The sequence below is a fragment of the Vibrio sp. YT-19(2023) genome (genome assembly GCF_033337395.1).
In genome coordinates, this window is record NZ_JAWOQN010000003.1 from 1 (window position 1) to 115,343 (window position 115,343).

General features: G+C 44.1%; 106 protein-coding genes (1 of these 106 running past the window's edge). 62 read left to right on the forward strand and 44 right to left on the reverse strand.

What is annotated here, in order from left to right; genetic code table 11:
• Positions 1–111: 111 nt before the first annotated feature.
• Positions 112–726, reverse strand: a complete 615-nt coding sequence (locus tag R7E78_RS03180) for an OmpA family protein (protein ID WP_171345211.1) — start codon at positions 724–726, stop codon at positions 112–114.
• A 2-nt stretch (positions 727–728) separates the two neighbouring features.
• Positions 729–2,042 carry a TolC family outer membrane protein gene (locus R7E78_RS03185; protein ID WP_021707835.1) on the reverse strand — a complete coding sequence of 438 codons (1,314 nt, stop codon included), beginning with the start codon at positions 2,040–2,042 and terminating at the stop codon, positions 729–731.
• A 389-nt stretch (positions 2,043–2,431) separates the two neighbouring features.
• Here R7E78_RS03185 and R7E78_RS03190 point away from each other — a divergent pair, with 389 nt between their 5' ends.
• Entirely contained in the window at positions 2,432–9,964 is a 7,533-nt protein-coding gene (locus R7E78_RS03190) for a Calx-beta domain-containing protein (protein WP_318057631.1), read from the forward strand.
• 53 nt (positions 9,965–10,017) lie between these two features.
• Here the strand turns inward: R7E78_RS03190 and R7E78_RS03195 are convergent, their stop codons facing one another.
• Both R7E78_RS03195 and R7E78_RS03200 read right to left on the reverse strand, forming a co-directional pair.
• Complete coding sequence (locus R7E78_RS03195) at positions 10,018–11,211, reverse strand: class I SAM-dependent methyltransferase (protein ID WP_047102342.1); 1,194 nt, start codon at positions 11,209–11,211, stop codon at positions 10,018–10,020.
• A gap of 160 nt (positions 11,212–11,371) precedes the next feature.
• Positions 11,372–12,775, reverse strand: coding sequence for a methyl-accepting chemotaxis protein (locus tag R7E78_RS03200; protein ID WP_318057632.1), 1,404 nt, complete (start codon positions 12,773–12,775; stop codon positions 11,372–11,374).
• 90 nt (positions 12,776–12,865) lie between these two features.
• Between R7E78_RS03200 and yccX the strand changes: the two genes are divergently transcribed.
• The gene (gene yccX / locus R7E78_RS03205) at positions 12,866–13,138 is read left to right on the forward strand and encodes an acylphosphatase (RefSeq protein WP_017634611.1); all 273 of its coding nucleotides are present in this window, start codon (positions 12,866–12,868) and stop codon (positions 13,136–13,138) included.
• Positions 13,139–13,140: 2 nt separating this feature from the next.
• On the opposite strand, the gene R7E78_RS03210 is transcribed toward yccX, so the two are convergent.
• On the reverse strand, positions 13,141–13,470 hold the full coding sequence (locus R7E78_RS03210; RefSeq protein ID WP_005377396.1) for a TusE/DsrC/DsvC family sulfur relay protein: 330 nt from the start codon (positions 13,468–13,470) through the stop codon (positions 13,141–13,143).
• Between the two features lie 408 nt (positions 13,471–13,878).
• Between R7E78_RS03210 and R7E78_RS03215 the strand changes: the two genes are divergently transcribed.
• Entirely contained in the window at positions 13,879–14,253 is a 375-nt protein-coding gene (locus R7E78_RS03215) for a chromosome partitioning protein ParB (RefSeq protein WP_005377398.1), read from the forward strand.
• A 76-nt stretch (positions 14,254–14,329) separates the two neighbouring features.
• On the opposite strand, the gene R7E78_RS03220 is transcribed toward R7E78_RS03215, so the two are convergent.
• The 6 genes from R7E78_RS03220 to R7E78_RS03245 all read right to left on the reverse strand — a co-directional run bounded on the left by R7E78_RS03220 (position 14,330) and on the right by R7E78_RS03245 (position 19,494).
• The gene (locus R7E78_RS03220) at positions 14,330–14,992 is read right to left on the reverse strand and encodes a Bax inhibitor-1/YccA family protein (RefSeq protein ID WP_025766607.1); all 663 of its coding nucleotides are present in this window, start codon (positions 14,990–14,992) and stop codon (positions 14,330–14,332) included.
• A 177-nt stretch (positions 14,993–15,169) separates the two neighbouring features.
• Positions 15,170–15,919 carry an amino acid ABC transporter ATP-binding protein gene (locus R7E78_RS03225; protein ID WP_005377400.1) on the reverse strand — a complete coding sequence of 250 codons (750 nt, stop codon included), beginning with the start codon at positions 15,917–15,919 and terminating at the stop codon, positions 15,170–15,172.
• Positions 15,920–15,942: 23 nt separating this feature from the next.
• Positions 15,943–17,040 (reverse strand): amino acid ABC transporter permease, encoded by a 1,098-nt coding sequence (locus R7E78_RS03230; protein ID WP_005389988.1) that lies wholly within the window; start codon positions 17,038–17,040, stop codon positions 15,943–15,945.
• 1 nt (position 17,041) lies between these two features.
• A complete protein-coding gene (locus R7E78_RS03235) occupies positions 17,042–18,247 on the reverse strand; it encodes an amino acid ABC transporter permease (protein WP_033905332.1) in 1,206 nt (401 codons plus the stop codon).
• Positions 18,248–18,266: 19 nt separating this feature from the next.
• Complete coding sequence (locus R7E78_RS03240; protein ID WP_258516054.1) at positions 18,267–18,392, reverse strand: hypothetical protein; 126 nt, start codon at positions 18,390–18,392, stop codon at positions 18,267–18,269.
• Between the two features lie 73 nt (positions 18,393–18,465).
• Positions 18,466–19,494, reverse strand: coding sequence for an amino acid ABC transporter substrate-binding protein (locus tag R7E78_RS03245; protein WP_005377403.1), 1,029 nt, complete (start codon positions 19,492–19,494; stop codon positions 18,466–18,468).
• A gap of 460 nt (positions 19,495–19,954) precedes the next feature.
• On the opposite strand from R7E78_RS03245, the gene R7E78_RS03250 reads away from it, so the two are divergent.
• Positions 19,955–20,875 carry a bifunctional precorrin-2 dehydrogenase/sirohydrochlorin ferrochelatase gene (locus R7E78_RS03250; protein ID WP_005377406.1) on the forward strand — a complete coding sequence of 307 codons (921 nt, stop codon included), beginning with the start codon at positions 19,955–19,957 and terminating at the stop codon, positions 20,873–20,875.
• Between the two features lie 102 nt (positions 20,876–20,977).
• Here the strand turns inward: R7E78_RS03250 and R7E78_RS03255 are convergent, their stop codons facing one another.
• Together R7E78_RS03255 and R7E78_RS03260 are read right to left on the reverse strand one after the other, a co-directional pair.
• Positions 20,978–21,460: a YajQ family cyclic di-GMP-binding protein gene (locus R7E78_RS03255; protein WP_005377415.1), complete on the reverse strand. Its 483-nt coding sequence runs from the start codon at positions 21,458–21,460 to the stop codon at positions 20,978–20,980.
• A 21-nt stretch (positions 21,461–21,481) separates the two neighbouring features.
• The gene (locus tag R7E78_RS03260; RefSeq protein ID WP_005377417.1) at positions 21,482–22,540 is read right to left on the reverse strand and encodes a 3-deoxy-7-phosphoheptulonate synthase; all 1,059 of its coding nucleotides are present in this window, start codon (positions 22,538–22,540) and stop codon (positions 21,482–21,484) included.
• A gap of 372 nt (positions 22,541–22,912) precedes the next feature.
• Between R7E78_RS03260 and R7E78_RS03265 the strand changes: the two genes are divergently transcribed.
• Positions 22,913–23,410 carry a DUF4442 domain-containing protein gene (locus tag R7E78_RS03265; protein WP_005377418.1) on the forward strand — a complete coding sequence of 166 codons (498 nt, stop codon included), beginning with the start codon at positions 22,913–22,915 and terminating at the stop codon, positions 23,408–23,410.
• A gap of 33 nt (positions 23,411–23,443) precedes the next feature.
• Here R7E78_RS03265 and R7E78_RS03270 read toward each other — a convergent pair whose 3' ends face one another.
• On the reverse strand, positions 23,444–24,796 hold the full coding sequence (locus R7E78_RS03270; protein ID WP_005377421.1) for a hypothetical protein: 1,353 nt from the start codon (positions 24,794–24,796) through the stop codon (positions 23,444–23,446).
• Positions 24,797–24,988: 192 nt separating this feature from the next.
• Between R7E78_RS03270 and R7E78_RS03275 the strand changes: the two genes are divergently transcribed.
• Complete coding sequence (locus R7E78_RS03275; RefSeq protein WP_318057633.1) at positions 24,989–25,822, forward strand: S1 RNA-binding domain-containing protein; 834 nt, start codon at positions 24,989–24,991, stop codon at positions 25,820–25,822.
• A 282-nt stretch (positions 25,823–26,104) separates the two neighbouring features.
• Here R7E78_RS03275 and rsmF read toward each other — a convergent pair whose 3' ends face one another.
• From rsmF to R7E78_RS03295, 4 genes are all read right to left on the reverse strand, one after another.
• Entirely contained in the window at positions 26,105–27,541 is a 1,437-nt protein-coding gene (rsmF, locus tag R7E78_RS03280) for a 16S rRNA (cytosine(1407)-C(5))-methyltransferase RsmF (protein ID WP_318057634.1), read from the reverse strand.
• Positions 27,542–27,691: 150 nt separating this feature from the next.
• Positions 27,692–30,340 carry an MlaD family protein gene (locus R7E78_RS03285; protein ID WP_017634276.1) on the reverse strand — a complete coding sequence of 883 codons (2,649 nt, stop codon included), beginning with the start codon at positions 30,338–30,340 and terminating at the stop codon, positions 27,692–27,694.
• On the reverse strand, positions 30,333–31,583 hold the full coding sequence (locus R7E78_RS03290; protein ID WP_213885297.1) for a paraquat-inducible protein A: 1,251 nt from the start codon (positions 31,581–31,583) through the stop codon (positions 30,333–30,335). The genes R7E78_RS03285 and R7E78_RS03290 overlap by 8 nt, the downstream gene beginning before the upstream one ends.
• Positions 31,584–31,607: 24 nt before the next feature.
• Positions 31,608–33,404 (reverse strand): ABC transporter ATP-binding protein, encoded by a 1,797-nt coding sequence (locus R7E78_RS03295; RefSeq protein WP_318057635.1) that lies wholly within the window; start codon positions 33,402–33,404, stop codon positions 31,608–31,610.
• 92 nt (positions 33,405–33,496) lie between these two features.
• Between R7E78_RS03295 and R7E78_RS03300 the strand changes: the two genes are divergently transcribed.
• From R7E78_RS03300 to rmf, 14 genes are all read left to right on the forward strand, one after another.
• Positions 33,497–33,970, forward strand: a complete 474-nt coding sequence (locus tag R7E78_RS03300) for a GAF domain-containing protein (protein WP_005377433.1) — start codon at positions 33,497–33,499, stop codon at positions 33,968–33,970.
• A gap of 97 nt (positions 33,971–34,067) precedes the next feature.
• Positions 34,068–34,694, forward strand: a complete 627-nt coding sequence (gene proQ, locus R7E78_RS03305) for an RNA chaperone ProQ (RefSeq protein ID WP_005377435.1) — start codon at positions 34,068–34,070, stop codon at positions 34,692–34,694.
• A gap of 17 nt (positions 34,695–34,711) precedes the next feature.
• A complete protein-coding gene (gene prc / locus R7E78_RS03310) occupies positions 34,712–36,718 on the forward strand; it encodes a carboxy terminal-processing peptidase (RefSeq protein ID WP_318057636.1) in 2,007 nt (668 codons plus the stop codon).
• Positions 36,719–36,912: 194 nt separating this feature from the next.
• Positions 36,913–37,578, forward strand: a complete 666-nt coding sequence (locus R7E78_RS03315; protein ID WP_005377438.1) for a hypothetical protein — start codon at positions 36,913–36,915, stop codon at positions 37,576–37,578.
• Between the two features lie 226 nt (positions 37,579–37,804).
• Positions 37,805–40,411: an aminopeptidase N gene (gene pepN / locus R7E78_RS03320; RefSeq protein WP_318057637.1), complete on the forward strand. Its 2,607-nt coding sequence runs from the start codon at positions 37,805–37,807 to the stop codon at positions 40,409–40,411.
• Positions 40,412–40,476: 65 nt separating this feature from the next.
• Entirely contained in the window at positions 40,477–40,695 is a 219-nt protein-coding gene (locus R7E78_RS03325; protein WP_005377440.1) for a DUF2835 domain-containing protein, read from the forward strand.
• 199 nt (positions 40,696–40,894) lie between these two features.
• Positions 40,895–45,736, forward strand: coding sequence for an NAD-glutamate dehydrogenase (locus tag R7E78_RS03330; protein ID WP_318057638.1), 4,842 nt, complete (start codon positions 40,895–40,897; stop codon positions 45,734–45,736).
• A 311-nt stretch (positions 45,737–46,047) separates the two neighbouring features.
• Entirely contained in the window at positions 46,048–47,058 is a 1,011-nt protein-coding gene (gene pyrD / locus R7E78_RS03335; RefSeq protein WP_017634281.1) for a quinone-dependent dihydroorotate dehydrogenase, read from the forward strand.
• Positions 47,059–47,226: 168 nt separating this feature from the next.
• Positions 47,227–47,769, forward strand: a complete 543-nt coding sequence (locus R7E78_RS03340; RefSeq protein ID WP_005377444.1) for a cell division protein ZapC — start codon at positions 47,227–47,229, stop codon at positions 47,767–47,769.
• 486 nt (positions 47,770–48,255) lie between these two features.
• Positions 48,256–50,376 carry a bifunctional 23S rRNA (guanine(2069)-N(7))-methyltransferase RlmK/23S rRNA (guanine(2445)-N(2))-methyltransferase RlmL gene (gene rlmKL, locus R7E78_RS03345; RefSeq protein WP_053350765.1) on the forward strand — a complete coding sequence of 707 codons (2,121 nt, stop codon included), beginning with the start codon at positions 48,256–48,258 and terminating at the stop codon, positions 50,374–50,376.
• Positions 50,377–50,397: 21 nt separating this feature from the next.
• Positions 50,398–50,640, forward strand: coding sequence for a glutaredoxin family protein (locus R7E78_RS03350; RefSeq protein WP_017821808.1), 243 nt, complete (start codon positions 50,398–50,400; stop codon positions 50,638–50,640).
• Positions 50,618–52,537 (forward strand): ABC transporter ATP-binding protein, encoded by a 1,920-nt coding sequence (locus R7E78_RS03355; RefSeq protein WP_054730902.1) that lies wholly within the window; start codon positions 50,618–50,620, stop codon positions 52,535–52,537. The genes R7E78_RS03350 and R7E78_RS03355 overlap by 23 nt, the downstream gene beginning before the upstream one ends.
• A gap of 7 nt (positions 52,538–52,544) precedes the next feature.
• Entirely contained in the window at positions 52,545–54,278 is a 1,734-nt protein-coding gene (locus tag R7E78_RS03360; protein ID WP_318057639.1) for a DUF3466 family protein, read from the forward strand.
• A gap of 181 nt (positions 54,279–54,459) precedes the next feature.
• The gene (gene rmf, locus R7E78_RS03365; protein ID WP_005377453.1) at positions 54,460–54,633 is read left to right on the forward strand and encodes a ribosome modulation factor; all 174 of its coding nucleotides are present in this window, start codon (positions 54,460–54,462) and stop codon (positions 54,631–54,633) included.
• Between the two features lie 140 nt (positions 54,634–54,773).
• Here rmf and fabA read toward each other — a convergent pair whose 3' ends face one another.
• Both fabA and R7E78_RS03375 read right to left on the reverse strand, forming a co-directional pair.
• Positions 54,774–55,292, reverse strand: a complete 519-nt coding sequence (fabA, locus tag R7E78_RS03370) for a bifunctional 3-hydroxydecanoyl-ACP dehydratase/trans-2-decenoyl-ACP isomerase (protein WP_005390081.1) — start codon at positions 55,290–55,292, stop codon at positions 54,774–54,776.
• A 70-nt stretch (positions 55,293–55,362) separates the two neighbouring features.
• Positions 55,363–57,003: a Lon protease family protein gene (locus R7E78_RS03375; RefSeq protein WP_318057640.1), complete on the reverse strand. Its 1,641-nt coding sequence runs from the start codon at positions 57,001–57,003 to the stop codon at positions 55,363–55,365.
• Between the two features lie 210 nt (positions 57,004–57,213).
• On the opposite strand from R7E78_RS03375, the gene matP reads away from it, so the two are divergent.
• The 3 genes from matP (at position 57,214) to R7E78_RS03390 (ending at position 58,428) form a co-directional block, all read left to right on the forward strand.
• On the forward strand, positions 57,214–57,663 hold the full coding sequence (matP, locus tag R7E78_RS03380) for a macrodomain Ter protein MatP (protein WP_005396497.1): 450 nt from the start codon (positions 57,214–57,216) through the stop codon (positions 57,661–57,663).
• A gap of 15 nt (positions 57,664–57,678) precedes the next feature.
• Entirely contained in the window at positions 57,679–57,990 is a 312-nt protein-coding gene (locus tag R7E78_RS03385; protein WP_005377468.1) for a DUF3634 family protein, read from the forward strand.
• Positions 57,991–58,104: 114 nt separating this feature from the next.
• A complete protein-coding gene (locus tag R7E78_RS03390) occupies positions 58,105–58,428 on the forward strand; it encodes a hypothetical protein (RefSeq protein ID WP_025766620.1) in 324 nt (107 codons plus the stop codon).
• 454 nt (positions 58,429–58,882) lie between these two features.
• Here R7E78_RS03390 and R7E78_RS03395 read toward each other — a convergent pair whose 3' ends face one another.
• Positions 58,883–59,146, reverse strand: a complete 264-nt coding sequence (locus R7E78_RS03395) for a helix-turn-helix domain-containing protein (RefSeq protein WP_025639948.1) — start codon at positions 59,144–59,146, stop codon at positions 58,883–58,885.
• Between the two features lie 147 nt (positions 59,147–59,293).
• On the opposite strand from R7E78_RS03395, the gene R7E78_RS03400 reads away from it, so the two are divergent.
• From R7E78_RS03400 to R7E78_RS03505, 22 genes are all read left to right on the forward strand, one after another.
• Entirely contained in the window at positions 59,294–59,485 is a 192-nt protein-coding gene (locus R7E78_RS03400) for a hypothetical protein (RefSeq protein ID WP_005455288.1), read from the forward strand.
• Positions 59,482–59,778, forward strand: coding sequence for a hypothetical protein (locus R7E78_RS03405; RefSeq protein ID WP_017634764.1), 297 nt, complete (start codon positions 59,482–59,484; stop codon positions 59,776–59,778). Before R7E78_RS03400 ends, R7E78_RS03405 begins: the two co-directional genes overlap by 4 nt.
• A gap of 12 nt (positions 59,779–59,790) precedes the next feature.
• Complete coding sequence (locus R7E78_RS03410; RefSeq protein WP_318057641.1) at positions 59,791–61,608, forward strand: replication endonuclease; 1,818 nt, start codon at positions 59,791–59,793, stop codon at positions 61,606–61,608.
• A gap of 17 nt (positions 61,609–61,625) precedes the next feature.
• Positions 61,626–61,820: a hypothetical protein gene (locus R7E78_RS03415; RefSeq protein WP_206946921.1), complete on the forward strand. Its 195-nt coding sequence runs from the start codon at positions 61,626–61,628 to the stop codon at positions 61,818–61,820.
• Between the two features lie 3 nt (positions 61,821–61,823).
• Complete coding sequence (locus tag R7E78_RS03420; protein WP_005457413.1) at positions 61,824–62,135, forward strand: hypothetical protein; 312 nt, start codon at positions 61,824–61,826, stop codon at positions 62,133–62,135.
• The gene (locus R7E78_RS03425) at positions 62,128–62,673 is read left to right on the forward strand and encodes a hypothetical protein (protein ID WP_318057642.1); all 546 of its coding nucleotides are present in this window, start codon (positions 62,128–62,130) and stop codon (positions 62,671–62,673) included. Before R7E78_RS03420 ends, R7E78_RS03425 begins: the two co-directional genes overlap by 8 nt.
• Positions 62,663–63,118, forward strand: a complete 456-nt coding sequence (locus R7E78_RS03430; RefSeq protein ID WP_017634759.1) for a hypothetical protein — start codon at positions 62,663–62,665, stop codon at positions 63,116–63,118. Before R7E78_RS03425 ends, R7E78_RS03430 begins: the two co-directional genes overlap by 11 nt.
• On the forward strand, positions 63,090–63,848 hold the full coding sequence (locus R7E78_RS03435) for a hypothetical protein (protein WP_104980680.1): 759 nt from the start codon (positions 63,090–63,092) through the stop codon (positions 63,846–63,848). Before R7E78_RS03430 ends, R7E78_RS03435 begins: the two co-directional genes overlap by 29 nt.
• A 123-nt stretch (positions 63,849–63,971) precedes the next feature.
• Complete coding sequence (locus R7E78_RS03440) at positions 63,972–64,100, forward strand: hypothetical protein (RefSeq protein ID WP_005457441.1); 129 nt, start codon at positions 63,972–63,974, stop codon at positions 64,098–64,100.
• Positions 64,100–64,927, forward strand: a complete 828-nt coding sequence (locus R7E78_RS03445; protein WP_172605901.1) for a major capsid protein P2 — start codon at positions 64,100–64,102, stop codon at positions 64,925–64,927. The genes R7E78_RS03440 and R7E78_RS03445 overlap by 1 nt, the downstream gene beginning before the upstream one ends.
• A gap of 9 nt (positions 64,928–64,936) precedes the next feature.
• Positions 64,937–65,245, forward strand: a complete 309-nt coding sequence (locus R7E78_RS03450; RefSeq protein ID WP_005457431.1) for a hypothetical protein — start codon at positions 64,937–64,939, stop codon at positions 65,243–65,245.
• Positions 65,245–65,388, forward strand: coding sequence for a hypothetical protein (locus R7E78_RS03455; protein WP_017636141.1), 144 nt, complete (start codon positions 65,245–65,247; stop codon positions 65,386–65,388). The genes R7E78_RS03450 and R7E78_RS03455 overlap by 1 nt, the downstream gene beginning before the upstream one ends.
• Positions 65,385–65,582, forward strand: coding sequence for a hypothetical protein (locus tag R7E78_RS03460; RefSeq protein ID WP_005457419.1), 198 nt, complete (start codon positions 65,385–65,387; stop codon positions 65,580–65,582). The genes R7E78_RS03455 and R7E78_RS03460 overlap by 4 nt, the downstream gene beginning before the upstream one ends.
• Complete coding sequence (locus R7E78_RS03465; protein ID WP_031380915.1) at positions 65,567–65,953, forward strand: hypothetical protein; 387 nt, start codon at positions 65,567–65,569, stop codon at positions 65,951–65,953. The genes R7E78_RS03460 and R7E78_RS03465 overlap by 16 nt, the downstream gene beginning before the upstream one ends.
• A complete protein-coding gene (locus R7E78_RS03470; RefSeq protein WP_258457471.1) occupies positions 65,954–66,481 on the forward strand; it encodes a chemotaxis protein in 528 nt (175 codons plus the stop codon).
• Positions 66,478–67,242 carry a hypothetical protein gene (locus R7E78_RS03475; protein ID WP_318057643.1) on the forward strand — a complete coding sequence of 255 codons (765 nt, stop codon included), beginning with the start codon at positions 66,478–66,480 and terminating at the stop codon, positions 67,240–67,242. Before R7E78_RS03470 ends, R7E78_RS03475 begins: the two co-directional genes overlap by 4 nt.
• Before the next feature lie 2 nt (positions 67,243–67,244).
• The gene (locus tag R7E78_RS03480; protein WP_046876230.1) at positions 67,245–67,715 is read left to right on the forward strand and encodes a structural protein; all 471 of its coding nucleotides are present in this window, start codon (positions 67,245–67,247) and stop codon (positions 67,713–67,715) included.
• A 13-nt stretch (positions 67,716–67,728) separates the two neighbouring features.
• Positions 67,729–67,956, forward strand: coding sequence for a hypothetical protein (locus tag R7E78_RS03485; RefSeq protein ID WP_017636136.1), 228 nt, complete (start codon positions 67,729–67,731; stop codon positions 67,954–67,956).
• A complete protein-coding gene (locus R7E78_RS03490) occupies positions 67,937–68,116 on the forward strand; it encodes a hypothetical protein (RefSeq protein ID WP_017636135.1) in 180 nt (59 codons plus the stop codon). Before R7E78_RS03485 ends, R7E78_RS03490 begins: the two co-directional genes overlap by 20 nt.
• Before the next feature lie 12 nt (positions 68,117–68,128).
• A complete protein-coding gene (locus R7E78_RS03495) occupies positions 68,129–69,193 on the forward strand; it encodes a hypothetical protein (RefSeq protein WP_017636229.1) in 1,065 nt (354 codons plus the stop codon).
• A gap of 145 nt (positions 69,194–69,338) precedes the next feature.
• Positions 69,339–70,433: a ParA family protein gene (locus R7E78_RS03500; RefSeq protein ID WP_237306571.1), complete on the forward strand. Its 1,095-nt coding sequence runs from the start codon at positions 69,339–69,341 to the stop codon at positions 70,431–70,433.
• Positions 70,434–70,449: 16 nt separating this feature from the next.
• Positions 70,450–71,133: a RelA/SpoT domain-containing protein gene (locus R7E78_RS03505; protein WP_237306570.1), complete on the forward strand. Its 684-nt coding sequence runs from the start codon at positions 70,450–70,452 to the stop codon at positions 71,131–71,133.
• A gap of 1 nt (position 71,134) precedes the next feature.
• Here the strand turns inward: R7E78_RS03505 and R7E78_RS03510 are convergent, their stop codons facing one another.
• From R7E78_RS03510 to R7E78_RS03525, 4 genes are all read right to left on the reverse strand, one after another.
• Complete coding sequence (locus R7E78_RS03510) at positions 71,135–71,563, reverse strand: phage protein (RefSeq protein WP_237306569.1); 429 nt, start codon at positions 71,561–71,563, stop codon at positions 71,135–71,137.
• A gap of 447 nt (positions 71,564–72,010) precedes the next feature.
• On the reverse strand, positions 72,011–73,732 hold the full coding sequence (locus R7E78_RS03515) for an ATP-binding protein (protein WP_005377471.1): 1,722 nt from the start codon (positions 73,730–73,732) through the stop codon (positions 72,011–72,013).
• Positions 73,722–74,903 (reverse strand): FIST signal transduction protein, encoded by a 1,182-nt coding sequence (locus tag R7E78_RS03520; RefSeq protein WP_318057644.1) that lies wholly within the window; start codon positions 74,901–74,903, stop codon positions 73,722–73,724. Before R7E78_RS03520 ends, R7E78_RS03515 begins: the two co-directional genes overlap by 11 nt.
• A gap of 113 nt (positions 74,904–75,016) precedes the next feature.
• Positions 75,017–75,373 (reverse strand): hypothetical protein, encoded by a 357-nt coding sequence (locus R7E78_RS03525; protein ID WP_238951925.1) that lies wholly within the window; start codon positions 75,371–75,373, stop codon positions 75,017–75,019.
• A 257-nt stretch (positions 75,374–75,630) separates the two neighbouring features.
• On the opposite strand from R7E78_RS03525, the gene ccoN reads away from it, so the two are divergent.
• The 10 genes from ccoN (at position 75,631) to uspE (ending at position 84,629) form a co-directional block, all read left to right on the forward strand.
• A complete protein-coding gene (ccoN, locus tag R7E78_RS03530) occupies positions 75,631–77,058 on the forward strand; it encodes a cytochrome-c oxidase, cbb3-type subunit I (protein ID WP_005396488.1) in 1,428 nt (475 codons plus the stop codon).
• Between the two features lie 12 nt (positions 77,059–77,070).
• Positions 77,071–77,691, forward strand: coding sequence for a cytochrome-c oxidase, cbb3-type subunit II (gene ccoO / locus R7E78_RS03535; RefSeq protein ID WP_005377475.1), 621 nt, complete (start codon positions 77,071–77,073; stop codon positions 77,689–77,691).
• A 9-nt stretch (positions 77,692–77,700) separates the two neighbouring features.
• Positions 77,701–77,874: a cbb3-type cytochrome oxidase subunit 3 gene (locus R7E78_RS03540; protein ID WP_005377485.1), complete on the forward strand. Its 174-nt coding sequence runs from the start codon at positions 77,701–77,703 to the stop codon at positions 77,872–77,874.
• Positions 77,874–78,848: a cytochrome-c oxidase, cbb3-type subunit III gene (gene ccoP / locus R7E78_RS03545; protein ID WP_005377487.1), complete on the forward strand. Its 975-nt coding sequence runs from the start codon at positions 77,874–77,876 to the stop codon at positions 78,846–78,848. Before R7E78_RS03540 ends, ccoP begins: the two co-directional genes overlap by 1 nt.
• A 105-nt stretch (positions 78,849–78,953) precedes the next feature.
• Complete coding sequence (locus R7E78_RS03550; protein ID WP_005377489.1) at positions 78,954–79,430, forward strand: FixH family protein; 477 nt, start codon at positions 78,954–78,956, stop codon at positions 79,428–79,430.
• 4 nt (positions 79,431–79,434) lie between these two features.
• Positions 79,435–81,798: a heavy metal translocating P-type ATPase gene (locus R7E78_RS03555; RefSeq protein WP_318057645.1), complete on the forward strand. Its 2,364-nt coding sequence runs from the start codon at positions 79,435–79,437 to the stop codon at positions 81,796–81,798.
• A gap of 15 nt (positions 81,799–81,813) precedes the next feature.
• Complete coding sequence (gene ccoS / locus R7E78_RS03560; protein ID WP_012841826.1) at positions 81,814–81,978, forward strand: cbb3-type cytochrome oxidase assembly protein CcoS; 165 nt, start codon at positions 81,814–81,816, stop codon at positions 81,976–81,978.
• A gap of 8 nt (positions 81,979–81,986) precedes the next feature.
• Entirely contained in the window at positions 81,987–82,664 is a 678-nt protein-coding gene (locus R7E78_RS03565) for a sulfite exporter TauE/SafE family protein (RefSeq protein ID WP_006742590.1), read from the forward strand.
• Between the two features lie 90 nt (positions 82,665–82,754).
• A complete protein-coding gene (locus tag R7E78_RS03570; protein ID WP_005377497.1) occupies positions 82,755–83,501 on the forward strand; it encodes an FNR family transcription factor in 747 nt (248 codons plus the stop codon).
• A 180-nt stretch (positions 83,502–83,681) separates the two neighbouring features.
• The gene (gene uspE / locus R7E78_RS03575) at positions 83,682–84,629 is read left to right on the forward strand and encodes a universal stress protein UspE (RefSeq protein ID WP_318057646.1); all 948 of its coding nucleotides are present in this window, start codon (positions 83,682–83,684) and stop codon (positions 84,627–84,629) included.
• A 138-nt stretch (positions 84,630–84,767) separates the two neighbouring features.
• Here the strand turns inward: uspE and ttcA are convergent, their stop codons facing one another.
• From ttcA to R7E78_RS03595, 4 genes are all read right to left on the reverse strand, one after another.
• Positions 84,768–85,661 (reverse strand): tRNA 2-thiocytidine(32) synthetase TtcA, encoded by an 894-nt coding sequence (ttcA, locus tag R7E78_RS03580; RefSeq protein ID WP_318057647.1) that lies wholly within the window; start codon positions 85,659–85,661, stop codon positions 84,768–84,770.
• Positions 85,662–85,860: 199 nt separating this feature from the next.
• A complete protein-coding gene (locus R7E78_RS03585) occupies positions 85,861–86,523 on the reverse strand; it encodes a DUF2987 domain-containing protein (protein WP_005396478.1) in 663 nt (220 codons plus the stop codon).
• 13 nt (positions 86,524–86,536) lie between these two features.
• Positions 86,537–87,373 (reverse strand): glucosaminidase domain-containing protein, encoded by an 837-nt coding sequence (locus R7E78_RS03590; protein ID WP_048626391.1) that lies wholly within the window; start codon positions 87,371–87,373, stop codon positions 86,537–86,539.
• Positions 87,366–88,163 carry a hypothetical protein gene (locus tag R7E78_RS03595; protein WP_005396476.1) on the reverse strand — a complete coding sequence of 266 codons (798 nt, stop codon included), beginning with the start codon at positions 88,161–88,163 and terminating at the stop codon, positions 87,366–87,368. Before R7E78_RS03595 ends, R7E78_RS03590 begins: the two co-directional genes overlap by 8 nt.
• Before the next feature lie 401 nt (positions 88,164–88,564).
• On the opposite strand from R7E78_RS03595, the gene potA reads away from it, so the two are divergent.
• From potA to R7E78_RS03620, 5 genes are all read left to right on the forward strand, one after another.
• Entirely contained in the window at positions 88,565–89,680 is a 1,116-nt protein-coding gene (potA, locus tag R7E78_RS03600) for a spermidine/putrescine ABC transporter ATP-binding protein PotA (protein WP_017634901.1), read from the forward strand.
• Positions 89,661–90,521, forward strand: coding sequence for a spermidine/putrescine ABC transporter permease PotB (gene potB, locus R7E78_RS03605; protein WP_012841831.1), 861 nt, complete (start codon positions 89,661–89,663; stop codon positions 90,519–90,521). The genes potA and potB overlap by 20 nt, the downstream gene beginning before the upstream one ends.
• Positions 90,521–91,291: a spermidine/putrescine ABC transporter permease PotC gene (potC, locus tag R7E78_RS03610; RefSeq protein ID WP_005396472.1), complete on the forward strand. Its 771-nt coding sequence runs from the start codon at positions 90,521–90,523 to the stop codon at positions 91,289–91,291. The genes potB and potC overlap by 1 nt, the downstream gene beginning before the upstream one ends.
• Positions 91,292–91,397: 106 nt before the next feature.
• Positions 91,398–92,429, forward strand: coding sequence for an extracellular solute-binding protein (locus tag R7E78_RS03615; RefSeq protein ID WP_048626389.1), 1,032 nt, complete (start codon positions 91,398–91,400; stop codon positions 92,427–92,429).
• Positions 92,430–92,676: 247 nt separating this feature from the next.
• Entirely contained in the window at positions 92,677–93,714 is a 1,038-nt protein-coding gene (locus R7E78_RS03620; RefSeq protein ID WP_005396470.1) for an extracellular solute-binding protein, read from the forward strand.
• A gap of 90 nt (positions 93,715–93,804) precedes the next feature.
• Here the strand turns inward: R7E78_RS03620 and cobB are convergent, their stop codons facing one another.
• Positions 93,805–94,536 carry a Sir2 family NAD+-dependent deacetylase gene (cobB, locus tag R7E78_RS03625; protein ID WP_005396469.1) on the reverse strand — a complete coding sequence of 244 codons (732 nt, stop codon included), beginning with the start codon at positions 94,534–94,536 and terminating at the stop codon, positions 93,805–93,807.
• Between the two features lie 118 nt (positions 94,537–94,654).
• Between cobB and R7E78_RS03630 the strand changes: the two genes are divergently transcribed.
• A complete protein-coding gene (locus R7E78_RS03630; protein WP_012841833.1) occupies positions 94,655–94,828 on the forward strand; it encodes a hypothetical protein in 174 nt (57 codons plus the stop codon).
• A gap of 32 nt (positions 94,829–94,860) precedes the next feature.
• Here R7E78_RS03630 and R7E78_RS03635 read toward each other — a convergent pair whose 3' ends face one another.
• The 12 genes from R7E78_RS03635 to R7E78_RS03690 all read right to left on the reverse strand — a co-directional run bounded on the left by R7E78_RS03635 (position 94,861) and on the right by R7E78_RS03690 (position 111,052).
• Positions 94,861–96,081, reverse strand: a complete 1,221-nt coding sequence (locus R7E78_RS03635) for an ammonium transporter (protein WP_012841834.1) — start codon at positions 96,079–96,081, stop codon at positions 94,861–94,863.
• A 343-nt stretch (positions 96,082–96,424) separates the two neighbouring features.
• Positions 96,425–97,324, reverse strand: a complete 900-nt coding sequence (locus R7E78_RS03640) for an immunity 49 family protein (RefSeq protein WP_047102285.1) — start codon at positions 97,322–97,324, stop codon at positions 96,425–96,427.
• A gap of 17 nt (positions 97,325–97,341) precedes the next feature.
• Positions 97,342–101,712 carry an RHS repeat-associated core domain-containing protein gene (locus R7E78_RS03645; protein ID WP_318057648.1) on the reverse strand — a complete coding sequence of 1,457 codons (4,371 nt, stop codon included), beginning with the start codon at positions 101,710–101,712 and terminating at the stop codon, positions 97,342–97,344.
• Positions 101,713–102,135: 423 nt separating this feature from the next.
• Positions 102,136–102,552: a membrane protein gene (locus R7E78_RS03650; RefSeq protein ID WP_005377532.1), complete on the reverse strand. Its 417-nt coding sequence runs from the start codon at positions 102,550–102,552 to the stop codon at positions 102,136–102,138.
• Positions 102,536–103,588 carry a formate dehydrogenase subunit gamma gene (locus R7E78_RS03655; RefSeq protein ID WP_005377534.1) on the reverse strand — a complete coding sequence of 351 codons (1,053 nt, stop codon included), beginning with the start codon at positions 103,586–103,588 and terminating at the stop codon, positions 102,536–102,538. The genes R7E78_RS03650 and R7E78_RS03655 overlap by 17 nt, the downstream gene beginning before the upstream one ends.
• 14 nt (positions 103,589–103,602) lie before the next feature.
• Complete coding sequence (gene fdh3B, locus R7E78_RS03660; RefSeq protein ID WP_005377536.1) at positions 103,603–104,211, reverse strand: formate dehydrogenase FDH3 subunit beta; 609 nt, start codon at positions 104,209–104,211, stop codon at positions 103,603–103,605.
• Between the two features lie 11 nt (positions 104,212–104,222).
• Entirely contained in the window at positions 104,223–107,078 is a 2,856-nt protein-coding gene (locus R7E78_RS03665) for a formate dehydrogenase subunit alpha (protein WP_005377539.1), read from the reverse strand.
• A 10-nt stretch (positions 107,079–107,088) separates the two neighbouring features.
• Positions 107,089–107,289, reverse strand: coding sequence for a twin-arginine translocation signal domain-containing protein (locus tag R7E78_RS03670; RefSeq protein WP_005377542.1), 201 nt, complete (start codon positions 107,287–107,289; stop codon positions 107,089–107,091).
• Positions 107,290–107,362: 73 nt separating this feature from the next.
• Positions 107,363–107,989 carry a molecular chaperone gene (locus tag R7E78_RS03675; RefSeq protein ID WP_017820684.1) on the reverse strand — a complete coding sequence of 209 codons (627 nt, stop codon included), beginning with the start codon at positions 107,987–107,989 and terminating at the stop codon, positions 107,363–107,365.
• Positions 107,990–107,998: 9 nt separating this feature from the next.
• Positions 107,999–109,660 carry a 4Fe-4S dicluster domain-containing protein gene (locus R7E78_RS03680; RefSeq protein WP_318057649.1) on the reverse strand — a complete coding sequence of 554 codons (1,662 nt, stop codon included), beginning with the start codon at positions 109,658–109,660 and terminating at the stop codon, positions 107,999–108,001.
• A gap of 308 nt (positions 109,661–109,968) precedes the next feature.
• Positions 109,969–110,598, reverse strand: coding sequence for a DUF3306 domain-containing protein (locus R7E78_RS03685; protein WP_064368418.1), 630 nt, complete (start codon positions 110,596–110,598; stop codon positions 109,969–109,971).
• Positions 110,588–111,052 (reverse strand): DUF3305 domain-containing protein, encoded by a 465-nt coding sequence (locus tag R7E78_RS03690; protein ID WP_005377550.1) that lies wholly within the window; start codon positions 111,050–111,052, stop codon positions 110,588–110,590. The genes R7E78_RS03685 and R7E78_RS03690 overlap by 11 nt, the downstream gene beginning before the upstream one ends.
• Before the next feature lie 323 nt (positions 111,053–111,375).
• Here R7E78_RS03690 and R7E78_RS03695 point away from each other — a divergent pair, with 323 nt between their 5' ends.
• Positions 111,376–112,200, forward strand: a complete 825-nt coding sequence (locus R7E78_RS03695) for a formate dehydrogenase accessory sulfurtransferase FdhD (protein WP_017820681.1) — start codon at positions 111,376–111,378, stop codon at positions 112,198–112,200.
• A gap of 240 nt (positions 112,201–112,440) precedes the next feature.
• Here R7E78_RS03695 and R7E78_RS03700 read toward each other — a convergent pair whose 3' ends face one another.
• Together R7E78_RS03700 and R7E78_RS03705 are read right to left on the reverse strand one after the other, a co-directional pair.
• Positions 112,441–114,033, reverse strand: a complete 1,593-nt coding sequence (locus R7E78_RS03700) for an ABC-F family ATPase (RefSeq protein WP_025766654.1) — start codon at positions 114,031–114,033, stop codon at positions 112,441–112,443.
• A 216-nt stretch (positions 114,034–114,249) separates the two neighbouring features.
• Positions 114,250–115,343 carry the 3' portion of a cache domain-containing protein gene (locus R7E78_RS03705; RefSeq protein ID WP_318057650.1) on the reverse strand. Its footprint extends 946 nt past the window's final position, so only the last 1,094 of its 2,040 coding nucleotides appear in the window; the start codon falls outside the window, past its right edge; it ends in the stop codon at positions 114,250–114,252.

Consider the following 115,343-nt stretch of genomic DNA (forward strand, 5'->3'; position numbering starts at 1 on the left):
AGCAGCAGCAATTGGCGCTGGACTAAACAAAGGCCCCCTTTTAGGGGGCTCACACAAAGCCACCTTCTTTAGAAGGTCGTAATTTACTTTTACGGTCTGTTTATTGTTGTGCTAGCTTTTTGGAAGTGTTGTGAAAACGGTCCATTCTTTCTTCACTTCACCCCTGTGGCCAATCACTGTTGCGGTTACTCGACGGTTCAATGCGTGACTAACTTGGTCTGTACCTTGTGTCGCAAGTACTGTGTCTCCATAGCCGACAATGGTAACTCTATCTCCACTAATGCCGTTCTTCATGAGCTCTTTTCTAACGTTTTCAGCGCGGCGCTTAGATAAGTCAAGATTATGTTCTGCAGTACCAGTGCGACTAGCATAACCTTGAATCTCTATAGACGTGTTCGGGTACTCTTTCAAAAATTCGGATAGTTCAAGAATTTGTTGCGTAAAGATAGGGTTGATCACATCGGAATCGTTCGCAAATAGTACTCGAATTTGCATTTCTTGTGAGGAGTCAACGTACGAACCACAACCGTCGTTGTCTATTTCGGCACCCAAAGGTGTACCCGGGCACAAATCTCGTTCGTTAATGACTCCGTCAGAGTCATCATCTATATGATCAGCCCACTGATCGGCAATTGGGGTATCTATGTAATCATATTCATCACCACGATCTGATGAACTGCATGCGGAGAGCATTAATGAGAGTGTAATAAAAGCTATGTGTTTCATAATTAATACTCCACTTCTTCTAGCCATTCTTTAGGCATTTCAACCCTTAATGCACTCAACAGTTGCCCAGTTGCGTTCATCACTCGATATTTGGCGTACTGCTCTGCGTATTTAGAATCTAAGTAGTCTTTACGCGCCTCAAAGAGCTCGTTTTCAGTGTTCAATAGATCAAGCAGTGTTCGTTTACCGATGCGATATTGCTTCTCGTAAGCAATTACGGTCTCAGACGCAGAGTCAACATGATCTGATAGAAACTCTTTTTGTTGCAATGTTAAATCAAGCGCACTCCAAGAAAGCCTTAATCCTTCTTCAACATTGCGATAGGCACCTTCACGCAAGTCTTTTGCTTTATTTAGCTGGTAGGCAAAGTTTTCTGAGTTCGCTGCATCACTGCCACCATTGAATAGGTTGTAGCGTAGACGCAGCATGGCAAGTGTCTCATCACTTCGACCTTTTAAACCATCAGCGTCGTCACGCCATGTTTGCGAAGCTTCAATGGAAATGGTTGGGTAATTAACACCTTTAGACTGTTTGTATTGAAACTTAGCCGAGTCTACGTCTGCGAGCGCCACTTGAATAACGGGATGAAGTTCAAATGCCAAGCCTACCGCTTCATCAACCGTGTACGGGATAAAGTTTTGGTCCGCTCTCGGAAAGATTAACCCTTGTGGTGTTTGACCGACTAAACGAGTGAACATCGTGTGAGAGTCATACAGGTTATTTTGAGCAGCAGCTAAGTTTCCGTGTGCTTTTGCCAAACGTGCTTCTACCTGAGTCAAGTCAGCAGTAGAGCCGATACCCGAGTTGACTCGTTTTTTAATGTCATCGTAAATATCTTTATGAACAGCAAGGTTGTTTTCTGAAAGCTTTAGGACTTCATACGCTTTAACAGCGTCCAAGTACACTTTAGTCACTTCAAGTGCCTTATCTGAAGCATCTGCTAAGAGTTGAAATCTAACAGATTCAGCATCAGCTGCGGTTCGATCAATATCATTTAACGTAGCGCTACCATCCCATATTAGTTGGGTCAGTGTCACTGAAGCTTCCTTTCGAGTGTAATCCGTGTCTCCTCGACCAACTTCATCTGACGGGTCTAATCCCTCGTATCCAATTCCAGCATCTAGATCAACAGAGGGGAGGTAAGCACCTGATGAAGCTTCATTTATGTACTTCTGGCTCATAAACTCGTTAAATGCACTTTTAATATCGGGGTTATTTTGTAGCGTCTGTGCAACCGCTTGCTCTAGAGTTTGACCGAAAACTGGTGAAGACACTATTAAGCAACAGCAGGCTATATGTACTCGATTCCATCTCACGTTAGTTCTCCTAAAATCATGTCGCTCTTATTCTGTTTTATATTTGAGACGAGAAGTTACAAACAATGAATTTTCTTAGTGCGTATTATCAACTTGTTGATGTTTAAATGTTTAATTCAATAAAAAACAACAATCTTACTCTCTAAACTCTAGCATACGAGGCAAAGCTTGCTTGGTAAGTGGTCGATTTTTTCGTAGAAAACCTTTTTATCTTAAGAGCATAGCGGAAACTGGTTTAAATGAAGGCAAATTCTTCGGTTATTTTCCTTATTACTCTCAAAAAACTAAATCCTCTTGGAATAAAACGAAAAATTCATATTTTGTCTAAACTATAGACGTGTTTAGTGCAGTAACAAGCCTTTAATTAAACTAATACAAGGATGAAGAGCATGGATCGAGTAGCGTTAAGTTCATTGATGAGCAATGTCGTGGTTATAGGGCTTGATGGGAACCTGAGAAGTCTTGAAAGTGGTCAGCTACCTCAGCCTGGTGAATTAATTATTGAGGAAGTTTCTGATACATCAGAATTAATTGTACAACAGGTAACACCGCAAGGTAGTTCAATTAACGTTACTGATGATGTCACTGCGCTAATCGAGGCTATCGCTAGTGGAGAAGACCCGGCTGCTCTTGGTGAGGATTTTGAGCCAGCTGCAGGTGAGGAAAGTGGTTCTAGCCCCCAAAATACTGGTGCAATAGATCGTACTGGTGCTGAATTGTTGGCTAGTACGAATTTTGAGACCGTCGGTATTGATGGAATCGGACTATCTACAACTCAAGCACTATCTTTGTTGGATCTTTTCAGAGTAATTAATGGCCCTGTACCACCGACTATCTTAGTTCAAGAAATATCTAGTCCGACTATCAACGAAGGTGACCAAGTTGTATTCGATATTACTCTAAGTCAAACAACTGAAGACAACACTGATGTCATTCTTTCTCTCCTTGATGGAACCGCAACAGGCGGCTCAGCTGACGAGAACGGGAGTGACTACGTCAATGAGCGTGTCCTCATAACATTTTCTGATGGTACAACAGAAGAAGTTTCAGTCGGTGAAAGCGGAACCTTTACCATTTCGATCCCACCGGGTGAAAGTGACTTTACGGTCTCTATAGACTCTATTGACGACTCTGTATTTGAAGGCCCAGAAACGTTTACGCTCTCTGGCACGACAGAAGAACAAAGCACACCTGTTACTGGGACTGCCACTATTTTAGATGATGGTAGTGGACCTGGCTCAAATCCTGATGATGATCGCCCAGCGGTAACGATGAGTGATGCAGGTACGGTTAATGAGGGTGAGACAGCGAACTTCAAAGTGACGCTGTCGAATGCCTCCGAGTCCACTGTTCAAGTCGAGCTAGGCCTGAACTTAGGTGACACCGAAGCCGGTGACTTAGGTACCTTGGAATACAACACGGGAAGTGGTTGGGTGACAGTGCCAAACGATGGCGTGGTGACCGTGCCAGCAGGGCAAACTGAGTTTGATGTGCGCATCGCTTCTATTGATGACGCTGTTTATGAAGGCCCTGAAGATTTCAGTGTGACGGTGACTGGCATTGGCGCAGTGCAAGGCAGCGATACGGGTACGGCGACGATAGTGGATGACGGCACGGGTCCGGGCCCCGATCCAGATGATGACCGTCCAAGCGTGACTATTTCAGATGCTGGCACCATTAATGAGGGTGACACAGCGAACTTCAAAGTGACGCTATCGAACGCGTCTGAAGCGGAAACGCAAGTAGAGTTGGGTCTTAATCTCGGCGATACCGAAGCCGGTGACTTAGGCACCTTAGAATACAACACGGGAAGTGGTTGGTTTGCAGTGCCAAACGATGGCGTAGTAACGGTGCCAGCAGGGCAAACTGAGTTTGATGTGCGCATCGCTTCTGTTGATGACGCCGTTTACGAAGGCCCTGAAGATTTCAGTGTGACAGTAACCGGCATTGGCGCAGTACAAGGCAGCGATACGGGGACGGCGACGATCGTGGACGATGGCACTGGGCCAGGCCCCGATCCGGATGATGACCGCCCGAATGTGACTATTTCAGATGCTGGCACCATCAATGAGGGTGAGACAGCCAACTTCAAAGTGACGTTGTCGAATGCCTCCGAGTCCACTGTTCAAGTCGAGCTAGGCCTGAACTTGGGCGATACCGAAGCCGGTGACTTAGGTACCTTGGAATACAACACAGGCTCCGGTTGGGTTGCAGTGCCAAACGATGGCGTAGTAACGGTGCCAGCGGGGCAAACCGAGTTTGATGTGCGTATTGCTTCCATTGATGATGCTGTTTATGAAGGTCCAGAAGATTTCAGCGTGACGGTGACTGGCATTGGGGCGGTGCAAGGCAGCGATACGGGTACGGCAACGATAGTGGATGATGGTACGGGGCCGGGTCCCGATCCGGATGATGACCGTCCAAGCGTGACTATTTCAGACGCTGGCACCATCAATGAGGGGGATACAGCCAACTTCAAAGTGACGTTGTCGAACGCCTCTGAGTCCACTGTTCAAGTCGAGCTAGGCCTGAACTTAGGTGACACCGAAGTTGGAGACTTAGGCACCTTAGAATACAACACAGGCTCCGGTTGGGTTGCAGTGCCAAACGATGGCGTGGTAACGGTGCCAGCAGGGCAAACTGAGTTTGATGTGCGCATCGCTTCCATTGATGACGCCGTTTATGAAGGCCCAGAAGATTTCAGTGTGACGGTGACTGGCATTGGCGCAGTGCAAGGCAGCGATACGGGTACGGCAACGATAGTGGATGACGGCAGTGGCCCGGGTCCCGATCCGGATGATGACCGTCCAAGCGTGACTATTTCAGATGCTGGCACCATCAATGAGGGGGATACAGCCAACTTCAAAGTGACGCTATCGAATGCCTCCGAGTCTACAGTTCAAATCGAGCTAGGCCTCAACTTGGGTGACACCGAAGTTGGAGATTTGGGCACCCTAGAATACAACACGGGAAGTGGTTGGGTGACAGTGCCAAACGATGGCGTAGTAACGGTGCCAGCGGGGCAAACTGAGTTTGATGTGCGTATTGCTTCCATTGATGACGCGGTGTACGAAGGCCCAGAAGATTTCAGCGTGACGGTGACTGGCATTGGGGCGGTGCAAGGTAGCGATACCGGTACGGCAACGATAGTGGATGACGGCACGGGTCCAGGACCTGATCCGGATGATGACCGTCCAAGCGTAACTATTACCGATGCTGGCACCATCAATGAGGGGGATACGGCGAACTTCAAAGTAACGCTATCGAACGCGTCTGAAGCGGAAACGCAAGTAGAGTTGGGTCTTAATCTCGGCGATACCGAAGTCAGTGACTTAGGCACCTTAGAATACAACACAGGCTCCGGTTGGGTTGCAGTGCCAAACGATGGCGTGGTAACGGTGCCAGCGGGGCAAACCGAATTTGATGTGCGTATTGCTTCCATTGATGACGCGGTGTACGAAGGCCCAGAAGATTTCAGCGTGACGGTGACTGGCATTGGGGCGGTGCAAGGTAGCGATACCGGTACGGCAACGATAGTGGATGACGGCACGGGTCCAGGACCTGATCCGGATGATGACCGTCCAAGCGTAACTATTACCGATGCTGGCACCATTAATGAGGGTGATACGGCGAACTTCAAAGTGACGCTATCGAACGCGTCTGAAGCGGAAACGCAAGTAGAGTTGGGTCTTAATCTCGGCGATACCGAAGTCGGTGACTTAGGCACCTTAGAATACAACACAGGCTCCGGTTGGGTTGCAGTGCCAAACGATGGCATTGTGACCGTTTCTGCTGGGCAAACTGAGTTTGATGTGCGTATCGCTTCCATTGATGACGCCGTTTATGAAGGCCCTGAAGATTTCAGTGTGACGGTGACTGGCATTGGTGCAGTGCAAGGCAGCGATACCGGTACGGCAACGATCGTGGACGATGGCACGGGTCCGGGCCCTGATCCGGATGATGACCGTCCAAGCGTGACTATCTCAGACGCTGGCACCATCAATGAGGGGGATACAGCCAACTTCAAAGTGACGCTATCGAACGCCTCCGAGTCTACAGTACAAGTCGAGCTAGGCCTCAACTTAGGTGACACCGAAACCGGTGACTTAGGCACCCTAGAATACAACACCGGGAGCGGTTGGGTGGCAGTGCCAAACGATGGCGTGGTAACGGTGCCAGCGGGGCAAACTGAGTTTGATGTGCGTATTGCTTCCATTGATGACGCCGTTTATGAAGGTCCTGAAGATTTCAGTGTGACAGTGACTGGCATTGGTGCAGTGCAAGGCAGCGATACGGGGACAGCAACGATAGTGGATGACGGCAGTGGTCCGGGCCCTGATCCGGATGATGACCGTCCAAGCGTGACTATCTCAGACGCTGGCACCATCAATGAGGGGGATACAGCCAACTTCAAAGTGACGTTGTCGAACGCCTCTGAGTCCGCTGTTCAAGTCGAGCTAGGCCTGAACTTAGGTGACACCGAAGTTGGAGACTTAGGCACCTTAGAATACAACACAGGCTCCGGTTGGGTTGCAGTGCCAAACGATGGCGTGGTAACGGTGCCAGCAGGGCAAACTGAGTTTGATGTGCGCATCGCTTCCATTGATGACGCCGTTTATGAAGGCCCAGAAGATTTCAGTGTCACGGTGACCGGCATTGGCGCAGTACAAGGCAGCGATACCGGTACGGCAACGATTATTGATAATGATGCTCCTCCTTCTATTTCAAATGTTGTGAATGCAGTTGTTTCGGAAGAAGGTTTAGCTAATGGTATCCCTGATAATACAGGATCACCTTCAGACACCACTAACTCCGCAAGTTTCTCAGGAACATTCACAGTTGCCGATCCAGACACGGCGAATGTTTCAGTGGTATTGGCAGGCCCTAACAACCTAACATCAGGAGGGGAGCCTATATCGTGGACGTGGGACAACAGTACTCAAACGCTGACTGCGAAAACTGCTCACCTGAGCGTTGTTGCTACTGTTGTGCTGAGCGAGCCTTCAGCTTCAGGTCAAGGCTCTTGGGACTATACTATTACTCTGTTTGAGCCACTTGATCATCCTGTTAATGATGTGGAAGACATCATCAACTTTGATTTACAGATTTCTGTAAGTGATGGACAAACAACAACATCTCAAAGCTTAAATGTGGCCGTTGAAGATGATTGCCCATACGTGCCTGTTGTTGTTCAACCCGTCGATGTGTCGCTTACTGGTGCACCTAACGTTCTGACAGGGCGCATAGATTTTGCAGGAAGTGAGGCAGACGCAACCAGTCGAACATTTGGGGATGTTGTTGTGACTGCAAACGGTTATGTGTCTGACGAATCTGTGATGCTGGGAACAGCTGAAATCAATCAATCATCAGAAGGGATTGGCGTTAAAAGTTCTGGTAACAACGGTTTCCAATTAGAAAACGAAGTCGATTATCGATTCGCGGGTAATGAGGGTGTATCAGAGCAGTTAATCATAGACTTAGGCAATAAAGTTGCTTACGGAGCAGAAATAGAATTTGAGAAAATGTTTGGTGGTGAACTTGAGAAAGGAATCGCATCTTTTTATAGAGATGGTGTATTAATTGCTCAGCAATCGTTCAGCTCTGACGCAAGCAGTGGTGATTACGCGGCAAATTTCAATGTTCAACAGGGAGGCTTTGATAAAATCATCCTCGAGGCGACCAGTAATGGCAATGGCCCGGATACTGAAGACAACAGTGACTTTACCGTTAAATCAATAACCTTTACAGGTGCGTACTCTGGCGTGCCAATTGCTAGTGCGGATGGGAACCTCGGTGCTGTATATGGAGCTGATGGCCCTGGTTCTATAGTCTTAAATGGAGGTGAGGCTGGTTTAGAGACTCTAGATGGTAAAGACGTGTTGATATACGTCGATCCACAAAACTCTAATAGACTGATTGCAGAGGCTGATGGAGAGCTTGCATTCGAAGTTCAACTTACACCTAGCACTGGAAAATGGGAGTTCTTCCAATACTTACCTTTGACCTCACCTTATGGCGATGGGGATATCGATTTTAACTACACGATTACTGATAATGATGGAGACAGTAAAACGGGGTACTTTTCTGTCAACCCTTACGCCCCACCAATCGTAGAAGGTGTAACTCTAAACGTTTCTGAGGAAGGCTTAAGCAACGCCATTGCTGATGACTCTGCTCTAAACGGCTTTGATGACACAACTGAATCGAGTACTGATGTAGAACAATTGACGCTGGGTCAAACCGTTGATTCTGTTACGCTCAGTGAACCATCTACAGCTCTTACTAGTAACGGTATCTCTGTAACGTGGACGTTATCAAATAACGACCAAATGCTTATCGGTTCAGCGAACGGTGAAGAGGTTATCAAAATATCAGTCAATGATACTGGAGTGGTATCTACGGAGCTTCTTGGTCCGATTGATCACTCCAACCCATCTGGAGAAGACACCTTAAATATTGAGGTGCCTGTGCTTGTCTCGAATGCTCGTGGTCTTACTAACTCCACAACGGTCAACGTTATTGTGGAAGATGACTCACCAGATTCTGCATCTATTATTCACGATGTAGTTGCAGAAACTAAAGAAAGTGCCAACGTTCAGCTCATAATGGATGTCTCGGGTTCTATGCGAACGGATAATCGCTTGCAGATAATGAAAGATTCGGCAACTCAGTTATTGAATCAATATGAGTCTATCGGTCAAACGCGAGTTCAAATTATTACTTATAGCAGTACAGCATCCACTTACGCTATAGGTGCTGCGACGTGGCTGACGGTCGAGGAGGCCAAAGCGTATATTGAGACGCTAACTGCGGGTGGCGCGACTAACTATAACAACGCGCTAAATGAAGCAAAACAGTCATGGGATGATGTAGGTAAGTTAACCAGTGCGTCGAATGTTAGTTACTTCTTGTCAGATGGTCAGCCAAACCCTGCGTCATCATTTATAAACGACGCTCGCGAGCAGAGTTGGATTGATCACCTAACCGATCCTGATAATCAGATAACAGCCCTAGCGTATGGTATGGGCGTTAATCTTATGCCGGAGCAATTAGATCGCGTAGCATATGATGGCTTTTTGAATCAAGACCTTGATGGTGTTGTGGTTCCTGACGTAACTCAATTACCTCCGGTTATGTTGCAGTCAGTGATTCAACCTGTTGGGGGGAACTTGATGTATACCACTTCTCCAGATACAGGTATTGGGGCAGATGGTGGTTATATTAGCGAAATAGAACATGACGGTGTCACTTATTCGTTTGATGGTACAGACCTAATAGTAACTGACAATAACGATGGTATTTCGCATGCATTTGACGACACAACGATGCAGCTTACTATCTATATCGACAGCAAACATACTCTGGAAATCGACTTAAACGATGGTGCGTATGCATTTTATGGTGCGGTGGGTGATACAGTTGAAACGTTAGACTTCGATTATGTATTGACGGATAACGATGGTGATCAAAGTGAGAACACCCTGCAATTCGTTATTGATGAAAACGGAGGAGTAAATGCTTCAAGTAATGGCTCTGCAAATATTATTGAAGCTGAAGTGGACGTAAGTCATGACATCTTGATCGGTAATGATAACGAGGCAGATGTCTTTAAATGGGTCAACGACTCCTTGGATACAGGAACAGATCTAATTAGAGGTTTTGAGAGAGATTTGGACACCTTAGATCTGAGTGAAGTCGTTGAAGATGCAGGGCACAATACGATAGAAGAACTTCTCAATAGTATTGACTTGAACATTGATGGCGATGACTTATCTCTAGAAATAACCCATAACGATGGAAACTCAATTCAAACTATCGTAATAGAAAACGGGGCGACAGAGTTTAGTGATTTAATCGTGGGAAATGCGGACTTTGAGAGAGATGTGTTATCCGCACTTACTAAGGTTAACTTAGAGCCATAATGAAAAAGGGCCAGTAGGCCCTTTTCTTCTGCTTTGTCTTACTTATTCGTAGCCTAAAGCACTTTACATGCAAAACCTTTTAAGTAGAAACCTTCTGGATATGCTGTATCGGTTGGGTGGTCAGCGGCTTGTTCAAAACGCTCCACAAACTTTACTTGGCGGTTAGCGTCTACGGCTGCATCAGCGATGATTTTCTGGAACAGAACTTGATCCATCAAGCCAGAGCACGAGTAGGTCAGTAGAGTGCCGCCCGGTTTTAGAATTTGCATTGCTAGCATGTTGATGTCTTTGTAACCACGACATGCACCGTTTAGTTGTGCTTTGCTCTCTGCGAACTTCGGTGGGTCCATAATAACCACATCGAACTGAGTTCCTTGATCACGATACTCACGAAGCAGCTTAAACACGTCTGCATTTAGGAACACGGCACGCTTCTTCGAAATATCAAAATCGTTTAGCTCTGCGTTGAATTTTGCGGTATCTAAAGCAGGTTGCGACACGTCAGCGTTAATCACACGCTTTGCATCACCTTTTAGAGCGTAAAGTCCGAAGCCACCTGTGTAAGAGAAGCAGTTAAGAACTTCTTTGCCTTTCATATATTTCATCGCTTGCTGGCGACTATCACGTTGATCTAGGTAGAAACCTGTTTTGTGTCCGCCAACGATATCTACACTAATCTTTACGCCATTTTCTTCGATGACGACCGATTTAGGTGGCTCTTCGCCGTGCAAGACGCCCGTGATCTCTTTTAAACCTTCTTTTTTACGAACGGCCACGTCAGAGCGCTCGTACACATTACAATCAGGGAAGCACTCAACCAGAGCGTCAACAATAGCCTGCTTATTGTGTTCTGCGCCAGCACTGAGAAGTTGGCACACAAAGAAATTTTGGTAACGGTCGATCGTAACGCCTGGTAAGCCGTCAGACTCTGCTGCGATAAGGCGATAACCCGTAAGGCCATCACGTTCGATAATGTCTTCACGAAGAAGTTGTGCGTCTTTAAGTCGTTTAACGAAAAACGCGGTGTCGATTTCTTCTTTATCAAAACTCCAAATACGAGCACGAATTTGCGAAGCTGGCGAATATGCCGCCTTAGCTAGCCATTTACCGTCGTGAGTGAATACATCAACCGTTTCGCCAAGAGCAGGTTCGCCCTCAACTTTGTTGATGCCTCGAGAGAAGATCCAAGGGTGCTTGCGCTTGACCGATTTCTCACGACCTTTAACCAAATAGATAGCAGCTGTCATTTCATTAGCTCTTGTTGAATTTTGAAAGGGGCGTATTGTCCGGGATGTGAATGGTAAAAGCAATATCCCTCGGCAATCCAGTACATTGTAGTGACTTTTAAATACAAAAAGGTCACTAAAGTGACCCTTTTATTTGAATTTGCTGTAACAGATTCCGTTGTTATGCTTTAAGTCCAGTAAGTAGTGCTTCCATTGTGTCGCTTTGCTTACGCAGTTGATCAACGTTTTGTGAAGTCGTGCTTATCATATTGCACACGTTATCTGCTTGAACTCGAATTTCTTCAACGCTTGAGGCGATATTGTCCGCGACTACACCTTGCTCTTCAGCTGCTGTTGCAATTTGAATGCTACTGTCGGAGATAGTTTGATTTTTATCTGCCAAAGAGCCGATTTCGTGATTCACTTCCGTCATGAGGTTTTGTCCCTCATTTGCATTATTAACTGTCACTTCCATCAGCTTAGTAAGCGACTGGCTGTTACGCTGTAACGATTCAATCATCGTTTGGATTTCAACTGTCGCTTGCTGAGTGCGTCCCGCAAGAGCGCGAACCTCATCCGCAACGACCGCAAATCCACGACCTTGTTCTCCAGCACGTGCTGCTTCAATGGCTGCGTTCAATGCAAGTAGGTTAGTTTGCTCGGAAATCCCATTAATGGTTGTCACGACTTCATCAATTTGTGCGGCATTAGCATCTAACTCCGCTACTGCTTGAGACGCAGATTGAATCTCATTAGAGAGGTTCGAAATCGAGTGAAGCGTATTCTCAACTTTCACTTGTCCAGACTGAGCCACGTTACGTGCATCATCGGTTTGCGTGCTTGAATCGTGAGCTAGTGTCGCGACTTCTCGAATCGTTGATGCCATCTGTTCAGTTGCACTCGCAAGAGAGTTGAGGTGTTCCTGCTGACTCGCTGAAATATCTGAACTGTGATGAATCGATTGATTCAGGTCTGAGCTAATTTGTTGCATTAACGCCACAGACTCTTGAATCGACAGCACCATTTGTTGCTCTCGTTCTGCAACTTTGTCTATCGTAATAGCAATTTCACTAAACTCGTCGCGAACAGGGAAGAAGTTCATTCTCGCAGTTAAGTCGCCACCAGCAAGAGTGTTTAATGCTTTGTTCATCGTGAACATCGCGCCGCCAATAAACGTCATGATGTAGTAAACACCAAGAGCGAGAATAAACAAGCTCACACAGATGATGCTCACTTGAGTCGTTGATAGGGCAGTCCATAAAGAAAGTTCATGGTTCGCAACCAAACTGTACGCACCATTTAAAACAGACACGGATTGCGGACCAGAGCCAATAGAAACGGTTTCTGAACCCGCTATGAGGCTTGCTACTTGAGATTGAGAAAGATTGCCTGCCTCTATCAGACCTTTCATAAGCATGAGCTCTTCTTGGTACATACTTGAGATCAGTGTATTAGCCGCGCTATTAAGGACGAGAGTGAGAATGACTAAAGCAAGAAGAGGGAGAACGAAGAGCAAATAGAACTTTTCTTGAATCTTTAAGTGAATGAGATACTTATCAATCCAGCGGAATGGAATTTCTTTCATAATTATAATAACCGTGCAAAAACCCACTATCCTTAGTGGGGTGAATAGACAAAAAGAATATATCACTCAGTAAAAAGAAGCGGTACAAAGATGAACGTAAAGTGTGAGAGATTTATAGTAAAAGGTCATGTTCAAGGCGTGGGCTTTCGTTACCATACTTCCCATCAAGGATTGAAGCTAGGATTAACAGGTTATGCGAAGAACCTAAACAATGGTGATGTTGAAGTGATGGCGTGTGGAACAGACGCGCAAATAGTTGCGTTTTCGGAATGGTTACAAGAAGGACCGCGAACGGCAACAGTAGAGCATGTGATGCAGGAGCCTGCGTCGTATAAGCCGTTACGCGGTTTTAAAATTTTATGAACCTACAAGCATTTAGCTGGCTTTGGTAGGCCGGCTAATTTGGTTGCTTGTTTGGCTGGCCCCTTTTTAAACAGCTTGAATAGATACTTACTATTACCTTTTTCTGGGCCGTGCGCTTTTTCCATCGCTTTCACAAGCATACGCACTGCAGGGGAGGTATTAAACTCTTCATAAAAGTCTCGCACAAAATGCACAACTTCCAAATGAGCATCCGTAAGCTCGATGTCTTCTTCTTTTGCTAAAAGCTCAATCATACCTTCTTCCCATTGAGTATGATCCAATAAGTAGCCTTGAGCATCCGTTTCAATTTCTTTGCCGTTGTAAACGAACATAACGTTTTATCCGTTAAGTAAACATGGATGTTTATAGATTAGCGACAGCCGAGAATGTTCTCAACAAAAGAATCTCGAAGTCGTATCGAGCGAATCAAAAGCGTACAAAATGGTGAGTGTTTTTGACTGAGCTAGGTACTTTGATATAAATGCTCTTTTATTCAAATAAATAGGAAACTATTCAGTTTGTTAGAAATTTTACGGGGTGAGTACCAACGAAATTGCATGGATATCCAGGCTTATTCATTTTTGTTTTGGTTTTTTCTTGGCTACTTGTCTGATTATGGGATTTTATGGGTGAATGAATAGCTGACAACGTTGTGTTTATTTTCATAGACCGATATTCTCTTTTATTGATGAAAAGCCTGTATTCAGGTTAGAAACAACAATGATGACAAGGAGTTAGTCATGTCGAAACAACGTTACATTGAGATTAATGACAATGTAAAATCCACTTGGTCCATCGAGCGTATTTGGCAACTTGCAGAATCCTTACCTGTAGAAGAAATTTCGATTGATGATATCAAAGGCCCAAATGAAGTGACTTGGTTTAGTCATGAAGGGCCACAGCCAACCTGCCGTGAAATTGCAAAACATTGCCAACGAATCAACAATGCTGATTTGTCGTATCCGGTAATCTTAACCAGTGACTATCGTGTTTTTGACGGTATGCACCGAATCGCCAAGCAAATCATGTTAGGAGAGGAAACGATCAAAGTGAGACGCTTTAGAGAAAATCCAGAAGCTGACGAAGTTATCGAGTTGTCAGTAGAGCAGGCGTAATACACTGAATTGCACACAAAGAAAAAGCCCGAAGGAATTACCTTCGGGATTTTTGATTCTACTTAACGAGAAACGATTAATCGTCGTTCATAATACCTAGAATGCTTAGTAGGCTGATGAAGATGTTGTAGATTGATACATACAAAGTTACTGTCGCAGAGATATAGTTTGTTTCACCGCCACGAATAATGCTTTGTGTTGTCATCAGGATCGCCATAGTAGAGAAAATGATAAACAAGCTGCTCAACGCCAAGTGTAAAAGGGTTGATTGAATAAAGAAGCTTGCAATCATGCCCACAACCAGCACAACAAATAGTGATAGCATTAAGCCACCCATCATCGATAGGTCACGTTTCGTTGTTAGTGCGTATGCCGATGCTGCCATGAAAGATAGTGCCGTACCACCGAGTGCGGTTAATACGATATCGCCCATGCCTGCACCGATGTACATGTTTAGAATAGGGCCAACGGTGTAACCTAAGAAGCCAGTAAATAGGAACGTAAACACAAGGCCAAGACTGTTGTTACGGTTTTTTTCTGTTAAGAATAATAGGCCGTAGAAACCAACCAGCATTAGGATGATACCTGGATGTGGAAGGTTAAATGCCATTGCAACGCCAGCAACGACTGCCGACCATAAAAGTGTCATTGAAAGTAGAGCGTAAGTATTACGCAATACTTTGTTCGTTTGTAGAGCACTTTCTTGAGTTGAAGTGCGGGTAAACATTGGACTGTTCATAATCTTCCTCGATAAGAGACTTTCTTTTAAGTACATTTATGGGATTGAAAGTTCAAAAAATCAAGCCCTAACCATACGTAACTTAGATAAAATAATAATAGAAATAAGATGTTATGTATTTGGCAACTTGTAACACAATATTACTGCCTAGCATAGCTATGTCGATTCGGCTAAATCTTAGTGGTGTAAGATTTGCGCTAGGAAGTTTTGGGTCCTATCCGATTGAGGATTCTCAAAGAAGTCGACCGGGTTGTTTTCTTCGATGATCTCTCCTGCGTCCATGAATATCACGCGATCGGCAACCTCTTTAGCAAAGCCCATTTCATGTGTCACACATAGCATAGTCATGCCTTCCTCGGCGAGTTCGACCATTACATCCAGTACTTCGCGAACCATTTCCGGGTCGAGTGCAGATGTTGGCTCATCAAAAAGCATGACTTTAGGGTTCATACACAAAGAGCGAGCAATCGCCACACGTTGTTGCTGGCCACCAGACAGCTGACCGGGATACTTCTCCGCTTGGTCTGGAATTTTTACACGTTCCAGATATTTCATCGCAACCGCTTCTGCCTCATCTTTTGGCATCTTCTTCACCCAGATAGGCGCGAGCGTACAGTTTTCCAGTACGGTTAAATGAGGGAAGAGATTAAAGTGTTGAAAGCACATGCCCACTTCTCGGCGTACTGCTTCAATGTTCTTTAAGTCTTCAGTTAATTCCGTACCAGAGACGTAAATGCTGCCTGCTTGGTGCTCTTCAAGGCGGTTAATACAGCGAATCATCGTTGATTTTCCCGACCCAGATGGGCCACAGATAACGATTTTCTCGCCGCGCTTAACGTCGAGGTTAATATTTTTTAGTACGTGAAACTCACCATACCATTTATTCATGTCCTTCAATTGGATCATGTAATCTTGTTGTTGCGTCATAATATGTCCTTGATCTTGATGAGTTATCGTTTGTGACCGGTATGAAGTTTGTTTTCAAGCCATATCGAATAGCGCGACATGCCAAAACAAAATACCCAAAACACTAACGCGACAAATACATAACTTTCTGTAGCAAAACCTAACCATTCAGGGTCGGTATTTGCTGCTTGTCCTATACCGAGTACGTCAAACATGCCAATGATGAGTACTAAACTGGTGTCTTTGAACAAACCGATGAAGGTGTTCACGATAGAAGGAATAGTAATCTTTAGCGCCTGTGGCAAGATAATAAGCCCAGTCTTTTTCCAGTAACTTAACCCAAGCGCATCAGCGGCTTCATATTGACCTTTCGGAATGGCTTGTAGACCACCGCGTACCACTTCTGCCATGTAAGCGGAGGCAAACATAACCACACCTATAAGGGCGCGAATCAGTTTATCTGTCTCTGAACCTTCAGACATAAACAATGGAAGCATAACCGAAGCCATGAACAAAACCGTAATCAGAGGAACGCCACGCCAAACTTCAATGTAGACGGTACAAATGCTGCGAATGATCGGCATCTCTGAACGTCTACCAAGCGCAAGCACCACACCAATTGGCAGTGAAACTACGATACCAACTAACGCAATAATGAGCGTAACGAGTAATCCACCCCATTTGTGTGTATCGACCACTTCTAGTCCAAAGACACCCCCGTATAACAGCCCAGCGATGATGAATGGGTAGATGTTTACGAAGAAAAGCCAAATCCACATCCTTTTCGGTGTCTTCTCATAAGCGAGTAAAACAGTAAATATGGCCAATGTGATATAGAAAAGGCGAGGGCGCCATAGTTCGGACTCTGGATAAAAACCATACATGAACTGCTCCCAGCGCACGCTGATAAATACCCAGCAAGCACCATCTCGGCTACAGTCGTCACGCGTTGAGCCAATCCAGTCTGCGTTAATAAACGCCCAATCCACGATATACCATATTGCAGTTACGACAATATACGCAAGAATGACAGTAACAATGGAATTGATAGGGCCATTAAATAGATTTTTCCGCATCCAACCAACGAAGCCTACAGTATTGGCGGGTGGTGGGAGATCCGGTTGAAATTGATGAGTACTCATATTATCTCTCCACCAGCGCGACTTTACGGTTATACAAGTTCATTAATGCAGACGTAATCAGACTTAATGTCAAGTACACGCCCATCGTCATAGCAATGATCTCAATCGCTTGTCCCGTTTGGTTCAGGGTAGTACCAGCAAACACAGAGACAAGATCTGGATAACCAATCGCCATCGCTAACGATGAGTTTTTGGTGAGGTTGAGATATTGACTGGTTAAAGGTGGAATAATAATTCGTAACGCTTGAGGAATGACAACAAGCTTTAAAGTTTTCGAGCGTGGTAAGCCTAGCGACATCGCTGCTTCGGTTTGACCATGACTAACCGCATTAATACCAGAGCGAACAATCTCAGCAATGAAAGAAGCTGTATAAACACTCAATGCCAAAAGTAGCGCAGCCAATTCAGGAATAATGCTAATACCACCTCGGAAGTTAAACCCTTTTAGTTCAGGATAATTCAGTGAAATTGGCATACCAGCAAGGAAGTACACAACCAATGGAAGGCCAACAACTAAACCCAAAACTATTCTTCCCATTGGGGTTTGTTGCCCAGTGAGACGTTGCTTATTATTCGCCCATACATTAATTAATAAGCTTGCGATTACCCCGAAGATTAACGCGGCAATAACGTAGCTACTGCCAGGTTCCATAGTCGGTGCAGGGAAATATAAGCCACGAACGTTCAGGAAAATAGCTTCACCAAGACTTAAGCTTTGGCGTGGTGAGGGTAATGCTTGAAGAACAGCGAAATACCAGAAGAATATTTGCAGAAGAAGGGGGATATTTCGGAAAGTTTCGATATAAACTGCCGCTAAACGACTAACTAACCAGTTAGAAGAAAGGCGGGCAACCCCCATGGTAAAGCCAATCACAGTAGCCAGAATAATACCTAATACGGAGACTAACGCCGTATTAAGAAGGCCGATGATAAATGTTCTACCGTAAGAGTACGTTTCATCGTATTCAATTAATGTTAACCCAATACCAAACCCGGCTTCTTGATTCAGAAAACCGAAGCCCGTTGCAATACCACGAGCATCTAAGTTATTGAGAGCGTTGTTTACAATCGTGTAAAAGAAAAATACCAGTGCAGCAATGGCAATGATCTGGAAAATAGCAGAACGAAAGGCAGGATTATAAATCAGGCTCTTGCTTCCGCTTGGTTTGGACATCGTACTTGGCGATGTATCTTGTGTCGGTTTCATACAGCGATAACCTCAAACCTTAGTTATAGATATCGGCCTGTATAACGAAGTTTCGTCCTTGCTGGCTAAAGAATAACGCTCTCATGTCTGGTGACATACGAACCTTTAAAGCCGTTCCACCAAGCGAGCGCTTTTCGCCATCCAATGAGCGATCCTTACTCATACAGTGAGATATAATCAAGAAAAAGGGCGGCATGAACCGCCCTGATTAACTCTTTCTATCGGATTGGTGGCGCGTACATAAAGCCGCCTGCATTCCATAGCGCATTAACGCCACGAGAGATTTCTAACGGCGAACCAGTACCGACTGTACGTTCGAAGCTTTCACCATAGTTACCAACTTGTTTGATAACCTGGTAGCCCCAATCGTCGCGGATACCCAACCCTTTGCCTTTAGGGCCATCAACACCGAGGATACGCTTGATGTTTGGATCTGTTGACTTCAGCATTTCATCCGCATTCTTCGAACTAATACCGTATTCTTCAGCGTTAATCATCGCAGACAATGTCCACTTAGCGATGTTAAACCATTGATCATCGCCTTGACGAACGACTGGACCTAGTGGCTCTTTAGAGATGATTTCTGGAAGAACGGCCGCAGAGGACGGATCTTTCAAATTCAAACGCAGTGCATAAAGGCCAGATTGGTCAGTTGTTAATACGTCACAGCGTCCCGCATCAAAACCTTTCGAAGTTTGCGCAGCTGTGTCGAATACCACTGGTTTGTACGCCATGCCTTGGTTGCGGAAATAATCTGCAAGGTTTAGCTCGGTTGTTGTACCTGATTGAACACATACCGACGCACCATCAAGCTCTTTAGCACTTGAGATACCAAGTTCCTTCTTCACCATAAAACCTTGACCGTCGTAGTAGTTCACACCTACGAAGTTTAGGCCCAGTGCAGTGTCACGGTGGAGAGTCCAGGTCGTGTTACGGGAAAGCACATCAATCTCACCAGATTGAAGCGCAGTGAAACGTTCTTTTGCGGTTAGGGGGACATATTTAACTTTCGTTTTATCCCCAAGAACGGCTGCAGCCAGTGCTTGGCAATATTCTACGTCGATACCTTCCCATTCGCCTTTTGAGTTAGGGTTAGAGAAACCAGGTAGACCGGTACTTACGCCACAAGTAAGAAAGCCTTGTTTTGTGACTTTGTCCAGAGTAGTGTCTGCTGCTTGAGCTGATGTTGCCATCATCGCAGTAGAAGCCGCTACGACGGAAGCAAGAACTGTGAGTTTATTTGCCATTTGTATCCTTCCTGTATGATCCATGTTTAATCAGGAGTGACCTGAAATAACGTGTCCAATTCGTTAGAGTTATCGTCCTACGTGATTGATTTTCGAAGAAACGGCATTCGATAGATCAACCAGTTATAAGCGTAGGAAAGGATCTGTTAATTCTCAAATATATAATTTAAATGAAGTTTTGAGAGAACTTACAAAGTGCCTTGAGATTTAGAATGACGAAATGTTAATTGTTTGTAAATAGTGCAATTCATGGACAATTTGGTGCATCAGAACAATCAATAGAAGAGTGAACAATACAAAAGAATAAAAAGTTGTTATTAAAACCGTCATTAGCTGAGCAAGGTGAAGTTCAGTAAAAATTCAAACAAAAATTATTTGTGATACCGAAACAGGGTGATGAGCTTGCCCCATTTTTGGTAGCATGGTCTACAACAGCTAATTAGAGTAATCATGGATTGAAATGCGATATTTTCCTCTGTTCTTAGATTTAATTAATAAACCCGTTCTCGTCGTGGGTGGCGGTGAGGTGGCAAGCCGAAAGGTGGAAGCGTTGCTAAAGGCTGGGGCGGATGTGACTATCGTTTCTCCGACGTTGGTTGATTTTCTGTCTAAGCTTGCTTCTGAGCATCAACTGCGCTGGGTACAACGTTTCTATTCGAGTGACATTGTCACTAAAAACTTTGTTCAAGTGTGGGCGACGACAGACAATCCTGAGCTAAATCACCAAGTGTACAAAGATGCCAAAGAGCTAGGCATCTTGGTTAACGTTGTGGATGATAAGCCTTATTGTGATTTCATCACGCCGTCAATGATTAATCGTGGCCGCATCCAAATCGCTATCTCTAGTGGTGGAGCTTCACCAGTTTTAATTCGAAACATCCGTGAAAAACTTGAATCGATACTGCCACAAAACATGGGGTTGATGGCGGATTTTGCTAACTCAAAGCGAAACTCAATTAAAGAGGCATTGCCTAGCGTCGATTTACGCCGTAAGTTTTGGGAGCAATTCTTCTCGAATCCCGAGGTTGAAAACGCACGAGATAATCGAGAGTTAGAAGCAATTTACCAAGCGACCATGGCAACACCTTTAGATGAAAAGGGAAGTTGTACTTGGGTTCATGTTGGGAAAGATGTTGAGATGTTGCCAATAAAAGCCGTACGCTATATGCAACAAGCGGAGCTGGCTCTGTACTCAACTCGATGTGAAGCGAATGTGTTAGAACTAATACGCAGAGATGCAGAAAGAGAAGCTTTCTCGAGCGCTGCTGAGCTTTCGGATATGCTGGCCAAGGCTAAAGCTGAAAAGCTTCGAATTTGCGTGTTCATACCACAAGGAACGAGCGAATTCGTATTGCTGCAAGGGCAGGACTTGGTTATCTAGCAATGCCAAATGCTAAAAGTGGATACGTAGTTCGTTACACAAAAGCCAATAAAAAACGCCAGCGGATTATGCGCTGGCGTTTTTACTTACTTCTCAGATTGATTAATCACGGAAGTTGTTAAACTGGAATGGGATACCCATCTCTGCTTCACGAATCGCTGCCATTGTCGCTTGCAGGTCGTCGCGTTTCTTACCAGTAACACGTACTTTGTCGCCTTGAATAGAAGCTTGTACTTTTAACTTTGCGTCCTTGATAAGTTTCACTACTTTTTTCGCCGTTGGAGTATCAATACCTTGGCGGAAAAGCAGAGTTTGGTGCCAGTTTTTACCAGTAACGTCTGGGTCTTGTGCATCCATTGCGTTCGCGTCAATGTTACGCTTCGCTAAGTGGCCGCGTAAAATGTCGCGCATTTGCTTAAGTTGGAAGTCACCTTCCGCAGACATTTTTACGTTTTCTTCTACTAGCTCAAAGCTCGCATTTACGTTGCGGAAATCGAAACGAGTAGACAATTCACGGTTAGCATTATCAACGGCGTTACGTAGTTCAACCGTATCGATTTCAGAAACAATATCAAACGATGGCATGAAGATTCCTTGATTATTTTGTTATAGGGACTTTCGGGACTTAACAGCGCTTGCCAGCATATCTAGCATTGTAGCAGTGTCTTCCCAACCTAGGCATGGATCTGTAATAGACTGACCATACGTTAGGTTATTGATGTCAGTCATTGGCTGATTGCCTTCAAGAATAAAGCTTTCTGCCATGATACCCGCAATACGAGTGCTGCCTGACTTAATTTGGTTACAAATGTCTTGAGCTACGTCGATTTGTTTTCTGTGTTGCTTCTGACAGTTTGCATGGCTGAAATCCACAACCAAACGTTGTGGCAATCCAAACTCAGCTAAAGCATCACATGCTTGTTTGACTGATGCTTCATCAAAGTTAGGGCCTTTTTCTCCACCGCGCAGAATAATATGACCGTAAGGGTTACCACTTGTGCGGTAAACCGTCATTCGACCGTTCTTATCTGGCGAGTAGAAGTAATGCGATGCTTTCGATGCGCGAATTGCATCAATTGCAATTTTTACGTTGCCATTTGTGCCATTTTTGAAACCAACTGGGCAAGATAGTGCCGACGCCATTTCACGGTGAATTTGTGATTCCGTTGTGCGAGCACCAATCGCGCCCCAAGTGATCAAATCCGCGATGTATTGACCAGTGATCATATCAAGAAACTCAGTAGCAGTCGCAAGACCAAGCTTGTTGATATCCAGTAGTAGTTTACGAGCTTTATGAAGACCAGCTTCAAGTGCGTAAGAACCATCTAGGTTAGGGTCCGTAATCAAACCTTTCCAACCAACTACTGTACGAGGCTTTTCAAAGTAAGTACGCATCACGATAAATAGCTCGTCTTTGTACTTGTCTTGGATTTCACTCAGGCGAGTGGCGTAATCAATGGCAGCTTCAGTGTCGTGAACAGAACACGGACCTACAATCGCAAGAAGGCGATTGTCTTCACCCGATAAAATGTTTTCAATCTGACGACGAGATTGAGCGATACGGTCTGCAACGTCATCCGTAATAGGATGTACACTACCTAGCTCTGCTGGGGTAGGCATTGGACCCAAAGGCTGGGTTCTCAATTCATCTGTTTTTATAGGCATGTTATAGCTTTATTCTCTATTGCGAAGGGGTAAAGATAACGGAATTACAGGCAGGAATAAACCGTTTCACGGGAATCTTCGCCAGGAAATACCGAATTGTATACAAAGGTGTAGGTATTCATTTAAATGACTTATGTATAAATGACAAAACTTGATCATTAAATCAATATATATACATTTGAATTTATAACCATTTTATCTATCTCGCTGTAAGGTAATCTAAGTAACTGCGATAAACTTCATACCTCACGGGTGACGCCGTCACTTTATGAGGGTTAAATAACTCGTGAGATCGAGCTTTTGTTAACATTTCTTTGACATCTATTTCTTTCGTTGATTAACTGGTCTGACTAGATTGGTAAGGAGACCAAAATGTTATCAGCTCTACGTCGTGCGAATTTGTATCTAAATCTGTTTGGCTTTTCAAAAGTGCCGCTGATTTGGCTTTGCCACCCTAAAATCATTGCGATAGATAGCAAGCATGTTGAGGTTCGTATCCCATTACGCAGAAGAACGAAGAACCACCTGAATAGCATGTATTTCGGCGCTTTAGCCGTTGGCGCTGATGTTGCTGGTGGTTTTCTTGCTATGAGTAAAGCGCAAGAAAAGGGAGAAGCGATCTCGCTAGCATTTAAAGGTGTGAAAGCCGAGTTTTTAAAGCGCCCGGAAGCCGATGTGCACTTTGTTTGTAACGATGGTCATGTCATTGATGAGATGCTCGAGCACACCTTGGCAACGGGTGAACGAGTAAATCGTGACGTAAAAATTGTCGCGCTGTGTCCTAACTTACATGGTGACGAGCCAATGGCTGAATTCTCGCTTACTCTTTCGATAAAAAAAGCAGCCCAACAAAGAAAAGAGGCTGCTTAGTGGTTTGTGGCTCGTTTGTATAAAGGCGTTGGCTTAATTGAGTTCAATCTTCTCGATAGAGACGATTTTGGAGCGATTTAAGACCACTTTCCAGCGGTAATAAACAGGCTCATCGGTGTGGTTGTCCTCTTTGACAATCACATTGAGCAAATGACGTTTCTCTACTGACTCTTTGGTTACTTGACCTTCATTTAAACGGTAAACTCGGTTTGAGCTTTTATCCATCAAGCGGATGATAGGGCGCAAACTGATATTCAATGTTTCTCTCGTTTGTTCGTAACCACTCAAGAAAAGAGAGGTCGCCATTTCGGTTTTCTCGTGATAATGAAGAATCTGCTCTTCACGTTGCACGACGCGCTTTTTCCGTATTCTTTGAATCTTATCCGGCAAGCTACTTAAGGTACGATAATCGAGCCACTCCAATTTTTTGCCAACCACTTTTTTCGTCGTTGGGTCAACGTACTTCTTACGCCATTTGGGCTTGCCTTTACGGATCCATCGCCACATGGCATCGCGTAAATCATCTTTAAAGATTTCTCGTAAAGCGTAAATAAAAGACATCGCGATAATGAATGAGGCAGAAATTTCCCCCAGATAATCGCGAGCGAGAATCACGGTCGAGGTCACGACAACCATCACCAAACCGGTTGCAATACCTTTGATAGCGCGCTTAATGTTGTTACCCATCGATATGGTTTCTTCACGAAGCACGATAGGGTGTTCAATCAATCGCCTTAGCAAGCGCATTTTGTTAGATAAGCGAGTAACGTCTTCAACGACTCTTGATGAGTTGTATTTGTTGAGTTTACGATGGGCTTGCTCTTTCTCACATAGCGTGATCAGGCGCTTCTTGATCGTGCCATAGTCGCCTTCACGTGGGAGATGAGCCACCAGTGACAGGAACTTTTGCTCGGTATACCAAGACAGATAGTTATCGATGTTAACGTAGTAGCGTTTTAAGTTCTCTTCATAAGGAATAGAACGCCGCAAGCGCTTTAAAATCTCAAGCGTGAGCTCGATAACTTCGTCCACTTCATCTTCCGTTACGGAGTTGTTCTCATGTTTGTTTAAACTTGCTACCGCTTTGTCTAGCGCGATAACGTATTGGTAAGCGAACAAACTCAAACTTACTCGGTATTGCTGATTCGACAGGCGTCCACGTTTGGCAAGTCGACTGTGTACTAGCGGAAGAAGGATTTCAGTACTGTAATAAGATCGTTGCTGTGTTATTGAGGTGTAATAAAATTCGGATTCACTGATGATATCGGCGTTTAAACCAAGCTCACCAGGTATAAAAAAGTAAATATCTAGGTCGACACTTTTGCTCTTTGCGAGTGCATGACTGATTTTTAATGTTATTGAGTCTTGTTTATCGACGGTGACCAAAGAAAGCTCCTGACTTTGCTAAAGCATTCTTAACTTATGCGTTCCGTTGAGCAGATAAGTATAAGAGTGCTAAAAGAGTGACTGGGGCATATAGCTGAACGACAACAGCATAACAGAGCACTATGCTTTTCTCTCTGATTTTCTTGTTAGTTTAGGTATAATTCCACGTAAATTTAAAAAGAGACAAAATCAATGATTAAAATTGGTCAAATTAACAGCTTAGAAGTCATTAAAAAGGCTGATTTTGGCGTATTTCTGGATGGCGATGATTACGGTTCTGTTCTACTACCTAGTAAGTATGTACCAGAGGGTACTGAAATTGGTGAGCATGTAGACGTATTTCTGTACTTCGATTCAGAAAGCCAACTTGCTGCGACCATTGAAAGACCAATTGCCCAAGTGGGTGAATGGGGTTTAATGAAGATTGAGGGTGTGAATGCGACAGGTGCTTTTGTAAATTGGGGCATCAAAGAAAAGGACTTACTGATTCCTTTTAGTGAGCAACGCACTCGCTTCTCTGCCGGACAAACCATTTTAGTGTATGTTTATACCGACAAAGCGTCAGGTCGCATTGTTGGTACGACTAAGTTCAATAAATGGTTAGATAAAACTCCAGCGAATTATGAAGTTAACGAGCAAGTTAATTTGATCATCGCAGAGCGTAGTCAACTTGGTTATAAAGCTATCGTTAACGGTAAGCATTGGGGCATGATTTTCCCATCGGATGTTTTTGGTAAGCTTTACATCGGTAAAAAGCTGAAAGGCTTTATTAAGCACATTCGTGAAGATGGCAAAATCGACCTTGCTCTACAAAAAGTTGGTGTGGCGAAAATGGACGATCTTTCTAGTAAGATCCTTGACCTGCTAGAGAAGAAAGGCGGATTTTTGCCTTTGAATGACAAGTCGTCTCCTGAAGCGATTTTTGATGCTTTCCGCACAAGTAAAGGGACTTATAAAAAGACCATCGGTGGCTTATACAAGCAGGGTAAAATTGTCATTGAGAAAGACGGTATTCGTCTAGCGTAGTCCTAACTCACGTATAGCGGATCTGCAGCCAAAAAAACGGCCCAAACTTTTCCTTTTTTTGGGCCTAGGGGAAACGGCTCCGCAGAGCCTGCGCTAAACTTGTCCAACAATAATTTTGTTGGTGAACATAGAGAGAAATGCCACATCAAAGCATTACTTTGATACAACTAGTTTAGTACAGCGTATCCGGATCGCTAGCGAGCCCAGTTGCTTTCATACTTACGAATTAAAAAGCCATCGCAAATACGATGGCTTTTTATTTATTTATGATTCGCTACTTCTTTAAAATAAGTTCTTATCTCGTACTAATTCGCGAGGAAGACCATTCTTTATTCGGTTGCTTACCCACTTGCCAAGGCCAATAACTGCGCCTTGATAGGTGACAAGTACTTCGCCTTTACCTGTTTTCATTCCCTCAGGAATGGTTTGTGGGCGAACATCACGCCCCATGTACCATTCGCGCGCTTCTTCAATACTGAGTTCAATGGCGTTGCTTTCAGAACCTGTCGCCAGGGCAGTCGCGACTTGGTGTTGCCAACGGTAGCCATTTTTATGGGCTTCCGCGATCTTTATACCCATACGGGAGAAGCGTAATTCGCCGATCATCGGTTCTAAAGCATTAGGGAATAACCAGACATCTTTATCGCGAAGCCATACAGAACTGTCATTTGGAAGTTTAATACCTAACGCGCTTTGGAGTTGTTGAGCAATTTCTGTCGATTCTTTTTTTGAAGTTTTAGCAAAGGGGAATTTCCCCATGCGCTTTTTGACTTCTGGCGCCTCAACAGCAGCCAGTTTGCGAATTCTTGCAACAAAGAACCCTTCACAGTCGTAGACCTGCGGGAAAATATGCAAAAAGCCTTCTTCAGTTAGAGCTGCCTCTGCGTTCTCAAACAAGTTCTCAAGGCTTTCAAACTCTACAGCATCCCCAAAGGTTTCTTTCAAGTGATGACAAACTTGTTGGTTTTCTTCTGTACTGAGCGTACATGTTGAGTAAACCATCACACCACCGGGCTTTAATGCATGGAAGGCGCTTTCAATAAGATCTTTCTGCGTGTCAGCGATGTCGAGTACGGAAGCTTGCGTCCAGTTTTTCATCGCATCTTCGTCTTTGCGAACGGTGCCTTCTCCAGAGCAAGGCGCGTCGAGCAAAACCGCATCAAATTGTTCTGGTAGCCAACCGCCAAAAACGCGTCCATCGAAGTTACTTAGTGCGGCGTTACGTACCCCACAACGTTCCACATTAGCGTGCAGTACTTTTACACGACTTGCGGCGTATTCATTGGCCACAAGTACACCTTTGTTGTTCATTAAAGCTGCAATTTGAGTGGTTTTTGAGCCTGGAGCGGCTGCGGTATCTAACACGGCATCGTAAGATTCATCATTCATAAACAGAGCAGATACCGGCATCATCGAACTGGCTTCTTGAATGTAGAATAAGCCAGACATGTGTTCTGCTGTGTTGCCTAATGGTACAACTGACTCGTCCGCTTCAATCCAAAACCCCGTGTCACACCAAGGCACAGGAGAAAGCTTCCAGCCTTTTGTTTCTGCTCGTTCTAAAAACGCTTCAACGCTGATCTTCAACGTATTAACTCGAATACTCTTGCGCAGTGGCTTTTGGCACGATGCGATAAAGTCTTCCATGTTGAGGTGAGCTGGAAGGATAGTTTGGATTTTTTCCAGAAACGCGTCTGGGATGTAAACATTAGGATGCAATGTGGGATCTCGTTTGCAGAATTTGTGGCAAATAATATACGAAAGCGAAGCAGAAACGAATAGTGACAAGGGCCGAGCAATAAAAAAGAGCAGCGATTGCTGCTCTTTTAAGGTACTCAAACTTCAATTGTACCTGAATTGAGCTTTATTCTACGGCTTAGGAATCGCAGTACGCCATTGAGTCCAACCTTCTTCAGCTTGTGGATACAAAAAGAAAGATTGCCCACTTTTTGCCGCTGGTGGAATAGTCGATTGCTCTGGCGTTGAAAACGCAATTCCTCCGCGAACTAAACTATCAAATGTGCCTGCTTTGATGTTCGCGCCAGTAAGCCCGATGGAGACATCTACTCCTGAAACATTCCAAAACACGCTGTTTTGACGAACGAGGTAAGCATATTCAGGCTGTATTTTGATAGTCGTGACGATGCGATCAGCAAATTCTCCTAGGCTTACGTCGGTCACTTGGCCAACTTCCATCTGGCGGTAAAGAATAGGGGTACCGACTTGTACTGAGCCTCTTTGTTCACTTTGTAACGTAAACATGATTCCATGCACGCGTTCTGAACTATTTTCTAACTGAAAATCAAATTTGGCTTTACCTTTACCTGGTTCAACACTGATGGATTTCGACACCAACGCTCCGAGGTTTTTAACGCCACCTAAACCAATTTCTGGTTCAGTTAGCCAAAAATGTGAACCTTCAACTGCAATGTTTTCTACGTATTCAGGTAGGATTCTTGCAGTGACTTCAACCATGTTACGACGAAAATTCGGTACAACCAGAGTGATTTCACCAACTTTAACACCTTGATATTCAATCGGCATTCCTTTAGCAATCTCTTGCGAACCGTCGGTTTCTAAAGCAATGACGCGCCCAAACTTGCGAGCGGTTTTTTGATCAGAATACAGCTTCCAGTTTTCTCCGATTTTGTTTTCAACGCCTGGTACGGAGTCAAAAGCGATGCCACCTTCGATTAACGATTTTAAAGGGTGCGCTTTCACACTAACTCCGGCTAATGATGCATCTATCTCGATCCCTGAACGATTCCAAAAAACGGTTTGTGGCGTTACAAGATAAGCGAAGCGGTTTTCGATGGTAGCCTTAATTAGTACTCCGCCATCAACTAGTTGGAAATCGGAGACGTTACCAACTGGAAGATTACGATAGAGTAGAGGGCTGCCTTTGGAAATCGGCGGCAATTCAGAAGCAAATAGTGTTAGCGCCCTAGAGCCACTTTGATTGTACTGCGCCAATTCAGCCAATGATTCATTTTGGAACAGCTGATACTCTTTTTGAATATCCTGCTTGCCTTCGCTCACAAAACTAATTGACCCGGTTAACAACTGCTTTGCTGGAGGAACGGTAACGCTGAGCCCGGATTCAGTTAACTCTGCTGATGCACTGCCGGTTACATAAAAACGATTGTTTGATTTGATCAGATGTTTGTATTCATGGTCAATCAATACATCCATAAATACTTCGTGTTGTGATTTTTTATCTTCCTTAACTAGGCCCACTTTGATGATTGAACCAACAACGATGCCTTTATAAAGTACATTGGCACCGCTATCTAGGCCAAACGAATTGTCGGACACCAACCGAATCGCGATGGACTTTTCTTGCTGTTGGTTAAACACGTTTTTACGAATGGCAGTAAAGCGGCGAGAGCGTTCACCCGCGCCCGGCACGATCGTTAAGAAGTTTCCTCGCACTAAATTAGCAATGTTTTCAACACCAGAAAGGGACACTTTTGCTTCTTCTAAAACAAATCGAGTACCTGTCGTCAGCATGTCACTAAAAGCGGGTTGAATTGCCGCTGACGCCAATATCACTTCTCGGCCTTCGGAAAGGCTCAAGTCCGTAACTTGGCCAATTTCGATTCCGCGATACATAATTGGAGCGCCTTCTCCGCTGATCTTGCTGTCATCAGGTAGGACGATTTTAACCGCGATGCCTCGACCAGCAGTTTTCAAATCTTTATACAAACGGAACTCGGTGTTCTCTTCTACAGGCTCACCATCATCCGGAGAGTCGACGGCGATGGCGCCACCTAGTAAGGCACTCATGCTTTCTAGTCTTACATCGACACCTTCAAAACCGATGCTGGCACCAATTCCACTGACGTTCCAGAATCGACTGCGGTTGTTAATGATATGTCGGTATTGATCCTGAATGTTGGCTTGAATAGTGATAGATTTTGCATCTTCATCTAGCTGGTAACTGTACACTTCACCGATTGGGATTTTCTTATAAACAATTTGAGAGCCAACCGATACACCACCTAAATCACGGCTTTTGAGCTTAATATTCAAACCTTGAGAAACGCGTAAATCTGTTGGGGCAGAGTCTAACGCATGGAATGTTGTCTCAAACTCTTGACCATCTCCGGGTTGAATCGAGATGTAGTTACCTGAGACGAGCGCATCCAGTCCGGAAACTCCCGTTAGGCTAGCTGTTGGTTTTACTAACCAAAAGCGTGTTTTATCGTTCAGTAACTTTGCAGCTTCAGGATAGATATCAGCATCGACATAAATACTGCCGAGATCTTCGGTGAGGTTAATGTCTCTTACCATGCCGACTTCTAATCCTTGGTAACGGATAGTGGTTCGGCCGGCGACAAGACCAGCGGCATCAGAAAAATAGATTTGCACTCGTTGTCCTGCATCGTGTATCGACTTCACCACAAGCCAGCCAGCTAAGACCATGGTCAAAATTGGCAACAGCCAAAGAGGAGATATGCCTTTACTCCGCTTTACATCTGGTACGTATGACGTTTGAGAACTGTTCTGATCACTCATTCATTGACTCTTTTTCTGATTGTTTTGGGCTTGTTTGGTCCCAGATTAGCCTTGGATCAATACTTTCTGCTGCAAGCATGGTCAACACTACGACAACACCAAATGCTACGGCGCCATATCCTGGTGTGAAATCCAGTATCTGACCACGATCGACTAACGTCATCATGATAGAAATAACAAACAAATCCATCACAGACCATTTACCGATCCATTTAACAACAAAGTAAACCATCATTCGTTGTCTCTTAAACACCGAACGTTTGAATTGGATGCAAAGCATGATGTAGGCGAGCCCAAGTATTTTAATCACCGGGACAACGATACTGGCAACAAAAATGATCGCAGCGATTCCATACATGCCGCTTTTTACCAAACCAGCCACGCCTGAAAAAATAGTGTCCTCCAAACGCTTACCATTGGTAAGCAAGATGGAAATAGGGATCAGGTTAGCAGGGAAGATGGCGACCGTTGCTGCGATGAGGTAAGCCCATGTTTTCTGAATGGAGTTTGGCTTGCGATGATATAACTCGTGATGACAACGCTGGCAATGGTCACCCTCAGGCTGGGACAAGTGGCATTCATGGCAATGCACATCTTTATGCTCAAAAGCATATAAACTTTCTGGTTTCCAAGCTTCCCAATAACGACGCACGCTGATTCTTGAAACTAACAAAACGGTAAATATCTGCAAAAGAACCAGACCAATTAACCCTGGACCGACGAAAATGTCGGAATAATCTTGGAGTTTAAAACAGGAAATGGCGATGCTAACTAAGAACACATCCAACATAACCCAATGCTTCAAATGTTGAATTAGCCACAGTGAGATACGAAGCCCACGGAACCATCGTTGATGTAAAGAAATATGCGCCGTTACCACTGAAACACAAACCGTCAGTGGCGCTAGAGAGCTACAAAATAGAATGAGCAATGAAAGAAGAACAAATCCTTCTTCCATCAATGTGATCATCCCTGAAGGCAGGGTTGCCGGAATCATCACACCAAAGAGTCGGATGCTAATAAAATTAAAAAAGTGCGATGGAATAAATAGTAGGATACAGGTTATCGCGACGGCTAGATTACCAGGGAGGCTAGGGCTACCTCCGCGATATAATTGTGTACCACAACGAGGGCAGTGTGCATTTTTGCCATGGGGTAAGTCGACGATGTCGACAGGCAATTCACAACCTTGGCACAAACGTACGTTATTGGGTTGCATGGCGTGCTTAGACAGAGAGGTCATAACGACCTCTCTAGCTTGAACGATTTAAGCGTGGGACTGTATGCCCCCATATAAGGTTTGATATAAGCCTTCTTGTTCAACTAACTCACCATGAGTACCAGTTTGCGTCACTTTCCCATCTTCAAGCACGTAGATCAAATCGGCTTGTTTCACAGCGGATAGTCGGTGCGCAACGATTAATGTTGTTCTACCACGTAAGAACTCGGTCAGTGCTTTGTGTAAAGCCGCTTCAGTAGCGGTATCTAGCGCAGACGTGGCTTCGTCTAAAATAACAAATTGAGGATTACTCAGCACCATTCTAGCAATGGCAAGCCGTTGTCGTTGACCTCCTGACAAACGAATGCCATTACGACCAACTTGAGTATCCAAGCCGTGGTTAAGTTGAGAAATTACATCATGCAGCTGAGCCACTTCAAGCGCACGCCAAAGTGACATTTCGTCAAAACTCCCACCAAGCGTTAGATTATGCCTCAAGGTATCGTTAAATAGTATAGGTTGCTGTAATACCACGGCAATTTTGTCGCGAATTACTTCAAAACCAATATCTTCTGTTAATTCATCATTAAAGCGAATGCTACCGGAGTTTTGACGGTAAACCCCAATAAGTAATTGTATCAAGGTTGACTTACCACCGCCGCTTGCACCAACCAACGCCACTTTCTTTCCTGCCGGCATATGTAAAGAAAGATTATCTAGGACTTTGTTTTCATTATTGTAAGAGAAATTAATGTTTTCTACTTTAACATCAACTTCTCTACCTTCTTTGAAAGGATTTACCTTAGGAACCGGTCTCTGCTCTTCTTCTAACTCTAATAAGTCGTTGATGCGTTTTAATGCCGCTTTAGCGCTATACCAAGAAAACTGAATCCCAAGCAACTCTTGAACAGGAGACAGCATGAACCATAGGTAACCAAAAACGGCAAATATTTGGCCAATAGTAAGGTCACTGAACATGACCATTAACATTGCGACAGCTCTGAATAATTCAAAGCCGATCAAAAAGAGAAGGAAAGAAACGCGACCAGCCGCTTCAGATTGCCAAGCATACTTGTCTGCATCAACGCGAACTTGGTTCGCACTGTCTTTGAGTTGCTGGAGAAATTCTCGCTCTTTATTGGCCGCGCGTAGTTGGTAGATTCCATCTAATGTTTCAACTAAACGGTTTTGGAAAATTTCAAAAGAATGATTCTCCTTCCGTTTCAGATGTTTAACCATACTGCCTAGTTTACGTGAGAAGTAAATGACAATAGGGTTAACTAACAGGATAAACAGACCAAGTCGCCAATCGAGCCAAAGTAGAACGATAGCAGTACCAATAACAGTCAGAAAACTGATAACGAATTTTGCTAACGTAGAACCAATAAATTTATCAATGGTCTCAATGTCAGTGATAAGGTGTGCGTTGATTCCTCCGCTACCTTTGGTTTCGTATTGTCGGATGCTGATACGGCCGAGTTTGTCGATCATTTTACTGCGCATCTCAAACGTGATGGTTTTTGAAACAAGCGTAAATTGTCGGCTTTGAAGGATATTTAATCCTTGGCTCGCAGCTCGCATAAGAACAACCAAGAACAGGGTGAAGAAAATATAGCCTGTCGGAGTGTGCCACGCTTCAGGGAGAATGGCATTCATGGCATCTAAGCCTTTTGCAGGTTGGTCCAATAAGACCTCATCAACCATCAAAGGCATGAGGAGAGGAATTGGAACACTAATCAAGGTTGCAAGCACCGCTATCAAGTTCGCTATGATCAGCTTGGACTTGTGCTTTTTTACTTGTGTTATCAACCAAGAACGGCTAATAGTGTCATTTTTCAGAAGCATTGTAATTGAGAATAAGTCCTATTATAAAGTAGGGCTGCATTTTAGCGCCATACATTGAGAATGGAAGCTTTTATAGTAAGTAGGAAGTTAATATGAACTTAGAACAATACCAAAGACTAACCAAACAAGCTGTTGCTCTAATTGAGTCTGAACCAGACTTTATTGCGAACCTAGCAAACTTGAGCTCATTGCTTTTCATGGAACTTGACGATCTTAACTGGGCAGGCTTTTACCTAACAAAAGGTGAAGAGCTTGTTCTTGGTCCGTTCCAAGGAAAACCAGCTTGTGTTCGTATCCCAATGGGTCGAGGCGTCTGCGGTACTGCTGCACAAACTAATACTATACAAAGAGTATACGACGTTCACGAATTTGAGGGGCATATTGCGTGCGATGCAGCGAGCAATTCAGAAATTGTGATTCCATTTTCTATTAATGGAAAGGTGGTTGGTGTACTTGATATTGATAGTCCAAGTATTGGCCGATTTAATGAAACAGACGAAGAAGGTCTCACTCATTTCATGGTTGAAGTAGAAAAGCTGCTTAATTCACACGCGAACGACGCATAAATTAGCCTTCGAGTGTGGTTTTTCCTTGGCATGTCACTATAATACGAGAATATTTTTTCTTAATGCTCGCGGAAATCCGCTCAAATCAGGACCCCTCATGACTGAAAAGTTAAAAAACAGCAAAGAAGTTATTGCATATATTGCTGAATGTTTCCCTAAGTGCTTTACTTTAGAAGGTGAAGCAAAACCTCTGAAAATTGGTATTTTTCAAGATCTTGCGGAACGTCTAAATGAAGACGAAAAAGTAAGCAAAACACAGCTTCGTGCAGCGTTAAGACAGTACACTTCATCATGGCGTTACCTACACGGTGTAAAACCAGGTGCAGTACGTGTAGACCTAGATGGCAACCCTTGTGGTGAGCTAGAAGAAGAGCACGTTGAACACGCGAAAGCGACACTTGCAGAAAGCAAGGCGAAAGTTCAGGCTCGTCGTAAAGAACAAGCACAAAAAGCTCGTGAAGAGGGTAAGGCGAAAGCGAAACCTGCGGCTAAAAAGCCTCAACAGCCTCGTCGTACTAATAAACCAAAAGTACAAAAACCAACTAAGCCTGTAGAAACGCGCGCTCTAAATGCTGATGAAATCACAGTAGGTAACGCAGTTAACGTGAACATGGGCAAAGGAAACATGGCAGCGACCATTGTTGAAATCAATAAGGATGATGTACGTGTTCAACTTGCTAACGGCCTACAAATGGTTGTGAAAGCGGAGCACTTGCGCGCATAAAGGAGATACTCCTACGCATGAATTGCCGTTCAAAAGTGACCCTGATTGCTGCTAGCTTATGGCTAGCAGCATCAGCTCAGGCTCTTGAAGCCAAACTACATAAAGATGACCTGCCGGTTCTTTCTCCTGAAGTTCAGCATGAAACAGCTAGCAAACGAGTCACCTCGCGATTTACCCGCTCTCATTATAAGCACTTCAGCCTCAATGATGATTTCTCTAAAGCGATCTTTGAACGCTATGTAGAGTTGCTTGATTACAATAGAAATATTTTCACTCAAGCAGACATCGACTCATTTAAAAATTGGTCAGTCGAGCTTGATGATCAGCTTAAATCGGGCAACAACCAAATTGCTTTTGATGTTTACAACCTCTCAATGCAGAAGCGTTTCGATCGTTTTGCTTATGCGTTAACTCTACTCGATGAAGAGATCAAGTTTGATACCGATGACGAGATAGAGTTAGACCGCTCTGAAGCCGCATGGCCAAAAGACGAAGCAGAGCTCAACGAGTTGTGGCGCAAGCGTGTGAAATATGACGCGTTAAATCTGAAACTGACTGGCAAAGAGTGGCCAGAGATTAAAGAAGTTTTAGAGAAGCGTTATAACAACGCGATGAAGCGCATCACACAGACCAACAATGAAGACGCATTTCAGTTGTATATGAATGCCTTCGCGCGACAGGTTGACCCTCATACAAGCTACCTTTCTCCACGTAATGCCGAGCAATTCCAATCGGAAATGAACCTTTCTCTAGAAGGCATCGGCGCCGTTTTGCAAATGACAGACGATTACACAGTAATTCGTTCACTTGTTGTTGGCGGTCCGGCCTCAAAGAGTAAGCAACTTGGTGAAGGGGACCGAATCACTGGTGTTGGACAAGACGGTGAAGAAATTGTCGACGTGATCGGTTGGCGTCTGGATGATGTTGTTCAGTTAATCAAAGGCCCTAAAGGCACAAAGGTTAATCTACAGATCTTGCCAGAAGGTAACGATGCTAAGAGTTACATTGTCACAATTGTTCGTGACAAAGTTCGCTTAGAAGATCGTGCGGTTAAGTCAGAAATCATCGAAAAAGACGGTAAGAAGATTGGTATTTTAGAAGTACCAAGTTTCTACGTCGGCTTATCGAAAGACACCGATAAATTACTAGCTGAGTTGAAAACCAAAAACGTTGACGGCGTAATCGTTGATCTACGTAACAATGGTGGTGGTGCGCTAACAGAAGCGACGGCATTGACAGGTTTATTCATTAAAGAAGGTCCTGTAGTTCAAGTTCGTGACAGCTATGGCCGCATCAAGGTGAATGCCGATACCGATGGAAAAGTGAGTTATGATGGCCCATTGACGGTGTTGATTAACCGCTACAGTGCTTCAGCATCTGAAATTTTTGCAGCGGCAATGCAAGATTATAATCGTGCAATCATCTTAGGTGAAAACTCTTTCGGTAAAGGTACAGTTCAGCAACATCGTTCACTGAATCATATTTACGATCTTTTCGATAAAGAGCTAGGTTATGTTCAGTACACGATTCAGAAGTTTTATCGTATTGACGGTGGAAGTACGCAAAATCGTGGTGTTGCACCAGATATTTCGTACCCAACGCCAATAGAGGCTTCTGAAACAGGTGAAAGTGTTGAAGACAATGCTTTACCTTGGGATCAGATTGATAAAGCACAATATCAAACGTTTCCAAGTAACGACGCCTTAGTTGAAAAACTTACTGCTCTTCATAACAAGCGTATTTCTGATGAAATGAAGTTCCGCTTTATCAATGAAGACATCGAGAAATATCGTAAAGAAAAAGACGATAATACTTTGTCTTTGAACGAAAAAGTTCGTAAAGCTGAATCGGATAAAGCGGAAGCCCTTCGATTACAACGCATAAATGAACGTCAAGTTGCTTTGGGTAAAAAAGCATTCAAAACATTGGATGACATACCAAAAGACTACGAGGCTCCTGATGTTTATTTAGATGAGTCTGTCGCGATTATGGTCGATCTACTTAAGCAGGAAAATCAGTCATAATAACTGGCAATTTAGAATAAAAAGAGTGAGTCTTTCAGATTCACTCTTTTTTTATGCCTTTTTGTCTTCCGCTGTCTCGATATCGAGCAAGATATTCGCTTATTTTCCCCCAATAATTTACGTGATCTACATCTAAAATTTCGCGAAAGTGAGGACTACTGGCTAAGCTAAAAGAAAACGATAAGGATGCCGATATGAAGTGGTTCTTTATTTTACTTAGCTTTTGCTGCTTTAGTGTGTTTGGTGGAGAAAACACCAGAGAAGATGAATTAAGTCACTTTGACACGCCGTTTCTCATCGGAGACTGGTATTTGATGAACCCAAACCCCGAAGAGTCGGCTGAAAACTTTCGTGCGATCAAACTCTCATTAGGTTCTGACTACAGCTTTTCTATTGATATTCAAAAGAAAGACTATTCCGTTGACCATTGGGAAGGGCTGTATAACGCAAATGAAGACACAATCGTTCTTGGTTTAAACACCGACGAGCCTCAAATTTATGCCTATCGCAACAACCATAATACGCTTGATCTTAATGGTGTAACATTCACTAAGGGATTATCCAATTCACTTGCAGGTATTTGGTCTAGCTCTCACGTATCTGGCGACGGTCTTGTGGCAAACAACATTAATCAGATGGATTTGATACTTCAACCTGATTTCGTGTTCATGTTTAGGGTTTCGAACGAAGAAGGGGATGAGTCCATCAAACAAGGTGTGTTTTACACAGAAGATGAGTTTCTGGTTCTGTTGTATGAAAATGGCGAGCATGGAACCACGTATAAGCTCAACAAGAATGAGCTAACGATCGAAGATTCCAATGGTGATATGTACGCCGTACTCAATAGAGTTACGCCATGATGCCTTTAACATGCGCCAAATTACGCGTGCGTACGGTAAGTCATTAATGTTGTTTAAATGTTAATCAAAAAACGGAGCTAGAGCACTAAAAGCTCCGTTTTTTGGTGGAAAGACTTGTATTCTGATACCACAACCCCTACAAATAGCTTATATAGTGATACCAGAACTGCATTTTTGATCATGCAGTCTGGTATTTTTGTTGTTCGACATACAAGGATTTATGCTCATGTCTCAAGCTCCCCAGGCCAAATATCGTAAAGATTATAAAGAGCCATCTCATGCGATTACTGATATCGATCTTACTTTTGATCTATATGACAATGACACAATCGTTACGGCGGTATCAAAAGTTGCTCAAAAAGGCGATACAACAACGCTAGAACTCGATGGCGAAGGACTTGAGCTACACGCTGTAAAAGTAAATGGTGAGGATTGGGCTCATCACGAGGTGAAGGAGTCATCGCTGGTACTGACCGATCTTCCATCCGAATTTGAACTTGAAATCGTCACCAAAATTGATCCTGAAGCGAATACAGCACTCGAAGGTTTGTACAAATCAGGCGGCGCATTTTGTACTCAGTGTGAGGCTGAGGGCTTTCGCCGTATCACGTACTATCTAGACCGTCCGGATGTTCTAGCAAAATACACAACAAAAGTGATCGCAGATAAAGCGGCTTACCCATATTTGCTGAGCAATGGTAACCGAATTGCAGAAGGCGATGCAGAGAACGGTCGTCATTGGGTTCAATGGCAAGATCCGCATCCAAAACCAGCTTACTTGTTCGCCCTTGTTGCAGGCGACTTTGATGTATTGCGTGACAAATATACAACGATGTCAGGTCGCAGTGTTGATTTAGAAATCTTTGTTGATAAAGGTAACTTAGATCGTGCAGGTCATGCGATGACATCGCTGATCAACTCGATGAAGTGGGATGAGGAACGCTTTGGCCTGGAATACGATCTGGATATTTACATGATCGTTGCTGTTGATTTCTTCAACATGGGTGCAATGGAAAACAAAGGCTTGAACATTTTTAACTCAAAATATGTTCTGGCGAACGATCAAACTGCGACAGATCGTGACTATTTAGGTATCGAAGCTGTGATCGGTCATGAGTACTTCCACAACTGGACTGGCAACCGTGTCACTTGTCGTGACTGGTTCCAACTAAGTCTAAAAGAAGGCTTAACCGTATTCCGTGACCAAGAATTCTCTTCTGACTTAGGTTCTCGTGCTGATAACCGTATTGATAACGTACGTATTATTCGTGGTCCTCAATTTGCGGAAGATGCAAGCCCAATGTCTCACCCGATTCGTCCTGACAAAGTCATTGAGATGAATAACTTCTACACGCTAACGGTGTATGAAAAGGGCAGCGAAGTTATTCGCATGTACCATACACTCCTTGGCGAAGAGGGCTTCCAAAAAGGAATGAAACTTTATTTTGAACGTCACGATGGTACCGCCGCGACGTGTGAAGACTTTGTTTCTGCAATGGAAGATGCCACCGGTGTTGATTTAAAACAGTTCCGTTTGTGGTACAGCCAATCGGGTACACCAACGCTACGCGTAAATAGCGAATACAACGCTGATGCAAAAATTTACGCACTAACGGTAGAGCAATTTACGGAGCCGACGCAAGACCAAGCAGAAAAACAAGCGCTGCATATTCCGTTCGATATCGAGTTGTATGATTCGAAAGGTCGAGTTATCCCACTGGTGATTAACGGTGAATCTGTTCATAACGTGCTGGATATTAAACAAGATAAGCAAACGTTCGTATTTGAAAATGTCGAAGAACAGCCAGTGCCATCTTTGTTGCGTGAATTCTCGGCACCAGTCAAATTAGAATACGATTACAGCGATGACGAGTTAGTCTTCTTGATGAAGCACGCAACGAACGATTTTGCTCGATGGGACGCTAGCCAAATGCTATTGGCTAAATACATTCGTCAGAATGTGAAAAATGTTCAAGCGGGACAAGAAGTATCGCTTTCTGAAGGTGTGATAGATGCTTTCCGCGGTGTGCTGTTGGATGAAACGCTTGAGCCAGCTTTCATTGCTCAAGTTTTCTCTATGCCTTCAATCAATGAGATTACTGGTTGGTACCAACAAATTGATATCGATGCCGTAGACAAAGTGCTAAACAGCATTACAGTGTCACTTTCTAAGGAATTAGAAGATGAGCTAAGTGCGACTTATCACACGCTTAAGCAAACAGAGTATACGATCGACCATGCTGCTATTGGCAAGCGTGCTTTACGTAACCGTTGCCTACAATACCTAGCACATACGGCAAAAGGTAATGATTTAGTCAACGCACAATACGCATCTGCAAATAACATGACAGATACGATTGCTGCGATGAGTGCTGCAAATAACGCTCAGCTCGAGTGTCGTGAAGCACTTATGGCTGATTACAGCGATAAATGGAAGCACGATGGTTTGGTTATGGATAAGTGGTTTGCACTGCAAGGTAGCAATCCTGCAGAGGATGCTCTTGAAAAAGTAAAAGCAACCATGAACCACGAAGCATTTAGTTTGAAAAATCCGAACCGTACGCGCAGCTTAATTGGCTCGTTCTTAAGTGCGAACCCTGTACGTTTCCATGATAAATCCGGTGTAGGTTACCAGTTTGCCGGTGAAATTCTTCGCCAACTAAATGATTCGAACCCACAAGTAGCTTCTCGAATGATTGATCCTTTGCTTAAGTTCCGTAAATACGATGAAGCTCGCCAAGCAATGATTCGTGCAGAACTTGAAAAGCTCAAAGCAATGGATAATCTTGCTAAAGATCTATTCGAAAAAGTGACTAAAGCACTAGACGAATAGTAAACAACACAATAGGGTGGTCATTAAGGCCACCTTATTTGTTTATGTCACTTAGTTTGCACTTCATGAACTATTACTACTTCAATCTCAACATTTCATATCAAACGTTTTTATCTCATTATTCTGGTGCGGCAAGTGTTGTTCAAGTTGTCACACACAACGGTTTGCGTTTGCAGTTACCCGCCGCGAGATTTAGACCATTTCTTAGTCAATTGGGCGTTAGAGGCCAGTTTAGACTAACAACTGACCAAAATAATAAGTTTCTTAAGTTAGAAACTCTGTGATGTATTGTATTTGCAGAGAGTTAAATAGGAATCTTAGTCACAGAATCGGACATTTCACCTCTTACCACTACGATTAGTTGTTAAACATTTGTAATTATGCTTTTACAATGGGTACATGCATTACCTATGCTTAGTTTCTAAGGTAACAACCTAGCTACTAAGTCCCCCTACAACAACAATTCTAATGTGGAGTGTGAATATGACCGCGCGTGAAAATGTAGTGCCGGTTCTGCTTGAAAAGGTTTACCAACTGATTCAAGACAAACTCGAGCTTTCTCACCAAACGCTTGTAACTAAACTTGCTCAACACTTATTCAGTAACATTGCTGATGATGATCTAATTCAGCGAAACGAATCCGACCTTTATGGTGCTGTCGTTAGCCTTTGGCACCATATCAATGAAAAAAAACCAGAAGAGATTTCGGTTCGAGTATTTAACCCGACCGTAAGTCGTCAAGGCTGGCAATCCACACACACAATCGTAGAAATTGTTGTTCCAGATAGTCCATTCTTAGTGGACTCAGTCAAAATGGCTTTAGCACGTTTGGATCTTGTTTGTCACCTAATGTTGAATAACCCAACACAGATTCAGCGTGATAAAAAAGGCCAAGTTACAGACGTAAACGGTGAGGGTGGTGTTCTTCAATCACTTTTCCACATAGAGGTAGACCGCCTTACTAGTAAAGACGAGATGCAAGCGCTTAAAGAAGAGCTGTTAAGAATTCTATCTGATACTCGCTTAGTCGTTGATGACTGGAAGCAGATGGTTGATAAGCTTAAGTTTGTTACTGATGAACTTGAGAAAAATAAAGATCGTGTTTCTATCCAAACGGATCGTATGGATGAAACGATCGCATTTCTTCGTTGGCTAGAAGATCATAACTTTACCTTTATGGGTTATAAAGATTATGACTTAAAAGAGGTCAATGGTGATACCGAACTTGTTCCTGCTAAAGAAAAAGGACTAGGTCTGTTTGCTGATGACAAGCGCGTGCGTAGCGTCAAGCTCTCTGAATTATCAGATTCAGCGCGATTAGAAGCGAAAAAACCATACGCTCTGATCATCACCAAAGGTAACAAAGCATCTCGTATCCACCGTCCAGCTTATACTGATTACATCGGTATTAAAAAGTTTGATAAAAACGGTAAAGTAATAGGTGAGCATCGCTTTACTGGTTTATATACCTCCGCTGTCTACAACCAAGCGGTACAAAGTATTCCTCTGATCCGTGAAAAAGTTGACCGTATCCTTGAAGCAAGTGGATACCGTCACGGATCATACTCATACAAAGCATTGCACAATATCTTAGAAAACTACCCACGCGACGAGTTGCTTCAAGCTAATGAAGAAGAGCTGCTTGAGGTGGGAATGGGTGTTGTACAAATGCAAGATCGTGACTTGCTGCGTTTGTTTGTTCGTAAAGACCCATTTGGTCGTTTCTTCAGTTGCATGGTTTATGTCACTAAAGATCGTTACAACACAGAATTGCGTCGTCAAACTCAACGCATTCTTAAGCAGTACTTTGGTTGCGAGCAAGAGGTTGAATTTACAACGTACTTCTCAGAAAGCCCACTAGCGAGAACACATTACATTGTTCGTGTAGACAATAACAACATTGACGTAGACGTGAAAAAGATCGAGCAAAATCTAATGGAAGTTTCTACCTCTTGGGATGACAGACTAAAAGAATCCATCATTGCTAACTTTGGTGAAAGCAAAGGCCTTCCTCTTTCAAAAGAATATATGAGTGCGTTCCCTCGCTCATACAAAGAGGACATGATGCCAGGTTCTGCGGTTGCAGATATCGAGCGCTTAGAAGCGTTAAGTGATGATAATAAACTTGGCATGTTGTTCTACCGACCTCAAGAAGAGGGTGCAGATTCCAAAGCTGTCCGCTTAAAGTTATACCATCGCGATGAACCAATTCACCTTTCTGACGTAATGCCGATGTTGGAAAACCTTGGTTTGCGTGTGATTGGCGAATCGCCATATGAGATCGAGAAAAACAACGGGCAGACTTTCTGGATCCTTGACTTCTCTATGCTGCATAAGAGCGAGAAAACCGTTGACCTTCGTGAAGCTCGTGATCGTTTCCAACAAGCATTTGCTGCCATTTGGGCGGGTAATCTTGAAAGTGATGGTTTCAACCGATTGTTATTAGGTGCGTCTTTATCTGGCCGTGAGATTTCCATTCTTCGCGCTTACGCACGATACATGCGCCAAGTCGGCTTCCCATTCAGTCAGCAGTACATCGAAGATACGCTAAGCCACTACCCAGACTTAGCGACAGGTCTAGTCAAGCTGTTCACCAAGCGATTTGATCCGAAACACAAAGGCAGCGAGAAAGGCCAAAACGATCTAATTAAAAAGCTAACAGAGCAGTTGGATCGTGTAGAGAGCTTGGATGATGATCGTATTATTCGTCGTTATATTGAAATGATCATGGCGACGCTTCGTACCAACTACTACCAAGTAGACGAGAATAAGCAGCCTAAGCCTTGGTTATCTTTGAAAATGAAGCCAAGCGATATTCCTGAGATTCCGCAGCCTGTACCTGCATTCGAGATCTTTGTTTACGCACCAGATATTGAAGGTGTTCACCTTCGTGGTGGAAAAGTGGCTCGTGGTGGTTTGCGTTGGTCAGATCGTCAAGAAGACTTCCGTACGGAGATTCTTGGCTTAGTAAAAGCGCAACAGGTTAAGAACACTGTAATTGTACCAGTGGGTGCAAAAGGCGGCTTCGTTTGTAAACGCCAGCCATCTCTCACCACTCGTGATGAAATTTTTGCGGAAGGTCAGCGTTGTTACAAACGCTTTATCCGTGCACTGCTAGATGTGTCAGATAACATCATTGAAGGAGAGGTGGTACCACCACAAAACGTTGTTCGTCACGATGAAGATGACCCATATCTAGTAGTGGCTGCCGATAAAGGCACAGCAACCTTCTCAGATTTGGCAAACTCTGTTTCTGCAGAATACAACTTCTGGTTAGGTGACGCATTCGCTTCAGGTGGTTCAAACGGTTACGATCACAAAGCAATGGGTATCACCGCAAAAGGTGGTTGGGAATCTGTTAAACGTCACTTCCGTGAAATGGGCATCAACTGTCAGACCACTGATTTTACTGCAATCGGTGTAGGTGATATGGCAGGTGACGTGTTCGGTAACGGTATGCTGTTATCGAAGCATATTCGATTGCAAGCTGCGTTTAACCACATGCACATCTTTATTGATCCAAATCCAGATTCAGCCAGCAGCTGGGAAGAGCGTAACCGCTTGTTTAATTTGCCAAGATCAAGCTGGGAAGATTACAACAAAGACTTGATCTCTCAAGGTGGTGGCATCTTCTCTCGTCGATCAAAATCGATCCAGTTGACGCCAGAAATTCAGAAAATGTTAGGTACGAAGAAAGCATCTTTAGCGCCTAACGATCTGATAAAGATGATCTTGAAAATGAAAGTCGATCTTCTTTGGAATGGTGGTATCGGCACTTACGTTAAATCATCGACAGAAACTCATACAGATGTTGGTGACCGTGCTAACGACATGCTGCGCATTGACGGCCGTGACTTAAGAGCCAAAGTGGTTGGTGAAGGTGGTAACTTGGGTATGACTCAGCTTGGTCGTATCGAATACGCACTAACTGGCGGTCGAGTGAACACGGACTTCGTTGATAACGTAGGTGGCGTTGACTGTTCGGATAATGAAGTCAACATCAAGATCTTCCTCAATGGACTGGTTTCAAATGGCGATCTTACGGTTAAGCAACGTAACCAAATTCTAGAGTCTATGGAAGACGAAGTGGGTGAAATTGTCTTGGATGATGCTTACCGTCAGTCGGAGTCGATCTCTGTTACTGAACAGCAAGGTGTTGGCATTGTTAAGGAGCAAATTCGATTCATCCACACTATGGAGAAAGCAGGGTACTTGGATCGTGCTCTCGAATACATTCCTGATGATGAAACGCTAATCGAGCGTGAAAAACAGGGACTAGGTCTGACTCGCCCTGAGCTATCAGTGTTAGTTGCCTACGGTAAAATGGTACTTAAACAGCAACTTGTTACGGATGAAATCGCAAATGATGAATTCCATGCAAAACAACTTGTTGAATATTTCCCAAGTGCGTTACGACGTAACTATAAAGATCAAATGGTTAATCACCCACTGCGAGCTGAAATTATAGCTACAGCATTGGCTAACCAGATGGTTAATGAAATGGGCTGTAACTTCGTTACTCGTTTGCAAGAAGAAACTGGTGCAAGTGTTGTCGATATTGCCAATGCTTACAGTGCGGCTAGAGAAATCTTTGATTTAGAAGCAATCCTCAAGCAAACTCGCAAACTTGATAACGTTGCGACAGCGCAAGCTCAATACGAAATTATGTTTTACGTGCGCCGAGCACTACGTCGAATTGCACGCTGGTTGCTTCGTAACCGTAGCGGCAAATGCACGGTCGGTGAGTTGATTGCTATCTACAAGCAAGATGTCAATGTTATCACTGAAACCCTAGACACTATGTTAGTTGAGTCTGAAGTTGAAGAACACAATGACTTGGCTCAAGGTTGGATAGAGAAAGGGGTTGAAGAGAAACTCGCTCACCAAGTTGCCCGCTTATCAAGCTTACAATCTGCACTGGATATTTCATCAGTGGCAAGTGAAACAGGTAAAACGGTTGAGCAAGCATCGAAACTCTACTTTAACTTGGGTGACCGTTTATCGTTGCATTGGTTCTTGAAGCAAATTAATAGCCAAGCCGTTGATAACAACTGGCAAGCACTTGCAAGAGCGGCATTCCGTGAAGATCTGGACTGGCAACAACGTCAACTTACCGCTCAGGTACTGAATTGTGGCTGCTCAACCGAAGAGCTTGATGTGATGGCTGCGTTAGAAGATTGGATTGAAACTAACGAGCAATCGTTGCACCGCTGGGAGAGTATCTTAAACGAGTTCAAAGTTGGCTCAGTACACGAATTTGCTAAGTTCTCTGTAGCACTTCGAGAGCTAGTACTTTTAAACCTCAACTGCTCATCGAAAGAGTAGTGGAATAATCAAGTCATAAGTAAAAGCCTCGTTATTTAACGGGGCTTTTTATTATCTATTATTCACATTTGGAACGAAAATAGTTACATTGTCACATTGAGTTGAAATTAAAACAGAGTGAAATCGATTGCTTTTAAGCGGTTAGTTACGATTTTTATAGCAGAAACTTGATTGTAATTGTTTGTTTTATATTTGAAAACCTTATAAAGATATAGGTTTTTACTTATTACGTTCATTTTCATTGAATTACGATGAAAAACGGTAAATAATATTGTCCCGTTTATACGGGGCTTTTTTCTTTCGGAGGCACAATGCTTTACCGTCTAGCCAGAACTGGCTTTTTCCAACTCGATGCCGAGAAGGCACATGATCTTGCAATCAAGAACTTCCAACGCTTTAACGGCACACCACTTGATCTCTTTTACCGCCAACAGTTACCAACTCGTCCAGTTGAGTGTATGGGTCTAACATTCCGTAACCCTGTTGGTCTTGCGGCTGGTTTAGATAAGAACGGCGAATGTATTGAAGCATTTGATGCCATGGGCTTTGGCTTTGTCGAAGTCGGCACTGTAACGCCACGACCACAACCAGGTAATGATAAACCACGCTTATTCCGTTTAGTGGAAGCAGAGGGGATCATCAACCGCATGGGCTTTAATAACCTAGGCGTTGATAATTTGATCGAGAATGTTAAACGAGCAAAATTCAATTGTGTTCTCGGAATTAACATCGGTAAAAATAAAGATACGCCAATTGAGAAAGGGGCAGAGGACTACCTGATTTGTATGGAAAAAGTGTATGAGTATGCTGGCTATATTGCAGTAAACATCTCATCGCCAAACACTCCAGGTCTTCGTTCACTTCAATATGGTGAAGCGCTTGATGAACTGCTTTCCGAATTAAAGGCGAAACAAGCGGAGTTATCAGAGAAATACAACAAGTATGTCCCGTTAGCATTAAAGATTGCGCCAGATTTAAGTGACGATGAAATCTGCCAAATCTGCGATTCTTTATTGAAAAACAATATAGATGGTGTGATCGCGACTAACACAACTTTGGATCGCACGATCGTAGAAGGGATGAAACACGCCAATGAGGCAGGTGGCTTGAGTGGTCGCCCTGTGCAATCACGCTCTACGGAGGTCGTACGTAAGCTTCATGAAGAGCTTGGAGACAAACTTCCAATTATCGGTGTTGGTGGTGTAGATTCCTATGTTGCAGCCAAAGAAAAGATCATGGCAGGCGCTAAACTTGTTCAAGTCTACACTGGCTTTATTTACCACGGCCCAGGTCTCGTACGTGATATTGTTAAGAATCTTTAACATATACATCAAAAACTACTGAAAAATCAGTACCTGTTACATAAAAAAGAGGACTTTGTTTCCTCTTTTTTTTTATCCGTTCGTTTGTAGAATTGAAAAATCACGAGTAGGTAATTAAGCGTCTTACCTCTTTACCACTGATTTAACTAGTCAAGAGAGAACGGAATAATGCTTAAACCCAGCGACAAATGGAATTGGTATTTTGACGAGCAAAAAGCTTGCTTAATGCTGGATCTGGGGGAGGAAATGATTTTCCAAACCAATCTATCCCGAAAATTGTTGGTTAACTGTGCCTTCTCAAACAGTGAATTTACCGTTGATGACGCCAGCGCATTTCAAACGTTTAATGAGCGCATTCGCTGTCTCGATATCAGTGAATATCGCCAAGCTGAATTAACACTGTATTGTGTTGCTGCAAAGCGTTTTCATAAACCTGTACAGCCTAAGAGCTGGTTCTTCGATGCACAGTCCTCTGATTATGAACCTCAAGAAGGGGACATGGTCTTTCTCACAAATCAATATTCTGATGGTATGTTCATCGTTCTAGAACCAGGCGAAACATCGAGCTTATGTGCTTATGTTAACCAAGAAGCCTTTGTTCTTGATGGCAATAAGGCGCTTCAATTTGGGCAGCCGATTAAAGTAATGCATGATCGCATGGCTTGTGCAAACCACCTCTTTGCAATGACCCCTATGGCAATGGTGGGTTAAAGCTGTTTAATTTTTCTTTATTTCGTTCCTTTGTTTGCCTTAATCGACCTTATTGGGTCGATTTTTTTTGTCCTTTCCTCTGACACTCCAATCCGAAAGACCATGAAACTGTTTGTTTTCTATGCATGCAAACATGAAGCTGGTCACTTTTATTTTACTTATTTCAATTTGATTACTCCTTTAATTAGGCAACCTAGCGCCTAAAACAACCCTATTTATTCCCCTATAAAGGGTATTTGTAAGTAATTTACATCAACCAATCCCTACTGGTATATACCAAAATGCATGTAAATAAGTATTCACTTCTTCTAAAGGAAACAAAATACGTTCATGAATGAAAAACATTCAAACTAAAGATGTTGAAAGTTTTAGATCATTTGAGTGGTGATGATTTGAACTAACGGGTGGGAAAATACCTTTAAAAACGAGGCATTGATCGTAAAGTCAGGTATAATTGAAGCCATTTTTTATCAGCGAAAGAACACTATGAATCAATATCTCGCGGTAACTTCAAATGGCATGGAAAATTTGCTTGTTGAAGAACTGACTAAACTAGGCATTGAAAATGCGAAACCAGTACAGGCAGGCGTAAAATTTAAAGCGACAAACGAACAGGTTTATCGCTGTTGTTTGTGGAGCCGTTTAGCGTCTCGATTTGTACGTGTTTTATCTGAGTTCACGTGTAACAACGACATGGACTTGTATCTATCCACTTCCACTATTAACTGGGTTAACCAATTTCATAGCTCTAAACGCTTTGTTGTGGACTTTAACGGCACAAACCGTGAGATTAGAAATAGCCAATACGGAGCTATGAAGGTCAAAGATGGCATCGTAGATTGCTTTGAGAACAAAGGCTTGCCACGTCCTAATATCAGCAAAGAACGCCCAGATATTCGTATTCACGTTCGTTTGCATAAAGATAAAGCGTTGCTTGGGGTAGACATGGTAGGTAGTGGTCTTCATCAGCGTGGTTATCGACCAGAATCGGGTCGTGCGCCATTACGTGAAACGCTTGCTTCTGCGATTATCATGCGTTGTGGCTGGGATGGGCATCAACCATTACTCGATCCAATGTGTGGTTCTGGTACTTTGCTTATTGAAGCGGCAATGATGGCAGCCAACATGGCACCTGGCGTTAAGCGCAAACAATGGGGCTTCGAAGTTTTGGAAGACTTTGAACCGGAGACCTGGGCTGAGATTAAATCAGAGGCTAATGTTCAAGCTAGACGAGGTGTCAAGAAAGTTGACGCTAAGTTTTTTGGATTCGATAACGACCCCAAAGTATTAAAAGTCGCTCAAGAAAACGCCCGCAGAGCAGGTGTTGAAGAGTTGATTGAGTTTGCGCAAGGTGATGCTGCAACTATTACTCGTCCCGCAGGATTTGAACACGGTGTTATCGTTTCAAACCCACCTTACGGTGAGCGTCTAGGAACTGAGCCGGGGCTGATTGCGCTCTATACCGCGTTCGGTGGACAGCTAAAATCTGAGTTTGGCGGATGTAAAGCATCTATCTTCTCTAGCTCAGACGAGCTCTTGAGTTGCCTTCGTATGCGCGCTGATAAACAGTTTAAATTGAACAATGGTGCGTTACCGTGTCACCAAAAGAACTACAGCATTGCCGAGCGCAGCGCTGATGAAGTTAAAGGTGCAGATACTAACGTTCAAATCGCACCAGACTTCTCAAACCGTTTGAAGAAAAACATTGGCAAGATTGGCAAGTGGGCGCGTAAAGAGAAACTAGACTGCTATCGTATCTACGATGCAGACCTTCCAGAATACAACGTAGCGATCGACGTGTACGGCGATCAAATTGTGATTCAAGAGTACGCAGCACCTAAGAACATCCCTGAAGAAAAAGCCAAGCGTCGTCTAACGGACATTATCCGTGCGACGATTCAGGTGACCGGTGTCGAAGCGAACAAAGTTGTACTGAAAGTTCGTGAGAAGCAGAAAGGTCGAAGCCAGTACCAAAAATTAGGTCAGGTATCAGAGACGCTCGAAGTAAACGAGTACGGTGTGAAGCTGATCGTGAACCTTCATGACTACCTAGACACAGGCCTGTTCTTGGATCATAAGATCACTCGTCGTCGTCTTGGCGAAATGGCACAGGGTAAAGATTTCCTTAACTTGTTTGCTTACACTGGTAGTGCAACAGTGCACGCTGCAGTTGGTGGTGCGCGTTCCACTACAACTGTCGATATGTCAAACACCTACTTGAACTGGGCGAAAGACAATATGCAGCTTAATGGCTGTGTAGGGCGCCAACATAAATATGAACAAGCGGACTGTTTGCAATGGCTAGAAAACGCAAAAGGTGAGTACGACTTGATCTTTATTGACCCACCTACGTTCTCTAACTCTAAGCGTATGGAAACATCATTCGATGTACAACGTGACCACATTAAGCTAATGAAGAACCTCAAACGTTTACTGAGAAGTGAAGGCACAATCGTATTTTCAAATAACAAACGTCACTTCAAGATGGATGAAGAATCACTCGCTGAATTGGGTTTGAAGGCTCAGAATATTTCTTCTCAAACGTTACCATTAGATTTTGCGCGTAATAAACAGATTCATAACTGTTGGCTAGTAACGCACGCGTAGTATAAACAAAAGGATTAATACGTGCTGATATTGTATAGCACGGAGGGATGCCATCTTTGTGAGATGGCATTTGCTCTAGTAGACCAAGTCGGTTTGGCCGAGCAAACAGATATCATTGATATTGCGTTCGATGATGTACTATTTTCTCGTTACGGCGTCACAATACCCGTATTAAAATATCAAGATTCTGAGTTGAACTGGCCGTTTGACTTAGAACAACTCACACATTGGTTGGATAATAATGGCATTACTTACCATTCATAACGCACAACTTGCATTTGGTGACCACCCATTGCTAGACAAAGCGGAGTTCGCCCTTCAAGAAAACGAACGCGTTTGTTTAGTTGGTCGTAACGGAGCAGGTAAGTCCACGTTAATGAAAGTGCTTGCCGGCGACATTTTGTTGGATGATGGCAAGATTCAAATAACTCAAGACGTAGTAGTTTCTCGGCTTGAACAAGATCCACCGCGCAATCAAGAGGGTACAGTTTACGAATACGTATCTGGCGGTTTGGCTGAAATCGGCGAACAATTGAAGATCTATCACGATCTTCTCGATCTTGTTGCTCAAGACCCAAGTGAGAAGAACATTAACCGTTTGGCGAAAGTTCAAGAGCAACTTGATCATTCTAACGCTTGGCGCTTTGATGACCGTGTTAAGAACGTACTTGGCTCTTTAAAACTAAGCCCAGAAACCAAACTGACCGATCTATCCGGTGGCTGGCAACGTAAAGCTGCTTTAGCTCGTGCGCTGGTTTGTGATCCTGATGTATTGCTTCTTGATGAACCAACAAACCATCTCGATGTGACAACGATCGAATGGTTAGAGAACTTCTTAAAAGACTTCAAAGGCTCGATCATCTTTATTTCTCACGACCGTGCATTCATCAAGTCGATGGCGACACGCATCGTTGACTTAGATCGCGGTCAATTAGCTTCTTTCCCTGGTAATTACGAACAGTATTTGAATGACAAAGAAGAAATGCTTCGCGTCGAAGAAATGCAAAATGCTGAGTTCGATAAGAAACTAGCTCAGGAAGAAGTGTGGATTCGTCAAGGCATTAAAGCACGTCGTACTCGTAATGAAGGCCGTGTTCGAGCCCTTAAAAAGCTTCGTGAAGAGCGTCGTGACCGTCGTGAAGTTCAAGGTAAAGTTAACCTAAACATCGATGATGCTTCTCGTTCAGGTAAGATTGTATTTGAAGCAGAAAATGTATCTTTTGCTTACGAAGGCAAGACAATTGTCGACGACTTTAGCTTTAACATCATGCGTGGTGACCGTATTGCACTTATCGGACCAAATGGCTGCGGTAAGAGTACGGTACTTAAATTGCTACTAGGGCAATTGGAAGCGCAGTCTGGTCGTTTACACTGCGGAACAAAATTAGAAGTCGCGTACTTTGATCAGTACCGAGAGATTTTGGATCCAGAAAAGACAGTGATCGATAACTTAGCGGATGGGAAACAAGAAGTAATGGTTGGGGGACGTCAGCGTCATGCGCTGAGTTATCTTCAAGACTTCTTATTTGCACCTAAGCGCGCCAGAACCCCGGTTAAGGCACTTTCTGGTGGTGAGAAAAACCGATTATTGCTAGCCCGTATCTTGTTGAAACCAAACAACTTACTTATTCTTGATGAACCAACTAACGATTTGGATATCGAAACGTTGGAACTTTTAGAAGAAATGCTTGCCAATTATCAGGGTACATTATTGTTAGTGAGTCACGACCGTGAGTTCGTAGACAACACAGTAACAACAAGCTGGATTTTTGAGGGTAACGGTATAATCGAAGAGTTCGTTGGTGGTTATCATGATGCTAAACAACAGCGTGACCAAGTTCTTGCTTCGCGCAGTCAGGTTGAAAAACCAACGAAGAAAGAGAAAGTGGTTGAGGAAACTCCCAAAACTACGCAACCTAAGAACAATTCGAAGAAGTTATCGTATAAGCTGCAAAGAGAATTAGAGGCTCTACCAGCTAAACTTGAACAATTAGAGTCGGATATCGAGAGCCTTCAGGAGCAAGTGAACGATCCAGAGTTCTTTGCTAAACCTGTAGAGCAAACTCAGCCGGTATTGGAACAGCTTGCTGCACTAGAGCAGGAGTTGGAAATCGCATTCGAGAGATGGGAAGAACTCGAAGCAATGCAACAGGATAGTTAAGAATTCAATGAATTGTAGTAATAAATTCAAATTGACCGCCATTGCAATGATGGTTGGTACCACAATGAACGCACAGGCGGCATTGTATCAAGTTGTTGAGGTTTCACCTCAGGATCATGGTTCAAACGGTGACTACCAAACGGCTTACGGGGTTGCAATTCAACAGGGCGATGCAGGTACAGATCCTTCAACAGGTTCACCTTTCGCTTCAGGCTGCTTTGATGCAGCAGCAAACTGCACGCCAGAGCAGTTTAAACTTGCAATGGAAACTCGCACTACACCGATTTCAGCGACACAAGCCGTGGATGGGAACAGCTATCGTGAAGAAATCCCATTCGGATTAGACGCTGGCTTTTATTACATCCAAGAACTCAAAGACTTTGAGCGTTACTGTTACAACCAGCTTCGCTATTCCACCTGTGACTCTTGGGCCTCAGTAAACTGGACGCCGTGGAATAAAGAACGTAGTAAAGACTTTACTTCTAATGCGTTAGCGTTCATAGAAGAAGATTCTGCTGCTTATAAAAATGAATATAACAATGTTATCAACCAGCTTACCGAGGATGGTGCAGCTGTCGGTAATCAGAGTAAAGTTAGCACAGAAAATGCTTCTACATTAGAAACACGAAATACCGTAGTTGCACCAGTAGAGCCAAATATTCTTACTGGCGATAGTGACGCAAGTGTTGTGCAAAGCCATGCTTGGAGCACAGACGGCATTTTTACTGTTGGCAGTGTTTCTCGAACAGCAAGCAATACCAATGGATCTCACCATACATCAAAAGCAGCGATTTGGGATCAAAGCGGAACCGTCAGTGAATTGGCTTGGCCAAGTGGCACATCTAAAGATGGAGAAAGGTTAGCTCAAGGGAGCATGCGTGACCTTGTCACTGATGGAACTACGGTCTATGGCGTAGGTTACAACACTTACAGTGATGATAACTACCTGAATGCGACTGTTTTTGTCGGAACTCTAGAAGCCGAAGGTAGCGTTGAAAACGCAACTTGGAAAAATAAAGTTGTTGTAGGAGCTAGACAGCGCGAAGGTGATGATACGGTTCATACAAACTCACGATTAACCGACGTTAACTCTAATTTTGTTGCTATTGGTGAAGCGAAACGTTCGGGCGGATACTTAATGCCAACGGGCTCTGCTCCGAATCGTCTCTTTATCGTAGATGATGTTCGTAAGGATTCTATTAGCGCTTTTTACCCAACTACTGGCATTTTCTTTAGCGGTGCGGGCGGTAAGATGGGCGGTATCAACTCTTACAATGAAATCGTCGGGCAACTTGATGCGGAAACGACTCGTGAAGACGATGGCAAGCCACGTCGTAAGCGCGGTTTTATCTATCCATATAGCCTAGGTGGCGAGACTAGTGAACGTGCTGCAACATTGTTTAATGGAAAAGCTTGGTTCCTAGACAGTTTGACTAATGGCGGTGATTACTCTGAACAAAACAATCAGTTCCGTATTATCGACGCAACTGATATTAATGATGCAGGTGTGATCTCTGGTACTGCTATGAAATGTGCAGGTGGTTATAGCACAACAGCAAACAATGCGACATGTAGCTCTGAAGAGCAAATTGTAGCAGTCAAACTAGTACCTATTGCTGACGCAACTAAGGACGACATCGTATCTCGAAGCATTGACTCAACGACGACAGAGCGTCAAGGTGCAGGCCTTGGTTGGTTAGCTTTGACCATGCTTGGATTGTTTGGGTTCCGTAGAAAATAGTTAAAAATCGTCAGTAATTTTTAAATCAAGCAGAGGCTCACACATTTGAGTCTCTGCTTTTTTTATGCCTTGAGAAATTGCCTACTTTGATCGATTCTTATAAGTGGAGTCATAAAAACTCCATCAAAGTTTCACAATAACAGCTGTACGTTAGTAAATGGACCTGTATGAGGAATTAACTATGAAGAGACAAAAGCGTGATCGCCTAGAACGAGCTCAATCTCAAGGCTACAAAGCTGGGTTGAATGGAAGGTCTCAAGAGGCTTGCCCATATCAACAAGTTGATGCTCGGTCGTATTGGTTAGGTGGTTGGCGTGATGCCAGAGATGAAAGACAATCTGGTCTCTACAAATAAACTCTCCACATACAAAAAGAAGGATTCGAAAGGGCTCTACGGAGCCTTTTCTACATTATAGGGACATAGGGAAGTAGGTTAACACTGGATAACAAAAAGGCTCCTAAATAGGAGCCTTAATAAATCGATTAAAATCGAGATTAGAAGCTTGAAGTATCTTGGAACAAGCCAACTTTCAAATCTTTTGCTACGTAGATTTCTTTGCCGTCCACACATACACGACCGTCAGCCAAACCCATCACAAGCTTACGGTTTACAACGCGTTTCATGTGGATTTCGTACGTCACTTTTTTCGCTGTTGGCAGGATCTGACCTGTAAACTTCACTTCGCCAACACCCAGAGCACGACCTTTTCCTTTGCCACCAACCCAGCCAAGGAAGAAACCAACAAGTTGCCACATCGCATCAAGGCCAAGACAACCCGGCATTACAGGGTCGCCAGGGAAGTGGCAGTCAAAGAACCACAAATCTGGAGTAATATCCAATTCCGCCAAGATCAAACCTTTACCAAAATCGCCTTCAGTCTCAGACATTTTAGTAACACGATCCATCATTAGCATGTTTGGCGCAGGAAGCTGAGGGTAACCAGGCCCAAACAGTTCGCCTTGGCTAGAAGCAAGTAGATCGTCACGGTTATAAGAATCACGTTTGTTTTGCATTATCAATTACTCCAATTTTTGATAGCTGCATCTTAGTGAACACGTGTACGCTAAACAACTCCGATCAGTACTAGACAAACCAGTTTTTGATGCGCTGCACAATTCCTTCTGGATGCTCATGTCTTTCAAAGTTTTCAATACGTTCCGCTATTTTGCCAATAATGCTATCGTCTTCACCTCTAAAAGGTTTATTCATTACAATCGGAATAGCTTCATCTACGGTAGAAACGGACCAAATATGGAACTCACCATTTTTAATGCTTTCTATTACATCTTTATGTAATGCAAGGTGTTTAAGGTTTGATTTTGGCATCACAACACCTTGATTTCCTGTAAAACCTTGATGTTTACAAACCTGATAAAAGCCTTCAATTTTTTCGTTCAAGCCACCGACGGCTTGCACTCGACCAAACTGATCAACAGCTCCTGTAACAGCAACTTGTTGATTAATTGGAGATTCAGATAAAGCACTCACCAAGCAACAAAGTTCTGCAAGAGATGCACTGTCACCATCAACTTCACTATAAGACTGTTCAAATACGATGGAGGCAGAGTAAGGCAGTGGTTCATCCAGTTTCAGAGCAGAGCTCAAGAAAGCTTGCATAATCATCATGCCTTTTGCATGTAGATTGCCTCCAAGCTCAGCTTTGCGCTCAACATCGGAAACATCGCCATCACCAAAATGAATTACACAAGATATTCGTGCAGGCTCACCATAGCTGACAGGGTGCCCAGCCATATCAATAACGGTTAGGCCATTGATTTGACCAACTTGTTCCCCAGTTGTCTCAATGATGACTTGGCCATCTAAAATATCGTACACGGCACGCTGAGGAAGGTAAGATTCTCGGTAATACTTGTCGTCAATCGCTTTATCTAACGACTTGTAATCTAATGCTCGGCCATCACTGAACTGGCTGGCAAGCGTTAGAAGTTGAGAGTGCCACATTACTCCTAAAGGCAGATAATGTTGATCTTCAGTAAATCTCATACCGGCCAGCAACAATCTTCTAAAACCACATTCGGTTAAGTGAGGCAGCTGATATTGAGAACATATCCAGTTCACCAAACCAAAGTAATCTGTCAAATTCTGCTCTGACAGATGAATATCTTCTTCAACTTCCGTATACATGGCAAAGCCAGAACAAAAGTCTTCATCGATGTATTCTAGCTCTGCTAACTGACCTCTTTCTCCTGTTACAATCAGTTTTACATCATAAGCTTTAGCTTGCGGTACTGAAGTAGGTAAACGAGTAGGGCTTAGGTTCAGTGGCTCGATAAGGTTTTGTTGAATTGCAGACTTTATATTTGGCCAAAGTCCTGGGTTAGCCAAAATTAGATTAGCCGGTACAATTAAGTAACCGCTATCTGCCTGTGAAATTAAGCCAGGTTGGAAGGCAATATCACCACTTAAATCGACACTGTAACGGTCAAATAAGCGTTTGGCATCAAGTGATTCCGACAAAACAATCGCAGCGTTAGACTGGCTCTGAAGAGCTTTACTGATGAACTCTCTATAGACAGAATTATCTACGCAGTTAATGAGTAGTACTCGCGTCAATCCAGAAATTTTTGAAAAACGAGATATCGTTGCCGACATTCTCGGTTGGAGCTCAGTAAAAGACTTCTTTGGTAACGAAGGTGCAGACTTTAAAAGTGCTTCGTACTGCTCAAGTGAAGGTGTTACGTCTTGCCAATTAAGTTGGTTCATTAAAATTCATCGTAATTCAATCTTGCCGACATTATAACGAAACGGACTATAACACCCTAGCACCAATTTGGTTTGCTCTCGGCATTCATCTCTCAATGAACAATACTTAGACAAATGAGTGATCAACATCGATACTTCTAAGAGTTTTATTTGCCCAAGTAAACCATCTGGGTTACGCTGTCACTAGGTTATGTTTATGGGTCGGAACAAATGAAATATCAGCAGCTTGAGAATCTAGAATGTGGGTGGAAATGGAAGTATCTCATCAAAAAATGGAAAGATGGTGAAGCGATTACCCGACATATTGATACAAGCGAAGCAGATGCAGCGGTCGCAGAACTAAAACGCCTTGAACACGAGCCTACACTTGTCTTAGCTTGGATAGAAAACCACATGTCAGAAGAGTTAGATAATAAACTCAAGCAGGCTATCCGAGCGAAACGGAAACGTCACTTCAATGCAGAGCAAGTCCATACAAAGAAGAAATCCATTGATTTAGATTACCGAGTTTGGGAAAAGCTTTCTAGTAGAGCGAATGAACTTGGTTGTACGTTATCTGACGCAATTGAATATTTGCTTTCCGAAGCGTCGAGAAGTGAAAAAGCGAGTCAAAAAGTTACCTCAATTAAAGAGGATTTGAGTAAATTGCTATCTAGCTAGGATAGGGAGTGCCAAATGTTATATGTAATCTTAATTGCAGCCATCGTGATCTTTTGGTTGATCGCAGTCGATAGGCCGGTGTTAAAAGTAAAGTTCGATAATGGCCATATTAGTAACGTAAAAGGGCATCTACCTCCTTCTTTCAAACACAACTTACAGGATATTAGTGAGCATAACCCGTTTACTGGTGAAATGAAGGTGTATAGCCAACGAACAGGAATGCGCTTAAGCTTTTCCAAAGGCATTCCCAAAAAAGTTCAACAGAGGATTCGTAACGTTTTTCCGCACCAGGGCTTCAAAGCAAACAAAGGCAAGAAGCGCGCTTAATTACATATCAGTTACTTCATCATGTTAAATGGGACGCAATGTGGCGTCCCATTTTCGTATCTACAGAAAAATTACTTATCATCGAACAATCAACAACATAAACGGACCAAAACGATGAGATACGTTGTAACTTTAATGGTATTGATCTTTGCAAGTAATTCAGTTTTTGCTGACGATTCAGAAACGAACCTGTTGGCTAAAAAGATTAAGACTAAGCTTCAAAAGAAAGTAGACAATAAGTTTGATGGCTATCAAGGTTATTGTGACGTCATGATAGAAATGGAGCACAAAAGTAAAAACGCAGTAATAAAAAGAGTAACCAGCAGTGGTGACCAAAAAGTGTGTAGGTACGTTAAGTCCAACTTGAAGAAAGGAAAACGCTATCGTTACAAATACCCCGAAAAGTACATTCGCCTCCATATAACCACAGGCTTATAAATGTTTCAGAACGCAACTGAGCTCGTGATTTTTGGCAGATTTCGTTGCGGAGCGATTAGAGCGTTTAGCTGATTTTTGCTGTTGTACGAGGCGAGTATGAAAGGCTTTTTTGTTTGGTAGCGCTTAAGTTAGTAATCGTGATGCCATTGAATGGCAAATTCAGTGAGTTGGCCATCATCACCATACATAGATTGATTCAGGTGCTTACGGAAGAACACGCCAGTAAGTCGAGGACTAAGCGCGCATCAATTTTCAATAAGAGATTTGATTTGCTTCGTAAGCATAACCACAAACCAAACTAGCGATTGCAAGTCCACAGAAACCTCGGTTAAAGCTTCAAAAGCAAACAATGTTGTTAATCTTAGGATGACATTTTAAAGTAGCTAAAACCGGACATTATTGCTTTGAGATCCCACCCCTTGGTACGCATTATATGTGAAAGGGTTAATATAGGCTAGGCGGGGGCGCCTGCTTGTAAGGCATTGATTAAGCGGGGATTATTGTACTTATCATCTATCAAACCGAACACCAAATTTTGATCATCTAGTTCCAGTAAGTCAGCGATTTTAAAGGCTATTTCCCAATCCATAGAACAGCTACCCGCGCGCCAGTGGGCTACGCGACTACGACCAACGCCAAGTTTCTGAGCTAGTTTGTAGTCTGAGCCCAGTTCGTACTTAGCTTTTACTCTGTCTAAAAGTATGTTTGTGTAGTTCATTTAGTAACTGTTTAAAAAAGAAACAAGATTGTTAAATTGTAGAGCATCTTACGTGCTATTTCAGTAGTTTAACTCGTTTGTACGTTTAAAATAATTCGTTTACGGTTGCCATGTTCAAAAAAGAGACAGCTTGCGGAGGCTATGAACATGGAACGTATAATCTCAAACCCAATTCACTTACCTTGCCCTGATATGGCAGGGTGTGCAAATCCAGACCCAATTAAAACGGCTAAATCACTGCGTAAAATCGCAGAATTACGCGAGAAGTTCGCCGAGCAATTCCCTAAGAAGAAACAGACCTACATTCCTACACGTTTTCGTCAGGGGGTTGTAGCATGAATCTTAGTATCTGGAAATCGCGCCGCAATCAGCGCCAACTTGTTGCATCACAAGACAACGGAACTCATATCTACTTCGATAGTTTTGAGCTTGAAGCTGTTGAAGCCTCGCTTTGGCTCTACCAAGGAATGACGCTTGTCGCTTGCATCAAAGCACAAAACGACACCTTGGCCGATATTACGACTACCGCTCACCGTATGGCGACACTTGGCGCGCAAAATAACGGCCAACCACTACACGAAATCCGCAAGCAAGATGAAGCGCCCCAAGTGGGCGCGGATTCTTCCCTTTAATTAGGGGGATGCATGGACTTCGACACCAAAGCCATAGGAATCAAGATGGCGGGCAAGACGTTCGCCAATGATGCCATTCATCAAAGTGCCTTTTCACGCCGATTTTTCCCACGCTTACCCGCGATAGTTCGCAACGATGTGCGCCGTAAAGTTGAGGCGCGCACACAGCGCCAAAACGCCACACGTGAAAACGTGATTAAAACCGCCAAAGACGCGGTGAAATTTGGCTTGAAGTGCGCTCACCATATCGAGAATCGTTACTCGTTTGTTGACAGTCGAAAGGGCGCGCATAGCGAGCCATTGACGCACAATATTTTGATGCGTGACGACGCGCTGACTAAGTTCGCGGAGAAGCACGCCGACCAATGCGCCGAGATTTTATCAAGCCTAAATGCCGAAGGTTACGCCTCTTTTGTTGAGGCGTTAGCCGCGGTTTATTCTGAGCAAAAAGCATTACTTAAGACAATCCACATCAAGCCGCCTTACGTGAATTTCAAAGTGAAAGACGTTGAAGTGTTAGAGCAAATGCTAACGGCTGCGGTACTCAAAATGCAGTCTGAAAAGTGGGTTGAACGTCGTTTGCTGCGTCTGCGTGGTGACTACATCGAGTACGCCCAAATCACCATGAGCCGTGTGGGTGACAAAGGCCATCAAAGCAAATACGTTTCAGAGATTTCCTTTAGTAACTGGAAGCGCAAACAACGTGAATCAGAGAAATACATGAAGTCGATGAGCGTGTACAACGAGGAAACAGGCGAGCACTTTCCATTAGAGGAAGTGGCAAAGCGTACCATTGCTAACCCTGAGAACCGCCGTATTGAAATGATGGTTCGTTCACGAGGCTTTGAAGAACTGGCCGACGAACTGGAATACACCGCGCTTTTTATTACGTGGACACTGCCGAGCCGTTATCACCGCAATTCACCGAAGTGGGACGGCTCAAGCGTCAAAGATGGACACGCCGAATTAATGCGCCAATGGTCACTTGCTCGCGCTAAGTTGGCCAAGTTAGAGATTGAATACTTTGGTTTTCGTGTGGCCGAACCACACAAAGACGCAACCAGTCACGCGCACTATTTCTTGTTTTGCTCTCACAAAGACAAAGCCAACATCATTCGTATTCTCCGCGGTGAGGCGATTGCGCCAGACCGTGAGGAATTAGGCGACGACATCACGCCACGCTTTGACGTAAAAGAAGCCGACCCAAGCAAGGGCGGCGCAACGGCGTATATTGCCAAGTACGTCTCGAAGAACATCAACGGTAAACACATGCCAGACACCGAAGCCGAAGAAAGTGCATTTAAAGTGCGCGCTTGGGCGTCCGTGCATCGTATTCGCCAGTTTCAGCAATTTGGTGGTGAGCCTGTGTCTTTGTGGCGCAGTTTACGCCGTGCGACAGCCGAACAAACCCAAAAAGATGATCAGCTAGAAGAACTGAGACAAGCGGCAGACTCATCCAAATGGGCGCTGTTTTGTCAGTTAGCTAAGGGCGCGAAGTTGGCTTACAAAGAAAACAAAAACGACTACGGCGAGCCAATCAAAAAAATCATTGGTTTTGAGTGGTGCGGTCAAGTCATCGAAACCGCTAGCGAGTGCTATTCGCTCGTTCAAACGAAAGACGTAAAGCGTCTTTTAAAAAGTCGCGGAGCGACGTCTTGGAGCACTGAAAATAACTGTAACTCCCCACTCATTACAGAGTTGAAGAAGCTCACCGGATGGAGCTTTGAGGGAGTGAAATGCCTATTAGAGCCGTTGGCGAATGGGGCGACGGTTTCCATCGACCAATATTGTTCAATCAAATTACAAAACAACACATTACGACTGATTTAACCCGTTTGGGATATTGCTTGCGACAACGATTTCAGCAACTAGGTAAGGACAACCCAATGAGCACCATCGACAAAATCACCCAAGAAATGGAAGCCGAAGTGAAGCGCGCTAAAGGCGGCGTGTTTTGGCGTCTATTGCTGGTCTGGATGAAAGAAGTCAACAAACAGATTCAGAAAAAACCGAACACCGATGAAGAACTAGCCGAGGCTTAAACAATGGAAATGCTATCTCTTAAAGAATGTCAGCAAGCAATGGCCGCGCTCGATGCGGCCGACAAACTCAACGCCAGTGTCGAAAAGGAGTTGAGCCAGTTCAAAAACATGGACACCAACGCGATTATCAAACGTGCAAGCAAGATGCTCATGACGGGTAACTTTTCGCTTGAAGCGTTTGGTTTGAATCCGACGCTGTTCGACCAAATCGAGCAGCTTACCAAGCTCAACAACAAAGTGCGTGAAAAGTATCGCGGTTGTGTCAAAGGCAATATGCAGCAATTGGAAACAGTCGAGGCGGCCGCCGATGAGTAAACATCCCAACCCAATTCGCGGGCACGTATCGTGCCCCGTTTGTAGCTCGGCTTCTACCGTGCATCGTGTCGGTGAGGGCAAGCTGATTGCCGAGGGCGAGCCAACTAAAAACGGGCGCAATTTAGGACTGCTGTATTACAAGTGTCCGAGCTGTGGCAACAGCCCAATGAGCAAGAGCATTAACGCGTTTGTAGAAACCAACATGGTTGACTCGGTTGAACAGCTAGATTTGAGTGACGCCGTCACAATTGAGACTGAATTGCCAACGGTTGAACCAGTGCCCGACATCGTTACAAGCACTGATATGCCTAGCATTGCGGCTGCTGAACCAGTGGAAGCGCCAAGCGTTGAAACCGAGCAAGTAACCGAACCGGAACCCGCACCAACGCCCGTTAAAAAGCCGCCGTTTCCGGTTAAAAAAGTCTTAGCGGGGATAGCCTTTGTCGCTTTGCTGATTTGGGCGATTCGTCAACTGATGCCAACCAAGAAATCAACCGAACCAGATACCGAACAAGGAGAGCCAGTCAATGCAGGATGAAATGGAAAACCAACCAGAGTTAGATGATTGGGGCGACTTTTCCGCGGTTATCAGTGGACTGGAGCAAACCGAAGTCAGCGAGTTAACCGACTTACCAACCGAAGCGGCCAACGACGACAACCACCAACCCGCGGGTGAAATGTTCGAGGGCGCATTGTCGGTACTGTTCACCATTGCCGAACAAGCGACGTCGATTATTTCCGGTGTCGATTTTGAGTTTGATGAAAAAGGCAAAGCGGCGGTGATTGATGCCGCGTTACCTGTCTTGGAAAAACACAGTGATAGTGTGTCGTCGCTGTTTGGTGACTACATGCAAGAGGCCGTGCTCGGTTTGGCGGTGTTGTCGCTGGTCTACAGTGCCAAGAAAACCATGGCATACCAAAAAGAGCTATTAGCCATCGAGGAGGAAAAACAGCGTGAGCAAAAAGAAAAAGACGCCGCTTAAATTCCCCAATCCGGTCAACTCCAATCCGTCACACGATGCCGAGCATGTCATCTATGTGGCGGGCACGGGCGGGGGTAAAACCTCCGCCGTTAAGCACTTGGGGTTAGTGCCAAAAGCCGCGCAAGCGGTTTTTTTTGACCCTTACCGCAACTACGCGGGGGCGAAATTCCGCGGCCAACAATGTCTTGAAACCAGTTCTCGCGTGGCGTTCGTCAAAGCCTTGGTGATGGCACGTAAACGCGGCAAGTCGTTCAAGTTGGCGTATATCCCCAAAGATGGCGCGTGTAGTGAGGAACTCGAATTTTTCAGCGCGGCAGTGTGGGCAGTCGGTAATGGCGACGCCAAACAACTGCATGTGATCATCGAAGAGTTAGCAAGCTGCGTGGAAACGTCCGGCAAACTCAAAGGCAAAGCGGGCGAATTATGGCGCGGTGGGCGTCAATATGGGCTTGTGCTGCATTCGATTTTCCAACGCGGGCAAGAAGTGCCCAAGACCGTGACCGAGCAATCACCTGTATGGTGGATTGGTGCGGTGAACTCGATGGCCGATGCACGATGGCTCGCGGATAAAAAAGGCTTGTGCGTCGATACTTTGGCGGGCTTGAAGTCAGCCAAAAACAACAAAGCCGCAATTGGCAAACCGATTGCTGAATATATGCTCGTTCGTGACGGTATCGGCAACGTGGAAAAGTCCTCATTTAACTGTCTGACGGGCACCATTCACCGTTAATTTCAACGCTCATTCAACCTATAGGTTAACCACTTAACCTATAGGTTGCTCTCACTTCCAAGCCTGTCCGTTTCCCTGTTTCATGAAATCACTTTTTAACCGTTTACAACCGAAAGGGACAACATGAAACAGCAACACAAAAACCTACTGATGGCGCTGATTATCACGTTAATCGTGATTGCCGCTATCAACAACATCAGCGTGCTCAATCCAGTGCGTGAAACTCTTAACGGCGAAAATGGGTGGTTCTAATGGAAGCACTAAAACAACCTTTTAACCCGCGTCCACGTGAGCTTGACCCTGTTGAGGGCGTGAACTGGGGCAACCAAGCCACACTGCGCTTGGTATCGGGTCCAACCTACCAAAACATTGAACTGGTGACGGACATTCTCGATGCGGCAGACATTGAGCGCATCACAGTGAAAGTGAACGGCCGTGAAATCGTCAACGTCACGGGTCAAGACCTGTTCGACTTGCAAGAGCACAAGAAAGAATACGTGCAAGCGGGTCGCTACGTGTTGAACTTCTCGGATTTGTCGATGCGCACCAAACTGGGTATCCGTACAGGTGAGCTAGTCACGCTGCAAGGCGAAATCTGGTTCATGTACATCCAACTAAAAGCCAAAGCGGGTGCCGCGGCACCAATGATTCGCGCTCGTGCTCATACCACGGCAGCGCAAAGCCAACGCATTTACATGCCGCGCATCTATTCCCAAACGTGGTACGCCGCATCAAGTGGTCGCACGCCGTTTGACTTTGCCGAGCGTAGCGCGGCGCTGTCTATCAAGCGTTTACACCTCAAAGACGACACGATTGAACGCGTTCGCGTCCTGCGTGATGAACGTGAAGAGCTCAACGTAAACAAGACCGATAACGCCTACGACTTAGCCGCGGCGGGTCGTGAGCAGAATGCGGGCTTCTTCTCGATGGACTTCACGCGTTGCGGGTTTGGTAGCGAAGCGCGTTTGCCAACGGCGGCCATGAAACAACTGGCGTTTGAAGTGGAAAAAACGGCACCGGGTAGCATTCCGGTGCTGATTGAAGCCATCGAACAAGTGGCGGTGCCTACCGCGCAGTAAGGGGGCGTTATGGCGCAAGAGCAAAGCATGTGGGGGTCTATTTGGGACGGCGTTTTAGAAACGGGCGGCGAACTGATGACCGACGTCACCGACTTGGGCAAAGACTGGCTTGGCGTGAAGATTGAAAACGAAGCCGACCGCGTCCAGTCGAGCAACCCAGATGAACAGCGAAAGCACAATAACGACTACCAACAACCCACGGGTGAGCCTGTGTACACCTCCGCCTTTGCGGGGGTGACCACCACACACCTGATGATGGGAATGCTGTTCGTATTGTTGTTATTGGCGATGTTCTACGTCGCTAAGGGGAAGAAGTAATGCCGTTTATTCCATACCTGATTGCAGGTGCGGTGGGCGTATGGGCGGGCATCAAAGTCTCGGGCGGTTTTGACCGCATCGGATGGGTGCTCGGTCTGCTTCTGGTGTGTTATGTCCTGTACAAGAAAGGATTCAAATTATGATTGGTGGGCTTTTAGGCAATTCCGGCTCGATGCCAATTAGCGCCAACGGTGGTCCCGCGGTCAGCGGTGCCGATGGCGAATCAAGTGGCAGCCTATCGGTAGGCAATATCAATATGGGCGGGGGCAATTCCACCACGTTGATGATTCTTGTAGTGATTGTGATTGCGGCGGTGTTGCTATGGAAAAAGAAGTAATTGAAGTCGTGACGCAATCGAAACGTGCGCTTGGTGAACTCAAGCCCGCGTTTCGCGCTTGCCCTGATGCGTATGTCGAGCTGTGCAAAGCGGTCAAGGATGGCCGCGTGAGTCTGTATCGCCTAATCAGCAATGAAAATGATCTCATCATTGCGGGTGAGCGAGACGGGGATAACTACTTTTTGTGGGGCGTCGCGGGTCGTGGTCTGCGTTCGGGCATCAAACAACTGGTTAATGTCGTTAAAGCGGCGGGGATGCAATCGCTATCTGCGGATACGGCGTTTCAAGGTGTGGCGCGTTTAGTGCGTTCAATTGGTGTGACCGCCAAGCAAGACGGTGACTTTATTCGTTTGGATTTGGGAGTGCAGTAGATGGGTAGTTCTAAATCAAAATCGAGTAATACCAGTAACACCACTAACGTCAGCGGCCAGAATGCCATCAGTGGCGATAACCTCGGTGTGGCGATTTCGGGTGTGAACAACTCGACCATCAACACCACCATGACCGACCACGGCGCAGTGAATGCCGCCATGGAGCTTGGCGAAAAGGCGTTTGACGAAGCCTTTGCGTTTGGCGGCGAAATGCTCAACAGCAATGAGCGTATTTCGCTTGAAGCGATGGACACCACGCACGACATTGCCGAAACCGCCATTGATGAAGTGGCCGATTTTGCGGGCGATTCCTTGGCAACGTACGCCTCAACCAACAGTGAAAACCTCAATATGTTGGCGGGACTGGCGGGCAATCAAGCGGCGCAGAACTCGAAGAACCTGCAAGCCATGATGGACTTGGCGAAATTCAAACAGGACGGCGGGCAAGTCGAAACAAGCAAGATGATGGTCGTTCTCGCGATTGTGCTTGTGTTGGTGCTTGGCTACGTAATGGTGAAAAAACGATGAACACGCAACTATTAGCGGGTCAAGCCATCCCGCTGACGCCTGATGGCAATTGGCTGTATCTGAAATCGGCGCAAGCTGAGATTGAAGTCTATCGCGAATCGTCCGGTGAGCGCGTCACGCTTGGTAAATCGTCGGTGTTTAACGTGGGCGAGGGTAAACACCTTGGGCGTTTGCTTATCTCAAGCCGCACCGATAACCAGATTGAAATCCAGTTTGGTTTTGGGATGTTCACGCCGCCCGTTGAGGGGCAAAGCGTGGTGGTGCAAGCACTGCCGAATGTGGTGATTGAGCGCATGCCAGGGGTGACGGTGGAACACTTACCCGCGGTAGAAATCGCGCCCAATCAACAACTGGCGGTGAATCAACTGCCTGCTGTGAAAATCGCAGCGAATCAACAGCTCGGCGTCACGACGTTACCGCCTGTTGAGTTCAAAGCGCCGCAACCCGTGACGGTTCAATCGTTGCCATCGGTGGAAGTGTCTGCATTACCTTCGGTCACGCTCGAAGCTGCGCAAGTGGTCAAAGTGGATGCGCAAGTCAGTCGCAACCTCATCACCGAAGCGGTGAGCGTGTTCCCGCACAACATTGCGCAAAACGCCACGCGTAAAGCCATCACGATTAAGGCGGCGAAAGCCAATACCGCCTCGGTGTTCATTGATGCGTTTGAACTGGAAGCGGGCGAGCGCATCACCATTGAAAGCACGGCAGGCATGACCTTAACGGGCGCGGAGGGTGACAGCGTCACACTATTGGAGGTGTAACCATGCCGTTGTTTATCTTAATTATTTTTGTTTTTGGAATTGGAGCGTTCACCATGACGACATCAACCACATCAAGCGTTCGCGGGATTCGCATTAATAACCCGCTTAACATTCGCATTGCACCAAATGCATGGCAAGGCAAGGTGACACCGTCACGAGACAAAGCCTTTGAAACCTTTCAAGCGCCCGAATGGGGCTTTCGTGCGGGCGCCATTTTGTTGCGTAACTATCAGCGCCGCCATGAGCTGCACACTTTAACGGAAATCATTCACCGCTTTGCACCACCAAACGAAAACCACACGGCCAACTATGCACGCTTTGTCGCGGGGCGCGTTGGTGTGGGTATGGATGAGCGCATTGATTTGGTGAACAACAAGCCGCTGTTGGTCGAAGTGCTTCACGCGATGAGCATCATGGAAGTGGGTCGCCACTACAGCAAAAACACGGTGCTGAAAGGCGTCAATCTGGTTTAGGGAGAAACACAACATGTTTGAACGTTCAACATTAAAAGGCTTAACACTGCTTGGCTCGGTTATCGCTGCGGCGACGGGCTACGGCCATTTATTCAGCGTGGAGCTGACTGATACGGGCGTGAATTTTGGCGGCGCGGTTGGCTTAGCCATTCCCGCTGTGATTGGCGCGTATGAGTCGCTGCCGGACAAGTGGAAACCAAGCAAAAAAGTAGGGGGCTTGGATGGAAAACGCCCTTATTAACGCCTTATCGGGTCTGGGGTTTTCGTCCGAGTCGCTGGTCATGTTTGTGCTTATCGGCATGAATCTGAAGTACCAAATCGCCATCAATAAACAGCTTACCCAAGGGCTGCAAGATGTGCGCGAAAGCGTGTTGGTACTCACGGCCAAACAGACAGATTAAAGAGTATTTATCATGACAGATTCAGTTAAACCGCTTCCAACGGGAAGCACGGATAAAAAAGTCGAGCACATTGCCGACTACCTAGAGCGCGCCATGGCAGAAGTGGCGCTTGCTGGCAATGCGCCTGACAACCTATTGCGAAACCCAAGCTTTGCGGAGTATTACAGCGCAACGCTTTCGAATGATATTTTGTACGGCCACGCGGTAGACAAAGCCAAATCTTTTAACTTCATGAAAGGCATTGCAAAACCCATTTGTCCATCGTGGAGCATTGAGGTTCAACACGGCGGCAGTATCAGCTATTGCAAAGTGAAATCCGGCCGATATGGCAAAGCCGACCTGCACCAAAACAAGGATGGTAACGCCGTTATGTTTGGTGGTCTTGGTATGACGGGTAACGGTGCCAATGCGGTGTTGTTCCAAGAGTTTGATACGCCAACGCTGATTGAAGATGGCGAGCAAAACTATTACGCCTATGTGCGCTGTTGTCAGGCTGGTGGCCCGCAAAAGATTCGCTTTGGTATTTGTGATTTGGATGGAGACGGCAACGCAACCAGTATCCGAGCGTCACGCACCATTGAACTTCCGGCGGGTTTGTACGACGTAAAAGAGTTCTGGCTTGAAATCCCAAGTCTGGCTGAAGGTGGCGCGACCATTAACTATCGTAAACGTGCGTTTTTCATCGAAAGCGCCGCGCGGGGTGTGCTGTCCGTGGAAGGTGCAGGGGTGTACTACGGCAAAGCCGGACAAGTGCCAAAACTCAATTACACCAATCAAGGCATCGGAAAAGAGTTCATTATCACCAAGAAGTTCTCAAAAGCAGACCCAACCTTTTTCCTACCTTGTGTTGAGGGCTGTTACCCCATTGATAAACACCTGTCGTTTATCATCATGGGCAACCAAGGCTTTGAGTTTGAATTCCAAGCGCGGGACACCGATTTCAGCTTGGGCGATGATGGCACCGTCACGATGTCGAACATTGGCATGGTGAGCTCAACGGCAAATGCGCAGGTTCGCGGCTTCTTTAGCCAAAACCTATACATGAACTTTTTCGATGTCGCGCCGCCGTTAGTGTAAGCAATGAAAGCCACGGCAAAAACCGAACCTTAACGATAAGGTTCGGTTTGTTCACGTTTTTATATGAAATTAATGGCTATTATGCTGGTTTATGTTGTAAGTTCGATAGTTCATAACTAAATAAAAAGTACTATTCGGAAAGAACATGAAATTAATTTCAGTATTTAACAATAAAGGTGGAGTAGGTAAATCAACTCTTACTTATCATTTGGGTGCAGCTCTCGCTGAAAGGGGGGTGAAAACGCTTCTTGTAGATTTGGACCCACAATCAAACCTAACTCTTTATGGCTTAACAGAAGAGCAGCTAGAAAAGATTTGGATGAGTGAAGATGACTTTATAGAAGATTTTTCAGCAGCTAAGAATTCTATGAGTAGTGATGAGTTCATCGAATTTCAATCTAAATACCATTCAATTCATTACCTATTAAAACCTGTCGAAGATGGTGAGTCAGATGAAAAAACACTTCCACCACCTGTTCCTCTTAATAATAACCTCGGCTTAATACCTGGACGACTAACTCTGCATATGTTTGAAAACAAAATTTCCAAACAATGGAGTGAGGCGTTTCTTGGCGAGCCTCAAGCTCTTCGTACAGTTACGGCAATACGTAAAAAGTGTGAGCAGTACGCAACGGAGCATGGCTATGAAGTTATCTTAATTGATACATCGCCAAGCTTGAGCGCTCTCAATAAAGTAATAATCTCAAATGCAGACGCATTTATGATTCCTTGTGCTCCAGACATGTTTTCTGACTATGGTATCAAAAACATTGGCAATGCGCTAAATGCTTGGAAGCGTGAGTTTGACACAATGTACGGTCTGCTTACTGACTCTAAACGAAGCTATTTTCCGGCTAGCTTTGTACAACTTCTTGGTTACACGGTCTACAACGCGAAAAAGCGTAGTGATGCCTCCAATGAGTTAGGAATTGCACTGGCTCATTATAACTACGCCCAGAAGTTACCGGAGACCATTCAAAAGCACGTGCCAGATGGTTGTTTTGCATTAGGTTTAGAATCGTTTCAGCATTCAATGGGAAACAATGCTGTTATATATGGACATGGAACACTGCCGACCATGGCTCAGAAGTATAGAGTTCCTATGTGGTCGGTGCCAGATCAAGCAGATCTGGGAGGAGACAAACAAACAATCAGTGGTAATAAAGCGAAGTTTTATTCAACAAAAGACAACTATTTGCAATTAGCCGACGATATATTGAATCGTCTAAGCAAACTATAGGTAGAGGTGCTTCATAATGAATCAAGAAGAAAATTTTGAAGGTATTCAAAAAAAACTTGAAGAAAAAATGCACTTCTACGAGCTATTACATGACAAAATTATTTCACTGATTAACAGAGACCCGGTGTTCAAGAAATATGTTCATAGCTATAAGTCACGCTTTAAAGACATAGAACACTTACGCGAAAAAATAGCACGTAAAAACGAAGCTGACTCCCAAAAACCAGAAGAGGAACAAAACGGGCCAATAACTCCTGAAAACGTAACTGAGCGCATTACAGATATCTGTGGCATAAGAATCCTTCACCTGTATCAAAATCAATTTTCTCAGATACATCAACGCCTAATGTCTTTGGTTGAGACTGGTGAACTTGCTTTATATGAAGACCCTAAGGCATATACCTGGGATCCTGAGTTCGAGGCATACTTTAAAGAGCTAGATTTAGAAGCTGAGCTGAAAGAGAGCTTCTATACAAGCGTTCATTATGTTTTTAAACCTAGAGCCGATAGTGATATAACTTGTGAACTACAAGTTAGAACGTTATTTGAAGAAGTATGGGGTGAAATCGACCATACATTCAATTACCCAGTACCTTCGGATAGTATCGTTATACAAGAGCAATTAAAGGTTTTAGCTCGACTAGTAGGTGCAGGCACGCGTCTTTCGGACTCAATTTTCCGCTTGAAAGAGCACAACTAATCTACTTTAACTTAGATTTACTAGGAACCCATTCGGCGGCTTTCATTCGACGGCCGCCACGAAACGGTAAGACGTTTTCCTTAGCAGGATAAACCTTGGGATACTCAAAGTGTCCGTACATTTCCACAAACTGACGATGTTCGTCACGCCAGAATACAAAGCTTTCCAATTCTTTAGGGCTGAACTCACGACCAGATGGCGTGATTAACACCGCACGTTGCTCACAAACCCGAAAACCAGACCAACGGATGTCATTAGGCAAATAGCCAAGTGATTTGATGAGTAGAAGTTTTTCCGCCATTGGATTCACCGGAACGGTGCCATCTAACCAACGAACAACCGTCGGCTTGGTAACGTGAAAAAACTCGGCGCCTTGCTTAAGGGTTTTAAATTCTCGCCAGAATAGAGTGCAGAATGATTCGTGAAACATGACAACGCTCGCAATTTGATGAACAGACTAAAATTATTTTTTTCTTGTTTTTTCGCCTAAACCGAACGCCTCATAATGTGGCGGTAAGGTTGTTGGGCGAGTTTTGTAGATTGCGGGAAACAATCGCCAGTAATAGTACAAACGACTTAAACGTTTAAAACTCACAAAATTAAAATTTACGGCTTGGTTATCAGAGACTTATGAAAGGCTTAATCAAAGAGTTAGACTTTGTTAACAAAACACCCCTTGGTGCGCATTATATGTGTTATGTTAAATTGCGTATTGCTGTACGCTAAATGTTGTCTGAGTATGCTCCTATTCCCCTGCAGATTTTAAATTTAAGGGCCTTACTGTGAGCATTAAACATAATCGTTATTTACCATAAAATACTTAATGTAGATCTTAATAATCTATCGATTGTTAAGATCTATATTAACGCCTTTTTACTTATTGAAATGACTGTATAGCTTCAAAGATATCTTGTCTTCTAACTGGCTTGGAAATGAATCCGTCCATACCGGCATCCAGGCATTTATCTCTATCGCTTTCTAGCGCATGTGCAGTTAACGCTATAATTGGGGTCCTGAGACCTTTATCTCGAATAAGTCTTGTTGCGGTAATTCCATCCATCACTGGCATCGAGACATCCATGAGAATCAAATCGATTAAATCCTCATTCTCTTCTAAAAATGTTAATGCCTCTGCTCCATGGCTTGCGATATGAACATTATGGCCAAGCTTATTTAAGATAAGCTTTATTACGAACTGATTCGACTCGGTATCTTCTACGACGAGAAGTTCCATTGCTTTTGTCGGTTGATTGGTTTCGATTCTAACTGGACGATTTTGATTGCAACGAGTCAAAACTGGAATCGAAATCGTAAAGGTTGAACCAACATGCTCGTCACTTTTAACGGCAATCTTGCCACGCATCATTTCAACTAAATGCTTGGTTATTGCGAGCCCCAGTCCTGTACCACCGAAGCGTCTCGTGATGGAACGGTCTCCTTGATGAAATGCCGTAAACAAGTGCTCTTGCTTTGCTTTAGATATACCAATTCCAGTGTCAGATATTGAGATCACAAGTTCAGCATCTTGCTCAGATACAGAAACTTTTACTTCACCTTCGTCTGTAAACTTTATTGCATTTCCTATTAGATTAAACAGGATTTGAGATAACCGCGTGGAGTCAATCCAAAATTGTTTGTCATTAGTGACAGTACAGTTGAGCTTGAATTTAAGATTTTTCTTCTTAGCGATTTGTTTTTGCTGAGAAATAACAAAAGTGACAGTGTCTCTTAAGTTAATCCATTGTTCATTGAGCTGAAAGCGACCTGACTCGATTTTAGAAAGATCAAGAATGTCACTGATTATCGCGAGAAGTAACTCTGCAGAGCACTCCATTTGGCTCAAAGCATCAATTTGTTCTTCTGACAAGGTTGATTGCTTCAGTATATCTAGCATTCCAAGAACGGAATTTAAAGGGGTTCTTATTTCATGACTCATCATCGCTAAGAACTCCGACTTAGACCGGTTCGCAAGCTCTGCTTCTTCTCTTGCTTTAGCGAGCTGAGTTGTTCTTACTTCAACGATACGTTGTAACTTCTCTTTGGTCTCGATATCAATGACCGCCCTTTCAATTAAGGGACGAAACCGCCTCAAGGTTTCCTTATTCTCTATGCTAAAGTGCCCTTTCTGAGCTCCAATAAGTAGGATTACGGTTTGCGTTACTTCTGAACGTATACCAGTTAAAACGACCGAGTTTACATGGCTTTTTATAAAGCTGTTTAAGTTAACAAACTCAGCGAGTTTATCTGGCTCGAACAGTAGAATGCATTCACCATTGAGAGCTCTTTGATAGGTGTTACCGTGTAACCAGGATACATTATCAAATACGCTATTAGTTGATATCAATGTCTTGAAGGGATATCGTTCACCATCACGAGTCAGTACAATAAAATCATCGAAGTTGATGTACTTTTTGAGGACATTGTTTAATCCCGTAAATATCTCATGCCGATTCTTTGCCTCACTCATCGCAGATATCGCGGAAAGAATGGCCTTGTTTTCATCAGCGAGTAGTCGTTCTCTTTGTCTAGCCTGCTTTAGCTCAACTAACGCTTCTTGAAGCGCTTCCTGTTGATATATGTCTAAGTATTTATCTTTCATAAGGTTTATGGAATATAGCCGATGAAATCATCAGGTTTCCATGTCCATTCTCACCACCAATAAATCTACCTTGCTCGCCGAAAGTAAAAGGGCAAATAAAAGGCAAATGTTCTAGTTCTTGGTTAATTTGTTCACAAACGCTATTCATGTCTTGCATTAAGTGCAACATGGGACCTGCGCAAAAGATATTTATCACTCCAATTTTTCGAGACTCTTCTAATTTTTGGTTAAAAGCGGCATTGACGACTTTTGCAGCGCGCGCAACGAGATGCTCACGACTTCCTTTCATTAATGTGAGCTCGTCACCCTCTTCTATTCGTGTAAACAACTCGATTCCACCATCTGGCGTCTCACGGATCGGATGGGATAACTTGTAATATGGGCGATCATAGAGATGACCTGCGATCCGCCCTAATGGATAAGCACTCGAGTTTGTAAACAGCATATTATCTTTACCTACTTGGTTATCCTGGTGATTTGTCCACCTTCTATAAACATTGAGCGCAGGTTCATTATCAATTTCAAGTAAGCATCTATCGTTGGTCTTGGTTGCAACACCTTTGATATTAGTTGGTGTATGCCCAGCGCTGAAAGCGATATCAACAGGTTGAGAGGAGTAAAAGAGAGTTAAGCTTAAACCTGAAGTTTGAGAGCCTTGGGCGGTTATCACAGACCATTTCCCAGCGATGTTATTATCAGCGGCCGAACCACCAATAATTGGAATTAGAGTTCCAAATCTTTCATCTATATACGCAATGATTGATTCCTCTTGCCCTGGTGTAGCATGAAGTAGAATTAAGTTTGGTACCTCTCCTACACGGTTTGCGTTCTCAAGGGCCATATCCAAAGCCTTGGTGACGCTGTCACCTGAGTTGTGATTAGAAATACCAGTACCATAAGCATGAGGACCTGTATCATAAACAGCAAGTGCCGCAATTACTGGTCCTGTATGAAAGCCCTGATCTGTCATTACGGCTTGACATGAACTGGCGCCATGAAAAGGCACACCAGGAAAATGCGCAAGAAACGCTTCTCGAATCAACTCGAAATTGTATTCTTCCGTGTAGTAACACATCACGTAAGACAAGTTCTGTTGTGTCAATTCGGACCTGAGCGTTTTTATCGCTGAGTCTTCATCTTTAATATGAGTAAAAACTGATTGGCAATGCATACGATTTTATAATTGGATATCACTCTGCTGTTATACCATTCCAACCAATTTTCTCTAGGTAAGAAGGTGTTAATTTCATTAATAAGTTACGATTATCTCGTGATAGATCGTATTTATAATTGAACTACAACAATGTTTTCACCTTTTTTAAAGGTGATTTTTTTCGATTCAGGCATGATGTCCCATTCTACTGACTTATGCTTTTCGTTGAGATTGATAAAATTACCAGATTGATTTAGATCAATTTTTAGAGTGCTACTTTCTGTCGTTTCGAGCGAAATTCCCATTGAGTCACGATTAATCGTGATTATTTCTCCTTCAATTGTTACATCGCATCGTTCTTTTTGTGAACAGTCAACGCTATTAACACTCTCGTGTGTAAAGGTACGCCAGAAAAATGCGCCTATTAAAACACCGAGCATGATTAAGATTTGTGCAAGTCGCGCCTTTGTTAACTTTTGTGCAGGCATAATTACTAATATCCTTGTTACAAACTTCAAACTTTTTAAATAAAAAATGATTTCCAGAGGTCCAGTAAGGTTACTACCCTGTCATTGAATTGTTAATTCAAGTATAGTGTCACGCTGAAAATGCCACTTTTTATTAAAGTCAGCAATGGAAATAAGGTGATGATAACACTTGAATTCTAGAGTTTACTTGGGTGGTGTTACGACGCAAGTCGTGTTGGAAGTAAAAGTGTAGTTAATTAGAAATTGGAAGCATGCAAATGAGCCAAGTAAAGCAGCTTGAACAAAACTACAACTATACAGTCGTTCGCCAATTTACCCTTGTGACCATTTTATGGGGCATAGTTGGTATGGCTGTTGGTGTTTTGATTGCCGCTCAATTAGTTTGGCCACAGCTAAACTTTGATACGCCGTGGTTGACGTACAGTCGCTTACGTCCACTGCATACTAATGCGGTAATTTTTGCGTTTGGTACCAGTGCTCTGTTCGCAACGTCTTATTATGTTGTACAGCGCACATGTCAAACACGTCTTTTTGGTGGCCCACTCGTTGCCTTCACCTTTTGGGGTTGGCAAGCAATCATCCTGGCAGCAGCCATTACTTTGCCTCTCGGTTTAACATCGGGTAAAGAGTATGCTGAGCTAGAATGGCCTATTGATATCGCAATTGCGCTAGTATGGGTATCATATGCGGTGGTGTTCTTCGGCACACTAGTGAAGCGAAACACGTCACATATTTATGTGGCAAACTGGTTCTTCGGTGCCTTTATTATCACAGTAGCAGTACTTCACATCGTGAACAGCATGGCTATTCCTGTGTCACTTGGTAAATCTTACTCGATTTACTCGGGCGCAGTGGATGCGATGGTTCAGTGGTGGTATGGACACAATGCGGTAGGTTTCCTACTGACCGCTGGTTTCCTAGGTATGATGTACTACTTCGTTCCTAAACAAGCTGAACGTCCTGTTTATTCTTACCGTCTATCTATCGTTCACTTCTGGGCACTTATTTCTCTATATATTTGGGCAGGCCCTCACCACCTTCATTATACAGCGCTACCAGACTGGACTCAGTCTCTAGGTATGGTTATGTCGCTGGTTCTATTTGCTCCTTCTTGGGGTGGTATGATCAACGGTATTATGACGTTATCTGGTGCATGGCATAAGCTTCGTTATGACCCTATCCTACGTTTCCTAATCGTTTCACTGTCGTTCTACGGTATGTCTACCTTTGAAGGCCCGATGATGTCGATTAAGACGGTTAACGCACTTTCTCACTACACAGACTGGACCATTGGTCACGTTCACTCTGGTGCGTTAGGTTGGGTTGCGATGGTTTCTATCGGCTCTGTATATCACTTGGTACCTCGCCTATTTGGCCAAGAGCGTATGTACTCTGTTGGTCTAGTTAATGTGCATTTCTGGCTAGCAACAATCGGTACCGTTCTTTACATCGTTGCGATGTGGATCTCTGGTGTAATGCAAGGTCTTATGTGGCGCGCGGTTAACTCTGACGGTACGCTAACTTACAGTTTTGTTGAATCTGTAGAAGCGTCTTATCCGTTCTACTTTGTACGTTTCCTAGGCGGATTTATCTTCCTATCTGGTATGTTCCTAATGGCATACAACACGTACAAAACGGTAAGTGCACCTAAAGAAAGCCTAAAAGCTATCCCACATCCGGCATAAGGAGATTTAAGAATGAGTAATAATTCTAATAATCGCCATGAAATCTTAGAACGTAATGTCGGTTTGTTGGCTATTTTTATCGTGTTTGCTATCAGTTGGGGCGCTCTTGTAGAGATCACTCCTCTGATTTTCCAAAAGCAAACGACTGAACCTGTAGAAAATCTGCGCGCTTACACTCCTTTGGAGATGGAAGGCCGTGATATCTACATCCGTGAAGGTTGTAACGTCTGTCACAGCCAGATGGTTCGTCCTTTCCGCTCAGAGACTGAACGTTACGGTCACTACTCTGTTGCTGGTGAGAGTGTTTGGGAACACCCATTCCTTTGGGGCTCTAAGCGTACAGGCCCGGATTTAGCTCGTGTTGGTGGTCGTTATTCTGACGAATGGCACCGTGTTCACCTGTTAGATCCTCGTGAGCTTGTACCTGAGTCAAACATGCCAGGTTTCCCGTGGCTAGCTGAAAACGTTTTAGACGGTAAGCTAACTCAGAAGAAACTTGAGCTATTTCGTGATCAGTTCGGCGTTCCATACACTGATGAAGAGATCGCGAATTCGGCTAAAGAAGTAGAAGGTAAAACAGAGATGGATGCAATCATCGCTTACCTTCAGTCTCTTGGTCATGCAATGAAGTAAGGGGATCATATGGATTTCGGTACAATTCATAGTATTTATACCGTTGTACTCTTCGCTAGTTTTATTGGCATCGTATGGTGGGCATTTAGTAAAAAGCGTAAAGCACGCTTTGAAGAAGATGCCAACTTGGTGTTTGCTGACGAAGAACAAAAGACCCCTAATAACCAAGGAGTGAAGAAGTAATGACTACATTCTGGAGTCTCTGGATTATCGTGATTACTGTCGGTACGCTAGTAGGCTGTGCGATTCTCCTGACTTGGTGCGCTAAAGATAAAATGGGCGTCGAGGAAGGGGAAGACATGGGCCACGAGTACGATGGTATTCGCGAGCTAAACAACCCTCTACCAAAGTGGTGGACTTACCTGTTTGTAAGCACATTTGTGTTCGCAGCAGTTTACCTTGCCCTATTCCCAGGTCTAGGTAGCTTCAAGGGCTTTTTAAACTGGCAGAGTTCGGCTCAAACCGTTCGCTCACTAGAAGAGTCAAAAGAAGCCATCGCTGCAGCACAAGAGAACAAGCAACTAAACCAATATGCAAAAGAACTGGATGATGCCGACGCTTACTTCGGCGAAGCATTCCGTAAACTTGCGCACAATGACAGTGGTCTACGCCCAATTCCTGAAATTGCTCAAGATCCTGAAGCATTAAAAGTTGGTCAGCGTTTGTTTTTGCAAAACTGTTCTCAATGCCATGGCTCTGATGCACGTGGTCAGAAAGGCTTCCCTAACCTGACTGATGATGCATGGCTATATGGTGGCGAGCCAGCAGCGATCGTTACAACCATCATGCACGGCCGTATTGGTCAAATGCCAGCATGGAAAGATGCCCTTGGTGAGCAAGGTGTTCAAGAAGTTGTAAGTTACACACTTAGTCTATCTGGTCGTAAAGTAAATGCTCGTGAAGCCGCGGCAGGTAAAGCACGCTTCGTAGTGTGTGCTGCTTGTCATGGTACCGATGGTAAGGGTAACCCTGCAGTCGGTGCGCCTGACCTTACAGACCAAGACTGGTTATTTGGTGACTCTCGTGCAGCTGTAACAGAAACCGTAATGAACGGACGCTCAGGCGTAATGCCTGCGTGGAAAGACATTTTGGGTGAAGATAAAGTTCAGCTCGTTGCCTCATATGTCTGGAGTTTAAGTAACTCAGAGAGTAAGTAACTGAGATATTACGTAACATAGCAATAACAGCCCCTTTCATAGGGGCTGTCTTTCCTTTAAATTTAACGCCTTACATTTTTTCATTTAGCTGTTGAGAACTTTTTTATGGTAAAGCCTTGGTATAAACAATTTTGGCCGTGGTTCCTAATCATCCTTCCTCTTACTGTCGTAGTTTGGACTGTGATTACTGTGGTCGTTTTCTCGAACAACTCTGTTTCTTTAGTCGCTGAGGATTACTATAAAAAAGGCAAAGGCATTAATATCGATATTAGTAAAATGAATGTCGCTCGTGACCTAGGTCTTAACGCTGAGATTTCCTCTGAAAATAACAATGTTGTGATTGTTTTCGCTAAAGGGAAGCTACCTCATTACCCTGCTCTAACGGCCACTTTCACTCATCGTACTCTTCCTGATCGTGACTTCACAAAGCTTGTAACAGCGGATGCATCTGGTAATTACCGACTAAAAGCTGAGGAATCTATTCAAGGGCCATGGTTTGTTGAACTACAACCACACGACAAGCAATGGATGATCCAAGGTAAAGTTGAGTTTCCTGCCTCTTCAACACCGTTAATGAAGTAAGCATATGTGTAAATCCTGTTATCACTGCGGTGAAGATGTACCAGCCAACACGGATTTCAAAGTAGAAATATTGGGTGAAATTCGCGACATGTGTTGTCCGGGCTGCGAAACTGTGGCGCAGACTATTGTCGATAGTGGTCTTGTCTCATATTACCAATACCGCACTGCGCCTGCAGAAAAGGCAGATCTAGTACCAGAGCAACTCCAAGCTTTAATTCATTATGACAATGCGGATGTACAATCTGAATTCGTACGAAATCGCGAAAATGTTTCTGAAGTAACCCTTTCTTTGGAAGGCGTTTCATGTGCCGCTTGTGCGTGGTTAATCGAAAAGCAAGTTTCTAATACGGCCGGGTTGGTATCTATCCGTGTTAATACAACCACCAATCGAGCGTTACTAGCCTGGGATAAAACTCAGGTACGGTTAAGCGAGCTCCTTTCCGTTATTCATAAACTTGGTTACAAAGCTGCACCTTTTGAAGCAGATAAGCAAGAAGCCTCTTACCATCGAATGATGAAGCAATATCTATATCGGCTAGGTATTGCAGGTTTAGCAACCATGCAGGTCATGATGCTCGCCGTTGCACTGTATCTCGAAGTCTTTGGTGATTTAGAGCCAGAGTTTAAAAGTTACTTTCGTTGGGTAAGTTTGATTTTTGCTACTCCTGTTTTGCTTTATTCCGCTCTTCCATTTTACTTAAACGCATGGCGCAGTATCAAAGGCCGAACCCTTGGTATGGATGTCCCGGTTTCTATTGCGTTGATCTTTGCCTATGTTGCAAGTTTAGTTGCAACAGTAACTGAACAAGGCGAAGTCTTCTTTGAATCTATCTCGATGTTTACCTTCTTTTTGTTAGTAGGTCGATTCTTAGAGATGCGCGCTCGTCGCAAAGCTGCTGCAGCGAGTGGTAACCTTCTTAAGTTGATTCCGGCAATTGCTACAACGCTGGACGGTGATCAGATACCCGTGAAGACGCTAAAAGTTGGCGTTCGTATTCGCGTTCTACCTGGTGAACATATCCCCGCTGACGGTAAAGTTATTTCAGGCCGTATTCATATTGATGAATCCATGCTAACGGGTGAGTCAGTGCATGTTGTGAAACGAGAAGGCGATATTGTTTATGCGGGAACGCTAAACGGAGACGAATCATTTGAACTTGAGGTAGTAAGCTCAAAGGCCGATTCAATGATTTCTAACATCGTGCGTTTACAAGATGAAGCTCAACACTCCAAACCTAAAATTGCGGAAATTGCAGACATTGTCGCCCGTTACTTTGTTGGTGTGATTCTTATTATCTCTGCTGGTACTTGGTTTTACTGGCATCAAACAAAACCAGATGATGCGTTTTGGATCATGCTGTCTGTGCTAGTCGCTACGTGTCCATGTGCGCTATCTCTGGCCACACCGACCGCACTCACTTGTGCTACCTCTAGAATGGGTAATTTTGGCATTTTACTTCGTAAAGGCCATGTGTTTGAGACACTATGTAAGATCAACCACTTAGTTGTAGATAAAACAGGCACTCTAACGAAAGGTGATATTGAGATCTGTGAAACAAAGATACTTAGTGATCTCCCACAGAAAGATTGTCTATCACTAGCTGCAGCTTTAGAGGCTCATGCAAACCACCCTATCGCTCGTTCTTTTGCAACTTACACCAATGATGACTTTATCGTGTCTGACGTGCAAAACGTGATTGGTTCAGGGATTGAGGGTATGTGGAATGGCAAAATCGTTAAGATAGGTAGTGCTGCTTTTGTTCAAGGCAAAGAAAGTGGTGAAAGCCAGGCGGTCTATCTGTCGGTTGATGGCAAGCATGTCGCTAGCTTTTACTACCGCGACCCTATCCGAAAAGAAAGCAAAGCCTTTATTCAACGTTTTGCTGACGCTGGAATTAAGACAACGCTGCTAACAGGTGACTCTCTCTCAAACGCTCGACCTGTAGCGAATGAAATTGGTATCGATCACGTCGTTGCGTCAGCAAAACCAGAAGACAAACTCGCGTACCTTAAGAGTCTTGATGAAGACAGTATCACTATGATGGTTGGCGATGGCATCAATGACGCACCTACTCTCGCCGGAGCTCATCTTTCTGTTGCAATGGGCGGTGGTACGGATGTCGCTAAAGCATCTGCAGATATGACGTTACTTGGGGATAATCTCGAAAAGCTACTAGAGGCACGTTTGCTTGCACTGCGTACAAGAAAGATTATTCGAGAAAACTTGGCTTGGTCTTTGGGTTACAACCTGTTAATTTTGCCTTTAGCTGTCGCTGGTTTAGTGGCTCCCTACATTGCAGTAGTTGGCATGTCTGCAAGCTCAATTATCGTTGTATCTAACTCTTTGCGCCTGCTCAAAGAGAAATAAGTAGAGAAAGCAAACATGGAAAGTCTTTATATATTGATTCCCATCGCTATCGTTCTCGTTTGTGTTGCTGTTGCCGTTTTTCTTTGGGCAGTAAGAAGTGATCAGTTTGAAGATCTAGAACGACAAGGACATAACATTCTTCTTGATGAAGAAGACAAATCTAATAGTGATAAAAAATAGCAACCTTTATGACTCCTGACTTTATTGGTGCTTTGATGATCGGCCTCGTCGGGGCCGGTCATTGCATGGGAATGTGTGGTGGTATCGCGTCTCTGCTTACCATGGGCTCTTCTACAAGTAAAAGCTCCCCCCTTATTCCACTCTTCTACAACCTAGGGCGATTGAGCAGCTATGCCGTAATCGGTGCATTAGTAGGCGGAGCAATATCAGGTTTATCTGAGCTAAGTGGATTAACGCATTCTCTTGCTTGGTTAAGGCTGATTGCCGCACTGTTCATGATTCTGGTTGCGCTTTATATTGCTAGATGGTGGCAAGGTTTACTGTTAATAGAAAAGTTAGGACAGCACATTTGGCGCTTTATCTCACCTGCTGGTAAGCGCTTGTTGCCATTAAAGCACCCTCTTCATGCTTTACCATTTGGCTTCATTTGGGGCTGGTTACCATGCGGCTTGGTTTATTCTGCGCTAACTTGGTCGGCGGTTTCAGGCAGCGCAATAAACGGTGGTCTTATTATGCTCGCGTTTGGCCTCGGAACACTTCCGGCAATGCTGATTATTGGATATGGTGCCAACCATTTTCAGAAATTACAAAAATCGTTAATATTTAGAAATATTTCAGCATTAATCCTTATTGGGTATGGTTCGTACACTGCTGTAGGAGCCATGGAGTTACTCGGTTTCATATAACGTTAAACTCTATTGAGGTGACATTTTTGCTACCCTTTAGGATTAAGCGATGCTAAAATATTGATGTATATCAAATAGTGAAAGGTTGTTATGATTTCTGAAAAACCTGCAACAAAGCGTATCCAATCAGGCGGTTGCGCCATTCATTGCCAAGATTGTAGCATTAGTCAGCTGTGTATCCCGTTCACTCTGAATGAGGCAGAACTTGATCAGCTTGACCAAATCATCGAACGTAAGAAGCCTATCCAAAAAGGACAAGAGCTTTTTAAGGCTGGTGACGAGCTAAAATCTCTGTACGCTATCCGCTCTGGTACCATCAAGAGCTATACGATCACAGAGCAAGGTGATGAGCAAATCACAGCGTTTCACTTGGCCGGAGACCTAGTTGGTTTCGATGCCATTACAGGTGACTCCCACCCTAGCTTTGCTCAAGCGCTTGAAACGTCGATGGTATGTGAAATCCCATACGAAATTTTAGACGACCTATCAGGTAAAATGCCTAAGCTTCGCCAGCAAATTATGCGTTTGATGAGTAACGAAATTAAAGGTGATCAGGAAATGATTTTGCTTCTTTCTAAAAAGAATGCAGAAGAACGTCTAGCGGCTTTCCTATACAACCTATCAACTCGTTTTTCTCAACGTGGCTTCAGCCCTAGAGAGTTTCGTTTAACGATGACTCGTGGTGATATTGGTAACTATCTTGGTCTTACAGTGGAAACAATCAGTCGCTTGTTGGGTCGTTTCCAGAAATCCGAGATCCTAAGTGTAAAAGGTAAATATATCACTATCTTAGACCACGATGCATTGATGGAACTTGCTGGTGTAACTAAAGAATAATACACCCCAATTATTGATGTAGCTCGAAAATGAGCTACATCATGTTTCTCATAAATTCCTTTCGAAAGTCCTCAAAAAGTTACCCAAACTAAGCTACAGTAAAAATGTACGGTGAGTACTCCAAAATACTGATTTAATTTATATTCAGTATCTGGTTTTGCAATAGAAGTGGGCTTAGTTATGAGTATATACAGTAAGATCCTTGTTGTAGCTGACATCAATAATGATGAGCAGCCCGCACTTGCAAGAGCTGTTCAATTAGCTCAAAAAAGTGTATCTAGAAGCCGAATCACTTTCTTTTTATCCATTTACGATTTCTCTTATGACATGACGTCAATGCTATCAGTGGATGAAAGAGATGCTATGCGTCGAGGTGTTATCCATCAACGTGAGCAGTGGATGCGTAAAATTGCTCAACCTTATCTAAACGATGGCTTCGACTTTGATGTATGTGTCGTCTGGCACAACCGTCCTTACGAAGCAATTATCGCTGAGGTCTATGCAGGCAGCCATGACCTAGTCATTAAAGGCACACGTAAGCACGACGTGTTAGAATCTGTGATTTTCACTCCGACCGATTGGCACTTGTTACGTAAATGCCCTATCCCAGTACTTCTGATTAAAAATGCAGATTGGCCAGAACAAGCAAGCATTCTTGCCTCGGTGCACATAGGCTCTGAAAATCCAACTCATATTGATCTCAACGATGCCATGGTCGAGCGACTAAAAGAAGTCACCACCCGACTGGATGCCAAACCATACCTTGTTAATGCGTATCCCGTTACACCGGCGAACATTACCATTGAACTTCCTGAGTTTGATCCAACGACTTATACCGATGCCGTTCGAGGTCATCACTTAACTGCGATGAAAGCATTACGCCAAAAACACGGCCTTGATGAAGAGCAAACGATTGTTGAGCAAGGTTTACCTGAAGATGTCATTCCAGCAGCAGCAGAGCGCTTGAATGCTGCAATGGTTATTTTAGGCACCACAGGGCGAACCGGGCTTTCTGCTGTCTTTATTGGTAATACAGCTGAGCACGTGATCGATAAAATAAATTGCGATGTATTGGCTCTAAAACCAAAAGGCTACATTAGCCCTCTCGATCCAAATACAGCAACCTAATCTCTCTTTAGCATTGCTATATTGAGCGCTTTCAAACAGACGCTAATAAATCCCCCTAATAAAAGGGGGATTTTTGTTTGGGGACAGTTAAAGCGTTGAATACAAAAAAGGAGGTCTAGTTGACCTCCTTTTTACGAGTTAGATGTTCGTAACATCGATGAATATTGATTCATCAATATTCGTCGAAGAAACGACAGCCTCATTAAATTCATACTCTTCGCGGTTACCTTCACGGTCTAGCGGTAAGTTAACAAAGTCGAACAATTCGCGGTCTGCTAGTTGGCTTGGGCTTACGTTTTGAATTGATTTAAAGATCGCTTCCACACGCCCTGGCGTCTTCTTATCCCATTCAATCAACATTGCTTTTATAGATTGACGCTGAAGGTTCTCTTGAGAACCACAAAGGTTACACGGAATAATTGGGAAATCCTTGTGTTCAGCGTATTTGATCAGATCTTTTTCACGACAGTAAGTCAATGGACGAATGACCACGTTACGACCATCATCAGAGCGCAGCTTTGGTGGCATCGCTTTAAGGCGAGAGCCGTGGAACATATTCAAGAACATTGTTTCGACGATGTCATCCATGTGATGACCTAGCGCAAGCTTAGTTGCACCAATCTTCTCTGCAAATGAATACAACGTACCACGTCGTAGGCGTGAACACAGACCACAAGTGGTTTTGCCTTCTGGCACCTTCTCTTTTACGACTGAATACGTGTCCTTATCTACGATGTAGTAAGGGATATTCAGTGTTTCGAAATACTCAGGCAGAATATGCTCAGGGAAGCCCGGTTGTTTTTGGTCTAAGTTTACCGCAACCACTTCAAATTTGATTGGCGCAGCTTTCTGAAGATTCAACAGGATATCAAGCATCGCGAATGAATCTTTACCACCGCTAATACATGCCATCACAACATCGCCTTCTTCAATCATGTTGTAATCAGTAATGGCATTTCCAACATGTCTTCTCAGGCGTTTCTGAAGCTTGTTGAATTCTAGGGTTTCTTTTCTTGTATCTATTTGGTTCATTGCGGGCTCTCACATCGCCGATAAATCGACTAGGACTTCCTAACATGGGTTTCTTTGGGGCGTGGATTATACGAGCTTTTTACGCAGGATTAAATGCTTGTCTTATTGAGACATTAAGAAAAGGACACGAAAGGTAGCTTAGTTACCCTCACAAATGAAAAAAGAGCCGCAATTGCAGCTCTTTCTAAACTCTCAGTGTTCACTTCTTTGCGTTAGGCAGATAAGGTAGCACTCGCATCGTCGGTTCTGGTAGTGTCATTGTGCCACCTTGCCCTATTTCACTTAGTGCGACTTGTATCTTGCCATTGACAATTGGCTTTTCGGTTCCGTTTGAGAAAATCACTTTATCATTCAGTTGATTTGCAAACTCCATCGTCACACCTTGAACTTCAGGTGTAAACCAACCCGCAAACATACCGCCTAAATCTTCCAGCATCGTCTGCATTTGAGGTAGAAGAGGCTTAAGTTGCTCGTAAGAAACATTACCCTGTAATGGCTCTTTGGTCATCACGACAAGTGAGTAATCGCAGCGAGTATCTTTTGGAGTATCGACAAAAACCAACGGATTCGCTGACTTTAAGTTTTTATCGACTGGCAGAGGCAACTCTTGTGAAGCAGGGATAACAAACTCTTCATAGTGCTCTTCTTTTTCCATCCAAGCTTTTTCTATTGTACAAATTTGCTTAGTTTTCGCGTCCACAAAGAAGACGCCAACTTTCACGTCGTCATGCCCTTCTTTATTGTTGTTTTTGAGTTGGGTGTATAACTTTGAGTATGTGAACATGTACTCTTGAGCTTGGGTTATTGGCGATACAAGAATTAGCGCCGCACTTCCCAATAGACTTAGGCTTAACTTTTTCATTTTATCCGTTATTTTATTGTGTCCAGTAGGCGTTATTATGACGAATCATAGCGCGAAGATCGTGTACATAAGCAATGCCACGTTCAGAATATGCTAGCAATCCATGAGTTAACTCTGACGCCGTTGCGACCGATAACAGGTCTTTGTTCTTTTCGGCTAGAGAAGCTCTGATTTCACGCAGTTCAGCATACGCTGGGTTTCGATTAACATTCATAAAGTAGCCATGAACCGACTGCTGTACAGAATCGAATTTTTCAACTTCATGAGCTTTGCCTGCGCCACGTTGCGCAGGAACAATTCCACAACCCTTTTTATAACACCATTGGCCGAACAAGTTGTTCGCTTGAGTGGCAAAACGAGAAGTGCCCCACGCAGATTCATTTGCTGCTTGAGTTAGGACCAGCGCTTCTGGTAAGACATTCACTCGCACAAGCATTTCTCCCAACCACGCGCGATCGACTTTGTTGTCGCTCAAAGGCAAAGAATACAGAGCCGCTAGTCGCTGAGCGTACTCTTCTTGCTCTTGAGTGATTTGGCCCACCTTTAAAGAAGTAAGAAACGCTCGTTCATGGCGAATTCGTTGATTCTCAAGTGCTATTTTAGGCCTTAAAAAATCAAAAAACGCCGCTTTTTTCTCTTTGGTGTCTTTTATTGCGTTGAAGTCAGGGATATCACCAATGTGTGGCAAATGAGACAAATCGACATGCTTAATTGTCCCGGACAGCACATCAGGATTCTCAACATATTTAAACTGTTGCTCGTAGTGTAAATACGGTCCAATAGAAATGAAAGTGGCGGCTATACAGGTAGCCGCCACTCGTAAACTTATTGATTTTAAAGAATTAGGCATCAAACACCTGTGAGTTACCATCGTGATCATTGTCGTTTTTCTGTGTTGCAACGATCTTGAGCTTAATTCCAAACATTTCACGGTAGAGTATGCCTTTCAAATGAAAGAAGAATGGCAACACAAAAATCAAGCCAATACCGTAGAACATCGCAGCGATAATAAACATCAACATCACGCCTAAGTAAAGCCCTGCGACAACAAAAATCTTCTTGTTAATAGCGCGAAGTGATAACAGTAGCGCCTGCATTGGTGGCACTCTTTTTTCACAAATCAACAAGATAGAGTGACTAAACGCTAAAGAAAGATACAGGGACAGTAGAGGGAAGATCATACCAACTACGCCTTGCAGCATTAGGCTCATCAGCGTTGCTAGGATCACGGGAATAGTAAACTGCAGCCCTTTACCTACATGGCGCAACTTAGTCTTTAAGCCCGCTATATGGCTCATCGCCATCAAGCTGATCCCTGCATAAATTGGGGCGCTGATCACCTCATAACTAAAGTTCGCGACATAAATAGAAGACACAATATCGTTAGTGAATGATTCTGGATTCTCAAATGCATCAAGAATAACGGTCAGATCACCCAACTGCAGTTGTAACGCGATATAGAAAATACCTAACTGGACAAAAAGCAATACAATAATAGCAGGAGAAAAGGATAAAAAGTGCTGGATGGTTGCTCGCCAAGCCTCATTGAAAACAGCCCCAGCTTTAAGCTCGTAGTTGCCAGACAAAGCTCGCTCTACACTCCCCCCAAGATTGAAATCTTTCTCAAAATCGTCGTTCATAGTTTATCCAAGATTAACTTGTAAAATTTTCACTGGAATTCCAGTCAATTAATGTGGCCGTTATTATAAAGAAATCTTTCCACATCTAACATCACAACTCACGTACTATCCTTGCAATCTCAACTGTATGGTTGATAATTAACCACTCACAAGGTTATGAAATTGAAAACAATTATTGAACAGAGCTTAGTGCTATCAAACTGTGTTTAAATGCCAATTAATCTTATAAAAACAGTATGGTAAGGAATGATGACTTTTGCCTGCAAAATTTTTTCTGTTTCAAGATAAGAAAATGCTTTAATTTCACAATTTTGGTGATTATGATGCGCGCCTCAAAAGTGAATGGCTAGTGTCACATCAGCTGGGATAATCCCGGCTTGAACGTGGGGGAAATACAGACGTTGAACGCAAAACCGCAAGCAGGAAAGCCAGTTATTCGTTTATCTGGTATTAGTAAAAGTTTCGATGGTAAGGAAATCATCGGTAATTTAAATCTGGATGTTAATCATGGTGAATTTCTGACGATTCTCGGGCCTTCTGGTTGTGGTAAGACAACAGTTTTACGCATGATTGCAGGTTTTGAAACGGCAGATAACGGTCAAATTATTTTGGATGACCAGGATGTAACACAGGTTCCTGCAGAGCAAAGGCACGTCAACACGGTATTTCAAAGTTACGCATTGTTTCCACACATGACCGTATATGAGAATGTCGCTTTTGGTCTTCGTATGCAGAAAACGCCTACTGCGGACATTGAACCACGAGTAATGGAAGCACTGCGCATGGTGCGCCTAGAAAAAATGGCACAGCGTAAGCCTCATCAGCTTTCTGGTGGTCAGCAACAACGTATCGCCATTGCGCGTGCGGTTGTTAACAAACCAAAAGTACTGCTGCTAGATGAATCTCTATCTGCACTTGATTACAAACTGCGTAAGCAAATGCAAATTGAGCTTAAACAGCTTCAGCGTCAACTTGGTATTACCTTTATCTTCGTTACGCACGATCAGGAAGAAGCCCTATCGATGTCTGACCGCATTATTGTAATGCGCGACGGTGTTATTGAGCAGGATGGTTCTCCACGTGAGATTTACGAAGAGCCGAAGAACCTATTTGTTGCTCGCTTTATCGGTGAGATCAACGTATTCAACGCAACCATGCTAGAGCGTATCGACGAGAAACGTATCCGTGCAGAAATCGAAGGTGTCGAGTCTGTTGTTTACTACGATCAGGAAGCGCAAGCAGGTGAAAAACTGCAAGTACTACTTCGCCCAGAAGACTTACGTATCGAAGAGATCAAAGAGTCTGAAGAAAAAGGCATCGTAGGTCACGTAACAGAGCGTACCTATAAAGGTATGACGCTTGATTCAGTTATCCAATTGGATTCGGGCATGCGTGTAATGGTAAGCGAATTCTTTAACGAAGATGATCCTGATGTGGACCACTCACTTGGCCAGAAAGTCGCTATCACTTGGGTTGAGAGCTGGGAGGTAGTACTCAATGATAAGCAAGAAGATTAATCTTCAGAACGCGATCATTGCCTTAATCGTAGGCTGGCTAACACTGTTTGTGTTGGTACCAAACGTGATGATTATTGGTACCAGTTTCTTAACGCGTGATGAAGCAAACTTAATCGAAATGACATTCACTTTCGACAACTACTTGCGTCTGCTGGACCCACTGTATGCGAAAGTGCTGATGCACTCGTTCTACATGGCAATTGTGGCAACGTTGTTGTGTTTAGTCATTGGATACCCGTTTGCTTATATCGTAGCGAAAATGCCTGAAAAATGGCGTCCGTTTATGCTGTTTTTGGTGATCGTACCGTTTTGGACGAACTCTTTGATTCGAACTTACGGACTGAAGATTGTTCTCGGTACACAGGGCATTTTGAACAAGTCGCTGATGGCAATGGAAATCATCGACAAGCCGTTGCGTATTATGTATACCGAAACGGCTGTAATGATTGGTCTTGTATACATCCTACTTCCTTTCATGATTCTGCCGCTTTACTCGGCAATCGAGAAGTTGGACAACACTTACATCGAGGCAGCAAAAGACCTCGGTGCGAACAAGCTCCAAACCATTACTAAAGTAATTCTACCTCTGACAATGCCTGGCATTATCGGTGGCTGTTTGTTGGTTCTACTGCCTGCGCTGGGTATGTTCTACATCTCAGATCTTCTAGGCGGTGCGAAGAACCTACTGATTGGTAACGTAATTAAGAGCCAAGTATTGAACGCTCGTGATTGGCCATTTGGTGCTGCGACCAGTATCGCCCTCACCTTCGCAATGGCGGTAATGCTTTACGCTTACTACCGAGCAGGCAAATTATTGAATAAGAAAGTGGAGCTAGACTAATGGGACGCACAGTTAGATTTAGCTTTATGGCGTTGGTTTATGCATTTTTGTATCTGCCAATCGTTGTACTAATCGTAAACTCATTTAACGCCAATAAATTTGGTATGAAATGGGGTGGTTTCACCACGAAATGGTATGAAACCCTAGTCAACAACGACAGCCTAATGCAGGCTGCATGGCACTCATTGAACGTGGCGGTATTTTCTGCGACAGCGGCTACTATTATTGGTAGCTTAACAGCTGTTGCCCTATTCCGATACTCGTTCAAAGGCAAAGGTGCTGTAAACGGTATGTTGTTTGTCGTAATGATGTCTCCAGATATTGTCATGGCGATTTCATTACTTGCTCTGTTCCTAGTATTAGGCGCACAGCTGGGCTTCTTTACTCTATTGATTGCCCACATCACCTTCTGTTTGCCATTTGTGGTGGTAACAGTATACAGCCGCTTAAATGGCTTCGATGTGAAGATGTTGGAAGCAGCAAAAGATCTTGGCGCAAGTGAATGGGTTATCTTAAAGCAGATCATCCTTCCTCTTGCAAAACCAGCAGTTGCGGCAGGCTGGCTGCTTAGCTTTACCCTGTCTCTGGACGACGTAATTATTAGTTCGTTCGTAACAGGTCCAACGTATGAAATCCTACCATTGAAAATTTACTCGATGGTTAAGGTGGGTATTTCACCGGAAGTGAATGCTCTTGCAACGGTCATGTTGGTGGTTTCTTTAATTCTTGTCGTAATTTCTCAGTTGCTTGCAAGAGAAAAAGTAAAGTAAAATCCACATCCGTTAACATCACGAAACAGAATGGTTACATGCCATTCTGTTTTTCTATCTACCGTCCAAAATGATTTGGACAACGTTTGGTTTGGAGCTAACGTCAATGAAAAAATGGGCTACTCTATTAGCTGGTAGTGCATGTGCGCTTTCTCTGTTCTCAGGTTCAGCGGCAGCGGACGATAAAGAATTGGTATTTATGAACTGGGGGCCTTACATCAACAGTAATATCCTAGAGCAATTTACCAAAGAAACTGGTATCAAAGTGATCTACTCGACTTACGAGTCGAACGAAACTTTGTACGCAAAGCTAAAAACTCATAACCAAGGTTATGACCTAGTGGTACCTTCAACGTACTTCGTAGCAAAAATGCGCGATGAAGGTATGCTGCAAAAGCTCGATAAGACTAAGCTGAAAAACTTCGGCAACCTAGATAAGAACTATCTAGACAAGCCTTACGATCCAAATAACGACTACTCTATTCCACACGTTGTTGCGATTACAGGTCTAGCGGTTAACGCAGACATGTACGATCCAAACGACTTCCAAAGCTGGGCAGACCTATGGAAGCCTGAGCTTGAAGGTCAAGTAATGCTGATGGACGACACTCGTGAAGTCTTCCACATCGCACTTCGTAAACTCGGCTATTCAGGCAACTCAAAAGACCCTAAACAAATCGATGAAGCGTACGCTGAGCTACAAAAGTTGATGCCAAACGTTCTAGTTTTCAACTCTGACAACCCAGGCGCACCTTACATGTCTGGTGAAGTGGGCGTTGGTATGCTTTGGAACGGCAGCGCTGCAGCTGCTCAAAATGAAGGCCTAAATCTTAAACTCGTATTTCCTAAAGAAGGCGGTATCGGTTGGGTTGATAACTTCGCTATCTCTTCCGGTGCGAAGAACGTAGAAGCAGCTCACAAGATGATCGACTTCCTACTACGTCCAGAAATCGCAGAGCAAATCTCTCGTGATACTGGTTACTTAACAGCGGTAGAGGAATCGAACGCTAAGTTTAAAGATGTTGCACCGCTATTTCCTTCTCAAGAAGATCTTGATCGAGTGGAATGGCAAGATGCGGTTGGTGATCTAACCGTTAAGTACGAAGATTACTTCCTAAAGCTGAAAGCGGGACAGTAATCGAGCTTGTGTAACAAGTCATCGACTAAAAGAAAATAGGCAGCAATACGCTGCCTATTTTTGTAATTGACTGATATAATTATGCGTTGCTAGGTTTATCTGGCTCGATGTCTAGTTTTATCTTCTCACAAAGCGGAGATACAGCCCTCGAGCTAAATAAACAGATTTGTGCTTACTGCGATTTGGATCAACTTGATAACTCCAGCTAGTATTGACTTGTCCAATCGCGAAACAAAACGGAAAACAAATGAAAAGTAAATTCTACGCAAGCGCTCTATGTGCAGCGACGCTCATCGCTACCCCTGCAATGGCTGCTGATCAAGAACTGTATTTCTACAACTGGTCGGAATACATTCCAAACGAAGTTCTTGAAGACTTTACAAAAGAAACTGGAATCAAAGTTATTTACTCTACATATGAATCTAACGAGAGTATGTACGCAAAACTTAAAACCCAAGGTTCTGGTTACGACTTGGTAGTACCGTCTACCTATTTCGTCTCTAAAATGCGTAAAGAAAGCATGCTGCAACAGATCGACAAAGAGAAATTGTCTCATTTTGCCGATCTTGATACTAACTTCCTTAACAAGCCGTTCGATCCGAACAACAACTACTCTATCCCTTACATTTGGGGTGCGACAGGTATTGGTATCAATGCTGACATGCTAGACAAATCATCTGTTACTAAGTGGGATGATTTTTGGGATAGCAAGTGGGAAGGTCAACTAATGTTGATGGATGATTCTCGCGAAGTATTCCACATTGCATTGACTAAGCTTGGTTACTCACCAAACACGACTAACCCAGAAGAAATCAAAGCCGCTTACGAAGAACTGAAAAAGCTAATGCCAAACGTATTAGTATTTAACTCAGACTTTCCTGCAAACCCTTACCTAGCGGGTGAAGTTTCACTTGGTATGCTTTGGAATGGTTCTGCTTACATGGCTCGTCAAGAAGGCGCGAACATCGACATCATCTGGCCAGAAAAAGGAACGATCTTCTGGATGGACAGCCTGGCAATTCCAGCTGGCGCGAAGAACGTTGATGCGGCTCATAAGATGATTGACTTCTTACTGCGCCCAGAAAACGCAGCTAAGATCGCACTAGAGATTGGTTACCCTACTCCAGTGAAAACGGCACACGAACTGCTACCGAAAGAATTTGCTAACGATCCAAGCATCTTCCCACCACAAGAAGTGATGGACAGCGGTACTTGGCAAGATGAAGTTGGCGAAGCGAGCGTAATGTACGATGAGTACTTCCAAAAGCTAAAAGTGAACAACTAATTCGTTAGTTTTAAAGATATGAAAAAGCGGCTCATAAGCCGCTTTTTTTGTTCTTAATGACAAGACAAAAGCTCTCCTCTGTGAGAATTATTACGCTCTTTCTTTTCCTTCTAGAGCCAGTATCTCGTCAACTAATTTTGGAACCTCGACGCTTGCTTTTCCGTAGCGTTTTTCCTCAAATTCACTTTCTACCGCACTAGGCTCGAGGTTAATTTCGATGGTGTGCGCGCCATGCATTTTTGCATCATGAACAAAACCTGCTGCGGGATATACGACGCCAGAAGTCCCGATAGAAATAAATAAATCTGCTTCTTCTAATGCTGCGTAGATATCCCCCATTCGTAGTGGCATTTCACCAAACCAAACAATATGTGGTCGCATTTGTGAAGGGATCTGACAGCAATGACAAAGCTCACCAGTCTTAATGTCTTCACTATGTTCTATAACTTGGTTTGATTCACTGCATCTCGCTTTTAAAAGCTCACCGTGCATATGAATGACGTTATGGCTGCCGCCTCTTTCGTGAAGGTTGTCTATATTTTGAGTGATGACCGTCACTTTACCTTCTAACTCGGTTTCTAGGCGGCCCAGTGCCTTATGCGCGGCATTCGGCTGTATCGCATTGTCTTGAAGTTTCTTGCGGCGTTGGTTGTAAAAGTCTTGAACAAGGTCCGGATCGCGAGCAAACCCTTCAGGTGTTGCTACATCTTCAATACGGTGATTCTCCCAAAGGCCATCTTGCGCACGAAATGTTTGAATACCAGATTCGGCCGAGATACCTGCACCAGTAAGTACTACAATATTTCTATAAGGGAAATTCATAACTCATCCTTGCTGTTTTTTCATTAGCTTAACACTGAAAGAATAGCAACAGTAGTAATATGGGTTAGACCATGGTCGTAATGGTCACTATTAGAATTACAATTTAAGAGGAACAGCAATGAGACAAGTATCTCTAGCGCTTATATTACTTACGACTTTAGCAGGTTGCCAACTAACCAATGTTGAAGGCGAAGTGGACGACGTAAAAGTAAGAGTCAGCACCAATGACGATAACCATCGTGGTAATGGAGATTTCTGTCCCCCTGGCCAAGCAAAAAAAGGCAATTGCTAAAAGAGCGGCTTTACGCCGCTCCCACATTGGCCTCAATCCTCGTTGGTAGAAGATATTTTATGAATGGCTAGGTCAGCGCCATTGAATTCGTCTTCTTCCGAAAGCCTTAGTCCCATACTGGCATTGATCGCGCCGTAGACTGCAAGCGCCCCAATCACTGCGATAGAAATGCCCAAAAGCGTTCCTAGAAGCTGAACGATAATGCTCACGCCACCTAGCCCACCCAACGCGCTTTGACCAAAGATCCCCGCAGCAATACCACCCCAAGCGCCACATAAACCGTGTAAAGGCCAGACACCCAACACATCATCAATCTTGGTTTTGTTTTGTAGGTAGGTAAAAAGATAAACAAATAGCACGCCAGCAATCGCACCTGTCACTAAAGCACCGATAGGATGCATTAAGTCTGAACCCGCACATACAGCAACCAAGCCAGCTAGTGGGCCGTTATGAATAAAGCCGGGGTCATTCTTACCAGCCAACAATGACGCGACAATGCCTCCGACCATTGCCATCAATGAGTTCATAGCCACCAAGCCACTTATGCCTGACACGGTTTGAGCTGACATGACGTTGAAGCCAAACCACCCCACACATAAGATCCAAGCTCCCAAAGCCAAAAACGGAATATTCGAAGGTGCAAAGTTGGTATGCTTTCCTGCTCGAACTCTGCCTTTTCTCATGCCCAAAAACACAACGGCAACCAACGCTATCCAGCCGCCAACACCATGTACAACGACTGAACCTGCAAAGTCGTGAAAGCCATAACCAAAGGTATTTTCAAACCAAGCTTGAACACCAAAGTTTCCGTTCCAGATCATTCCCTCAAATAACGGGTATACGATGCCGACAGTGAAAAATGTTGCGATTAGAATCGGATAAAAACGAGCTCGCTCTGCGATACCACCAGAAACAATAGCAGGAATCGCTGCAGCGAAGGTCAGCAAGAAAAAGAACTTCACCAACTCGTAACCATTGCCTTGAGATAACGTCTCTGCATCAGCAAAGAAGGTGCCGCCATAAGCGACCCAGTATCCAATGAAAAAATACGCAATGGCGGAAATACCGAAATCGGCCAAGATTTTAACTAAAGCGTTAACTTGGTTCTTTTGGCGCACGGTTCCTACTTCAAGAAAAGCAAAACCAGCATGCATCAAAAAAACCATGATTGCGCCAAGTAGTAAGAAAAGTGTGTCGGAACTTTGCGTGAGAGTTTGTACAGCGCCGTGTACCTGATTGGCAGTTACACTCATTATGATTGTCTCCGTTGATCTGTAGCGCACTTATCCTGTGCATCAAAGTTAGGCTCATCACCAATTTGGTGAACTTAATTTATAGAGCGTCTAACAGAGCAATTCTCATTCCATAATTTACATTTCTAACACTTACACTTTAATTTATTGTTTTGTATGAACTTTAATAGAATTAGGCATTCTTGAAATGGTGCTTAACACGCTAATAAATGCACCAATATGGTTTTTAGTGCACCAACACAATGCGCACTATATGGTTCAACAAACAGCAAACTCTCTACCATAAACGTAAAAGCCACCCCATGAGAGGTGGCTCATATACGGAATTGCTAACTAAAGGGGTTTATCGAGTGATCTTCCCTGCTTTTACATCTTCTAACCAACGTCCTTCGACAAGATAGGGAGGAAGCCAACCAGTTTCAACAGATAGACGGTTGCCTTTGTCGTACCACATGCAAGCCATGCCAAGCAGAGGGAAGTTGATAAAAGTTCTGATGCCTATCCTATCTGGTCCTAATTCTCTAAGATGATATTTCTCTTGGAACTGTAGGTTTTTAACGAGCGCTTCCTCAAAATCATAACCAATATTAGTAGTGAGCGCTGCGAAGGTTTCTAGGATCCCCATCGCAATTTCCAACGCCCAGTTATCTCCTTGAGCTACCGCCGCGTCCATTGCTGAAACCAGCTTATCAGGATAATCTGATGTGCGATTGTGGAACGACTGAATGACGTCTACTAGCATATAAGACAGCTCACCCGCTTTGGTAGAGCTCTGTCTCATCAAAGAAATAGGAAAGTTTGCCAACACATCCATGCTAGCTTTGTCACGGACGATGACAGAGGTAAAATAGGCATCTAACCACATTGAAGGACAAATGAAGCCTGTTTTTAAAATACCTTCACCTTTCCATGTTACTTCAGGATAGCCGAGGATCTTTATGGTTAATTCATCACTGGGATGTATTGCAAGGCTATGATAACAAGCATTCATCAACGAAGTTTCGTAAAGGCGTAATGTACAAATTTTTTCGTCTTCAGATGAAGCTTGATACCACGTAAACCAGCGCACTTGCTCGAATGCATAATCTCCAAAGCTAATCAAGTTCTCTCGCCTAATTTTGAGCCCTTCTTTTCTTTTATCTAAGATTCGATTGATATAATCTTTCTCAGAAGCAATGCTATTATCATCTAACTTGGGCCTTGCTGTACGCTCTATAATTTTGATTGGCTTTTTACCTTGCATTGTTGAACTAACCCTTCTTAATCAATTTTAAACTCAGCTATTCCTACTTTTATATCTGATGCATCACCTGTTTCCGGAATACTCGCCTTGGTGTGAATATACCGTATCGGAATACCGAATGAAGATGCATCTCTGATTTTTTTCGCAGCTATTTTTTCTGTCGTTTCATCTTCGTTTTCAGACATTAGCTTAGTGATTTCTTCAGCATATTTACTAGTCCCTTGCTGATACGCTTCGTTTCCAATTTTTCTACTACCCAAAGGACTGCTCCCCCCTTTGGCCTCAACAATGATAATTTCACCTGGTGGTGGCTCTTCCACCTCGTAAACCATATCAAAGTCGCCCGGCTTCGAAATTGAGGTTCCAATATCTTTGGGATGAAGCAGCTTAGCATTAGGACGTTTACTCCGGACAAAGTCATCCGCGGCCAACTCACCTATTTTTGCAGACTGTTGGTTAATATTACCAATTTGAGCGTTATATCCCTCTTCGCCAGATCGAGCGTCCATTGCCTCTTGACGCTCTTTCAAGCATTCATCAATTTTTGCTTTGTTTCTTTCTGTTAGCTCATAATCACTCGTATTGAGTTCAGAGTTTTCTTTATACTCTGCTTTATTTAGCACAAGATCTTCAGTAAAGATCGTGCAACCTTCTTCCCCGCCAACTTTCTCTGAGTCAAAAACATGCGCATTGACAAACTCCTCAATCCCAACAACATACTGCACTTCGTGTCGGCTGCCATCTGAATGATTGATATGACGATAAAAAGTAATCTCGTTTCTTTCGCAATCAATATGGTCTAAATCGTATTCATATCGAATATGATTTTTACCTTTGGGTTTTCGGATTTTGACTTGCGAGCGAACGCCATCTTCTCCGACGGATGACTCTTTTGCTGCCTCTAAAATCTGATCGCAAACCTCTTGGGGGACATCGCTTTGCGCCTGATACTCTGCCAACATTTGACCCAAGCGTTTTAGCCCTTCTTCACATAGGAAACCTGTTGGGTCAATCCATTGAATTGGGTTGACTGCATATTGGTAATGATTAATACCACCAGCAATAGATATCGGATCTTGTTGGATAAAGCGTCCTAGCTTAGGATCGTAATACCGAGCGAGGTTGTAATGTAAGTTGGTTTCTTGATCGAAGTACTGTCCTTGAAAACGCAGTGGATTTGCTACATTTTCAATATGTACATGAGCAAAGCCGTTAGCATCGTAGCTGGCACTCCATACAACATTCCCTTCGCAATCGATTAGTCGCTCTGGTTTACCAACTTGATCGCACTGGTACCAATAAATAACGTCATTTTCTAGCAGTGCCACTGGCGTGTAAGTTTCGGGTTGATATAGGTACCAACGGAAAGCACCTGAAGAGCGTTCACCAATTAAACGTTCACCTTCCCACAGGAACTCCTTAACGCCTTTTTGTGTAATTTTTTTCGTTCTGCGCCCTAATGCATCATATTCATATTGACTGATACCATCGTCGGTGTGAACTTCAATGAGCTGATTTAACGCATCAAATACGCGAGTCTGAACGTGTCCTTGCCCCTCACGTTTTGTCTGGTTTCCTTGCGCGTCATATTTGAACCGTACATCATCGTGTACTTCAATACGATCAGCGAATACATCTGAAGTTGGCAAAGTAGGATTGCCAAAACTATCGTATTCAAATTTAGTCACATCTCCGGAAGCATTGACTCGTTTAAGTTGCCCTAAGGTATCGTACTGATAGTGCGTTGCTCCTGCCGTATTATCAATGATTGATGAAATACGGTTTTGTGCGTTGTAAACGTACTTTTTCTCTCTATCTGGCCAATGCTGTTCAACCAAACGACCAACACCATCATAAATGATGCGCTCATTAAAATATGCCGTTTCAATTTGGGAAACTCGTCCCATTTCATCGTAATGAAATTTGATTTGAGGTAAATCTAGGTTTCCAAACCGAATCGCTGAAAAACGCCCATATCGATCGTAAGAGAAGTTCAGTTCCGTATTATCTGGCAGTACCTGAGATACGCGTTGGCCAACTCTGTTAAACTCCTGCGCTATCTCAAACTGGCCTTGAATGCGCTTTGTTAAATGCCCAAATGAAGAGTATTGGTATTGCAATGTTTGATGGCGATTGGATGCTAAAGTAAGTCGCCCACCAAGCGTATAATTGAAGTGGTTCTCTACAATACTGCTACCATTTCCTGCTTTGACGTGCATGAGATAACCCGCAGCGTCATAGCGATACAGCACCGTTCTATCGGCGACTTGCTTACGATGGAGCCGCCCCATATGATCATAATCAAATTGGCTTTGTAGATTATCAAACCCAATAGTTCCTGATAGCTGGCCTTCATCGTCATACAGGAATTCGAACTCTAAGCCGTCACTCCGAACTAATTTAGTCAGGTTACGTTGTTGATCGTATTCGTAAGAAATATGGCTGCCATCGGGAAAGATGACTGCTTCTTGTTGCGCGAGTGCTCCCCATTGATACGAGGTAATGCCTGCTGGCGTCCGAATCTGAGCAACACGACTGTGCTCATCGTAAGAATATTCTTCGCTATAACCGACTTTGTCTTCGTCGTTAAAATAACGAACTGATGTACGCCTGCCAAATTGATCATAAGCGAGTTGAGCAATACACCCATCGGGATAAGCAACGCCATTCACTAAATCTTCTTCATTGTAGCTGTAACGAAGTAATGTACCGTCTATTTCATTCGCGATAAGTCTTTGTTGTTCATCCCACCACCATTGACTTTTCTTACCATCTTCAGACTCTTTTTTGACGACTTGCCCGTGTTTATCGTAATCATATTCCGTGACACAGCCAAACTGGTCGGTATCCCAAACTCTTTGACCGAGGCTATTGTAGTAAGCCTTCTCGATATCCCCATCTGGCGAAACCGTTTTAACTAACTTACCTAAGCCGTCATAGCCATATTGAATTTCTTTGCCAGAGGAATGAAACTTAGAAACCAATTGACCATGCTGATTATATTGATAATTGACCGTTGACTGATCAGGATAGATAGCTTGTGCTTTTCTTCCTAATTCATCATATTGCCATCGCCAAGTTTTACCTGTGGGGCTTATTTTCTCGAGTAAGTTACCCTGCTCGTCATGCAAGAAAGACCATTGATGATCTAACGAGTCAGAATAAGAAGAGTGATTTCCCTGATAATGGAAGCGATAGTCATAAATTCCTGCGTCCCCAACGTTCCTGATGCATTTCGCGTTAGCACCTTCGCCATCCCATTCAAAATAATGAGTAAAGCCAGTTGGTCGTACACGCTTAACAATTAAATGGCCGCGGTATTGATACTGTTCCTTTAAGCCTAAATGATTAGTTGCACTGACCAAATCATCGTGCTCATCATAGGTATAAGTTGTCAGAACTTTTTGGGACTTTGCATTAAGCAGTTCTACAAGGCGTCCTTGCTTATCATATTGACATTCAAGAACCGGACGCTTGTTATATGCGATCTCGATCAATCGATGGTTTCGAGAATACTGCAATTGAAACGTTGAAAACGTGCCATTTCTAACTTGTTTAACAAGCCAGCGATCATCTTTTTGCTCAAACCGATATTGATGCCCATTAGCGAGCGTTACAATCCGAGTTGTTGAGCTCAGGAAATAACAGCTCGCACCAGCGTATATTTGATAACTTGTTGCTCCAATATCTACTGGCTCAAATTCTGTGATATCGGCCTTATCGTCAACAAACTCCCAAGCGATAACATTGTCTTTCTCGTTCGTCTTTTCGCGTAATTCAAACTGAAATGCATGTCGCCAACCAAAGCCCATTCCATGATTTACATCCGACTGCGAAGAGCGGTAAGTACGCTGCCAAGTAGTACCTTGTTGTAGCTCGATATCATAGAGTTCGAGAATTTCTTCACCCGTCACAAGTGATACAGGATCACCGGCTTTCTCATGTTTTTCGCTGCTTTGTTGCTGAGGCTTGGCGGATGCGGCACTTCTGCCACTCTTTTTATTCGACTTCCCCTTTCCCTTCGATGGTTTTGCATTGACGGTATTTTGAGTCGGTGGAGGCGTAACCGCCGACGAGAGTGCGTAGTTTTCGCCGGTAGGTACAATTCGAGCGACATGCAAGTCACCGTTCACCAAAGCATTGGCAAACGTTGAATTATAGTGTTGGGAAGTAAGCTCACCGTCAGGTATGTTTGGCTTGAATTGACCAATCGCATAGAACAAATCCTCGACATAGCGAAGGTCAAGCTCACCAAAGCTCTCAAGAAACTCTATTGCCTCTTGTTTGGTCACGAATGTTTTAGGTTCGCCGCTAGTAAGTAACTGACCAGAGAAGTGATAACTTTCGCCAAAGCGATTCGTGATAGGAATGACGAATTGAGGGATCATAGCCGTAACGTGTTTGTCCTTTTCTTACCTTGCCGCATCATTTAATGCTCGTTTCGCTCTTTTTATTTGTGAGAGCAAGATGCCTTAATCAAACATCCTCCGATAGAGATTCCTCTGTATGCGTAGACTGAATGTATTGATGGCAATTTTCACGTATGCAACTCTTTGAATTTCTGAGCGCAGCGTACTTTAACGGGACGATGAATCCTGAGTAAATGAACAATAGCGTGAGTGAGACTAATGTCTCATCGTGACGCGATTTTTTTACATGTTTCTTACTTAACTATGATTTTCTGCCCAGTTACGTAAATTCACTCAATAAGTTGCATCAAGTATCACCACTGCGACTCAACGCTTCATATTTGAGACAAAACAGCAACAAAAAAACCGCCTATTACGGCGGTTTTGCTTAAAGAATACTGATTAAAGGTTTGGACCTGTCGATGGTCTGTGTGGTTGGTTATTGAGCAGTTGCTGCATCCCTTGAAACATTCGCATAAACCACACCAAGATGGCTAATGCAGCAAACACCATCCCTACCCAAGGAATAAAGTAAGCGATGGTTTCAAGCAAAGTACTATGCAACCAATAATCACTCACGCCAACGAGTACACCGTTAGAAGTCGCGACGGTGACGATCAACACAACAAAAAACGTCAGGTAGAGAAAGAAGGTGCGAATTAAACCGTAGTAATGAGAAATCACTACGTCGCTGTCTTCTCCCTTATCTAATCGGTAACCCGCATAGATAATTGCGATAACGCCTGAGATCAGAAACGTAAACGGGGTCAGACAGCTCAGGATGTACGCAACCCAAATCCCGTTATGAGGTTTGTTCATTCGCTTTCGCTCCTTTTACTTCCGTTTGTGCCGTATCTGTTTCACCCATCGCTTCTTTGGACTTCACTTCCTCATACCAAAGATCGTGATGCTCTTTCGCCCATGTTTCATCAACTTCACCTGTCACCATGCCTTCTAGCGCACCTTCCATACCGAATAGACCAATATAGATGTGGAAGATAAAGCCACAGATTAGAATCAGCGCCGAAATCGCATGAACTAAGTTAGAAAGCTCCATGTCACGGCGAGTTTGGCCAAAGATAGGAAAGTCCAGAACTAAGCCACTCACTGCCGCGATAGCACCAAAGAAGATTAACAACCAATAGATTGCCTTCTCACCACCGTTTGAGAAACCAGCTGACGGATGTGTGCCTTTGTGTTTACCAACCATGCCGCCCATTTTCATAAACCAACGAACATCTGTCATGTTTGGAATCGACTTGCGCCACCATTTAAAGAGCACGAGCATCAGTAAAATGAAGAACAATGGTCCCATGTAATTGTGGTACTGCTTCGCCAACATGACGATAAAGCCCCAGAACTCAGTAGGAACGTACGGTTTTAAGAAGTGCTTACCGTAAACCAGCATCAAACCACTGAATGCCAGCGTTAAGAATGTAAACGCCATACTCCAGTGAAGCGCGCGGTCTAAACGAGACCAACGCTTCATTTTTTTACCAGTACGCGGCTTGCTAAGCATCAAAGGACCAACGAATACGTAAGCCATGATTACCATTGCAATACTGCCGAAAATCGCGACAGCACCCGCTGGAGACATCCATTTCTCTTTTAGAATGTACCAAGTCTCACCAGGTTTACTGATCAATACGCCATGTTCTGGCGATTGAGACGTGGTGTAGCCTTCTTGCCCCTCTCTGACTTCGCGCCAATAGTCTGCCCCGGCGAGTTGCGTGATCTCCTGTTGAATAACTTTAGAAGATTGTTCCTCTGCTGAAGCAGGCATTGCGAAAGTCAGCAGCAATGCTGTCATCATTGACAGCATTGCTAAAGATGCACGTTTAAGCGTGTTTAACATGTGCCTCTCCTTACTTAGCTTTTCGTCGCATCGTAAGAAAGATCGTTTCCGTCTGTCCAACCTGCGTTTTTCGCGCCGCGTTCTACCACACGTTGACGGAAAATGTCAGATACTTTCTCTGCGTCACCCGCAAGCAGCGCTTTAGTTGAACAAAGCGATGCACACATCGGTAACTTGCCTTCTGCGATACGGTTCGCACCGTATTTTTGACGTTCTTCCTCAGAGCCTGGCTCTGTTTCTGGGCCGCCCGCGCAGAAAGTACATTTATCCATTTTGCCACGTTCACCAAACGCTTCTTGTTTAGGAAATTGAGGTGCGCCAAACGGACAAGCAAACAAACAGTAACCACAACCGATACACAGATCTTTATTGTGAAGAACGATGCCGTCTTCGGTATGTTCGAAACAGTCTGCTGGACAAACTGCCATACAAGGTGCATCGGTACAGTGCATACAAGCAACAGAGATAGAGTTTTCACCAGCTTCACCGTCGTTTAGTGTTACCACGCGGCGACGTTGAATGCCCCATTCAAGCGCATCGTCGTTTTCGTTCTTACATGCAGTAACACAGCCGTTACACTCGATACAGCGTTTGGTGTCACATAGAAATTTCATTCGTGCCATTGTCAGACTCCTTACGCTTTACGAATGTTACATAGGGTTACTTTGGTTTCCTGCATCAAGGTAACCGGGTCGTAACCGTAAGTGGTTGCCGTGTTAGCCGATTCGCCAACAACGTAAGGTTGTGTACCTTCTGGGTATTTAGGGCGTAGGTCTTCACCTTCGAACTTACCGCCAAAGTGGAACGGAATGAACGCCAAACCAGGTTTCACACGACGTGTTACCATCGCTTTCACCTTGATTCGTCCTTTCTCTGCACCTTCAACCCAAACATCATCACCATCTCTAAAGCCAAGATCGTTCGCGTCTTTCGGGTTCACTTCAACAAACATTTCTTGTTGAAGCTCGGCAAGCCAAGGGTTTGAACGCGTCTCTTCACCACCACCTTCGTATTCAACCAGACGGCCAGAAGTCAGAACGATTGGGTACTCGCCCGATTTGTCTTGCTCTTGAATGGATTTATACAACGTAGGAACACGGAAGATTGCATCTTTGTCTTCCCAAGTTGGGTAATCCGTTACAAGGTCACGACGTGGTGTGTAAAGTGGTTCACGATGCAGTGGCACACGGTCTGGGAACGTCCAAACAATCGCACGCGCTTTCGCGTTACCAAATGGAATACAACCGTGCTTGATCGCGACACGCTGAATACCGCCAGAAAGGTCAGTCTTCCAGTTTTTACCCTCTGCTGCCACTTTCTCTTCAGCAGTTAAGTCGTCCCACCAACCAAGTTGTTTCAACAACTTGTCAGTGAACTCTGGGTAACCGTCTTTGATTTCACAGCCTTTCGAATAACTGTCTTCTGCAAGAAGGCTCTTGCCTTCAAATTCCACACCAAAGCGCGTACGGAAGTTACCGCCACCTTCTGCAACCGTCTTAGACGTATCGTACAGAATGTGTGTACCTGGGTGTTTCATTTCTGGTGTGCCCCAGCATGGCCAAGGTAGACCATAGGTTTCACCGTTGACAGGGCCACCTTCCGCTTCCAATGTGGTTTTGTGGAACGTATGCCAGTTTTGTTGGTGCGCTTTCAAACGCTCTGGGCTTTGGCCTGTGTAACCAATCGTCCACATGCCTTTGTTGAATTCACGCGTTAGGTCTTCAATCACCGGCTGGTTGTTTTCAACACGGATGTTTTTGAACAGAAGATCGGAATAGCCCAGTTTCTTCGAAAGCAGGTACATGATTTCGTGGTCTGGTTTTGATTCAAACAAAGGTTCAATCACCTGATCACGCCATTGTAGAGAGCGGTTAGATGCGGTAACGCTGCCGTGTGTTTCAAACTGTGTTGTTGCAGGAAGCAGGTAAACGCCGTCGGTACGGTCGTTCATTACCGCAGCAACCGTTGGGTATGGGTCCACAATCACCATCATGTCCAACTTCTGCATCGCTTTTTTCATCTCAACACCACGTGTTTGAGAGTTCACTGCGTGTCCCCAGTAGAACATTGCACGGATGTTTTCGCGTTGACGAATGTTGTCTTTGTTTTCCAGTACACCATCAACCCAACGAGATACAGGAATACCTGCACTGTGCATTGGTTTCTGACCGCTATAAGCGTTGTCATCGAAACGACCTTTGATCCATTCGTAATCGATTTCCCACACTTTTGACCAATGACGCCAAGCGCCTTCAGAAAGGCCGTAGTAGCCCGGTAGCGTGTCAGAGAGCACGCCAAGGTCGGTTGCGCCTTGTACGTTATCGTGACCACGGAAGATGTTTGCACCGCCGCCTGATTTACCAATGTTTCCAAGCGCTAGCTCAAGCACACAGTAAGCACGTGTGTTGTTGTTACCAGTAGTATGCTGAGTACCACCCATACACCAAACAATACAGCCCGGGCGATTTTCAGAAAGCAGTTTTGCTGTTTGGTAAACGTCTTCTTCGCTTACGCCTGTTACACGCTCAACTTCTGCTGGCGTCCATTTCGCCACTTCAGCACGGATCTCATCCATACCGAATACACGTTGACGGATGAACTCTTTATCTTCCCATTGGTTTTCGAAGATGTGCCACAACACACCCCAAATGAATGCTACGTCAGAACCAGGACGAAGTGAGACATAGTGATCCGATTTTGCTGCCGTACGTGTACGACGAGGGTCCGCTACGACGATCTTACAGTTGTTCTTCTCTTTTGCGATCAGAATGTGCTGCATCGCTACTGGGTGTGCTTCAGCTGGGTTTGAACCAATGAATAGCATCGACTTACAGTTGTGCATGTCATTGAAAGAGTTGGTCATCGCACCGTAACCCCAAGTATTCGCTACACCCGCCACGGTTGTTGAGTGACAAATACGCGCTTGGTGGTCAACGTTGTTCGTACCCCAAAGTGATGCCATTTTTCGGAACAAATACGCTTGTTCGTTGCTGTGCTTTGCGCTTCCCAAGAAGTAAACCGAATCAGGGCCGGACTCTTTACGGATGTCCATCACCTTGTTACCGATTTCTTCGATCGCTTGATCCCAAGAAAGCTTTTTCCACTTACCGTTTTCAAGCTTCATTGGGTATTTAAGACGGCGCTCACCGTGGCCATGTTCACGCAGTGCTGCACCTTTTGCACAGTGACCACCGGCGTTAAATGGGTGGTCGAATGCAGGCTCTTGACCCGTCCAAACACCATTTTGAACTTCTGCGTAAATACCACAACCCACTGAACAGTGAGAACAGATAGTACGTTTTACTTCTGTTTTCGCTTCTGGATCGACTGATTTTGCTTGCGCTTTTTTCATCATTCCCGGTGCGAATAGACTAGCACCAACCACTGCGCCACCAGCGGCAAGCGAAGTGTTTTTCATGAATGCACGACGAGATACGCCAAGCTGGTTCGTTTCTTTGCTCACACTGTCGGAGCGTTTGACAAGTTTCATCCGTTATCTCCTAAAGTGTGTCGTAGTAATCGCGAATGTGTTGAGTTTCACGATACCCTTTCTTCTTCACGTCGTTTTCAGAAGGCTCAACCGTTTCTGAAGCAACGGCCACTTTCGTGGTTCCCGCAACAACAGCACCGGCAACGGCAGCGGTTGTGAAGCCTTTTAGGAGATCCCTACGGCTTGTGTTTATTTCTTTATTATCTTTCATCATTGCTTCCTTACCTTACGGTAGATCTTTGGAGACTCATGCCTCTCTATCGATATGACCAAGTACTGCTCGATTACTCGTAATCAGTGACGTTTTTCACATCAATTTTTAATTTGTTCTTACTGCTTTTGGTGTTCACGCTAAAGCGGACTTGCTCTAACGTTAAAAATGCATCGCAAAGCTGTGCAGCTGGCTTGTAGAAGTTCACGCTTTCGGCGCTCTCTAGTTGGCGCGTAAAAGATTGGAACCAAGGAGCAATGTGTTTGTTAAACACCGCTTGTTGAAGTTCTTCCTCTTCACCTGTCAGCATTGCCATCACTTCGCACAGTGCAGAAATATGGTCTTCAGGCTCTTTCACGTTCTCTTCTCGTTCGATGCCTAAAAGATCCAAATCGCGACGAATTTCCGCTAACGGTTTTTCCATCATCGAGCCAGTGCGATGCCAAGATCCGAATGGCACAACTTCACCACGTCCAATGCCAATAAACAGATCTTGATATTCTTCTTCTAACGCTTCTCGCTGCGCTTCGTTCGCGGCTTGTTGCAGTGCGAGCCAAGCTTTTTGCATCGCGCTCTCAGACGGTTCAATTTCTAGCGATTTCAGGAACGCCAGCATTTCATCACTAGGCGCACTACGAAAAAGTGCAGATAGAACGAGATAAATGTCTGTTCTCAGTGTTTGTTCTTGTTGTGTGTCCACTGCGAGCTCCTAGTATTTTAATTGTTTCATTGGGTCTTCTGCCATCGACTCAAACATGTCGATCACACGGCAGTCTTCACACATCGCGATACGATTGATCGCCGCTTCATCAGAGAAATGAGAGTGACCGCGTAACTTGTTTTGTAGCATGTCGATCATCGATTGCGGAGCAAAGGGCTTGTGACAACGAATGCACTCGGCTGCCTTTTCTTCATGAATCACAACCGCTTTCTGGCGTTCTTCTTTCACCCAGTTCATACGAGGAGTAAGCGTCAGCACTTTCTCTGGACACGCTTTCTCGCACAGCCCACATTGAATGCAGTCTTGCTCGACGAATTTAAGCGACGGAGATCGACCGTCCGTATGCAATGCACGTGTTGGACACACCGCCACACAGCTCATACACAACGTACAACCTTTACTTTCACAAGAGACTGTGCCGTAAGGTGCGTTCGCTGGAAGTTCAACAATGTTCTCAACTGGAATACGTGATGCGGACAACGCATCCAACGCCGTAAATAGACGCTGACGTTTGTTGCCTTGCAAGTCTCCTAATGCCAAATCAAAAGACTCGGTACAAAGTGTCGGAGCACCTTCACGTAGTGACTCTAGATACAGAATGTCGATGGTTTCTTTGGCGATACCAAGCTGACCGAGCAGCTCTTGAACAATACCTACTTCGCTATTAAGCACACGAATAATGGTTTGAGGCATAAAACGTGAAGCCGCAAACAGCACCTGAGTAGCACCATTCACAAGCGCGGCGAACCAAGTATCAATACCAACCGAAGGCAGTTCTTCCACCACAATTGGAATCACATTATCTGGCAGTGCTTTTAGTGCCATCACGTTGTAGCTCTCGTGGCGAGAACTGCAAATCAATACGATAGGATCTAAACCACCCGCTTGCTCATAGTTGGCGAGCGTACGTTCAATAAACTTTTGCGTATCTTCAGGGTTTGGCAGTGCGTAATGAATCGCTTCTGTCGGACACGCTGTAGCACAAGTACCCACGCCTTGACATAGGTATGGGTTGATCTCGATGCGAAGGCCCGTTTTGTCGCTGCCTTCACTCGATAGTGCCCCTGCCGGACAAGCATCCACACACCGTTCGCAACCTTTTACGCCACGAGAGCTGTGTGCACATAAATCGGTATCTAAACGGAAGAATTTCGGTTTATCGAACGTCCCCATTAAGGTTGGAATCTCTTCCAACGCTTCAGCCAGTTTCGGATAGCCACGACCTACTGGGTAGTAGCCCGGTACTGGGACTTCTTCCGACATGCAGCTGTTAAGGCAAAGATCGAGTACGATATCGAAACAATCGCTATTGGTCGCGACCTTGGCAAGGTTGTTGGTCAAACCATGATTTTCAATCAGAACTTCAAACGTACCTAAGAACCCTGAAACCTGAACCGAATTGGCGTAATAAAGCTCGGGATTTGTGCCCTTTTCGCCATCGGTAGAAAGCAGCGTTAGGCTGTTCATTTGCGACAATTGCGCTGCCGCACTTTCGATGATTGCTGTTGGGCCCACAATCAAAGTATTACCGCCGCTTTCATAGCTTACGGTTGGTGGAATAAGATTGGTCAACTCTACGGTATTTTCGAAAGCGTACAGCCTCGCTTTACCGTTATTGGAAGTTGCTTGTTCTAATAATTGTTTCAGCATTGCTCAATTCCATTTATGAACATGGATAGTCTTTTCCATCTCTTAGTGTAGTTAGCGCCGGAGATTCTGCTGATTAACTTATCAATGAGCATTCTTATTCCGCCATCTATAGGCGATGAATACTACGCAGTGCGTCCGTACTAACTTCAACCAGATTGGTATTGAGCAACAGATTGCAAGTGTCATGCCAATAAAATATCAACTAAAAATCAATAGGTTATCAATTTTGCTGACAAATAGTAGGGATAAAAAAACCGGTTGAGACATTTTGTCTCAGCCGGCTCATTGAGTGTTTAGTCAAAATGTACCTATTCTTTGTGTGGTATATTTTGTCTCACCTCGTTAGGCTGTGATTCTTCAGCAAAAGTATCACTTTCACTAGATACTGTATTTATATATAGCTCACTTTCATCTTGAGTAATTTGGCCACTTTTGTCGGTGTTTGACTCTGCGTCTTCAACTACCTCAGATGCGATATCGTTAGCGTTAAGCTCAGACCCTTGCGCAGTTTCGGCGTCTGGTTCGTCTTCCACTTTGTCTTTAACCCAATCACGCAGCGTCTCAGCGACGTCTTGAGAAAGTGACTTTAAGTTACTGTAATCATCATCGTAATCGTCTAGGCCGTCACGCACGTTAAATTCTTCGGACAAGAACATTTTGCGCAGCGCGGCTTTCTTAACACTTTCTGAAGCTTCAGAAACCAGCAGTTGCGCCACAGACATTTCTTCGGTTTTTTCAGTCTCTACACTCGCGGTAATGTCTGGAGCCTGACTATCCTCATTGACGTTCAAAGCATCTAAGCTTTCGTCAGCGTTTGAAAGCGCTGTGACACTATCTTCGGATTGCTCCGTCTCTGCTATCGGCGTGATCTCTTCAGCATGTTGGGAAGATTCTTCTAGTTTACGTTTCGACCAACGGCTTAAAAAACTAGTTGCCATTTGCTCTGCCTGCTCCTTTGCGTTTCTTGCGTCTTACTTCTAACAACTCACCGTGACGACCAATAAAGGCTTCCATCCAAGCCTGAACGGCTAACGGCATATCGTTAGATAGTACAAGGTTATCACCATCCATATATTGCGCCGCAACAGATTGTGAAGCCGTCAGTAACTGTATCGCTGGTTTTTCACCAGACTCGACGTTATCCATCACTAAAAAGAGTTTAGGTTGCTGAGAGCTTAAGTTAAAGCGGTAGTCTGTACGTTCATCTTTATGTAATTGCAACGGACAAACATCTGGAGTCTCTTCCGTCGGATTCAGCGCAAATCCTGTCAACTGCCATTGGGTTGTCACCCAAATCCCTGTACTGATCTCATGCTCAACAAGCTCTACGCCGATTGGCCATGTATCCTCAGTCTTTTCGTAATTTTTTTCGAAATCTTTCTTATCCGACATAACTCACCCAGTCTTTCTATTTTTGGTCTGAAAACACACAGGACATTTTGCCCCCGTTTTCGACCATTTTTATTGTCTTCGAAGCAATAAACGCGCCAAGCTGATATAACTTAGTCTATATACTCCCTCAGGCTATAAGTACCAAACTAGACGAAACTCAAATGTATTGATGTGTCATTACTGCGAACTCGCAGTTTTAATGCATTGTTGACATAAAACCTCGCAATTTCTGTGGGAACCGCTATTTTGGAATGAGATTTGCTTGCCACTTAAAAAGCTAAAATGCGTAGCAACCTAACGCTCTTAATCACTAGGACACGACTGTGCTGAAACCAAATATTATTAAAACCAGTGAAAATCCCCTGCAAACCATTGAAGTCGATGTGTACGACGAGTACGGCGAAAAGCTCACGAAGCAAATCGCTTGCGAGCGTCCTCTTACGGTCATGCTGAACTGGAAAGAAGTGGTCACGCTCATGACGCTAGGTTCGCGTCCAGAAGCACTAGTACTCGGTTATTTAAAAAACCAAAGCTTCCTGTCCGATCCAGCCGCGATTGAATCCGTTATTATTGACTGGGAAACGCATTCCGCAGCGGTGATTACTAAAGAAAACACTGAACACTTAGAAGGCGCCCTGAAAAAGAAAACCGTCACCTCAGGTTGTGGCCAAGGCACTATGTATGGCAACGTGATGAAGCAGCTTGAAAATTATCAAGTGCCTCAAGTTCCTCTTAAGCAGTCAGAGATTTATTCTGCGCTGGAAGCGTTAACTCATTACAACGACACCTACAAAAAAGCGGGCGCAGTACACGGCTGTGCGGTTTGCAAAGGTAATGAAGTGTTGTCATTTGTGGAAGATGTCGGCCGTCACAACGCAGTGGATACACTTGCAGGTGAGATGTGGCTCAAAGAAGAAACAGGTGAAGATAAAATTTTCTACACAACTGGTCGCCTTACATCAGAGATGGTGATTAAAGTGGCTCAAATGGGCATTCCTGTTCTGCTTTCTCGCTCTGGCGTTACTCAAATGGGGTTAGATCTAGCGAAGCAATTTGGTATTACGACCATTGCGCGTGCGAAAGGTTTGCGCTTCCAAGTCTTTACAGGAGCCGACAAGGTTGAATTTGATGTAAAAGGCAACCAATAACACCTTTTCAGTGTAAACTAAAACCAATAATGCGGATTCACAGAGGATGTGGACTATGAATAATGACCAATTGTGGAATTTTCTGCTTACGCCCAGCGGTATCATGCTTTCTATGATTATTACCTTTGGCGTGGTCGGGCTCTATGCGTATATAACCGGTCAGTTTAAGGATTAAGGCCAAATATCAAAAAAGCCTCGCTAAATAGCGAGGCTTTTGCTTTTTAAACGCTTTGCGAGTAATTACGCGTCAACGCCACGAGATTTTAGGAACTCAGAGTAAGTGCCTTTAAAGTCTGTGATTTTACCATCGCGGATTTCGATAATACGCGTTGCTAACGAGTCTACGAATACACGGTCGTGAGAGACGAAGAACAACGTGCCTTTGTATTGCTCAAGCGCGGTGTTCAAAGATTCAATTGATTCCATGTCCATGTGGTTGGTTGGTTCGTCCATTAGCAGCATGTTTGGCTTGTGCATCATTAGCTTACCAAGCAGCATACGACCTTGCTCACCACCAGACAGTACTTTTACTGACTTCTTAATGTCATCTTGACCAAACAGCATACGACCAAGGAAACCACGAACGACTTGCTCGTCATCACCTTCTTGACGCCATTGACCCATCCAATCCGTTAGATTCATATCTTCTGCAAAGTCATGCGCGTGGTCTTGCGCGTAGTAACCGATGTTTGCATTTTCAGACCATTTGAACTCACCAGCACGCGGTTCAAGTACACCAGCAAGCGTGTTTAGAAGTGTTGTTTTACCCACACCATTTTCACCGATGATCGCAACGCGCTCTCCCACTTCAAAAATTGCATTGAAGTCTGAGAACAAGTCCTCTTCAAAACCTTGGCTCAGGTTTTCTACAATCAGAGCGTTACGGAACAGCTCTTTAGACTGTTCAAAACGAATGAATGGGTTTTGACGACTAGACGCTTTCACTTCGTCCAATTTGATCTTGTCGATTTGCTTCGCACGAGATGTCGCTTGTTTTGCTTTCGATGCGTTTGCAGAGAAACGCGCAACGAACGTTTGTAGCTCAGCGATTTGTGCTTTCTTCTTAGCGTTGTCGTTTAGTAGACGTTCGCGAGCTTGAGAAGCCGCCGTCATGTACTCGTCGTAGTTACCAGGGTAAACGCGTAGTTCACCGTAGTCCAAGTCAGCCATGTGTGTACATACTGAGTTTAGGAAGTGACGGTCGTGCGAAATGATGATCATTGTGCAGTTACGCGCGTTTAGCGTATCTTCCAACCAGCGAATTGTGTCCATGTCCAAGTTGTTGGTAGGTTCGTCAAGAAGCATCACATCTGGGTCTGCGAATAGAACCTGCGCTAGAAGCACACGAAGTTTCCAGCCTGGTGCTACTTCACTCATTAGACCGAAGTGTTGTTCCATTGGAATACCCACAGCAAGAAGAAGCTCACCCGCTTTCGCTTCTGCCATGTAACCGTCCATTTCCGCGAACTGAACTTCTAGGTCAGCCACTTTCATGCCGTCTTCTTCGCTCATTTCAGCAAGTGAGTAGATGCGGTCACGCTCTTTCTTCACTTCCCATAGCTCTTTATGACCCATGATAACGGTATCGATTACCGTAAATTCTTCGTAAGCGAACTGGTCCTGGTTCAGTTTTGCAACGCGCTCGTTTGGATCGTAGCTTACGTTACCGCTGGTTTGCTCAAGCTCGCCGCTGAGGATCTTCATAAAGGTTGATTTACCACAACCGTTAGCTCCAATTAAGCCGTAGCGATTGCCTTCGCCGAACTTAACTGAAATGTTTTCGAATAGCGGCTTAGCGCCGAATTGTTGAGTAATATTCGCTGTGGAGATCAAAACCTTTACCTTAGCAATTGGGGTGTATTTAGAAAAACCGGGCAACGGTACTTGTTCATGCTACATACTGCAAGTGTTGTTTTTATTAATTCACTCCAAGTGAAATCATTGTAAGGTTTCTAAGAAGCAAAAACGTAAACATAAATGCTTCATCAAATACAAAAAAGAGCCACTATCGTCAGTGGCTCTTTTTCCATTAATACTTCAAAAAAGTGACTAAGCGATGTTCGTCACCTCTAGGATCAGTTCGGCTTTTTTAGGTAAATAAATACTGAATTTACTGCCTTTTCCCCATTCAGACTCTGCTTTTAACTCACCACCCGTTTGGCTGAGAATACTTTGGGAGACCGATAGCCCTAACCCTGTGCCTTCTCGTTTCGTTGTGTAAAATGGCGAGAAGATTCGACTCAAGTTTTCTGGTTTAATACCGCAGCCCTCATCGATAACATGAATCGCAGCTCCTTTCACTTCGCCCTCTTCAATCCAGTCTTCACTGACTACTGTTAAAGTTCCTTTACCGCTCATTGCGTGAATGGCGTTCATTTGCAAATTAACTAAGATTTGTAGCAAGTGGTGACGGTTTATCTCAACGGACGTATGCGCTTGTAGGTCAGTCACAAACTCAACGTCGCGTTTCTTGGTGCCAGTTTTAACCAAGGTGATGCTTTCATCAATGATAGGATTGACATGTTGCCAAGTGATTTCATCTTGAACACCGCCTTGGCGACTGTATTGCAATAAACTGCGTGTGATATTGCGGATACGATCAATTTGCGCGTGAATCGCATCAATTTCTTCTTGTACTCGACTTGCATCGTCACCCAATTCAAAATGGATCAATTCTACGTTGCCAAGAATCACGGCGGTTGGGTTATTAATTTCGTGAGCAATCCCCGCGGTGAGTTCTCCCAGCGCTGCCAGTTTTTCATGAACAACGAGTTTATCGCGGGTTTGGTTGAGCAATTGAATATGCAGTTCAAGATCTTGGGTTTTTTCTCTCAGGCTTGCCGTACGCTCTTGAACTTTGCATTCAAGTTGAGCTGCGGAGTTTTTCAGTTCAATTTTGCGCTCTTCTAGCGCGTCTAACATATCATCAAACTGTCTGGCTAACTGCGCAAGTTCATGATCGGCATCTAATCCTAACGGGCCAATCCGTTTTTCTTTACCTTGTTGGACCTGCTTCACCACTTTATGAATGCGTTCGATCGGTCGAAACAGATCATAAGAACCGCGATATACCATCACGCCGGAAACCAGCAATAACATAACCGTAATCAAGCTGATTTCGGCAATGTTCGTAATGTAGGCTT

Bases quoted from the DNA above. Each gene is read 5' to 3' on its own strand.
- R7E78_RS03595 (WP_005396476.1), bottom strand. From the start codon at position 88,163: ATGAACGACGATTTTGAGAAAGATTTCAATCTTGGGGGGAGTGTAGAG.
- R7E78_RS03235 (WP_033905332.1), bottom strand. From the start codon at position 18,247: ATGAAACCGACACAAGATACATCGCCAAGTACGATGTCCAAACCAAGC.
- R7E78_RS03480 (WP_046876230.1), top strand. From the start codon at position 67,245: ATGCCGTTGTTTATCTTAATTATTTTTGTTTTTGGAATTGGAGCGTTC.
- R7E78_RS03685 (WP_064368418.1), bottom strand. From the start codon at position 110,598: ATGGCAACTAGTTTTTTAAGCCGTTGGTCGAAACGTAAACTAGAAGAA.
- R7E78_RS03520 (WP_318057644.1), bottom strand. From the start codon at position 74,903: ATGCATTGCCAATCAGTTTTTACTCATATTAAAGATGAAGACTCAGCG.
- potC (WP_005396472.1), top strand. From the start codon at position 90,521: ATGGGACGCACAGTTAGATTTAGCTTTATGGCGTTGGTTTATGCATTT.
- R7E78_RS03590 (WP_048626391.1), bottom strand. From the start codon at position 87,373: ATGCCTAATTCTTTAAAATCAATAAGTTTACGAGTGGCGGCTACCTGT.
- R7E78_RS03255 (WP_005377415.1), bottom strand. From the start codon at position 21,460: ATGCCATCGTTTGATATTGTTTCTGAAATCGATACGGTTGAACTACGT.
- R7E78_RS03655 (WP_005377534.1), bottom strand. From the start codon at position 103,588: ATGTTAAACACGCTTAAACGTGCATCTTTAGCAATGCTGTCAATGATG.
- R7E78_RS03525 (WP_238951925.1), bottom strand. From the start codon at position 75,373: ATGCCTGCACAAAAGTTAACAAAGGCGCGACTTGCACAAATCTTAATC.
- ccoO (WP_005377475.1), top strand. From the start codon at position 77,071: ATGAGTAATAATTCTAATAATCGCCATGAAATCTTAGAACGTAATGTC.
- yccX (WP_017634611.1), top strand. From the start codon at position 12,866: ATGAACGTAAAGTGTGAGAGATTTATAGTAAAAGGTCATGTTCAAGGC.
- R7E78_RS03395 (WP_025639948.1), bottom strand. From the start codon at position 59,146: ATGAACTACACAAACATACTTTTAGACAGAGTAAAAGCTAAGTACGAA.
- R7E78_RS03250 (WP_005377406.1), top strand. From the start codon at position 19,955: ATGCGATATTTTCCTCTGTTCTTAGATTTAATTAATAAACCCGTTCTC.
- R7E78_RS03565 (WP_006742590.1), top strand. From the start codon at position 81,987: ATGACTCCTGACTTTATTGGTGCTTTGATGATCGGCCTCGTCGGGGCC.
- R7E78_RS03485 (WP_017636136.1), top strand. From the start codon at position 67,729: ATGTTTGAACGTTCAACATTAAAAGGCTTAACACTGCTTGGCTCGGTT.
- R7E78_RS03515 (WP_005377471.1), bottom strand. From the start codon at position 73,732: ATGAAAGATAAATACTTAGACATATATCAACAGGAAGCGCTTCAAGAA.
- R7E78_RS03245 (WP_005377403.1), bottom strand. From the start codon at position 19,494: ATGGCAAATAAACTCACAGTTCTTGCTTCCGTCGTAGCGGCTTCTACT.
- R7E78_RS03425 (WP_318057642.1), top strand. From the start codon at position 62,128: ATGAGTAAACATCCCAACCCAATTCGCGGGCACGTATCGTGCCCCGTT.
- R7E78_RS03450 (WP_005457431.1), top strand. From the start codon at position 64,937: ATGGCGCAAGAGCAAAGCATGTGGGGGTCTATTTGGGACGGCGTTTTA.
- R7E78_RS03640 (WP_047102285.1), bottom strand. From the start codon at position 97,324: ATGCAAGGTAAAAAGCCAATCAAAATTATAGAGCGTACAGCAAGGCCC.
- R7E78_RS03210 (WP_005377396.1), bottom strand. From the start codon at position 13,470: ATGTTCGTTTACAACGGCAAAGAAATTGAAACGGATGCTCAAGGCTAC.
- R7E78_RS03500 (WP_237306571.1), top strand. From the start codon at position 69,339: ATGAAATTAATTTCAGTATTTAACAATAAAGGTGGAGTAGGTAAATCA.
- ccoS (WP_012841826.1), top strand. From the start codon at position 81,814: ATGGAAAGTCTTTATATATTGATTCCCATCGCTATCGTTCTCGTTTGT.
- R7E78_RS03215 (WP_005377398.1), top strand. From the start codon at position 13,879: ATGTCGAAACAACGTTACATTGAGATTAATGACAATGTAAAATCCACT.
- R7E78_RS03510 (WP_237306569.1), bottom strand. From the start codon at position 71,563: ATGTTTCACGAATCATTCTGCACTCTATTCTGGCGAGAATTTAAAACC.
- ccoN (WP_005396488.1), top strand. From the start codon at position 75,631: ATGAGCCAAGTAAAGCAGCTTGAACAAAACTACAACTATACAGTCGTT.
- R7E78_RS03475 (WP_318057643.1), top strand. From the start codon at position 66,478: ATGAACACGCAACTATTAGCGGGTCAAGCCATCCCGCTGACGCCTGAT.
- R7E78_RS03200 (WP_318057632.1), bottom strand. From the start codon at position 12,775: ATGAAAGAAATTCCATTCCGCTGGATTGATAAGTATCTCATTCACTTA.
- R7E78_RS03630 (WP_012841833.1), top strand. From the start codon at position 94,655: ATGAGACAAGTATCTCTAGCGCTTATATTACTTACGACTTTAGCAGGT.
- R7E78_RS03265 (WP_005377418.1), top strand. From the start codon at position 22,913: ATGTTATCAGCTCTACGTCGTGCGAATTTGTATCTAAATCTGTTTGGC.
- R7E78_RS03230 (WP_005389988.1), bottom strand. From the start codon at position 17,040: ATGAGTACTCATCAATTTCAACCGGATCTCCCACCACCCGCCAATACT.
- R7E78_RS03670 (WP_005377542.1), bottom strand. From the start codon at position 107,289: ATGAAAGATAATAAAGAAATAAACACAAGCCGTAGGGATCTCCTAAAA.
- R7E78_RS03195 (WP_047102342.1), bottom strand. From the start codon at position 11,211: ATGACAGCTGCTATCTATTTGGTTAAAGGTCGTGAGAAATCGGTCAAG.
- R7E78_RS03570 (WP_005377497.1), top strand. From the start codon at position 82,755: ATGATTTCTGAAAAACCTGCAACAAAGCGTATCCAATCAGGCGGTTGC.
- R7E78_RS03490 (WP_017636135.1), top strand. From the start codon at position 67,937: ATGGAAAACGCCCTTATTAACGCCTTATCGGGTCTGGGGTTTTCGTCC.
- R7E78_RS03190 (WP_318057631.1), top strand. From the start codon at position 2,432: ATGGATCGAGTAGCGTTAAGTTCATTGATGAGCAATGTCGTGGTTATA.
- fabA (WP_005390081.1), bottom strand. From the start codon at position 55,292: ATGCAAAACAAACGTGATTCTTATAACCGTGACGATCTACTTGCTTCT.
- R7E78_RS03540 (WP_005377485.1), top strand. From the start codon at position 77,701: ATGGATTTCGGTACAATTCATAGTATTTATACCGTTGTACTCTTCGCT.
- R7E78_RS03615 (WP_048626389.1), top strand. From the start codon at position 91,398: ATGAAAAAATGGGCTACTCTATTAGCTGGTAGTGCATGTGCGCTTTCT.
- R7E78_RS03460 (WP_005457419.1), top strand. From the start codon at position 65,385: ATGATTGGTGGGCTTTTAGGCAATTCCGGCTCGATGCCAATTAGCGCC.
- rmf (WP_005377453.1), top strand. From the start codon at position 54,460: ATGAAGAGACAAAAGCGTGATCGCCTAGAACGAGCTCAATCTCAAGGC.
- R7E78_RS03585 (WP_005396478.1), bottom strand. From the start codon at position 86,523: ATGAAAAAGTTAAGCCTAAGTCTATTGGGAAGTGCGGCGCTAATTCTT.
- R7E78_RS03390 (WP_025766620.1), top strand. From the start codon at position 58,105: ATGAGATACGTTGTAACTTTAATGGTATTGATCTTTGCAAGTAATTCA.
- R7E78_RS03420 (WP_005457413.1), top strand. From the start codon at position 61,824: ATGGAAATGCTATCTCTTAAAGAATGTCAGCAAGCAATGGCCGCGCTC.
- R7E78_RS03555 (WP_318057645.1), top strand. From the start codon at position 79,435: ATGTGTAAATCCTGTTATCACTGCGGTGAAGATGTACCAGCCAACACG.
- R7E78_RS03315 (WP_005377438.1), top strand. From the start codon at position 36,913: ATGAAGTGGTTCTTTATTTTACTTAGCTTTTGCTGCTTTAGTGTGTTT.
- rlmKL (WP_053350765.1), top strand. From the start codon at position 48,256: ATGAATCAATATCTCGCGGTAACTTCAAATGGCATGGAAAATTTGCTT.
- R7E78_RS03445 (WP_172605901.1), top strand. From the start codon at position 64,100: ATGGAAGCACTAAAACAACCTTTTAACCCGCGTCCACGTGAGCTTGAC.
- R7E78_RS03645 (WP_318057648.1), bottom strand. From the start codon at position 101,712: ATGATCCCTCAATTCGTCATTCCTATCACGAATCGCTTTGGCGAAAGT.
- pepN (WP_318057637.1), top strand. From the start codon at position 37,805: ATGTCTCAAGCTCCCCAGGCCAAATATCGTAAAGATTATAAAGAGCCA.
- R7E78_RS03650 (WP_005377532.1), bottom strand. From the start codon at position 102,552: ATGAACAAACCTCATAACGGGATTTGGGTTGCGTACATCCTGAGCTGT.
- R7E78_RS03665 (WP_005377539.1), bottom strand. From the start codon at position 107,078: ATGAAACTTGTCAAACGCTCCGACAGTGTGAGCAAAGAAACGAACCAG.
- fdh3B (WP_005377536.1), bottom strand. From the start codon at position 104,211: ATGGCACGAATGAAATTTCTATGTGACACCAAACGCTGTATCGAGTGT.
- R7E78_RS03405 (WP_017634764.1), top strand. From the start codon at position 59,482: ATGAATCTTAGTATCTGGAAATCGCGCCGCAATCAGCGCCAACTTGTT.
- R7E78_RS03410 (WP_318057641.1), top strand. From the start codon at position 59,791: ATGGACTTCGACACCAAAGCCATAGGAATCAAGATGGCGGGCAAGACG.
- cobB (WP_005396469.1), bottom strand. From the start codon at position 94,536: ATGAATTTCCCTTATAGAAATATTGTAGTACTTACTGGTGCAGGTATC.
- R7E78_RS03400 (WP_005455288.1), top strand. From the start codon at position 59,294: ATGGAACGTATAATCTCAAACCCAATTCACTTACCTTGCCCTGATATG.
- R7E78_RS03455 (WP_017636141.1), top strand. From the start codon at position 65,245: ATGCCGTTTATTCCATACCTGATTGCAGGTGCGGTGGGCGTATGGGCG.
- R7E78_RS03285 (WP_017634276.1), bottom strand. From the start codon at position 30,340: ATGAGTGATCAGAACAGTTCTCAAACGTCATACGTACCAGATGTAAAG.
- R7E78_RS03325 (WP_005377440.1), top strand. From the start codon at position 40,477: ATGAACTATTACTACTTCAATCTCAACATTTCATATCAAACGTTTTTA.
- R7E78_RS03495 (WP_017636229.1), top strand. From the start codon at position 68,129: ATGACAGATTCAGTTAAACCGCTTCCAACGGGAAGCACGGATAAAAAA.
- uspE (WP_318057646.1), top strand. From the start codon at position 83,682: ATGAGTATATACAGTAAGATCCTTGTTGTAGCTGACATCAATAATGAT.
- R7E78_RS03295 (WP_318057635.1), bottom strand. From the start codon at position 33,404: ATGCTTCTGAAAAATGACACTATTAGCCGTTCTTGGTTGATAACACAA.
- R7E78_RS03225 (WP_005377400.1), bottom strand. From the start codon at position 15,919: ATGACGCAACAACAAGATTACATGATCCAATTGAAGGACATGAATAAA.
- R7E78_RS03385 (WP_005377468.1), top strand. From the start codon at position 57,679: ATGTTATATGTAATCTTAATTGCAGCCATCGTGATCTTTTGGTTGATC.
- R7E78_RS03470 (WP_258457471.1), top strand. From the start codon at position 65,954: ATGGGTAGTTCTAAATCAAAATCGAGTAATACCAGTAACACCACTAAC.
- R7E78_RS03550 (WP_005377489.1), top strand. From the start codon at position 78,954: ATGGTAAAGCCTTGGTATAAACAATTTTGGCCGTGGTTCCTAATCATC.
- R7E78_RS03375 (WP_318057640.1), bottom strand. From the start codon at position 57,003: ATGAACCAACTTAATTGGCAAGACGTAACACCTTCACTTGAGCAGTAC.
- R7E78_RS03635 (WP_012841834.1), bottom strand. From the start codon at position 96,081: ATGAGTGTAACTGCCAATCAGGTACACGGCGCTGTACAAACTCTCACG.
- proQ (WP_005377435.1), top strand. From the start codon at position 34,068: ATGACTGAAAAGTTAAAAAACAGCAAAGAAGTTATTGCATATATTGCT.
- R7E78_RS03290 (WP_213885297.1), bottom strand. From the start codon at position 31,583: ATGACCTCTCTGTCTAAGCACGCCATGCAACCCAATAACGTACGTTTG.
- pyrD (WP_017634281.1), top strand. From the start codon at position 46,048: ATGCTTTACCGTCTAGCCAGAACTGGCTTTTTCCAACTCGATGCCGAG.
- R7E78_RS03260 (WP_005377417.1), bottom strand. From the start codon at position 22,540: ATGCCTATAAAAACAGATGAATTGAGAACCCAGCCTTTGGGTCCAATG.
- R7E78_RS03430 (WP_017634759.1), top strand. From the start codon at position 62,663: ATGCAGGATGAAATGGAAAACCAACCAGAGTTAGATGATTGGGGCGAC.
- ttcA (WP_318057647.1), bottom strand. From the start codon at position 85,661: ATGAACCAAATAGATACAAGAAAAGAAACCCTAGAATTCAACAAGCTT.
- R7E78_RS03300 (WP_005377433.1), top strand. From the start codon at position 33,497: ATGAACTTAGAACAATACCAAAGACTAACCAAACAAGCTGTTGCTCTA.
- R7E78_RS03505 (WP_237306570.1), top strand. From the start codon at position 70,450: ATGAATCAAGAAGAAAATTTTGAAGGTATTCAAAAAAAACTTGAAGAA.
- potB (WP_012841831.1), top strand. From the start codon at position 89,661: ATGATAAGCAAGAAGATTAATCTTCAGAACGCGATCATTGCCTTAATC.
- R7E78_RS03220 (WP_025766607.1), bottom strand. From the start codon at position 14,992: ATGAACAGTCCAATGTTTACCCGCACTTCAACTCAAGAAAGTGCTCTA.
- prc (WP_318057636.1), top strand. From the start codon at position 34,712: ATGAATTGCCGTTCAAAAGTGACCCTGATTGCTGCTAGCTTATGGCTA.
- R7E78_RS03340 (WP_005377444.1), top strand. From the start codon at position 47,227: ATGCTTAAACCCAGCGACAAATGGAATTGGTATTTTGACGAGCAAAAA.
- R7E78_RS03330 (WP_318057638.1), top strand. From the start codon at position 40,895: ATGACCGCGCGTGAAAATGTAGTGCCGGTTCTGCTTGAAAAGGTTTAC.
- R7E78_RS03620 (WP_005396470.1), top strand. From the start codon at position 92,677: ATGAAAAGTAAATTCTACGCAAGCGCTCTATGTGCAGCGACGCTCATC.
- R7E78_RS03440 (WP_005457441.1), top strand. From the start codon at position 63,972: ATGAAACAGCAACACAAAAACCTACTGATGGCGCTGATTATCACGTTA.
- R7E78_RS03465 (WP_031380915.1), top strand. From the start codon at position 65,567: ATGGAAAAAGAAGTAATTGAAGTCGTGACGCAATCGAAACGTGCGCTT.
- R7E78_RS03355 (WP_054730902.1), top strand. From the start codon at position 50,618: ATGGCATTACTTACCATTCATAACGCACAACTTGCATTTGGTGACCAC.
- R7E78_RS03360 (WP_318057639.1), top strand. From the start codon at position 52,545: ATGAATTGTAGTAATAAATTCAAATTGACCGCCATTGCAATGATGGTT.
- R7E78_RS03275 (WP_318057633.1), top strand. From the start codon at position 24,989: ATGATTAAAATTGGTCAAATTAACAGCTTAGAAGTCATTAAAAAGGCT.
- R7E78_RS03180 (WP_171345211.1), bottom strand. From the start codon at position 726: ATGAAACACATAGCTTTTATTACACTCTCATTAATGCTCTCCGCATGC.
- R7E78_RS03690 (WP_005377550.1), bottom strand. From the start codon at position 111,052: ATGTCGGATAAGAAAGATTTCGAAAAAAATTACGAAAAGACTGAGGAT.
- ccoP (WP_005377487.1), top strand. From the start codon at position 77,874: ATGACTACATTCTGGAGTCTCTGGATTATCGTGATTACTGTCGGTACG.
- R7E78_RS03680 (WP_318057649.1), bottom strand. From the start codon at position 109,660: ATGCTGAAACAATTATTAGAACAAGCAACTTCCAATAACGGTAAAGCG.
- matP (WP_005396497.1), top strand. From the start codon at position 57,214: ATGAAATATCAGCAGCTTGAGAATCTAGAATGTGGGTGGAAATGGAAG.